At 74.8% G+C, this 114265-nt stretch carries 108 protein-coding genes (2 of these 108 running past the window's edge); 42 read left to right on the forward strand and 66 right to left on the reverse strand.

What is annotated here, in order from left to right; all coding sequences use genetic code 11:
- Both HLA93_RS08945 and HLA93_RS08950 read right to left on the reverse strand, forming a co-directional pair.
- A protein-coding gene (locus HLA93_RS08945) for a UPF0182 family membrane protein (RefSeq protein WP_246626278.1) crosses the window boundary here: on the reverse strand, positions 1-846 show its beginning. 2151 nt of this gene lie to the left of the window's left edge; the window shows 846 of its 2997 coding nt (coding positions 1-846); its start codon is at positions 844-846; the stop codon falls past the left edge of the window.
- A gap of 198 nt (positions 847-1044) precedes the next feature.
- Positions 1045-2067, reverse strand: a complete 1023-nt coding sequence (locus HLA93_RS08950; RefSeq protein ID WP_222194039.1) for a YlbL family protein — start codon at positions 2065-2067, stop codon at positions 1045-1047.
- A gap of 194 nt (positions 2068-2261) precedes the next feature.
- Here HLA93_RS08950 and HLA93_RS08955 point away from each other — a divergent pair, with 194 nt between their 5' ends.
- Positions 2262-3719, forward strand: coding sequence for a zinc-dependent metalloprotease (locus HLA93_RS08955; protein WP_222194040.1), 1458 nt, complete (start codon positions 2262-2264; stop codon positions 3717-3719).
- A 118-nt stretch (positions 3720-3837) separates the two neighbouring features.
- Here HLA93_RS08955 and HLA93_RS08960 read toward each other — a convergent pair whose 3' ends face one another.
- Positions 3838-4458: a M48 metallopeptidase family protein gene (locus HLA93_RS08960; RefSeq protein WP_308128024.1), complete on the reverse strand. Its 621-nt coding sequence runs from the start codon at positions 4456-4458 to the stop codon at positions 3838-3840.
- 346 nt (positions 4459-4804) lie between these two features.
- Here HLA93_RS08960 and HLA93_RS08965 point away from each other — a divergent pair, with 346 nt between their 5' ends.
- Together HLA93_RS08965 and HLA93_RS08970 are read left to right on the forward strand one after the other, a co-directional pair.
- Positions 4805-5890, forward strand: coding sequence for a ThiF family adenylyltransferase (locus tag HLA93_RS08965; protein WP_222194041.1), 1086 nt, complete (start codon positions 4805-4807; stop codon positions 5888-5890).
- A gap of 67 nt (positions 5891-5957) precedes the next feature.
- Positions 5958-7280: an ABC1 kinase family protein gene (locus HLA93_RS08970; RefSeq protein ID WP_222194042.1), complete on the forward strand. Its 1323-nt coding sequence runs from the start codon at positions 5958-5960 to the stop codon at positions 7278-7280.
- 198 nt (positions 7281-7478) lie between these two features.
- Here the strand turns inward: HLA93_RS08970 and HLA93_RS08975 are convergent, their stop codons facing one another.
- The 4 genes from HLA93_RS08975 to HLA93_RS08990 all read right to left on the reverse strand — a co-directional run bounded on the left by HLA93_RS08975 (position 7479) and on the right by HLA93_RS08990 (position 10884).
- Positions 7479-7643 carry a hypothetical protein gene (locus HLA93_RS08975; RefSeq protein WP_222194043.1) on the reverse strand — a complete coding sequence of 55 codons (165 nt, stop codon included), beginning with the start codon at positions 7641-7643 and terminating at the stop codon, positions 7479-7481.
- Between the two features lie 112 nt (positions 7644-7755).
- The gene (locus tag HLA93_RS08980; protein ID WP_439957970.1) at positions 7756-8091 is read right to left on the reverse strand and encodes a WhiB family transcriptional regulator; all 336 of its coding nucleotides are present in this window, start codon (positions 8089-8091) and stop codon (positions 7756-7758) included.
- Positions 8092-8247: 156 nt separating this feature from the next.
- Positions 8248-8592: a hypothetical protein gene (locus tag HLA93_RS08985; protein WP_222194044.1), complete on the reverse strand. Its 345-nt coding sequence runs from the start codon at positions 8590-8592 to the stop codon at positions 8248-8250.
- 255 nt (positions 8593-8847) lie between these two features.
- The gene (locus HLA93_RS08990) at positions 8848-10884 is read right to left on the reverse strand and encodes an ATP-dependent DNA helicase UvrD2 (protein WP_308128025.1); all 2037 of its coding nucleotides are present in this window, start codon (positions 10882-10884) and stop codon (positions 8848-8850) included.
- Positions 10885-11025: 141 nt separating this feature from the next.
- Between HLA93_RS08990 and HLA93_RS08995 the strand changes: the two genes are divergently transcribed.
- From HLA93_RS08995 to HLA93_RS09005, 3 genes are all read left to right on the forward strand, one after another.
- A complete protein-coding gene (locus tag HLA93_RS08995; protein WP_222194045.1) occupies positions 11026-11289 on the forward strand; it encodes a mycoredoxin in 264 nt (87 codons plus the stop codon).
- A 95-nt stretch (positions 11290-11384) separates the two neighbouring features.
- Complete coding sequence (locus HLA93_RS09000) at positions 11385-12077, forward strand: ANTAR domain-containing protein (protein ID WP_222194046.1); 693 nt, start codon at positions 11385-11387, stop codon at positions 12075-12077.
- 95 nt (positions 12078-12172) lie between these two features.
- Entirely contained in the window at positions 12173-12742 is a 570-nt protein-coding gene (locus tag HLA93_RS09005; protein ID WP_308128026.1) for a uridine kinase, read from the forward strand.
- Between the two features lie 7 nt (positions 12743-12749).
- Here the strand turns inward: HLA93_RS09005 and nudC are convergent, their stop codons facing one another.
- Genes nudC through HLA93_RS09020 form a run of 3 tightly spaced genes read right to left on the reverse strand, consistent with a single transcriptional unit; the run spans position 12750 to position 16389 of the window.
- On the reverse strand, positions 12750-13715 hold the full coding sequence (gene nudC / locus HLA93_RS09010; protein ID WP_222194047.1) for an NAD(+) diphosphatase: 966 nt from the start codon (positions 13713-13715) through the stop codon (positions 12750-12752).
- Positions 13712-15082: a M16 family metallopeptidase gene (locus HLA93_RS09015; RefSeq protein WP_222194048.1), complete on the reverse strand. Its 1371-nt coding sequence runs from the start codon at positions 15080-15082 to the stop codon at positions 13712-13714. The genes nudC and HLA93_RS09015 overlap by 4 nt, the downstream gene beginning before the upstream one ends.
- On the reverse strand, positions 15079-16389 hold the full coding sequence (locus HLA93_RS09020) for a M16 family metallopeptidase (protein WP_222194049.1): 1311 nt from the start codon (positions 16387-16389) through the stop codon (positions 15079-15081). The genes HLA93_RS09015 and HLA93_RS09020 overlap by 4 nt, the downstream gene beginning before the upstream one ends.
- Before the next feature lie 135 nt (positions 16390-16524).
- Between HLA93_RS09020 and HLA93_RS09025 the strand changes: the two genes are divergently transcribed.
- Entirely contained in the window at positions 16525-16737 is a 213-nt protein-coding gene (locus tag HLA93_RS09025; protein WP_222194050.1) for a hypothetical protein, read from the forward strand.
- Between the two features lie 21 nt (positions 16738-16758).
- Here the strand turns inward: HLA93_RS09025 and HLA93_RS09030 are convergent, their stop codons facing one another.
- Complete coding sequence (locus HLA93_RS09030; protein WP_246626147.1) at positions 16759-17682, reverse strand: DUF2510 domain-containing protein; 924 nt, start codon at positions 17680-17682, stop codon at positions 16759-16761.
- A gap of 19 nt (positions 17683-17701) precedes the next feature.
- Positions 17702-19123, reverse strand: a complete 1422-nt coding sequence (locus tag HLA93_RS09035) for a M20/M25/M40 family metallo-hydrolase (RefSeq protein ID WP_222194051.1) — start codon at positions 19121-19123, stop codon at positions 17702-17704.
- A gap of 61 nt (positions 19124-19184) precedes the next feature.
- On the opposite strand from HLA93_RS09035, the gene HLA93_RS09040 reads away from it, so the two are divergent.
- Positions 19185-20066 (forward strand): alpha/beta fold hydrolase, encoded by an 882-nt coding sequence (locus HLA93_RS09040; RefSeq protein ID WP_222194052.1) that lies wholly within the window; start codon positions 19185-19187, stop codon positions 20064-20066.
- A gap of 203 nt (positions 20067-20269) precedes the next feature.
- Here HLA93_RS09040 and HLA93_RS09045 read toward each other — a convergent pair whose 3' ends face one another.
- The 10 genes from HLA93_RS09045 to HLA93_RS09090 form a co-directional block, all read right to left on the reverse strand.
- Positions 20270-23614 (reverse strand): ATP-dependent helicase, encoded by a 3345-nt coding sequence (locus HLA93_RS09045; RefSeq protein WP_222194053.1) that lies wholly within the window; start codon positions 23612-23614, stop codon positions 20270-20272.
- Complete coding sequence (locus HLA93_RS09050; protein WP_222194054.1) at positions 23611-26844, reverse strand: ATP-dependent helicase; 3234 nt, start codon at positions 26842-26844, stop codon at positions 23611-23613. Before HLA93_RS09050 ends, HLA93_RS09045 begins: the two co-directional genes overlap by 4 nt.
- Positions 26845-26895: 51 nt before the next feature.
- Positions 26896-27204 (reverse strand): MGMT family protein, encoded by a 309-nt coding sequence (locus HLA93_RS09055; protein ID WP_222194055.1) that lies wholly within the window; start codon positions 27202-27204, stop codon positions 26896-26898.
- A 23-nt stretch (positions 27205-27227) separates the two neighbouring features.
- Positions 27228-28259, reverse strand: a complete 1032-nt coding sequence (locus HLA93_RS09060; RefSeq protein WP_222194056.1) for a hypothetical protein — start codon at positions 28257-28259, stop codon at positions 27228-27230.
- Positions 28260-28355: 96 nt separating this feature from the next.
- Complete coding sequence (locus tag HLA93_RS09065; protein WP_222194057.1) at positions 28356-28943, reverse strand: TIGR03086 family metal-binding protein; 588 nt, start codon at positions 28941-28943, stop codon at positions 28356-28358.
- A 71-nt stretch (positions 28944-29014) separates the two neighbouring features.
- A complete protein-coding gene (moeZ, locus tag HLA93_RS09070; protein ID WP_222194058.1) occupies positions 29015-30175 on the reverse strand; it encodes an adenylyltransferase/sulfurtransferase MoeZ in 1161 nt (386 codons plus the stop codon).
- Positions 30176-30284: 109 nt separating this feature from the next.
- The gene (locus HLA93_RS09075) at positions 30285-31868 is read right to left on the reverse strand and encodes a hypothetical protein (protein WP_222194059.1); all 1584 of its coding nucleotides are present in this window, start codon (positions 31866-31868) and stop codon (positions 30285-30287) included.
- Positions 31869-31879: 11 nt separating this feature from the next.
- Positions 31880-32806, reverse strand: a complete 927-nt coding sequence (locus HLA93_RS09080) for an ABC transporter ATP-binding protein (protein WP_222194060.1) — start codon at positions 32804-32806, stop codon at positions 31880-31882.
- 136 nt (positions 32807-32942) lie between these two features.
- Positions 32943-33914, reverse strand: coding sequence for a DUF3152 domain-containing protein (locus tag HLA93_RS09085; protein ID WP_222194061.1), 972 nt, complete (start codon positions 33912-33914; stop codon positions 32943-32945).
- Positions 33915-33976: 62 nt separating this feature from the next.
- A complete protein-coding gene (locus HLA93_RS09090) occupies positions 33977-35017 on the reverse strand; it encodes an alpha/beta fold hydrolase (protein ID WP_222194062.1) in 1041 nt (346 codons plus the stop codon).
- A 90-nt stretch (positions 35018-35107) separates the two neighbouring features.
- Here HLA93_RS09090 and HLA93_RS09095 point away from each other — a divergent pair, with 90 nt between their 5' ends.
- Both HLA93_RS09095 and HLA93_RS09100 read left to right on the forward strand, forming a co-directional pair.
- Positions 35108-35758, forward strand: a complete 651-nt coding sequence (locus HLA93_RS09095) for a TetR/AcrR family transcriptional regulator (protein ID WP_222194063.1) — start codon at positions 35108-35110, stop codon at positions 35756-35758.
- A gap of 116 nt (positions 35759-35874) precedes the next feature.
- On the forward strand, positions 35875-36105 hold the full coding sequence (locus HLA93_RS09100; protein ID WP_222194064.1) for a DUF3107 domain-containing protein: 231 nt from the start codon (positions 35875-35877) through the stop codon (positions 36103-36105).
- An 81-nt stretch (positions 36106-36186) separates the two neighbouring features.
- On the opposite strand, the gene HLA93_RS09105 is transcribed toward HLA93_RS09100, so the two are convergent.
- Positions 36187-36885, reverse strand: coding sequence for a ferritin-like fold-containing protein (locus HLA93_RS09105; protein ID WP_222194065.1), 699 nt, complete (start codon positions 36883-36885; stop codon positions 36187-36189).
- A gap of 116 nt (positions 36886-37001) precedes the next feature.
- Here HLA93_RS09105 and HLA93_RS09110 point away from each other — a divergent pair, with 116 nt between their 5' ends.
- From HLA93_RS09110 to HLA93_RS09125, 4 genes are all read left to right on the forward strand, one after another.
- Entirely contained in the window at positions 37002-38963 is a 1962-nt protein-coding gene (locus tag HLA93_RS09110) for a DEAD/DEAH box helicase (protein ID WP_246626148.1), read from the forward strand.
- 107 nt (positions 38964-39070) lie between these two features.
- Entirely contained in the window at positions 39071-40174 is a 1104-nt protein-coding gene (locus HLA93_RS09115; RefSeq protein ID WP_308128027.1) for an outer membrane protein assembly factor BamB family protein, read from the forward strand.
- Between the two features lie 81 nt (positions 40175-40255).
- Positions 40256-41191, forward strand: a complete 936-nt coding sequence (locus HLA93_RS09120; protein ID WP_222194067.1) for an alpha/beta fold hydrolase — start codon at positions 40256-40258, stop codon at positions 41189-41191.
- The gene (locus tag HLA93_RS09125) at positions 41188-42060 is read left to right on the forward strand and encodes an oxygenase MpaB family protein (RefSeq protein ID WP_222194068.1); all 873 of its coding nucleotides are present in this window, start codon (positions 41188-41190) and stop codon (positions 42058-42060) included. The genes HLA93_RS09120 and HLA93_RS09125 overlap by 4 nt, the downstream gene beginning before the upstream one ends.
- A 27-nt stretch (positions 42061-42087) precedes the next feature.
- Here HLA93_RS09125 and HLA93_RS09130 read toward each other — a convergent pair whose 3' ends face one another.
- Together HLA93_RS09130 and HLA93_RS09135 are read right to left on the reverse strand one after the other, a co-directional pair.
- A complete protein-coding gene (locus tag HLA93_RS09130; protein ID WP_222194069.1) occupies positions 42088-42492 on the reverse strand; it encodes a hypothetical protein in 405 nt (134 codons plus the stop codon).
- Between the two features lie 18 nt (positions 42493-42510).
- On the reverse strand, positions 42511-43404 hold the full coding sequence (locus HLA93_RS09135) for a LysR family transcriptional regulator ArgP (RefSeq protein WP_308128028.1): 894 nt from the start codon (positions 43402-43404) through the stop codon (positions 42511-42513).
- A 63-nt stretch (positions 43405-43467) separates the two neighbouring features.
- Between HLA93_RS09135 and HLA93_RS09140 the strand changes: the two genes are divergently transcribed.
- Positions 43468-44094 (forward strand): LysE/ArgO family amino acid transporter, encoded by a 627-nt coding sequence (locus tag HLA93_RS09140; RefSeq protein WP_222194070.1) that lies wholly within the window; start codon positions 43468-43470, stop codon positions 44092-44094.
- 39 nt (positions 44095-44133) lie between these two features.
- Positions 44134-44271 carry a hypothetical protein gene (locus HLA93_RS09145; protein WP_222194071.1) on the forward strand — a complete coding sequence of 46 codons (138 nt, stop codon included), beginning with the start codon at positions 44134-44136 and terminating at the stop codon, positions 44269-44271.
- Between the two features lies 1 nt (position 44272).
- On the opposite strand, the gene HLA93_RS09150 is transcribed toward HLA93_RS09145, so the two are convergent.
- The 5 genes from HLA93_RS09150 to HLA93_RS09170 all read right to left on the reverse strand — a co-directional run bounded on the left by HLA93_RS09150 (position 44273) and on the right by HLA93_RS09170 (position 47729).
- On the reverse strand, positions 44273-45130 hold the full coding sequence (locus tag HLA93_RS09150; protein ID WP_308128029.1) for a RecB family exonuclease: 858 nt from the start codon (positions 45128-45130) through the stop codon (positions 44273-44275).
- Positions 45131-45181: 51 nt separating this feature from the next.
- Complete coding sequence (locus HLA93_RS09155) at positions 45182-46039, reverse strand: PHP domain-containing protein (protein WP_222194072.1); 858 nt, start codon at positions 46037-46039, stop codon at positions 45182-45184.
- A 56-nt stretch (positions 46040-46095) separates the two neighbouring features.
- Positions 46096-46767, reverse strand: a complete 672-nt coding sequence (locus tag HLA93_RS09160; protein WP_222194073.1) for a PH domain-containing protein — start codon at positions 46765-46767, stop codon at positions 46096-46098.
- Positions 46768-46775: 8 nt separating this feature from the next.
- Positions 46776-47009 (reverse strand): hypothetical protein, encoded by a 234-nt coding sequence (locus tag HLA93_RS09165; RefSeq protein WP_222194341.1) that lies wholly within the window; start codon positions 47007-47009, stop codon positions 46776-46778.
- Positions 47010-47105: 96 nt separating this feature from the next.
- The gene (locus HLA93_RS09170) at positions 47106-47729 is read right to left on the reverse strand and encodes a DUF6758 family protein (protein WP_222194074.1); all 624 of its coding nucleotides are present in this window, start codon (positions 47727-47729) and stop codon (positions 47106-47108) included.
- 106 nt (positions 47730-47835) lie between these two features.
- Here HLA93_RS09170 and HLA93_RS09175 point away from each other — a divergent pair, with 106 nt between their 5' ends.
- The gene (locus tag HLA93_RS09175; RefSeq protein ID WP_222194075.1) at positions 47836-48249 is read left to right on the forward strand and encodes an NUDIX domain-containing protein; all 414 of its coding nucleotides are present in this window, start codon (positions 47836-47838) and stop codon (positions 48247-48249) included.
- Positions 48250-48261: 12 nt separating this feature from the next.
- On the opposite strand, the gene HLA93_RS09180 is transcribed toward HLA93_RS09175, so the two are convergent.
- Positions 48262-48768 carry a MaoC family dehydratase gene (locus HLA93_RS09180; protein ID WP_222194076.1) on the reverse strand — a complete coding sequence of 169 codons (507 nt, stop codon included), beginning with the start codon at positions 48766-48768 and terminating at the stop codon, positions 48262-48264.
- Positions 48769-48910: 142 nt separating this feature from the next.
- On the opposite strand from HLA93_RS09180, the gene HLA93_RS09185 reads away from it, so the two are divergent.
- Both HLA93_RS09185 and HLA93_RS09190 read left to right on the forward strand, forming a co-directional pair.
- The gene (locus tag HLA93_RS09185; protein ID WP_308128030.1) at positions 48911-49399 is read left to right on the forward strand and encodes a hypothetical protein; all 489 of its coding nucleotides are present in this window, start codon (positions 48911-48913) and stop codon (positions 49397-49399) included.
- Entirely contained in the window at positions 49396-50325 is a 930-nt protein-coding gene (locus HLA93_RS09190) for an MFS transporter permease (protein ID WP_222194078.1), read from the forward strand. The genes HLA93_RS09185 and HLA93_RS09190 overlap by 4 nt, the downstream gene beginning before the upstream one ends.
- Before the next feature lie 25 nt (positions 50326-50350).
- Here HLA93_RS09190 and HLA93_RS09195 read toward each other — a convergent pair whose 3' ends face one another.
- Entirely contained in the window at positions 50351-50644 is a 294-nt protein-coding gene (locus HLA93_RS09195) for a WXG100 family type VII secretion target (RefSeq protein ID WP_222194079.1), read from the reverse strand.
- A gap of 153 nt (positions 50645-50797) precedes the next feature.
- On the opposite strand from HLA93_RS09195, the gene HLA93_RS09200 reads away from it, so the two are divergent.
- Positions 50798-55012, forward strand: coding sequence for an FtsK/SpoIIIE domain-containing protein (locus HLA93_RS09200; RefSeq protein WP_222194080.1), 4215 nt, complete (start codon positions 50798-50800; stop codon positions 55010-55012).
- A gap of 9 nt (positions 55013-55021) precedes the next feature.
- Here HLA93_RS09200 and HLA93_RS09205 read toward each other — a convergent pair whose 3' ends face one another.
- The 4 genes from HLA93_RS09205 to HLA93_RS09220 all read right to left on the reverse strand — a co-directional run bounded on the left by HLA93_RS09205 (position 55022) and on the right by HLA93_RS09220 (position 59099).
- Positions 55022-55522: a DUF6912 family protein gene (locus HLA93_RS09205; protein WP_222194081.1), complete on the reverse strand. Its 501-nt coding sequence runs from the start codon at positions 55520-55522 to the stop codon at positions 55022-55024.
- Positions 55523-55594: 72 nt separating this feature from the next.
- Positions 55595-56986 (reverse strand): WS/DGAT/MGAT family O-acyltransferase, encoded by a 1392-nt coding sequence (locus HLA93_RS09210; protein ID WP_222194082.1) that lies wholly within the window; start codon positions 56984-56986, stop codon positions 55595-55597.
- Between the two features lie 83 nt (positions 56987-57069).
- Positions 57070-58350 carry an AAA family ATPase gene (locus HLA93_RS09215; protein ID WP_222194083.1) on the reverse strand — a complete coding sequence of 427 codons (1281 nt, stop codon included), beginning with the start codon at positions 58348-58350 and terminating at the stop codon, positions 57070-57072.
- Entirely contained in the window at positions 58350-59099 is a 750-nt protein-coding gene (locus tag HLA93_RS09220) for an SAF domain-containing protein (RefSeq protein ID WP_222194084.1), read from the reverse strand. The genes HLA93_RS09215 and HLA93_RS09220 overlap by 1 nt, the downstream gene beginning before the upstream one ends.
- Before the next feature lie 204 nt (positions 59100-59303).
- Here HLA93_RS09220 and HLA93_RS09225 point away from each other — a divergent pair, with 204 nt between their 5' ends.
- Positions 59304-59549: a helix-turn-helix domain-containing protein gene (locus HLA93_RS09225; RefSeq protein WP_222194085.1), complete on the forward strand. Its 246-nt coding sequence runs from the start codon at positions 59304-59306 to the stop codon at positions 59547-59549.
- Positions 59550-59601: 52 nt separating this feature from the next.
- Here the strand turns inward: HLA93_RS09225 and HLA93_RS09230 are convergent, their stop codons facing one another.
- Positions 59602-60168, reverse strand: a complete 567-nt coding sequence (locus HLA93_RS09230; protein WP_222194086.1) for a hypothetical protein — start codon at positions 60166-60168, stop codon at positions 59602-59604.
- Between the two features lie 97 nt (positions 60169-60265).
- Here HLA93_RS09230 and HLA93_RS09235 point away from each other — a divergent pair, with 97 nt between their 5' ends.
- Positions 60266-60985, forward strand: coding sequence for a LysM peptidoglycan-binding domain-containing protein (locus tag HLA93_RS09235; protein ID WP_439957976.1), 720 nt, complete (start codon positions 60266-60268; stop codon positions 60983-60985).
- 82 nt (positions 60986-61067) lie between these two features.
- Positions 61068-61640, forward strand: coding sequence for an Rv3235 family protein (locus HLA93_RS09240; protein ID WP_222194088.1), 573 nt, complete (start codon positions 61068-61070; stop codon positions 61638-61640).
- Positions 61641-61762: 122 nt separating this feature from the next.
- Here HLA93_RS09240 and secA read toward each other — a convergent pair whose 3' ends face one another.
- The gene (gene secA / locus HLA93_RS09245; RefSeq protein WP_222194089.1) at positions 61763-64846 is read right to left on the reverse strand and encodes a preprotein translocase subunit SecA; all 3084 of its coding nucleotides are present in this window, start codon (positions 64844-64846) and stop codon (positions 61763-61765) included.
- Positions 64847-64935: 89 nt separating this feature from the next.
- Here secA and HLA93_RS09250 point away from each other — a divergent pair, with 89 nt between their 5' ends.
- Positions 64936-65373: a TIGR03618 family F420-dependent PPOX class oxidoreductase gene (locus HLA93_RS09250; RefSeq protein ID WP_308128031.1), complete on the forward strand. Its 438-nt coding sequence runs from the start codon at positions 64936-64938 to the stop codon at positions 65371-65373.
- Positions 65370-65933, forward strand: a complete 564-nt coding sequence (locus HLA93_RS09255) for a GNAT family N-acetyltransferase (protein ID WP_222194090.1) — start codon at positions 65370-65372, stop codon at positions 65931-65933. Before HLA93_RS09250 ends, HLA93_RS09255 begins: the two co-directional genes overlap by 4 nt.
- Before the next feature lie 58 nt (positions 65934-65991).
- Here HLA93_RS09255 and hpf read toward each other — a convergent pair whose 3' ends face one another.
- The 11 genes from hpf to HLA93_RS22010 all read right to left on the reverse strand — a co-directional run bounded on the left by hpf (position 65992) and on the right by HLA93_RS22010 (position 78448).
- The gene (hpf, locus tag HLA93_RS09260) at positions 65992-66744 is read right to left on the reverse strand and encodes a ribosome hibernation-promoting factor, HPF/YfiA family (RefSeq protein WP_222194091.1); all 753 of its coding nucleotides are present in this window, start codon (positions 66742-66744) and stop codon (positions 65992-65994) included.
- A gap of 95 nt (positions 66745-66839) precedes the next feature.
- The gene (locus HLA93_RS09265) at positions 66840-67742 is read right to left on the reverse strand and encodes a ComF family protein (protein ID WP_222194092.1); all 903 of its coding nucleotides are present in this window, start codon (positions 67740-67742) and stop codon (positions 66840-66842) included.
- Positions 67743-67851: 109 nt separating this feature from the next.
- Positions 67852-69570, reverse strand: a complete 1719-nt coding sequence (locus HLA93_RS09270) for an LpqB family beta-propeller domain-containing protein (RefSeq protein ID WP_222194093.1) — start codon at positions 69568-69570, stop codon at positions 67852-67854.
- Positions 69567-71297 (reverse strand): MtrAB system histidine kinase MtrB, encoded by a 1731-nt coding sequence (gene mtrB, locus HLA93_RS09275; protein ID WP_222194094.1) that lies wholly within the window; start codon positions 71295-71297, stop codon positions 69567-69569. The genes HLA93_RS09270 and mtrB overlap by 4 nt, the downstream gene beginning before the upstream one ends.
- Positions 71298-71355: 58 nt before the next feature.
- Positions 71356-72063, reverse strand: a complete 708-nt coding sequence (gene mtrA, locus HLA93_RS09280) for an MtrAB system response regulator MtrA (protein ID WP_222194095.1) — start codon at positions 72061-72063, stop codon at positions 71356-71358.
- A gap of 183 nt (positions 72064-72246) precedes the next feature.
- On the reverse strand, positions 72247-73731 hold the full coding sequence (ahcY, locus tag HLA93_RS09285; protein WP_222194096.1) for an adenosylhomocysteinase: 1485 nt from the start codon (positions 73729-73731) through the stop codon (positions 72247-72249).
- 238 nt (positions 73732-73969) lie between these two features.
- A complete protein-coding gene (gene manA / locus HLA93_RS09290; protein WP_222194097.1) occupies positions 73970-75145 on the reverse strand; it encodes a mannose-6-phosphate isomerase, class I in 1176 nt (391 codons plus the stop codon).
- A 134-nt stretch (positions 75146-75279) separates the two neighbouring features.
- A complete protein-coding gene (locus HLA93_RS09295; RefSeq protein ID WP_222194098.1) occupies positions 75280-76422 on the reverse strand; it encodes an SIS domain-containing protein in 1143 nt (380 codons plus the stop codon).
- Complete coding sequence (locus HLA93_RS09300; protein WP_222194099.1) at positions 76419-76628, reverse strand: Trm112 family protein; 210 nt, start codon at positions 76626-76628, stop codon at positions 76419-76421. The genes HLA93_RS09295 and HLA93_RS09300 overlap by 4 nt, the downstream gene beginning before the upstream one ends.
- Positions 76625-78004 (reverse strand): phosphomannomutase/phosphoglucomutase, encoded by a 1380-nt coding sequence (locus HLA93_RS09305; protein ID WP_222194100.1) that lies wholly within the window; start codon positions 78002-78004, stop codon positions 76625-76627. The genes HLA93_RS09300 and HLA93_RS09305 overlap by 4 nt, the downstream gene beginning before the upstream one ends.
- Before the next feature lie 93 nt (positions 78005-78097).
- Entirely contained in the window at positions 78098-78448 is a 351-nt protein-coding gene (locus HLA93_RS22010) for a DUF3499 domain-containing protein (protein WP_299952255.1), read from the reverse strand.
- Between the two features lie 141 nt (positions 78449-78589).
- On the opposite strand from HLA93_RS22010, the gene HLA93_RS09315 reads away from it, so the two are divergent.
- Positions 78590-79048 carry a metallopeptidase family protein gene (locus HLA93_RS09315; RefSeq protein ID WP_222194102.1) on the forward strand — a complete coding sequence of 153 codons (459 nt, stop codon included), beginning with the start codon at positions 78590-78592 and terminating at the stop codon, positions 79046-79048.
- A 25-nt stretch (positions 79049-79073) separates the two neighbouring features.
- Positions 79074-80678 (forward strand): hypothetical protein, encoded by a 1605-nt coding sequence (locus HLA93_RS09320; protein ID WP_222194103.1) that lies wholly within the window; start codon positions 79074-79076, stop codon positions 80676-80678.
- Here HLA93_RS09320 and HLA93_RS09325 read toward each other — a convergent pair.
- Together HLA93_RS09325 and HLA93_RS09330 are read right to left on the reverse strand one after the other, a co-directional pair.
- Positions 80653-81531, reverse strand: coding sequence for a hypothetical protein (locus HLA93_RS09325; RefSeq protein WP_222194104.1), 879 nt, complete (start codon positions 81529-81531; stop codon positions 80653-80655). The two genes, HLA93_RS09320 and HLA93_RS09325, sit on opposite strands and share 26 nt — an antisense overlap.
- 166 nt (positions 81532-81697) lie before the next feature.
- The gene (locus tag HLA93_RS09330; RefSeq protein ID WP_222194317.1) at positions 81698-81961 is read right to left on the reverse strand and encodes a WhiB family transcriptional regulator; all 264 of its coding nucleotides are present in this window, start codon (positions 81959-81961) and stop codon (positions 81698-81700) included.
- A 384-nt stretch (positions 81962-82345) separates the two neighbouring features.
- On the opposite strand from HLA93_RS09330, the gene cofD reads away from it, so the two are divergent.
- Genes cofD through HLA93_RS09345 form a run of 3 tightly spaced genes read left to right on the forward strand, consistent with a single transcriptional unit; the run spans position 82346 to position 85017 of the window.
- Entirely contained in the window at positions 82346-83302 is a 957-nt protein-coding gene (cofD, locus tag HLA93_RS09335) for a 2-phospho-L-lactate transferase (protein ID WP_222194105.1), read from the forward strand.
- Positions 83299-84366: a coenzyme F420-0:L-glutamate ligase gene (locus tag HLA93_RS09340; RefSeq protein ID WP_222194106.1), complete on the forward strand. Its 1068-nt coding sequence runs from the start codon at positions 83299-83301 to the stop codon at positions 84364-84366. The genes cofD and HLA93_RS09340 overlap by 4 nt, the downstream gene beginning before the upstream one ends.
- Positions 84367-84414: 48 nt before the next feature.
- Positions 84415-85017, forward strand: coding sequence for a dTDP-4-dehydrorhamnose 3,5-epimerase family protein (locus HLA93_RS09345; RefSeq protein WP_222194107.1), 603 nt, complete (start codon positions 84415-84417; stop codon positions 85015-85017).
- A 39-nt stretch (positions 85018-85056) separates the two neighbouring features.
- On the opposite strand, the gene rfbD is transcribed toward HLA93_RS09345, so the two are convergent.
- Positions 85057-85950, reverse strand: a complete 894-nt coding sequence (gene rfbD, locus HLA93_RS09350) for a dTDP-4-dehydrorhamnose reductase (RefSeq protein WP_308128032.1) — start codon at positions 85948-85950, stop codon at positions 85057-85059.
- Positions 85947-86942: a dTDP-glucose 4,6-dehydratase gene (rfbB, locus tag HLA93_RS09355; protein WP_222194109.1), complete on the reverse strand. Its 996-nt coding sequence runs from the start codon at positions 86940-86942 to the stop codon at positions 85947-85949. Before rfbB ends, rfbD begins: the two co-directional genes overlap by 4 nt.
- A 113-nt stretch (positions 86943-87055) precedes the next feature.
- Here rfbB and rfbA point away from each other — a divergent pair, with 113 nt between their 5' ends.
- Positions 87056-87919, forward strand: coding sequence for a glucose-1-phosphate thymidylyltransferase RfbA (rfbA, locus tag HLA93_RS09360; protein WP_222194110.1), 864 nt, complete (start codon positions 87056-87058; stop codon positions 87917-87919).
- A 6-nt stretch (positions 87920-87925) separates the two neighbouring features.
- Here the strand turns inward: rfbA and HLA93_RS09365 are convergent, their stop codons facing one another.
- From HLA93_RS09365 to HLA93_RS22015, 8 genes are all read right to left on the reverse strand, one after another.
- A complete protein-coding gene (locus HLA93_RS09365) occupies positions 87926-88861 on the reverse strand; it encodes a DNA-3-methyladenine glycosylase family protein (protein WP_308128033.1) in 936 nt (311 codons plus the stop codon).
- A 23-nt stretch (positions 88862-88884) separates the two neighbouring features.
- Positions 88885-89655, reverse strand: coding sequence for an SDR family NAD(P)-dependent oxidoreductase (locus HLA93_RS09370; RefSeq protein WP_222194111.1), 771 nt, complete (start codon positions 89653-89655; stop codon positions 88885-88887).
- A gap of 85 nt (positions 89656-89740) precedes the next feature.
- Positions 89741-90121, reverse strand: coding sequence for a DUF2304 domain-containing protein (locus tag HLA93_RS09375; protein ID WP_308128034.1), 381 nt, complete (start codon positions 90119-90121; stop codon positions 89741-89743).
- Positions 90118-90873 (reverse strand): glycosyltransferase family 2 protein, encoded by a 756-nt coding sequence (locus HLA93_RS09380; RefSeq protein WP_222194113.1) that lies wholly within the window; start codon positions 90871-90873, stop codon positions 90118-90120. Before HLA93_RS09380 ends, HLA93_RS09375 begins: the two co-directional genes overlap by 4 nt.
- 84 nt (positions 90874-90957) lie before the next feature.
- Positions 90958-92061, reverse strand: coding sequence for a mannose-1-phosphate guanylyltransferase (locus HLA93_RS09385; RefSeq protein ID WP_222194114.1), 1104 nt, complete (start codon positions 92059-92061; stop codon positions 90958-90960).
- Entirely contained in the window at positions 92058-92996 is a 939-nt protein-coding gene (locus tag HLA93_RS09390; RefSeq protein WP_222194115.1) for a glycosyltransferase family 2 protein, read from the reverse strand. The genes HLA93_RS09385 and HLA93_RS09390 overlap by 4 nt, the downstream gene beginning before the upstream one ends.
- Before the next feature lie 43 nt (positions 92997-93039).
- Positions 93040-94194: a glycosyltransferase family 4 protein gene (locus tag HLA93_RS09395; protein ID WP_308128035.1), complete on the reverse strand. Its 1155-nt coding sequence runs from the start codon at positions 94192-94194 to the stop codon at positions 93040-93042.
- Positions 94195-94268: 74 nt separating this feature from the next.
- Entirely contained in the window at positions 94269-95369 is a 1101-nt protein-coding gene (locus HLA93_RS22015; protein WP_222194116.1) for a glycosyltransferase family 4 protein, read from the reverse strand.
- Positions 95370-95443: 74 nt separating this feature from the next.
- Here HLA93_RS22015 and HLA93_RS09405 point away from each other — a divergent pair, with 74 nt between their 5' ends.
- Complete coding sequence (locus HLA93_RS09405; protein ID WP_222194117.1) at positions 95444-96517, forward strand: glycosyltransferase family 4 protein; 1074 nt, start codon at positions 95444-95446, stop codon at positions 96515-96517.
- 61 nt (positions 96518-96578) lie between these two features.
- Here the strand turns inward: HLA93_RS09405 and HLA93_RS09410 are convergent, their stop codons facing one another.
- A complete protein-coding gene (locus HLA93_RS09410) occupies positions 96579-97763 on the reverse strand; it encodes a class I SAM-dependent methyltransferase (RefSeq protein ID WP_222194118.1) in 1185 nt (394 codons plus the stop codon).
- Between the two features lie 204 nt (positions 97764-97967).
- On the opposite strand from HLA93_RS09410, the gene HLA93_RS09415 reads away from it, so the two are divergent.
- The 5 genes from HLA93_RS09415 (at position 97968) to HLA93_RS09435 (ending at position 103861) form a co-directional block, all read left to right on the forward strand.
- A complete protein-coding gene (locus HLA93_RS09415; protein ID WP_222194119.1) occupies positions 97968-98918 on the forward strand; it encodes an ABC transporter permease in 951 nt (316 codons plus the stop codon).
- Between the two features lie 3 nt (positions 98919-98921).
- Positions 98922-100115 carry an ABC transporter ATP-binding protein gene (locus HLA93_RS09420; RefSeq protein ID WP_222194120.1) on the forward strand — a complete coding sequence of 398 codons (1194 nt, stop codon included), beginning with the start codon at positions 98922-98924 and terminating at the stop codon, positions 100113-100115.
- Positions 100112-101380, forward strand: coding sequence for a glycosyltransferase family 4 protein (locus HLA93_RS09425; RefSeq protein WP_222194121.1), 1269 nt, complete (start codon positions 100112-100114; stop codon positions 101378-101380). The genes HLA93_RS09420 and HLA93_RS09425 overlap by 4 nt, the downstream gene beginning before the upstream one ends.
- On the forward strand, positions 101380-102828 hold the full coding sequence (locus HLA93_RS09430) for a glycosyltransferase family 4 protein (protein ID WP_222194122.1): 1449 nt from the start codon (positions 101380-101382) through the stop codon (positions 102826-102828). Before HLA93_RS09425 ends, HLA93_RS09430 begins: the two co-directional genes overlap by 1 nt.
- 322 nt (positions 102829-103150) lie before the next feature.
- Positions 103151-103861 carry an SGNH/GDSL hydrolase family protein gene (locus tag HLA93_RS09435; protein WP_222194123.1) on the forward strand — a complete coding sequence of 237 codons (711 nt, stop codon included), beginning with the start codon at positions 103151-103153 and terminating at the stop codon, positions 103859-103861.
- 224 nt (positions 103862-104085) lie between these two features.
- Here the strand turns inward: HLA93_RS09435 and HLA93_RS09440 are convergent, their stop codons facing one another.
- Positions 104086-106944: an N-acetylmuramoyl-L-alanine amidase gene (locus HLA93_RS09440; protein WP_222194124.1), complete on the reverse strand. Its 2859-nt coding sequence runs from the start codon at positions 106942-106944 to the stop codon at positions 104086-104088.
- 555 nt (positions 106945-107499) lie between these two features.
- Between HLA93_RS09440 and HLA93_RS09445 the strand changes: the two genes are divergently transcribed.
- From HLA93_RS09445 to HLA93_RS09465, 5 genes are read left to right on the forward strand one after another with little or no spacing between them, the layout of a single operon-like run.
- A complete protein-coding gene (locus tag HLA93_RS09445; protein WP_308128036.1) occupies positions 107500-108813 on the forward strand; it encodes an LCP family protein in 1314 nt (437 codons plus the stop codon).
- Positions 108813-109604 carry a TIGR03089 family protein gene (locus HLA93_RS09450; protein ID WP_222194126.1) on the forward strand — a complete coding sequence of 264 codons (792 nt, stop codon included), beginning with the start codon at positions 108813-108815 and terminating at the stop codon, positions 109602-109604. Before HLA93_RS09445 ends, HLA93_RS09450 begins: the two co-directional genes overlap by 1 nt.
- A gap of 40 nt (positions 109605-109644) precedes the next feature.
- Positions 109645-110442, forward strand: a complete 798-nt coding sequence (locus tag HLA93_RS09455; protein WP_222194127.1) for a CoA transferase subunit A — start codon at positions 109645-109647, stop codon at positions 110440-110442.
- Position 110443: 1 nt separating this feature from the next.
- The gene (locus HLA93_RS09460; protein ID WP_222194128.1) at positions 110444-111112 is read left to right on the forward strand and encodes a CoA transferase subunit B; all 669 of its coding nucleotides are present in this window, start codon (positions 110444-110446) and stop codon (positions 111110-111112) included.
- Entirely contained in the window at positions 111109-111930 is an 822-nt protein-coding gene (locus tag HLA93_RS09465; protein WP_222194129.1) for a DUF1028 domain-containing protein, read from the forward strand. The genes HLA93_RS09460 and HLA93_RS09465 overlap by 4 nt, the downstream gene beginning before the upstream one ends.
- A gap of 12 nt (positions 111931-111942) precedes the next feature.
- Here the strand turns inward: HLA93_RS09465 and HLA93_RS09470 are convergent, their stop codons facing one another.
- The 3 genes from HLA93_RS09470 to HLA93_RS09480 form a co-directional block, all read right to left on the reverse strand.
- Positions 111943-113097, reverse strand: a complete 1155-nt coding sequence (locus tag HLA93_RS09470; RefSeq protein WP_222194130.1) for an acyl-CoA dehydrogenase family protein — start codon at positions 113095-113097, stop codon at positions 111943-111945.
- A 64-nt stretch (positions 113098-113161) separates the two neighbouring features.
- On the reverse strand, positions 113162-113662 hold the full coding sequence (purE, locus tag HLA93_RS09475; protein WP_439957971.1) for a 5-(carboxyamino)imidazole ribonucleotide mutase: 501 nt from the start codon (positions 113660-113662) through the stop codon (positions 113162-113164).
- A gap of 27 nt (positions 113663-113689) precedes the next feature.
- Positions 113690-114265, reverse strand: partial view of a 5-(carboxyamino)imidazole ribonucleotide synthase gene (locus tag HLA93_RS09480; protein WP_222194131.1) — the final stretch only. 633 nt of this gene lie beyond the right edge of the window; the window shows 576 of its 1209 coding nt (coding positions 634-1209); its start codon lies off the right edge, out of view; its stop codon occupies positions 113690-113692.

Here is a 114265-nt window from a genome sequence, read left to right on the forward strand (position 1 = left end):
CAGCAGGGTGTTGCGCACCAGGATGTTGGCGAAGAACGCGATGGCGCAGATGGCCGCCACGACCACCAGGATGTTCTTGGCCGGCAGCAGGGCGTTGACGTCGGTGTAGGAGGCACCGGTGAAGACGTCACCGCGGTCGGAGTAGACGAGGGCGTACCGGTCCAGCCAGTAGGCGATCGCCTTGAGCCCGACGAACAGGCCGAGCAGCACCGACAGCTGCACCCGGGCCGCCCCGGTCAGCTTCTGCCCCGGGGTCTGCAGCCGCAGCCCGCCGAAGACGTAGTGCGTGAGCACCGACCCGATCAGGGCCAGCAGCACGATGGCGAAGCCGAAGCCCAGCGCCAGCCGGTAGAAGGGGTAGTCGAAGACGAAGAACGAGATGTCCAGCCCGAACTGCGGGTCGGTCTGCCCGAAGTCGGTCGAGTTGCGGAACTCCAGCCAGGTCTGCCAGCTGCCCTGGGCGGTGAAGCCGGCGAACAGGCCCAGCACCACGCCGATCGCGGTGAGCACCAGCTTGCGGCGGGGCTCCACCGACTGGCGGTAGCGCTCCAGGTTCTGCTGCTCCAGCGACATCGGCCGGAACGCCGGGCGGAAGCGGTAGGCCAGGTACACCGCGAGGGCGACCAGACCGCCCATGGCCAGCGCGGCCACCGCGAACAGCAGCGCGCGGGTCTGTATCTCGGTCCAGAAGACCTCGGTGAAGCCGGTCTCGTCGAACCAGAGGTAGTCGACGTAGACGTTGGTCAGTGTGCCGATGACGGTGAAGAGCACCAGCATGACGGCGACGATGCCGATGACCAGCTTCGCGCGCCGGGACAACGTCGGCACCGGCACGGGGGGCCGCATGGCCACGGTCGGTCTCCTGTCTTCTTGCGACTTCGAGGGGGCGCGGGCGCCTGGGCCCGGCCGGGGAACACGATCTCAGCAGCCCGGGTACCGCCGGCGGCGGGAGGCGGGAACTGGGGTCCGATCCTCCAACTGTTGTCGGCCGCGACGGGTTCCCAGCGCGGTCACGAGCAGGTCACGGACGGCGGACGGCCCCGGTCAGCACAGCTCCGGGGTCCGGCCGGCACGGAGGTCGGCCAGCGCCTCGAGCGCGTCGTCCAGCGTGGCCACCTCGGCCAGCGGCAGCCCCGGCTGGGCGTTGGCCACCGCCTCGGCGCAGTTGTCGGCCGGGACGAGGAACAGCTCGGCACCGATCTCCCGGGCCGAGACGAGCTTGAGCGGGATGCCGCCGATGGGGCCGACGGCGCCCGCACCGTCGATCGTGCCGGTGCCGGCGACGACCGCACCCGCGGTCAGGTCGGTGTCCCCGACCATGTCGATGACGCCCAGGGCGAGCATCAGCCCGGCCGAGGGCCCACCGACGTCGTCCACCTCGATGTCGACGTCGAAGGGCGCGTACGGCGTCTCCAGGATCAGGACGCCCAGGGCCGAGCCGTCGCCCTCGGCGGCGGCGGCCGTCGTGACGGTGGCGACGCCGGGCTCGCCCGCCCGGGTGTAGCCCACCTCGACGGTGGAGCCGGGCGGGATCCCGGCGAGCACCGCCGCCAGCGCCGCCTGATCCGGTGTCGGGGTGCCGTCCACCGACTCCAGCGCGTCGCCGGCCTGCAGCTGCCCCTCGGCGGCCGACTCCTCCGCCAGGTCCTGGACGACGACCTTCTCGGGGTAGCCCAGCTCCGCGAACGCCGCGCCCCGCGCCGCCTGCTCGGAGGTCAGGAACGCCTGCCGGTTCGCCGCCTGCGTCTCCTCGACCGACCGGTCGGAGGGGTAGACCTGCTCGCGCGGGACGACGGTGACCTCGCTGTCGAACCAGCCCTGGACGGCGCCGACGAGGGTGAGCCGACCCTGCGGGATGCCGACGGTGGTCAGGTTGAGGTTGCCGGAGGTCTCGTTGGGCTCCCGGCCGGAGACCGTGATGATCGGCGTGCCGTCGATGTCACCCAGGGTGTTGTAGGTGGGACCGGGCACCTGCGCCACGTAGGGCACCGGGAGCAGGGCACCCAGTACGCCGAAGACCAGCAGCAGCACCGTCCCGGCGCCCAGGACGGTGGTCCGACGGTTCACGTTCCCTCCTCGGTGGCGGCGGGCCCCCTCGGCCGTCGGCCCGCGGCCGCGGCGGGTGCACCCGTCGAACGGCGAGAGTAGGTGACCGGGGCCGACGGCCGGTCGCGGTCGCGTTCGCCCTGGGCAGAGCCGCGGTGCCCGAACGGGCCGGTCGGCGGGCGGTCGACCCGGTCCCTCGCGTCTACGGTGGACCCATGAGCGATCTCCCCTTCGGCTTCGGCGTCCCCGACCGCGACCCGGAGCGCCGCGGCGAGTCCGACGGCCAGGGCGGCAGCGGCGCGGGCGGCACCGGTCCGGGCAGCACCGGACCGGGCGGCGCTGACCCGTTCGGCCTCGGCGCCCTGTTCGGTGCCGTCGGTGGTCCCGGTGGCGCCGGTGGCGACCCGTCGGACCTGCTGGGCAAGATGCCGCTGTTCGCCGAGCTGCAGAAGCTGATGAACTGGTCCGGCGGCCCGGTCAACTGGGACCTCGCCCGCCAGGGCGCGATCAGTGCCCTGGCCCCGGGACACCAGCCGACCTCGGCCGGTGAGCAGGCCGCCGCCGCCGAGGCGCTGCGGCTGGCGGACCTCTGGCTCGACCAGGTGACCGAGCTGCCGTCGGGCATCGACCGCGGCCTGGCCTGGTCACGGGTGGAGTGGGTGGAGCAGACCCTGCCGGCGTGGGCCGCCCTGATCGACCCGCTCGCCGAGCGGGTCGTCGCGGCGATGACCGGCGCGCTGCCCGCCGAGGCAGCCGCCATCGCCGGCCCGCTGGCCGGGATCATGGGCCAGATGGGCGGGGTCATGTTCGGCGCCCAGGTAGGCCAGGCGCTGGCCCGGCTCGCCGACGAGGTCGCCACCAGCACCGACGTCGGCCTCCCGCTGGGCCCCAAGGGCGCCGGCGTGCTGGTGCCGCAGAACGTCGCCGCCTTCGGCGAGGGCCTGGACCGCCCCGAGGACGAGGTCCGGCTGTTCCTGGCGCTGCGCGAGGCCGCCCACCAGCGCCTGTTCGCGCACGTGCCGTGGCTGCGCCAGCAGCTCACCGACGCCGTCCACGCCTACGCCCGGGGCATCCACGTCGACCGCGAGGCGATCGAGCGCGGCCTGCAGGACGCGATGAGCGGCATGGAGGGCGGCATCGACCCGAGCGACCCGGAGAGCATCCAGCGACTGCTGGGCAGCGGGGTGCTGGAGCCCGAGGAGACCCCCGAGCAGCAGATGGCGCTGCGCCGGCTGGAGACCATGCTGGCCCTGGTCGAAGGCTGGGTCGACAGCATCGTGGCGGCCGCCGCGGCCGAGCGGCTGCCCGGCCACTCGGCGCTGGCCGAGACGATGCGCCGGCGGCGGGCGTCCGGCGGCCCGGCCGAGCAGACCTTCGCCACGCTGGTGGGGCTGCAGCTGCGCCCGCGCCGGCTGCGTGACGCCAGCACGGTATGGGGCGCGATGACCCAGCAGCACGGCACCACCGAGCGCGATCGGCTCTGGTCGCACCCGGACCTGCTGCCCACCTCCGACGACCTGGACGAGCCGATGGACTTCGTCGCCCGGCAGGGGGCGGCCGACCCGTTCGCCGAGCTCACCGACGGGCTGGACGCCCCGTCGGAGGAGACGTCGTCGGAGCCGGGCGAGGGGTCGGCGGACGACGAGGACGGCGGGACCGCCCCCCGCGCCTGACCCCCGCAGCGGTCATCCCCCGCCTGGAGGCTCGCCCTGAGCCGGGCGACGTGCTGGATCGGCCCCGCTGCAGGGTCCCGCCGCGAGCTCGCGAGTGGTGGGGCAGCGGGGTCCTTCCTCAGTCGACGGCGCCGGGCTCCAGCTCGGCGTCGTCCGGCCGGTCGCCCGTGGAGCCGAACTCGAACCCCTCGAGGAAGCCCAGGGCGCGCTCGGCCCGCGGGTAGGCGTGCACGAGGGCCCAGAAGCGCGCGTCGTGACTGGCCTCGAGCAGGTGGGCCAGTTCGTGCACCAGCACGTAGTCGACGACGAACTCGGGCATGCCGCGGAGCCGGCTGGACAACCGGATGGACCGGTCGGCAGGGGTGCAGGAACCCCACCGGCGGTGCTGGTTGTCCACCCAGCGCACGCTGGCCGGCACGGCCCGGCCGCCCAGGTGGGCGACGGAGAGCTCGTGCGCCCGGGCCATCAGGTCGTCGTCGGAGCCGAGGTTGCGCCGACGGCGCTCCTCCCGGGTCTGCAGCTTGGCGACCATCTGGTCGACCCAGCGCCGCTCCTCGTCCGGGCTGAACGCCGCCGGGATCAGCACGATGGTGCGGCCGTTCTCCCGGTAGGCCGTGACCGTCCGGCGGCGGCGGGCGCTGCGGCGGACCTCCACCTCCGGGGTGGGGCGGGGAGCCGTCCGCGCGGCGGGGACGGCCGTCGACGCAGCCGGCTGGCGGCGGTCAGGTCGCTGGTGCACGTGCGCACGGTAACCGGCCGCGGCACCGCCGCCCAGCGAGAGGACACCCGGTCGTGGCAGGTGCACACGGAGGGTGGACAGCGCCCTGGGCGGTGTCCCCCGAACGGTGGACCGGGTCGCCCTCTCCACAGGGCCGACGCGCGCGTCGGTGCAGGTGGGCGGCTGGTCGACGACCCGGTGCAGACCGCCGTCACCAGCCCGTCCCCCGGCCGTGCACAGCGACACCCCGAGCGGTCCCCACGTGCTCCACAGGGCCGTCCACAGGCTGTGGGCGTCCGGAGCCGCGTGCCCGGGCGCCTGTGGACGACGCGCCCGGTGGGCCGGCCGCGCTGGCACGCTCCCAACGGTGACCGAGAGCCTCCACCCGCTGTTGCCCGCCGCCACCCCGGTGCTGCGGCTGGACGACGACCTGCTGCAGGTCGGTGGCGTGGACGGCCGGGCGGGGCTGCGGGTGCAGCCGGCCGGCGCCGACGTCGCCGCGCTGATCCGCCGGCTGGACGGGCAACGCCCCGAGCGTGCGGTCCGGGCCGGGGCGGTCGCCGACGGGGTGCCCGCGGCGGTGGTCGACGACCTGCTCGCCGGACTGCGGAGCGCCGGGCTGGTGCACGACCTCGCCGCCGCCGACCTGCTGGCCGCCGACCCGGGGCCGGCGGCCAGGGCGCGGGCGGCGGTGGAGCTGCCGGCCGCCGTCCCGGCCCCCGGCACCGGTGGCCGGTGGCGGGCGCGACGGCAGAGCGCGGTCGTCGTCGAGGGCGCCACCCGGGTGGGCACACCGCTGGCGGCCGTACTGGCGGCCAGCGGGGTCGGCCGGGTGCACGTCCGGGACCGCGGCCCGACCCGGGCCGGCGACGCGGTGGTCGGGGGCGCCGCCGCCGGCGACGAGGGCCGCCCCCGGGCCCTGGCCGCCGCCGACGCCGTTCGCCGGGCGAGCCCGCTGACCGACCTGCGCCCGCTCGCTCCGGAGGCGGCCGTCGACCTGGTGGTGCTGTGCCGGCCCTGGGCGGCCGCCGACCCGCTGACCGCGGCGCTGCACCGGGCCGGGACGCCGCACCTGGTGGCGACGGTGCGCGGGGAGACCGGGATCGTCGGTCCGCTGGTGGTGCCCGGAGCTGCGGGCGGTTGCCTGCGCTGCGCAGAGGCCTGGCGGCGGGACGACGACCCCGCCTGGCCCCGGCTCGCGGCTCAGCTCGCCGCGGCCGACGCGGCGCCCACCGGCTCCACCCTCACCGCGTTGTTCACCGCGCTCACCGCCGCGGTGCAGGTGCTCGCCCACCTGGACGGCGACGACGACCCGGTGACCGTGGGCGGTGCCCTCGAAATGCGGCCCCCGGAGTTCCTCCCCCGGCTCCGCCGCTGGCCGGCGCACCCGGACTGCGCCTGCGGAGCCGCCCGGCGGTCGACCCCCGGCCCCGGCCCCGACGCCGACCGGTGACCGCCCGAGCCGGGGCTCGATGAGCTCGTCCGGGGCGGCCGGGGCCCGCAGAGGGGACAATGGGGTGGTGAGTGACACCGGGCGGGACATCCCACGGGGGGCGGTGTCCCGAACGGCCCGGCTGGCCGCCCTGCCGTTGGGCGCCGCGGGGCGGGCCACCCTCGGCATCGGCAAGCGGCTGTCCGGCCGGCCGGCCGAGGAGGTCGACGCCGAGCTCCAGCAGCGCACCGCGGAGCAGCTGTTCGCCGTCCTCGGGCAGCTCAAGGGCGGGGCGATGAAGCTCGGCCAGCAGCTGTCCATCTTCGAGGCCGCCGTGCCCGAGGAGGTCGCCGGCCCGTACCGCGAGGCGCTGGTCAAGCTGCAGGAGGCCGCGCCACCGATGCCGGTGCGCACCGTGCACGCGGTGCTCGCCCAGCAGCTGGGCGGCAGGTGGCGGGAGCGGTTCCGGGAGTTCGACGACACGCCCGCCGCGGCGGCCAGCATCGGCCAGGTGCACCGGGCGACCTGGCGGGACGGCCGGGACGTCGCGGTCAAGATCCAGTACCCGGGTGCCGGCACGGCGCTGATGGCCGACCTCAACCAGCTCGCCCGGTTCGCTCGGCTGTTCGCGGTGCTCTTCCCGGGCATGGAGGTCAAGCCGCTGATCGCCGAGCTCAAGGCCCGGGCGGAGGAGGAGCTGGACTACGGGCTGGAGGCCGACGCCCAGCGGGGCTTCGCGGCCGCCTACGCCGACGACGACCAGATCGTCGTCCCGCGCGTGGTCGCCAGCGCGCCCAAGGTCATCGTCTCGGAGTGGCTGGAGGGCACGCCGCTGTCGAAGGTCATCGCCTCGGGCACCCGGGAGCAGCGGGACCGGGCCGGGCTGCTGATGGCGGTGCTGCACTTCTCCGGCCCCCAGCGCGCCGGGCTGTTGCACGCCGACCCGCACCCGGGCAACTTCCGGCTGCTGCCGGACGGCCGGCTGGGTGTCATCGACTTCGGCGCGACGGCCCGGCTGCCCGACGGGCTCCCGGAGCCGATCGGCCGGCTGGTGAACTGGGCGCTGGACGGCCGGGCCGAGGACGTGCTCACCGACCTGCGCGCCGAGGGCTTCGTCCGCCGGTCGGTCGAGGTGGACGCCCGGGCGGTGCTGGACTTCCTGCTGCCGTTCCTCGCCCCGGTGGCCGCGCCCTCGTTCCGGTTCACCCGCGCTTGGATGCAGGAACAGGCGAACCGGCTCGGCGACCCGCGCAGCGAGGCCAGCCAGCTGGGCCGGCAGCTCAACCTGCCGCCGTCCTACCTGCTGATCCACCGGGTGACCATCGGGTCGATCGGCGTGCTCTGCCAGCTCGACGCCGAGGCGCCCTATCGAGGCGTCTGCGAGGAGTGGCTCCCCGGCTTCGCGGGGTGACCTGCGCTCCTGCCGGCGGTCAGCCGACGCCGGACCGTGGGCTCGGCGACGACCGCTATGCCGTGGACCCCGCGGCGGCCGACCGACGAGGGGGCAGCTGCTCCGCTCCGGCCGGAGCGCCGGTGGCGCCACGGCCGGAGCGGAGCGCGGCTGACGCCGCAGGGTGTCGCTGTCTCGTGCAGCCTGCTCACCGCACCCTCACCAGACGGCGGAGCTGGCGCGGGCGGCCCGCTGCGACGCCCGCTCGGCCCGGCGGGCCCAGCGCCGGGCGCTGATCAGCCGCCGGGCGCGGGCGGCCGCGTCGGCCTCCGCCATCCGTCGGGACATGTGGGCGTGGGCCAGGTCCTGGTCCAACAGGTTCATCTCGGTTCCTCCGGGGTCAGCGGCACCGCAGGGCGGTGCCGACTGGTGGTGCATCGGGTGGTGGGGCGTCCGGCGTGGGGACGCCGGACGCCGGTCCTGCGGGTGGGAGACCTCATGCCGCGGCCTCGGTCCGGACCTTCGGCGGCCGCCCCCGGGGGCGCTTGCGGGCGATCACGACGCCACGGTCGAAGATCTCCCCGCCCCAGACGCCCCAGGGCTCGCCCCGGTCCAGCGCCCCGGCCAGGCAGGCCGACCGGACCGGGCACTGGGCGCAGTGCGCCTTGGCCTGCTCGAGCTGGGCCGGGCTCTCGGCGAACCACAGGTCCGGGTCCTGGACCCGGCAGGGCAGGGCCCGCCGGACGACTGCCTGCGCCGCCTGCTGGTGGGACACGTGCGTGCGGTCGAGCCCGGCGCGACGGGACGTCGCGGGGTCGATCGTGGTCTGCACGGTCGCTCCTCCTCTTCCTTCGTCTCTTCGACCGGTCGACGGGGGCCCGCCGACCGGGTGGTCGGGGTGGGTCCGCAGAGTCAGGCCGGAAAAGACTGAGGCCGCGGTTCCCGGTGTCCGGGTTCCGCGGCCTCGAGGAGGACCAGCTGAGCTGTGCTAGCTCAGTGGGTCTTCCGGGGGCAGGTCACCCGGGGTGCTGCTGGTGTGCCGAGCAGGGACGCCGGCGAAGGCGCCCGTCAGGGCGGTGGTCTGGTCGGACGGCTGGGCATCGGTGCCGATGGGCGCACCGGTGGTGAGGGAGCCGGTCGTGCCGGCGGCGGCGATCAGGCCGCGCAGACGGGCGGTGGCGTCGGACCCGGCGTTGGACAGACCGGTGCCGTTCCACGGAGCGGCGTACGGCGCCATCAGGGCGACCCGGTCGGCCGGGACGGAGCAGCGCAGGCCGACGGCCGGCGAGGTCACGGTGCTCACGCCGGCGACGGTCATGTCGGTGCTGTTCACGGGGCCCCTCCTTCCGGGGTCGGAGCCCGGCCTGCCGGCCGGTCTCCCTGCGAGTGCTGCTCGGGACGTGCGGTGCTGCGGTCGTGCGGTGCTGCTGACGTGCGGTGTTGCTCGACGTGCTGACCGCTCACGGTCAGTACTGCGTCCTGGGTCACGCCCAGGCGGTGATGCGAAGGCTAGGGGGTGCGCCGGAGGGGGGTCAAACGAATTACCGGAGTTTCCTGAGAAAGTGTGTCCGCGCTGGTCGAGGGCCTGTCAGCCCTCGACGGTGGCGATGACCTCGGCTCCGTACAGCTCGAGCTTGCGGGCCCCCACCCCGGGCAGCCCCGACAGCTCACGCACCGTCGTGGGTCGCGCCTCGGCGATCGACTGGAGGACCGCATCGGTGAAGACGACGTAGGCCGGCACCGACGCCGCCTGCGCGGTGGCACTGCGCCAGGCACGCAGCCGCTCGAAGAGCTCCCCCGCCTCCCCCTCCAGGACGACCTTCGGACGCTGGGCCGGGCGCCGGGGAGCGGCCGCGGCGTCCGGAGCGAGACCGTCGAGGAACCGGCTGCGCGGCCGGGAGCGCCGTCCGCCGGGGTTGCGGGCCAACGACCAGGACAGGGTCAGCTGCTCACGGGCTCGGGTGACCGCCACGTAGAGCAGCCGGCGCTCCTCCTCGACCGCCTCCGGTCGGGACTGCGACTGGGCGATCGGCACCACGCCGTCGACCAGGCCGACGACGAACACGGCATCCCACTCCAGGCCCTTGGCCGCGTGCATGGAGGCCAGGGTCACGCCCTGCACGGTCGGGGCGTGCTGGGCGCTGGCCCGCTCGGCCAGGTGCGAGACGAAGCCCGCCAGGTCCAGGGTGGGCTCCTCGGCGACCAGGTCGACGGCGAGGTCGACCAGCGCCGCCAGGGACTGCCAGCGGTCGCGGGCCGCCCCGCCGGGCGGCGGCCGGTGCTCGACCCAGCCGGTCGAGGCGAGCACGTCCCGGACGGCGGGCACCAGCGCACCCGGGTCGTTGCCACCGGCGGCCGCGCCCCGCAGCAGCAGCACCGCCTCGCGCACCTCGGGGCGCTCGAAGAACCGCTCCCCGCCCTTGAGGACGTAGGGGACCCCGACGTCGGCCAGCGCCGACTCGTAGACCTGGGACTGGGCGTTGATCCGGAACAGCACGGCGATCTCGCTGGCCGGCAGGCCACCGTCGATCAGCTCGCGGCAGGCGCGGGCCACCGCCGCCGCCTCCGCCGGCTCGTCGGGGTGCTCCACGAACCGGGGTGCCGGCCCCTCGGCCCGCTGACCGAGCAGCCGCAGCCCCGGCAGGCCCTTGCGCGGCGGGGCCTGACCGATCAGCTTGTTCGCCAGGCCGACCACCTGCGGGGTGGACCGGTAGTCGCGCTCGAGCTTGACGACCTCCGCGTCGCCATACCGGTCGGCGAAGCCCAGCAGGTACTCCGGGTCGGCGCCGGTGAAGGAGTAGATGGTCTGGTTGGGGTCGCCGACCACGCAGACCTCGGCGCGACCGCCGAGCCAGGCGTCGAGCAGCCGCTGCTGCAGCGGGTTGACGTCCTGGTACTCGTCGACCACGAAGTGCCGGTACTGGGCGCGCACCTCGCGGGCGACGTCCGGGTGCTCCTCGATGGCGTAGGCGGTGACCAGCAGCAGGTCCTCGAAGTCCAGCGCACCGTCGCGGGACTTGGCCTCCTCGTAGCTGCGGTAGACCGCCGCGACCGCAGCGGCGTCGAAGGGCAGGTCCCGGCCGGCCGCGGCGGCACGGGCCGGGTAGTCCTCCGGGGTGGCCAGCGTGGTCTTCGCCCACTCGATCTCGCTGGCCAGGTCACGCAGGCTGGTGCGGTCGGTGGTCAGCCGGTTGCGGGTCGCCGCACCGGCCACGACCCGCAGCTTGTTCTCGATCAGCTCGGGCATCGGTCCGCCCAGCACCCGCGGGGCGAAGTAGCGCAGCTGCCGCATCGCCGCGGCGTGGAAGGTGCGGGCCTGCACCCCGCCCACCCCCAGCGCCGAGAGCCGGCCGCGCAGCTCTCCCGCCGCCCGTGCGGTGAACGTCACCGCGAGCACCTGCTCGGGCACGTACTCACCCACGAGCACGCCGTAGGCGATCCGGTGGGTGATGGTGCGGGTCTTGCCGGTGCCGGCACCGGCGAGGATGCAGACCGGCCCGCGCACCGCCTCGGCGGCGGCCCGCTGCTGCTCGTCCAGGCCGGCGAGCACCGCCTCCGCCCCCGCCGTCCCCCCGGCCACCTGCCCGTCGACCGCTGACCCCTCCACGACCCGCGACGTCCCCACGTCGAGGAGTGTCCCAGCCCGCGCCGACAGGACGGGGAAGGATCCCCACAGGCACGGCGTTGGCCCCTCGGCAGGCTCCGGACGACGGGTCGCCCCTCCCCGGGTGGCCCATCCGGGGACGCACGAGAGAGGATCCACCCGATGAGCGCTCCAGCACCCGCAGTGACGATGTACACCACCAACTGGTGCGGCTACTGCAACCGGCTCAAGAAGCTGATGCAGCGTGACGGCATCGACTACGCCGAGGTCAACATCGAGGTCGAGGAGGGCGCTGCCGAGGTGGTCATGCAGGCCAACGGCGGCAACCGCACGGTGCCCACGCTCGTCTTCGCCGACGGAAGCGCGCTCACCAACCCGAGCATCGACCAGGTGAAGGCCCAGCTCGCGCAGCTCCCGGGCGCGTGATCCCGGGTCCGCGGCCCCCGGCGGGCGGTACCTGCCCACCGGGCGGCTGCGGCGACCCTCCCGGTGACCCCTCACCGGCCTCCAGGGAGGGTGCGATGGACCCCGTCGACGACGAGCCCTGCACGACCGCCCGGCCGGTCGCCGTCCAGCTGCCCACCGGTGTGCTGCGCAGCCCCTCCGGCGACACCGCGGTGGTGGTCGTGCGCACGGCGGGCGGGTGGACGGTGCTGACCGCCGGCCCGGAGGACGCCGCCACCGCAGGGCGCTGCCCCGAGGGGAGCGCCCTGCCCCTCGTCGAGGCGATGTCGCTGGCCGACCTCGTGGCCGGTGAGCTGGGGGCCACGCCCGAGCCGGACCGCCAGGCCCGCCGGGCGGCCCGCAACGGCTCCACCGCCGCTGCCGACGAACCGGCACCGGACCCACGGGACGCCGAGTTGACGGCGCTGCGCCGCACCGTGGCCCAGCTGGAGCACGCGCTGGCCGCCCGGGTGTCCATCGAGCGCGCCATCGGGGTGCTCGCCGAGCGGCACGGCAGCACACCACGTGAGGCGTTCGAGGAGCTGCGCGGCCAGGCAAGGTCCCAGGGACGCCCGGCCGCCGACCTGGCCGCCGAGGTGCTCGACGGCCTGCGCGGGCGCGCGGCCGTGCCGGGCCAGCGCACGACACCGGCCACGGCCGACGCCCCGGCGTCCGGGCACCGCGCCACCGGCCAGCTCGGTGCCCGCCGGGTGCAGCGCGCGCCGCGGCACCCCGCCGGCGAGGACACCGCACCCGAGGTGCACAGCTGACCTCCCCGCTCCCGCTCTCCCCCGCCGCCCTCGCCGACCGGCTGGCCGAGCTGATCGCCGCCGTCCCGGCCGAGGTCGGCGCCGCCGCGCTCCGCGTGGCCGTGGACGGCCCGGAGCTGCCCGGTGCACCGGGGGCGACCGGGCCGCTGGCCGTGACGCAGGCGCTGGCCGAGCGGCTGCCCGCGCTGAGCCGCCCGGCGGTCGTCGTACCGGCGGAGGGGTTCTACCGCCCGGCGTCGCTGCGCCTGGAGCACGGACGCACCGACCCCGACGCCCGCTACAGCGACTGGCTGGACGCCGGCGCACTGGCCCGCGAGGTGCTCGACCGCTGCGGCCCCCGCGGTACGGGTGAGTACCTGCCGGCGCTGTGGGACCTCGAACGGGACCGCGCCGCCCGCCTGCCGCCCCGCCCCGCCCCGGCCGGCGGGGTGCTGCTGGTGCCCGGCTCGCTGCTGCAGGGACTGGGCCTGGCCTTCGACGTCGTCGTCCACCTGCGGGTCAGCCCGGCGGCCCGCCGCCGCCGGGCACCCGCGGACCGGGCGTGGGAGCTGCCCGCCTTCGACCGCTACGACGACGAGGTGGACCCGGCCACCCTGGCCGACGCCGTGGTGCTCGCCGACCACGCCGACCGCCCCGCGCTCGTCCTGCAGGGCCGCTGGGCCTGAGGGCTCGTCAGGAGAACTCGCCGGCCACCCAGCGGTCGATGATGTGCCGGGCGATGGAGACCGTCGGCGGCAGCGCCTGCGGCCCGGTGCCCGAGCGCAGCTCGTCCCGGGTGAACCAGCGGGCCTCCTCGATCTCGTCGTGGTCGATCCGCAGCTCCTCGCCCGTGGCGCGGGCGACGAAGCCGAGCATCAGCGACTGCGGGAACGGCCACGGCTGGCTGGAGACGTACCGGACGTCGGTCACCGCGAGGCCGACCTCCTCGGCCACCTCACGGGCCACCGCCGCCTCCGCTGACTCCCCCGGTTCGACGAAGCCGGCCAGGATGGAGAACCGGCCCGCCGGCCACACCGCCTGCCGGCCCAGCACGCAGCGGTCGCCGCCGTCGTGCACGAGCATGATCACCGCCGGGTCGGTGCGCGGGAAGACCTCCCGGCCGCTCTCCGGGTCGTGCTGCACCCAGCCGGCGCGCGCCATCGTGGTGGCTGCGCCGGTGATCGGGGAGAACCGGTTCCGCTCGTGCCACTCGATGATGCCGACCGCCTGCACCAGCAGCCCGGCGTCCAGGTCGCCGAGGTCGGCGCCCAGCTCGCGCAGGCCGGCCCAGGTGTCGACCGGGCGGCCGCCGACGGTCAGCGTCCGCGGGGCGCGCAGGGCGGCGTAGGGCACGCCGTCGGCCTCGCCGAGGTAGATGCCGCCGTCGGGGAAGGACGGCCGCTCGTCGTACTGCAGCTGCGGCCCGTCGGGCCCCTCGTGCACCGGCACCGAGCGCCGCTCGTCGACCAGCAGCACCCGCACCGGCCGGCCCTGCGCGGGGTCGGGCAACGAGCGGGCCAGGTGCCCGCGGTCGTGCGCGGTGCGCGAGAGCAGCGGGACGTCGGTGACGACGCCGGCCGTCCGGTCCTCGGGCCAGTCGCCCCGCGCCGGCGGCGGTGGGTCGTCGGCCGGGCTGCTGCCGCCGGGCGGGACGGTCACGCCTGCTCGGCGGCGGGTGCGGTGACCTCGACCGGCCCGAGCACCCGGAGCTGGTCGGCGACCTCCTCGGCGTCACCGACGACGACCGCGGTCAGCCCGGCGGGAGCCAGCCAGCGGCGGGCGGCCTCGGTCACCTCGGCGACGGGCACGGTGGCCAGGGCGCGCTGGTGCTCGGCGAGCCACTCCGCACCGAGCCCGGCGCCGAACAGCGCCGAGAGCGTGCTGGCCAGGCCGGCGTGCGTCGACGTCCCGAGGGCCATGGTGCCCAGCAGGTACCGCCGGGCCGAGTCGAGCTCGGCCTCGGTCACCGGGGTGAGCGCCATCCGGCCGAGCTCGTACACCGTCTCCAGCAGCGCCGGCCCGGTGACGCCGGTGGCGACGTCGGCCTCGACGGTGAAGGAGGACCCGGCCATCAGGTGCTCGACCGAGCTGCGCGGGCTGTAGGTGTACCCGCGGCGCTCGCGGATGTTCTCCACCAGGCGGGAGGAGAAGTAGCCGCCGAAGACCATGCTGGCCAGCCGGACGGCGGGCAGCTGCGGGTCGGTGCGCCCGGGAGCCGGGCCGCCGAGCCGGACGTTGGACTGCACCGCACCGGACCGGTGCACCAGCTCCAGCGGGCCGGGGACCAGGGTCGGCACGGGCGCGGCGCTGACGGCCTTGCCCTCGGCCACCCAGCCGGCCAGCGCGGTGCCGACCGCGTCGGTCGCGGCGACCGGGTCGACGTCGCCGACCAGCACCAGGGTGCTGCCGGCCGGCAGCACCCGGTCGCGGTGCAGCTTGCGCAGGGCGGCGGGCGTGACCGCCGCGACCAGCTCGGCCGCGGGGAGCTGCTGGGCGTAGGGGTGCGCGCCGTAGCGGCGGGCGGCCAGTGCCGACCGGGCGATGACGCCGGGCTGCGACCGGGCGATGCCGATCCGCTCGACCACCCGCGACCGCTCGGCGTCCACCGGCCCGGCCGGGTAGGTCGCCGCGGTGAGCAGCTCGGCCACGAGGTCGAGCACGGGGCGGAGGCCGCCGGGCAGCAGCGTGGTGGACAGCAGCATCCGGTCGGCGTCGGCGGAGACCGACAGCTCGCCACCGTGGGTCTGCAGCAGCTGTGCGATCTCCAGCTGGTCGCGCCCGGCGGTGCCGAGCAGCAGCCCGCCGGTCAGCACGCTGGTGCGGGCGGCGTGCACGGCGGCCTGCCGCGGCGCGGACGCGGCGAAGGGCACCCGCAGCCGCAGCTCCACCAGCGGCACCCCGGGGCGGGGCACGACCACCAGCTGCAGCCCGTTGGGCATCGTCGTCCGGTGCACCTCGGGGACGGGCGTCGGCCGGGGCTCGCCCAGCGGCGGGACCAGGGAGAGGTCGAGCACGGGGGCACTCATCGGGCAGCTCCGGTCGCACGCAGTTCGAGGATGGCGGCGGTGTCCGGCGAGAGCCCGCGGGCCGCCGTCTGCACCTGCTCGGGGGTGACCGCGGCCAGCCGGGCGGCGAGCTCGCCGGCCAGCTCGGCCCGGCCGTGGATCAGCTCGGCGGAGGCGAAGCCCAGGGTGCGGCCCAGCACGGAGTCGGCCTGCTGGAGCAGCTGCGCCTCGGTGCGCGCGGTGACCCGGGCCAGCTCGTCGGCGGGGACGCCGTCGGTGGCGACCTTGTCGACCTCCTCGTGCACCGCGGCCAGCACCCGGTCGACCGGCACGTCGGCCGGGTGGTGCACCTGGCTGACCAGCAGTGTGGCGTCCCGGACGTCGAACGGGTCGCCGAACAGGCCGAGGTAGCTGCTCTGCGCCACCGCCAGCCGGTCGGTGTGCAGCAGCCGCCGCTCCAGGCGGGAGGCGTCGCCCTCGCTGAGCAGCTCGGCCAGGAGCACCGTGCCCAGGTAGGTGTCCAGGTCACCGACCGGGTCGGGCACCCGCCAGCCGATCGCGACCGCGGGGGCCGGGGCGAGCCGGTCCTCGACCACGCCGCGGCGCACCGTGGTGGGCGAGGGTTCACCGACGGCGGGTGCGGGCGGGGCCGGGCGGGCCGGCACCTGGTCGAACCAGCGCCGCACCAGCGCCTCGGTCTCGGCGACGTCCAGGTCACCGCCGATGCACAGCACGGCGTTGGCCGGGGCGTAGTACCGGGAGAAGAAGTCGGTGGCGTCCTCGACGGTGGAGGACTCCAGGTCGACGAAGGAGCCGTAGCCGTCGTGGGTGTTGGCGAAGCTCTCGAAGGCGATCGGCGGGAGCTGCAGCCACGGGAACGCGCCGTAGGGGCGGTTCAGCACGTTGACCCGGATCTCCTCCTTCACCACGTCGATCTGGTTGCGGAGGTTCTCCTCGGTGATCGCCGGCGCCGCCATCCGGTCGGCCTCGAGGAAGATCGCGCGCTCCAGCGCCTCGGCGGGCAGCGCCTGGAAGTAGTTCGTGTAGTCCTGGTGGGTCGACCCGTTGAAGGTGCCGCCGGCGGCCTGCACGAGGCGGGCGTGCTCCATCTTCGGGACGTTCGCCGACCCCTGGAACATCATGTGCTCGAAGAGGTGCGCGAAGCCGGTGCGGCCCGGCGGTTCGGAACGCATGCCGACGTCGTAGAAGACGCTGACGGCGACGACGGGGACACTCCGGTCGGGCGCCAGGACCACGCGCAACCCGTTGTCGAGCGTGAACCGCTCCACCGGGTGCCGCAGGACCAGGTCACCCTGAGCTGCTGTCACGCGAACGACCCTAACCGCGCCGCACGACACGCCGTCGGGGGGACGGTCCGCCCCACCCCGACCGGGTGGGGCGACGAACGCTCCCACCCGGAGCCCGGGTTGCCCGGCTGTCGCCCGCCTGCCAGGTTCATGATCATGATCTCGCCACCGGACGATCACCGCGCCCGCTCCGCCTTCGTGCGGACCTACGGCTACATCTGCGTCGTCGGAGCTGTCATCGGGGTGGCCGCGACGGCGTGGGCGCTGACGTGGGACCCGGGCACGGCGGTGGTCTTCGCCGTCCTCACCGTGTTGCTGTTGCCCGCGTACCTGCTCGTCCGCCGTCGCGCCGGGAGCCGGAGTCGCTGATGCACCCGCCGGCCGTGCGCCTCACAACACGTCGACGTCGGCCAGCACGCGGTCGATGACGCCGTACAGCTCTGCGTGGGTGTTCGGGATCGACAGGTACAGCAGCGCCGGGTTCGGCTTGCCGACGTCGATCAGCAGCAGGGCGGCCCGTTCCCCGGTGGCGTCGTAGCCCGCGGCGTCCCAGGTGAGGTCGAACTCCAGCACCCATGCCTCGGCCCCGTCGACGGTCAGCGCCTCGTCGCGGCGCACGGTGCGTTCGTTGGGCTGCGGGTAGTACAGCTGCCGGACCGAGTCGGCCACCGCCTGCGTCGTCCCCTCGAGCGTGCCGGTGCCTCCGCCCCAGCCGTAGGCCTCGACCAGTGGCCCGGAGGTGCACTGCGCGATGAAGACGTCGACGGCGCCCGGCAGGTCCTCCTGGGTGACGAAGTACTGCCCGGCGGTCTCCTCGGTCTCCAGCTGGACGCCGCGGTCCCACTCGTACCAGCCGTCGCCGAGGAACGGGTAGGAGATGCCGGCCGCCTCGTCGATGATCCGCACGGTGCCGGGCGGGAACGTGCTGCGCGGCTGTCCGGGGGTCGCGATGGGCGGGTCGTCGTCCTCCGCCGCGGTCGGCGTCGGGTCGTTCCCGCCGGCCAGCACTGCGATCAGGGCGAGGACCGCGACGACGGCGAGGGCACCCAGCCCGAGCAGCAGGCCGGTCCGCCGGCGAGGTCGCTGCGGATCCGGGTCTCCCCAGGCGTCCCAGGCCGTCGACGTCCGCGGGGTGGGGGACGGCTCGAAGGCGCGGCCGACCGAGACCCCCGGCCCGGCGGGGGTGGTGACGTCGGACCAGACCTGCCCGTTCCACCAGCGGACCAGGCCCGGCGCGCCGTCCGGGTCGGGGTACCAGCCGGGAGCCGGCATGGCGTGCTGCTCCCCGGGAGCACCCCAGCCCGGTCCGCTCATCTCGTCCCCCCGGGCCGGCTCAGCCGGCGGTGCGGCGCACGGCGGCCAGCTCGCGCCACAGGTGCGCGGTGGCCTCGGCGCCCCGGTAGAGCATCGGCAGCAGCACCCGCTCGTTCGGGGAGTGGATGCGGTCGGTGGGCAGGCCGGCGCCGAGGAAGACCAGCGGGGCACCGAGCTGCTCGGCGAGGTCGGCCTCGGGTCCGCTGCCGCCCTCCTTCATGAACAGCACCTGGTCGGCCTGGCTGTCCCAGGCCTGCGCGATGGCGGTGAGCAGGGCGTCCATGTACGGAGAGTCCAGGTCGCTGGCGCAGGGGGCGACGCCGCCGGCGGGCACGTGCACGTCGGCCTCGATGCCCGCGGGCAGGTTCGCCTCGACCCAGGCCTGCACCATCGGGCCGATCTCCTCCGGCCGCTGGTCGGCGACCAGCCGGAAGGTGATCTTGGCGTGCGCCTCGGCCGGGATGATCGTCTTGTGGCCGGGGCCGGAGTAGCCGCCCCACATGCCGTTGACCTCGGCGGTCGGCCGGGCGCCGATCCGCTCCTGGGTGGAGAAGCCCGCCTCGCCGGCGGTGGTGCGGGACGCGGCCGGGCCGGCCAGCCACGCGGCCTCGTCGAACGGGACGCGGCCCATCAGGTCGCGCTCGCGGTCGGACAGCGGGCGGACGGCGTCGTAGAAGCCCGGCAGGGTGACCTTGCCGTCGGCGTCGTGCAGGGACGCGACCAGCTCGGCGAGGGCGTGCAGCGGGTTGGGGACGGCGCCGCCGAAGGAGCCGGAGTGCAGGTCGACCTCCGGGCCGCGCAGGGTGATCTCGGCGTCGGCGAGGCCGCGCATGCTCGTCACCGCGCTGGGCAGGTCGGGGGCCGCCATGCCGGTGTCGCTGACCACGACGACGTCGCAGTCGAGCCGGTCGCGGTGCTGGCGCAACAGCTCGGCGAAGTACGGGGAACCGGACTCCTCCTCGCCCTCGATGACCATCTTGACCGTGACGGCGGGGGTGTCCCGGCCGGTGGCGGCCAGGTGGGCGCGCATGCCGAGCAGGTGGAAGGCGACGTTGCCCTTGTCGTCGATGGCGCCGCGGGCGTGCAGCTCGGGGCCGTCGGGGGTCTCGACGCGGGTGGGCTCGAACGGCGGGTGCTGCCACAGCTCCAGCGGGTCGACCGGCTGGACGTCGTGGTGGCCGTAGACCAGCGCGACCGGCGCAGCCTCGTCGGCCGAGGGCCACTCGGCGAAGACGGCCGGCGCACCCTCGGTCTCCCAGATCTCCACGGTCGGGAAGCCGGTGCGGCGCAGCGCCTCGGCCAGCCACTCGGCACTGGCCCGGACGTCGGCGGCGTGCGCCGGGTCGGCGGAGATCGACGGGATGCGCAACCAGGCGTCCAGGTCGGCGTGCAGGTCGTCGAGGTGGGCGGTGACGAAGTCGCGTTCGGCGGAGCTGCTCACGGGCCGAACGGTAACGCGCGCTGCTGGGCGGGCCCGGTGGGGCGCGGGCTAGGTTGCCTGCATGGCTGTGGGGATGCTGCAGGTGGACGTCGGCGACCTGACCTTCGACGTCCGGACCGACGGACCCGAGGACGGCCCGCCGGTGCTGCTGCTGCACGGCTTCCCGGAGACGTCGCTGAGCTGGTCGGCGGTGACCCCCCTGCTGGCCGGCGCCGGGCTGCGCACCTACGCCCCCGACCAGCTGGGCTACTCCCCCGGTGCCCGGCCCGGCGAGGTGGACGCCTACGCACTGACCAACCTCGTGCAGGTGACCGCGGACCTGATGACGGCGTTGGACGTGCCGGTCGCCGACGTCGTCGGGCACGACTGGGGCGCCAACGTGGCGTGGGGCCTGGCCGCCTGGCACCCCGACCGGGTGCGCACGCTGACCGCCGTGTCGGTGCCGCACCCGACCGCCTATGCGCTGGCCTTCCGCGCCGACCCGGAACAGAAGGAGCGTTCGGCGTACATCAAGCTCTTCCGGCAGGCCGGCAAGGCCGAGGACGTGCTGCTGGCCGACGACGCCCGGCGGCTGCGGCGGCTGCTCGACGCCCCCGGGGTGCCAGCCGAGGCCGTCGACGGCTACGTGCGGCAGCTGTCCGCGCCGGGCGCGCTGACCGCGGCGCTGAACTGGTACCGGGCGATGGACTCCTCGACCCGGGTGGACCCGGTGGAGGTGCCGACGACCTACGTGTGGAGCGACGGCGACGTGGCGGTGGGACGGACCGCCGCCGAGGCGTGCGCGGACCAGGTGACCGGCGACTACCGCTTCGTCGAGCTGGCCGGGATCACCCACTGGGTGCCGGAGCAGGCACCCGAGCAGGTGGCCCGGGCGGTGCTCGACCGGGTCGCCCGCGGCCCGGAGCTGCACCCCCGCGCCGGCGTCCACGCCCCGCCCAGCTGAGCCCCGCCTCTGGTCGCGAGATCTGCGATCTCGTGGCTCTCAGCGCCCGACCACCACGAGAACGCAGAACTGGGCACCGGACGTGGCGGCCCCGACGACCGGCCACCGCCGGTCGGCGGGGCCGCCTCCACGACCTCAGCGGGCCGAGGGCTGCGATCTCGTGGCCAGCACCGCCACGGTGACGACGAGACCGCAGATGTCGGTCACGCGCCGGTGACGAGGGTGAGGAGGCCGGCCTCGTCGAGGAGGTCGACCGGGCGCAGGGTGACGCCGGCGGCGACGTGGTGGAAGCCGGCGCTGACCCGCTCCACCGGGACGCCGGTCAGGCGGGACCAGCCCAGCCGGTAGGCGGCCAGCTGCACCCCGGCGGCGGCCAGCTCGGCCGCGCCCGGCACCGGGCCGGTCTTCCAGTCGATGACCTCGTACCCGCCGTCGGGGGTGGCGTAGACCGCGTCGATCCGGCCGCGCAGGGTCAGCGGGCCCAGCGGCGTCTCGAACGGCGCCTCCACGTCGACCGGCTGGCGGTCGGCCCACTCGCTGCCCAGGAACGCCGTCTGCAGCGCGGTGAGCGCCTCGTCGGGTGCGGCCGCGGCGTCCCCGCTGCCGGGCAGCTCGTCCAGGTCGATCAGCCGGGAGACGCCGAACCGCTCCTCCAGCCAGGCGTGGAACGCGGTGCCCCGCCGGGCCAGCGGAGCCGGCGCGGCGGGCATGGGACGGCGCAGCCGGCGGGCCAGCTCGCCGGGGTCGCGGCGCAACGCGACCAGCGCGGACACCGACAGGTGCGCGGGCAGCGGCACGTCGACGGTGCCGCGGGAGTGCTCGGCCCGCTCCCGGAGCAGCAGGTCGGCGTCTCGCAGCCAGTCGGCGACCAGCGGGTCGTCGGTGGCGTTCAGCGCCTCGGCGGTCAGCGGGTGCGGCCGGCTGGCGGCGACCAGCTCGGCGGCGGCGGTCAGCGCGCGCCGGCGACCGGAGGACAGCGGGTCGGTCGGCCAGACGCCGACCGGCCACTCCGCCAGGGCCGGGTTCTCCGCGTCGTCGGCGGGTGGCTCGGCCCAGGCGTCGACCACCCCGGCGCCGTCCTCGCAGGCCTGCTTGACGGCGAGCAGCAGGGACGACGGCCCGCAGACGGTCTTGCCGTCACGCCACCAGCTGCCCGAGCAGAGCAGCAGGTGCTTGGCCCGGGTCACCGCGACGTAGCCGAGCCGGATCTCCTCGGCCAGGCCGAAGTCCTTCCACTCGGCGACGTAGTCCTCCAGCGCGTCCCGGACCGCGGCCTGGTCGCCGGAGCCGGGCACCGGCAGGTGCAGCCGGGGCAGCTCGGCGCGGTCGGTGGTGCGCAGGTCGACCGGCACCGCCCCCGGGTCGCGGATCCAGGAGTCGGAGGCGTCGCCCTTGGCCGGGAACTGGCCGACGGTCATCCCCGGCACCGCGACGACGTCCCACTCCAGGCCCTTGGCCGAGTGCCCGGTGAGCAGCTGCACCGCCTCCGGGTTGACCGCCACCTCGCCCGGCTCCAGCCCACGTTCGCGCACCTCGGCGTCGGCCAGGTAGCCGAGGAAGGCCGGCAGCGAGGGCAGCTCGGCCAGCTCGCTGAACTGGGCGGCGACCTCGTGCAGCGCGTCCAGGTGGGTGCGGGCCCCACCGGGGGTGACGTCGGGGTGGCTGGCCAGCTCGGTCTCCAGGCCCAGGCTGCGCACCACCTCGTCGACCAGGTCCGGCAGCGACTCCCCGAGCCGGGTGCGCAGGGCGGCCAGCTCGCGGCCCAGCCGACGCAGCCGCTGGTGTCCCTCGGCCGAGTAGGCCTCCGGTCGGCCGAGGTCGTCGAGGGCCTCGATGATGCTGCCGCGCTCCCGCGGCGGAGTGGGCGCCGCGGGCGCTCCGGGCTCGGGCGGGGTGGCGTCCTCGACCGGCGCGGGGGCGGAGCGTTCGCGGACCAGCGCCCGGGACCGGGCTTCGAGGGCGGCCAGGTCGCGAGGGCCGATGCGCCAGCGGGCGCCGGTGAGCAGCCGGCCGAGTGCGTCCCCGGCGGTCGGGTCGACCAGCACCCGCAGGGTGGCGACCACGTCGGACACCTCGGGCACGTCGAGCAGGCCGCCGAGGCCCACGACCTCCACCGGGAGCCCGCGGGCGCGCAGCGCGGCGGCGATGCCGGGCAGCTGGGCGCGCCGACGGGCGAGGACGGCGATCGTGGGGCGCTTCGCCGGCGCGCCGGGTGCGGCGTCCTCGCTGCCCTTCCAGCACCGCTCCAGCCGGTCGGCGAGGGCCTCGGTCTCCTCGGCGACGGTGTCGTACAGGCCGACGTGCACCGCGCCGGGCCCGGCGACCGGTGCGGGCTGCAGGTCCGGCAGCGGCTGCTCGGGCTCGGGCAGCGCCGCGGCGACCGCGTTGGCGACGGCCAGCACCGCCCGGTCGTTGCGCCAGCTGGTCGACAGGGTCAGCCGCTCCGCGGGACGGTCCGGCGTGCCGGGGAAGGTGCGGGCGAAGCGCTCGATGGTGCCGGCGGAGGCACCGCGCCAGCCGTAGATCGACTGCCGCGGGTCGCCGACGGCGAGCACCGGGTGCCCGCCCGGCCCGCCGAAGAGCGCCTCCAGCATCCGGAGCTGGCCGACGCTGGTGTCCTGGTACTCGTCGAGCAGGACGACCCGCCAGCGGGCCCGCTCCCGCCGGCCGACCTCGGCGGAGGTGACCGCCACCCGGGCCGCGTAGGCGACCTGGTCGGCGTAGTCGATGGCACCGGCCGCGCGCTTGCGGGCCTCGAACGCCTCGACCATCGGCAGCAGCGCGACCCGGGCCCGCTGGCGCGCCAGGACCTTGAGGACCTCGGCGTAGGGGCCCTTCTTCCGGCCCGCGTCGGGGTATCCCGTCAGCTGGGCCTCGAAGCGGGCCGTCCAGGCGCGCAGCGCCGCCGGGGTGACGTCGTGCTCACCGAGCTCGGCGGCCAGCTGGAGCACGTCCTCGGTGGTGGTGACCAGGCCGAGCGCGACGTCGCTCATGTCGCCGGTGTGCCCGGCGACGGCGGTGGCCGCCTGCCCCCAGCACATCGCCGGCCCGAGCACCCCGGAACCGGGCTCCACGCCGATCCGCAGTCCGTGCTCGGCGACGATGCCGGCCGCGTAGCCGTGGTAGGTCGCCACCGTCGGCGCGGCGACCGCGAGCCGCTCGCGCAGCGCCGGGTCGGTGTCGGGGTGCTCGGCCAGCGCACCCAGGCGCAGCCGCACCCGGGCGTTGAGCTCGCTGGCGGCCTTGCGGGTGAAGGTCAGCCCCAGTACCGCCTCCGGAGCGACCAGCTGGTTGGCCACCAGCCAGGCGACCCGCGCCGCCATCGTCTCCGTCTTCCCCGACCCGGCACCGGCGACGACGACCAGCGGCCGGTCGACCGGCGCGGACACCACCCCGGCCTGCTCCGGCGACGGGGCGTAGGTCAGCCCGCAGCGGGCGGCGACCTCGGCCGGGGTGAGCAGCCGCGGCGGCTCGGGCGCCACGACCGGCACCATGCCGGGCAGGTCGAAGCTCAACTGGCCGTCGGAGGCCGTCGTCCGCGGCGTCATCGGGTGACCTGCCGGCCGGATTCCTGCATCGGGCAGCTGCGCCGGAAGGCGCACCGCTCGCAGTCTGTGTCGGTGCGCGCGGTGAACGACGCTCCGCCCATGCCCTCCCCCACCTCGGCGATCAGCTCGCCGGCCCAGCTCTCCCGCGGGTCGACGTCGGCCGGCAGCGGTGACTGCACGTGTTCCTTGGCGGCCTTCTGCGCGCCGCCGACCTGCAGCAGCGCCGCCCCGCCGGTGGTCGTGCCGTGGTCGGCGAACGCGCCCTCGGTGACCGCGAGCTGGTAGGCGGCGAGCTGGCCGTGCTCCTCCACCGCCCGGGGTGCGGTCTTGCCGGTCTTGAGGTCGACGACGACCAGCCGGCCCTCGCCGTCGCGCTCCAGCCGGTCGACCTGGCCGCGCAGCCGGGCGCGGCCGACGGTGACGTCGAAGTCCTCCTCCGCGGCGACCAGCTCCCGGTCGGCCCGGGCGTGCCAGGCGAGGAACTTGGTCAGCATCTCCTGGGCTCGGTCCCGCTGCCGCTGGTCGAACCAGCCCGGCCCCAGGTCGAGCCCGTCGAGCTCGGCGTCCAGGACGGCGGAGGCGTCGGCGGGCGGCAGCCCCTCGGCGACCTGCTGGGCGACGTCGTGCACCGCCGAGCCGACCGTGCGGGTGGCCTCGGGAGCCGCCTCCGCCCCGACCGCGCCCAGCACCCAGCGCAGCGGGCACCGTTGGAAGGTGTCGATCGCCGAGGGACGCACCGGCACGACGTCGTCCGGGTCGACCAGCGGCGCGTCGTCGGACAGCGGGGCGAGCCCCCACCACCCCGCCGGGTCGGCGCCGGGCACCCGCTCCTCGGCCAGCCGGCGCAGCACCGCGGCCGCGCTGGACCGCCGGGCCGGTGGCGTCTGCGGGTCGGTGAGGTGGCGGCGCAGCTCGGCGACGAGCGCCGGCAGGGTGAGCTGCCGGGGCAGCGGGGTGTGCGGCCGGACACCGTCGCCGTCGGCCGGCGGCGCGGCGACCAGGTCGAGGAAGCGCGAGGCGGTGGCCCCGGCGTCCCCGCCGTCCAGCGCGCCGTCGACGGCGGTGACCAGCAGTCGGCTGCGGGCCCGGGTGCAGGCCACGTAGAACAGCCGCCGCTCCTCGGCCAGCGCGTGGGTGCGCCGGTCCAGCGTCGCCGGGTCGGTGCCGCCGGCGGCGTCGACGAGGTCCTCGGCGCCCAGCAGGCTGGCCCGGCTGCGCAGGTCGGGCCACACCCCCTCCTGCACGCCGGCGACGCAGACCAGGTCCCACTCCAGGCCCTTGCTGGCGTGGGCGGTCAGCAGCCGCACCGTCTCGCCCACCTGGGCGCGGGCCGCGCCGCTGTCGCCGGGCAGCTGCTGTGCGCCCAGGTGCTGCACGAAGGCCGCGACACCGGCGTGCGGCAGCCGGTCCACGAAGCCGGCGGCGGCGTCGAACAGCGAGACGACGGCGTCCAGGTCACGGTCGGCGACCGCGCCGGTCGGGCCTCCGGCCGCGCTGGCCCTGGCCCACCGGTTCGCCAGGCCGCTGGCCTGCCACATCGCCCACAGCACGTCCTCCGCGGTGCCGTCGGTGGCCAGCGCCAGCCGGCCGGCGGCCAGCACCGCGGACACCCGCAGGGCCGGGCGGGCGACGTGCTCGGGCACCGCGTCCAGCAGCGTGCGGTCGGCGAGCAGCGTGGCCAGCGGGGCGCCCCGCACCGCGGCGTCCTCGCCGCGCTCGGCCATCGCCCGCCGGGCCGCCCGCCGCAGCCGACGCAGGTCGAGCACGGTGGCGTTGCCCAGCGGGGAGGCGAGCAGCGCCTCGGCGCCTGCCTCGTCGAGGCCGGCCTCTCCTGCACCACCGTCGCCGGCGGGGGTGCCGGTGGCCGGCGGCAGCAGGGCGGTGAGAGCGGCCAGCAGCGGCTGGACCGCCGGTTGGCCGGCCAGCGCGACGTCGTCGGCGGAGACCGCGACGGGCACCCCGGCCTGGGTGAGCGCCCGGCGCACCGGGCCGAGACCGGACGCCGCCGACCGGACGACGACGGCCATCTGCGACCACGGGACGCCGTCGAGCAGGTGCGCCCGGCGCATCGTGTCGGCGAGGAAGGCCGCCTCCACCGCCGGGGAGTCGAAGACGTGCACCTCCGCCGAGCCCGGGTCGATGCCCTCACCGGGCACGAGACGGCGGTGCTCCCACGGCCCTGGCAGCCCCTCGGCGACCCGGCGGCTGACGGTGAGCAGCTCCGCCCCCGAGCGCCGGCACACGCCGAGGGAGAGGCGGGGCGCCGAGCGGCCGTCGCGCTGCCGGAAGCGGGTGGGGAAGTCGATGATCCCGCGGGGCTCGGCGCCCCGGAAGGCGTAGATGGCCTGGTCGGGGTCACCGACCGCGACCAGGTTGCCGCCGCCCCCGGCCAGCAGCTCGACCAGCTCGACCTGCGCCGGGTCGGTGTCCTGGTACTCGTCGACGAACAGCCAGCCGGCCCGCTCCCGCTCGGTGCGCAGCAGTTCTGCGTCGTCCCGGAGCTCGTCGATCGCGGTGCGCACCAGCTCGGCGGGGTCGTAGCCGGAGGCCCCGCCGCGGGCGATCGTCTGGAACCAGGAGACGTCCTGGTACTGCCGCAGGAAGTCCGCCGCGGCCTCCCAGTGCGGCAGGCCGCGCTCCTTGCCCCAGGCGGCCAGCCGGCGGCTGTCGATCCCCCGTTCGGTGGCGCGCAGCAGCAGGTCGCGCAGCTCGCCGCGGAAGCCCTCGGTGCCCAGCGCGGCGGCGAGGTCGGCCGGCCAGCGAACGGCGCCCTCCTCGTCGGCGTCACCGCGCAGCAGCTCGGCGACCACGGCGTCCTGCTCGGCGGAGGTGAGCAGTCGTGGCGCCGGCTCACCGCGCAGCACCGCCGCCCGGCGCAGCACACCGAAGGCGTAGGAGTGGAAGGTGCGGGCGACCGGCTCGCGGATGGTGCGGCCGACCCGCGCGGTGATCCGGGTGCGCAGCTCGGCGGCCGCCTTGCGGCTGAAGGTGAGCACCAGCAGCCGTTCGGGGTCGGCGCCGGCGTCGATCCGGGCGGCGACCGCCTCGACGATCGTGGTGGTCTTGCCGGTGCCCGGGCCGGCCAGCACCAGCAGCGGCCCGCCACGGTGGTCGACCACCGCCTGCTGGGTCGGGTCCAGCCGGGGCCGGACGACCGGCACCGCCTCCGGCTGGACCAGCCGGTAGACCGGTGCCGTCTCGACCGCTGCGCTCCCCGTCTCCCCCCGCACCCCTCGATGAGACCACGGGGGGACGACAGTCCCCGTCGCCCCGCCGGGCCCTCAGTGGTCTGCGTCGGGCCAGCCGACCGCCGCGAGGTCCACCCGGGGACCACGCAGCGGCACGCCCTCGGCGGCCAGCAGCTCCAGCTGCCGGACCCGCACCGGCTCGGCGGCCGTGCCGTCGGCCCGCACCACGCGGTGCCACGGCACGGCCGCGCCGCCGCCGGACAGGGCACGCGCGACCCGCCGGGGCCCCACCCCGACCAGTCGCCCGATGGCCCCGTACGTGCTCACCCGCCCCGGCGGGATCGCCTCGACCACGTCGTAGACGGCCTCGTCGACGTCCGCCGGGTCGGGTGGACCGGTCATCCTGCGCTCCTGCTCGACGACGCTCAGCCCTGGAAGAAGCTGTTCTCGGTCCACCACGCGTAGAGGGCGCTGACGTCCTCCTGGGTCGTGCCGGGTGCGCTGACCAGGCCCTCGGTCAGGTACTCGTCGTCGGTCCAGGCGATCTGCACGGTCCCGTCACCGACGATCGTGCAGGCCACCAGCCCACCGGTCACACCGTCGATCGTCCACTCGCCGTAGCCGACGGTCGTGGAGCAGTCGTCCTCACCGGTGAGCGCGGTCAGCCCCGCGCCGCCGGTGTCGGCCTCGAACACCGCGTCCAGCGTCGCGACGTCCGGGTAGCGGTGGAAGACCGCCTCCGCCGCACCCGGCTGGGTCTGCGACGCCCCGCACGCGGCGGCGGCCACGTCGCCGTCACCGGCCAGCGGCTGCTCGACGCAGTCGACGAAGTCGCTGGGCAGCTGCGCCAGGAGGTCCTCCGCCGCGGGATCGACCGGGGCCGGCGAGGACGACGGTGCCGGTGCGCTGGACGAGGGACGGGACTGCGCGGAGTCCGTCGCGCCGGCCGCGGTCTCCTCGTCGTCGCCGCCGAGGGTGATCACCAGGGCGATCGCGACCAGCAGCACCAGGGCGAGCGCGGCGACCGTGGTGATGACGCTGGTCCGCTTCCGGCCGCCGTCGGGGCCACCCGGCCCACCCCAGCCAGGGCCCCCGGGACCGCCCGGGTGCGGCGGCTGGGCCGGCACCCCGAAGCCACCGACCAGGGTCGGGGGACCCGCCTGTGCCGGTGGCCCGCCCCAGCCCGCGGGCTGGCCGGGCTGCGGCGCCCACCCGCCGGGCGCCGGCGGCTGACCCGGCTGCTGCCCCCAGCCGCCCGCGCCGGCCGGCGGCTGTCCCCAGCCACCCGGACCGGCCGGCTGACCCGCCGGTGGCGTCCAGCCGCCCGGTCCGCCGGGCTGCCCCCAGACGCCACCGGGCTGCGGCGGCGGGACCTGCCCCCAGCGCCCCGGGTCGGGCTGCTCACCGGGCCGCCCGTCCGGCCCGTGCGGCGGGTTCCCCTGCGGGGGCTGGCTCATCGTGCGACCTCCGACTCGACTGTCCGGGGACGGAGCCTAGGGGCCGCCGGCCGACGGCGGCTGCGTCCGTCGGTGTCGAGTGGGTGCACGGCGGGTTCAGCCGCGGCGACCGAACCGGGCCAGCAGCCGGGTCTGCAGGTCGGCGCCGGGCGGCACGTCCAGCGGCGCGGCGAACAGCCCCGGGACGCCGTCCTCGCTGAGGTGGGACTCGGCGTAGCGGAAGGCGGCGGCGACCAGGTCCGGGTCCAGGTGGGTGTCGCCGTGCACGGCCCGGGCGAGGTCCCAGGCGTGCACGGTCAGGTCCGCGGTCATCTCGGTCAGGTACTCCGCGGCGCTCGCCGGGCCGGAGGAGAGCTGCACCGTGCGGTCGGGCGAGGAGAGCCCCGCCCAGGCGGTGAGCGCCTCGTCGGCCGCGGTCTCCCAGGCCAGCAGCGGGTCACCGCCCAGCAGCTCGTCCGGGTCGGTGGGGATTCGCGCGGCGACGTCGTCCACCGGCTCGCCGGCCAGCAGCGGCGCGACCCACCGCTGCTCACCGGTCAGGTGCGCGACGAGGTCGGCGACGCTCCAGTCGGGCAGCGCGGGGGCGTCCCACTCCCCCGGCTCGACGGCGTCGACCCGGTCGGTGAACTGTGCCTGCGCCCGCTGGAACAGCAGCAGCAGGTCGGCGTGGCTGGGCTGAGGCATGCCATGAGTAGAACGCAGCAGGGGCCCGGGACGCCGATCGGCGTCCCGGGCCCCTGTTGCTGCGTCCTGCCTCAGTAGGTCGGCAGTGCCTTGTCGATGCGGGTCGCCCACGCGGTGACGCCGCCCTGCACGTGCACGGCGTCCTTGAAGCCGGCGTTCTTCACCGCGGCCAGCGCCTCGGCGGAACGCACGCCGGTCTTGCAGTGCAGCACGATCGGCTTGTCGTTCGGCAGCTGCGCCAGCGCCCGGCCGGAGAGGATCTCGTCCTTGGGGATCAGCGTGGCGCCCGGGATCGACACGATCTCGTACTCGTTGGGCTCCCGGACGTCGATCAGGGCAAAGTCCTTGCCGGCGTCCATCATGTCCTTGAGCTCGTCGACGGTGATCGTCGAGCCGGCGGCGGCCTCCTGGGCCTCCTCGGAGACAACACCGCAGAAGGCCTCGTAGTCGATGAGGCCGGTGATCGGCTCGCCCTCCGGGTCCTTGCGGACCTTGATCTCGCGGAAGGTCATCTCCAGGGCGTCGTAGACCATCAGCCGGCCCAGCAGCGTCTCGCCGATGCCGGTGATGAGCTTGACCGCCTCGGTGGCCTGGATGGCGCCGACGGTCGCGCACAGCACGCCCAGGACACCGCCCTCGGCGCAGGAGGGGACCATCCCGGGCGGCGGCGGCACCGGGTACAGGTCGCGGTAGTTGGGCCCGTGCTCGTTCCAGAAGACCGAGACCTGGCCGTCGAACCGGTAGATCGACCCCCAGACGTACGGCTTGTCCAGCAGCACGCAGGCGTCGTTCACCAGGTAGCGGGTGGCGAAGTTGTCCGTGCCGTCGACGATCAGGTCGTACTCGCGGAAGATGTCGAGGACGTTGTCGCTGTCCAGCCGCGTCTCGTGCAGCCGGACGTCGACGTAGGGGTTGATCTCCTTGATCGAGTCCCGGGCGCTCTCGGCCTTGGACCGGCCCACGTCGGACTGACCGTGGATGATCTGGCGCTGCAGGTTCGACTCGTCGACGGTGTCGAACTCGACGATGCCGAGCGTGCCGACACCGGCCGCGGCCAGGTACATCAGCACCGGGGAGCCGAGCCCACCGGCGCCGACGGCGAGGACCTTGGCGTTCTTCAGGCGCTTCTGCCCGTCCATCCCGACGTCGGGGATGATCAGGTGGCGGCTGTAGCGGCGGACCTCGTCGATCGACAGGTCGGCGGCGGGCTCCACCAGGGGTGGCAACTGCACGGAGCGCTCCTCACACGGCTGTGGTGACAGGGCTGACCGGCTCCAGAGGCCGGGGTCCTGGACTGCCCAACAGCGTGGCACGTGCGCCTGTTCCCCCGCCGTGGCCGGGTCAGCCGCGCAGGTCCCGCCTGGCGTACCCGACCGCGCCGGCCGCGGTCAGCACCGCAGCCAGGACGAGCATGCCGACCAGGCCCGGCACGTCCGGCGGTACCGCCGGGACGCCGGCCAGGTGGGCGAACGGCGAGATGCCCCGCACCCACCCCGGCCAGCCCAGGGTGTCGGCCAGCACCAGCAGGAGGTAGCCGCCGACCGCCGGCAGCGAGCCCAGGGGCAGGACGGCTCCCGGCGCCCACGCCAGCGCCACGACGGCCGCACCCAGGCAGAGGGCCACCACCGGGAGCACGTTGAGCGCCCCGGCCAGGGCCTCGCCGGACGTCAGCCCGGCCCCGACCGTGGCGGCACCGACCCAGGTCGCCGCGCCGGCCAGGACGACGAGCAGCACGGCACCCGCAGCGACGGCCGAGAGGTCGGTGGCCAGCCAGCGGACCCGGGACACGGGCAGCCCATGGACCAGCGCGAGCCGGCCGGCCACCTCGTCCGCCGCGGTGTCGGCCACCCGCCCGGCCACGAAGGCACCCACCGGGAGGGCCAGCAGGGCCAACAGTGCCGACACGTAGCCGGAGACCGTCTCCAGCCCGGCGAAACCCGCCTGTGCGGCCAGGTCGGCGAAGTCTGCGTTCTCGGCCAGGAACTCGGTCATCGTCGTGGCGAGCACCCCGATCAGCAGGAAGTACGCCGCGAGGCCGGCGCCCCAGGCCAGCACCGGACGGCGGACCCGACGCACGGCCAGGGCCGCCAGCGACCGCAGGGACCGGGCCCGCACCGCGCCCGTGCGCCGCAGCGGGGCACCGCCGACGTCGCGCCGTCCGGCCACCCACCAGGCCGCTGCCGCCAGCCCCACGTCTGCCGCGGCCAGGAGGAGCACCGGGACCACCGCGTCGTCGGCGTACGGCGCGCTCCGGGACAGCAACCCGAACGGACCGAGCCAGTGCAGCCAGGCCAGGGCCGGCACCCCGTCGGCGACCATCCGCAGCAGCAGCCCGGTCAGCAGCACCCCCACCGCCGCGCCGGCGGCCGCGCGGCGCTCGGCCAGCAGCTGACCGGCGAGCGCACCCAGTGCGGCACCGCACGCCCCGGTCCCGGCGACGAGCGCGCCGAACAGCACGGCGCCGCTGACCGCGGTGCCGGCGAGCAGCAGCCCGGCGGTGACCGCGACCCCGGCGAGCGCGGCGGCGCCGGCGGTCACCGCCAGGTGCCGCAGCACCACCTCGGGCAGGCGCGTGCGACCACCGAGCAACAGGTCCCAGCGGCCGGCCTCCTCCTCACCCCGGGTCACCCGGGACGCGGTGAGCGCCGCCCAGGTGCCGACCAGCACCAGCACCGGCGTCCCGGTGCGCCACACGGTGAAACCGCCCACGTCGTCCAGGGCGACCGGGGGGCCGAACAGCGTGCGGATCGCCGGGTTCTCGGCGAGCGCGGCGAGGGACGGGCCGGCCAGCGCCTGGTCCAGCCGGCGGAACTGCACCGCCACCAGGGCCGGCAGCGCGGCCGCGAGCACCGTCACCACCGCCGTCCCGCGCCGCACCGACCGGACGGCGAGCCCGGTGACCACCGGGCCCGCGGCCGCCGGCACGCTCGCCGCGGTCACACCGACGCGCCGGGACGAGGGCTGACCGTGTCGCCGTAGAAGTCGAGGAAGAGCTCTTCCAGCGACGGCTCGCGCACCACCAGCGAGACGACCTCGAGCCGGGCCAGCGCGCGCAGCACCGGCCCGGGCGGGCCGGACAGGGTCATCGTCAGCTCGACCGGCGAGCGCCAGCGCAGGTCCTCGACGCCCTCCACGTCGGCGAGGGCTGCGCCGGCCGGCTCGGCCAGGGTGACGTCGAGCTCGGAACGGCGCAGCCGGCGCAGGTCGGGCAGGCCGGCGACCTCCACCAGCCGCCCACCGCGCAGGATGCCCACCCGGGAGCAGACGGCCTCGACCTCGCCCAGCTGGTGCGAGCTCAGGAACACCGCCTGTCCGCGCCCGGCGGCCTCGGCCACGCACCGGCGGAACTCCCGCTCCATCAGCGGGTCCAGGCCACTGGTCGGCTCGTCGAGCACCAACAGCGGCGCGCGGGTGGCGAAGGCGGCGACCAGCGCGACCTTCTGCCGGTTGCCGGTGGAGTACGCGCGGGCCCGCCGGTCGGGGTCCAGCGCGAACCGCTCGACCAGCTCGGCGCGGTAGTCCAGATCCGTGCCGGGACCGACCCCGGCGAGCAGGTCGAGGCACTCGCGCCCGGTCAGCCACGGCCAGAGCGCGACGTCGGCGGGCACGTACGCCAGGTGGCGGTGCGCGCGACCGACGTCGTCCGCCGGGACGCCGAAGACCGCCACGGAGCCGCCCGTCGGCCGGAGCAGCCCCAGCACCATCCGGATGGTCGTGGACTTGCCGGCGCCGTTGGGACCGAGGAAGCCGAACACCTCGCCGGGGGGCACCGACAGCGAGACGTCGTCGACGGCGACGGCGCGGCCGAACCGCTTGCTCAGGTGCTCGACGCGCAGCGCGGGCACGGCAGTGGGAGAGGACATCGGAACCGTCCGATCGCAGTCGGGGACACGACTGCCGACCAGGCTTCCCGGCGCTCCGGTCCGGACCCTAGACCCACCCGGTCACCGGCGGGAGCCCTCCGGCGACGCGGCCTCAGCACGGGAGGGACCGGCGAGGTCAGGAGGGGAACGGCCAGGCGTTCTTCGCGCAGCCCTGCAGGCCCAGGGTCTGCTGCTGCATGACCGGGGCCAGCTGCCCCGGCCCGGGGCACTGCTCGTGGCCGTTGCCGAGGGCGTGGCCCACCTCGTGGTTGACCACGTACTGCCGGTAGGTGGCGACGTCCCCGCCGTAGTCGGGGACGGCGGTCTCCCAGCGCGCGAGGTTGATCACGGCGCGCTCGCCGTACCGGCAGGAGGTGTAGCCGCCGGTGCCCACGCCCGGGCAGTACGTCTCCATGCTGCCGGGACTGACCAAGCTGACCCGGAACTCGTAGTCGCCGCCGGCCGCCTCGGCTGCCCCGACCCGCTGGAAGGAGCGCTGCCCGCCGGCGCCCCAGGACCGCGGGTCGCCCAGGGTCGCCTCGACGGCGGCCGCGAACTGCGCCCCGTCGACGCCGATGCCGTCCTCCACCTCGACCACGAACCGTTGCAGCGGGCCGGTGCCGTACACCCCGGACGCCCCGTCGACGACGGAGACCGTCCCGGCGCCCTGCTCGACGTAGGTGGCCGCAGCCGGCGGGGCGGGCGCCTCGGTGGGCGTTCCCTCACCCTCTGCCGCGGGCGTCGTCTCGGGGGCACTGGTCGAGGGGGCGGGCTCGGCGGGCGGGCTGACCGCGGAGGCCGCCGCGGTCTCGGTCGCCCGGCCCCCGGTCACCACGCCGGTCACGGCATCCAGCAGGGCGATGACGGTGGCCACCGTGAGCAGCGGGATGGCGTAGGCACGCCAGCCGTACCGCTGGACGAACCGGCCGAAGCGGCTGCCGGCGGGAGCCGGCCCACGGCGGCGCCGGGGGGCGGGGTCGCGCCGCGCGACGAGTGGACCGGCGGGGCGCTGGGCGCGCGGGTCGGCCGGCCGTTGCCGGGGTCGCGCGCCCGCGGGCTGTCCGCGCCGGCCCGCCTCCCGGTCGGCGCGCGGGCCGGAGCTCGTCACGGACGCCAGGTTCTCACGATCGCCGCTCCCGGTGGCAGACCTCGGCCGGGGCGGCGGGGGCGTCACACCCGCTGGGCCGGACCGGTGGCGCTGCCGGCCGTCGCGGAGGCAGCGTCCTCGGCGAGCGCGAGGACCGCGCGGGCGGTCGGCTCCGGCGCCTCCAGCATCGCCAGGTGCCCGATGCCCGCCTGCACCTGCAGCCGGGCGTCGGGCAGCACCTCGGCCAGCCTCGGCGCCAGCTTCGGGTCGACCAGCTTGTCCCGGTCGCCCCACACGACCAGGGACGGCGCCTGCACCGAGCGGGCCATCCGCCAGGCGTTGGCCCGGCCGACGCGGAAGTAGGAGGTCATCAGGCCGCGCAGGCTGCGGGTGAGCGCCTGCCCGGCCCATGGCTGCTCGTCCCGCCGGCGCATCTCCTCGACGGCCTCCTCGACCCGCTCCCGTGGCACCCGGGTCGGGTCGCCGAAGCACATCTGCAGCAGCCCGCGGACCCGCTGCTCCGGACTGACCCCGGCCATCCGGCGTTCGGCCAGTGACGGGACGCCGGGGAGCAGCACGAGGGTGATGGCCCGATCGAAGGCCGCGGGCACCCGGTAGACCGGCATGGCCGCCGAGATCAGCGTCAGGGTCGCCACCAGGTCGGGGCGGCGGGCGGCGACCCAGACGCTGACCAGGCCACCGAGGGAGTTGCCGACCAGGTGCACCGGGGCGCCCTGCCCCGGGCCGGGCCGGGCGACGACCCACTCGAGCACGTCGACGACGGCCTGCACGTGCCGGTGGATCGAGTAGCGGGGCGGCGGGGCGGACTCCCCGAAGCCGGGCAGGTCCAGCGCGTAGCCGTCGAAGCGGACGGCGAGCAGCGCGGCGAGGTCGGTCCAGTTGGTCGAGGCGCCACCCAGGCCGTGCACGTACAGCGCCCGCTCGTGCGGGGCGTCGGGCGGCAGGTCGGCGGCCGGCTGCCCGTCGTCGTCCACCGGCCCGGTCCACGGGGTGTGCCGGACGAGCACCTCACCACCGGTCACCGGGACCATGGCCCCGGGCCAGGGCGGGAGGAGCACACCGGGCCGGGGCAGCGGGGTCTCGGACAGCCGGGCGTCGCTCACCCGCCCGACGGTAGGCCACCCGCGCGGCGCCGACCGCCCACCGTTGCGGACGCCACCGTCCGGCAACGGCGTCGGTAAGCTCGCCCCGCCATGCAGCCCAGCCGACCCGTACCCGTCCCGCCTGCCGCCCGCCGCACCTCCCGCCTGCCGCGCAGTGCTCGCCGGCTGCAGCTGCTGCGGGCCGCCCAGGACGTGTTCGTGGCGCAGGGGTTCCACGCCGCCGCGATGGACGACATCGCCGACCGCGCCGGGGTCAGCAAGCCGGTGCTCTACCAGCACTTCCCGGGCAAGCGGGAGCTCTACCTGGCGCTCCTGGAGCAGCAGGTCGACGAGCTGAGCGACCGGGTCAGCCAGGCGATGGCCGGCACGGAGGACAACCGGGCCCGGGTCGACGGCGCGGTGGGCGCCTACTTCGACTTCGTCGACGCCGAGGGCGAGGCGTTCCGGCTGGTCTTCGAGTCCGACCTGCGCAACGACCCCGACGTCCGCCGGCTGGCCGACCGCGGCGCGCTGGCGTGCATCGAGGCGATCGCCGAGGTGATCGCGGTGGACACCGGCGCCGACCCGGAGCGGGCGCTGCTGCTGTCGGCGGGGCTGACCGGGCTGGCCGAGAACAGCGCCCGCTGGTGGCTGGCCCGCAAGGGCACGCTGTCCCGCGACGAGGCGGTCTCGCTGATGTCGGCGCTGGCCTGGCGGGGCATCTCCGGCTTCCCCCGCCGGGACGACGCCGACGACGCCTGAGCCCGGCTCCCGGCGACCGGGGGTTTCGCTGACGGCGCACCCGCCGGACCGGCTGCCTCCACCGGCCCTGGACTAGCGTGGGGAGCCAGCAGCCAGACCTGAGGAGGCATCTCCACGTGGAAGTCAAGATCGGTGTCCAACACTCCCCCCGCGAGCTGGTCATCGACAGCCCCAAGACCCCCGACGAGATCGCGGCTGAGGTGTCCAAGGCCATGAGCGCGTCCAAGGACGGCCTGCTGACGCTGGTGGACGAGCGCGGTCGCCGTGTCGTCGTCCCGGTCGACCGGATCGCCTACGTCGAGATCGCCGAGGCCGACCAGCGCCGGGTGGGCTTCATCGCCGGCTGAAGGAGCACTCCCGGGCCCTGCCCGGCTCGTCGACAGGGCGTCGCCGCACCGCGGCGGCGCCCTGTCGTCGTGTCAGCCGTGTCAGCCGTTGAGGCCGAGGGCCTGCATCCGGGCGGAGTGCGCGGTGGTGAGCCGCTGCAGCAGCTGGGCCACCCCGGCCAGGTCGCCGGTGCCGCCGATGATCAGGTCGGCCAGCTCGTCGTGCTCGGCGATGACCGCCTGCGACTGGGTCAGCGCCTCCCCGACCAGCCGGCGGGCCCACAGCGCCAGCCGCCCGGCCAGCGTCGGGTCGGCGACGATCGCTGCCCGCACCTCGCGGAGGGCGAAGTCGGCGTGCCCGGTGTCGGCGAGCACCTCCTCGACCAGGGCCCGGTCCGGCTGCGGCAGGAAGGCGGCGACCTCGCGGTAGAAGTCCGTGGCCAGCCCGTCGCCGACGTAGGCCTTGACCAGGCCCTCCAGCCAGGTGCTCGCCCGGGTGCCGTCGTGGAAGGCGTCCAGCGCGGCCACGTAGGGGCCCATCGCCTCGGCCACGTCCACCCCCAGCTCCCGCAGCCGCGCGGTGAGCCGTTCGTGGTGCCCGATCTCGGCCGCGGCCATCCGCGCCAGGGCCGCCCGGCCGTCCAGCGTCGGGGCCAGCCGGGCGTCCTCGGCGAGCCGGTCGAAGGCGGTCAGCTCGGCGTAGGAGAGCACCCCGAGCAGGGCGACGACCGCCTGCCGGCCGGGGCCCTCGCCGGCCTGGGCTGTGGGCCCGCCCTCGGCCCTGTCCTCGGCGCTGGCCACGGGTCCTCCCTCGTCGTGCGGTCGTCGCCGCCGGGCGGGCGTGACCACCCGGACGGGTGGTCGCACGGCCGTGTCGCACGGCGGCAGGGGGAGGCTAACGGGCTGGTCAGGCTAGGATGGAATCGACGGGCCCTGGGGCTCGTTCCCCGAAGAGCAATTCCCTGTGCGCTGATGACCGCTGGATCTCCTCCTCGAGACCGGCCCTCCGAGGGCCGTCTCCCGGGCAGTCTGCACCGGACGCCCGGTCTGCTGGCCGCGTCGGCGCGTGGATCGAACATCCCGGAACCGACCCCGGGACCGGCGAGCGCCGCCGGGCAACGCCTGCTGCCAGGCACCGCCGAGCGCTCCTGGTCCCCCACCAGACCGAGGCGAGAGAACTGACCTCCACCGAGAACACCCCCGCAGAGAACACCCTTGCCGCTCCGGAGCTGGAGCACGCCGAGACCGGCGCCCCGGCTCCCGAGGAGCTCGAGCAGCAGGTCGAGGAGCTGGGCGGCGCTCCCGTCGCCAGCGACAGCCCGCTGTTCAGCGACTTCGACGTGCACCCCGACATCGTGGCCGCGCTGGCCGAGGTGGGGATCACCCGCACCTTCGCCATCCAGGAGCTGACCCTGCCGCTGGCCCTGGCCGGCAACGACCTGATCGGGCAGGCCCGCACCGGCACCGGCAAGACGCTTGGCTTCGGCGTCCCGCTGCTGCAGCGGGTCACCCCGCCGGCCGAGGGCGGGGACGGCGTCCCGCAGGCGCTGGTCGTCGTCCCCACCCGCGAGCTGTGCGTGCAGGTCTCCCGCGACCTCGCCGCCGCCGGCGCCAAGCGCGGCATCCGGGTGCAGGCCATCTACGGCGGCCGGGCCTTCGAGCCGCAGGTCGCCGCGCTGCAGGCCGGCGTCGAGGTCGTCGTCGGCACCCCCGGCCGGCTGCTGGACCTCGCGCAGCAGGGGCACCTGATCCTGGGCAAGGTGCGCGGCCTGGTGCTGGACGAGGCCGACGAGATGCTCGACCTGGGCTTCCTGCCCGACATCGAGCGGATCCTGGCGATGGTCCCGGACAAGCGGCAGACGATGCTGTTCTCCGCGACCATGCCCGGCCCGATCGTCACCCTGTCGCGGTCGTTCATGACCCAGCCCACGCACATCCGGGCGCACGGCAACGACGAGGGCTCGACGGTCCCGCAGACCACGCAGTTCATCTACCGGGCACACAACCTGGACAAGCCCGAGCTGCTGTCCCGGGTGCTGCAGGCCCGCGACCGCGGTCTGGTGATGGTCTTCTGCCGCACCAAGCGCACCGCGCAGAAGGTCGCCGACGAGCTGGTCGACCGCGGGTTCGCCGCGGCCGCCGTGCACGGTGACCTCGGCCAGGGCGCCCGCGAGCAGGCGCTGCGCGCCTTCCGCGCCGGCAAGGTCGACGTGCTGGTCGCCACCGACGTCGCCGCCCGTGGCATCGACGTCACCGGGGTCAGCCACGTCGTGAACTACCAGTGCCCCGAGGACGAGAAGACCTACGTGCACCGGATCGGCCGCACCGGCCGCGCCGGCAGCACCGGCGTCGCCGTCACCCTGGTCGACTGGGACGACATCCCGCGCTGGCAGCTGATCAACAAGGCGCTGGACCTGCCCTACGCCGACCCGCCGGAGACCTACTCCACCTCGCCGTGGGTCTACACCGACCTCGACGTGCCGACCACGGCCACCGGCCGGCTGCCCCGCTCGCAGCGGACGCGCGAGGGCCTGGGCGCGGAGACGCTGGAGGACCTCGGCGAGACCGGCAAGCGCCAGAAGACCGGCGGCCGTTCCGGAGGCGCCCACTCCGGTCCGGGCCGGGACGCCGCCCGCACCGACGACGACCAGCCCGCGGCCGGCCCGCGCAAGACCCGCTCGCGCCAGCGCACCCGGGGCAGCGGCGCCGCCGCGGCGGGTGCCGCCGCAGCGCTGGGCACCGACTCCCCCGCCGCCGACGGCGCGGCCCCGGTGGACGCCGGTGCGGCCGACGACGGCGCAGGCAGCCGGCCGCGGCGTCGTCGTCGCCGGGGTGGCCGTGGCGGCGGCAACGGCGGCGGCAGCGAGTCCGTCGCCTGATGGCAGGCCCCCTCCCCACCCCTCGCACGCTCGGGGCGGGTCCCGGGAGGGGGCCGGCCAGGCGTCCGCCACGGCGGGTCTGGATCTGGACGGCGGTCACCCTCGTGGTGGCCGCCGTCGCCGTGTCGCTGTGGCGGACCTCCGACGTCGTCGCCACCTCCCGCACGACGGCGCCGCCGGCGACCGTGCCGGACGAGGCGCCGGCCGCCGAGCTCACCCAGGTGTGGTCCGTCGCGACCAGCGAGGGACCCCGCCGGGCCGTCGAGGGTGGCCGGGTGCTGGTGACCGACGAGCACGGGGTCGCCATGCTGGACGCCGTCACCGGCGAGGAGGCCTGGCACTACCGCCGGGACAACGCGACGCTGTGCGACGCGACCGCGATCGGCGGGAACGTCATCACGGCCTTCCGCACCACCGGGCGCTGCAACGAGCTGACCGCCCTGTCGGCGTCCACCGGCGAGCGGGACTGGTACCGCAACGTGCGCTTCCGCACCGACGTCGACCTGGCCAGCACCGACCAGATCCTGCTGGCCAGCAGCCCGACCGGCGTCGTCACCATCGACCCGGCCGGCAACAACACCCGCTGGCGGTACGCGCCACCGACCGACTGCCGGCTGGTCGGCTCCGACGTCGGCAGCTCCGGGGTGGTCGTGCTGCAGCGGTGCCCGGACACCGGCGTCCTGCAGGTCAGGCTGCTCGACGGCTTCGGCGGCACCGAGATCTGGACCCGAGACGTGGCCACCGGCACCAGCACCGCCAGGCTGGCCGGGGTCGACCGGCTCGTCACCGTGGTCGTCGACGACCGGGTGCTGGTGTTCTCACCGGTCGACGGCACGCCGCTGCCCGACCTCCCCCTGCCCGCGCTCCCCGCCGGAGCCGCCCCGCAGACCGAGCCGCTCCAACAGGCCGGGGTCGAGGACGTCGCCCTGCTCTGGGCCCGCGGCACCGCCTACGCCCTCGACCAGGGGACCGGGCTCCCGCAGTGGCAGGTGCCCGCCCGCGGCCTGCCCTCGGCCGGCACGACCGACGAGGCCGGGGTGAGCACCGTGACCGTGCCGGAGGACGGCGCGTTCGTGCAGCGCACGCTGGACGACGGCACCGAGGTCGCCCGGTCCACCACCGGGGACGACGTCCCGCCCGGGGGCCGCACCGCCCTGCTGGGCCCGGTCGTCGTCTACGGCACCGCGGACGAGGTGCTCGGCCACCGCTGAGCGGGGACCCCGGGTGAGGCTCGGGTGAGCCCCGGGCGTGGGTCGGCGGCGCGTGACCGGGCTGCGGGGCACACTCAGGGCATGGTCCTGCCTGGTGGCTCCGAACACACCGCCCCCCACGACCTCCGCCAGCTGGCCGCCCACGAGGCCGTCCCGGTCACCTTCCGCGGTGGCAGCGGGCCGCTGGCCGCGCTGGACACCGGCCCGGCCGACGGCAGCACGGCCCTGCTGGTCGCCGGGTTCACCGGCAGCAAGGAGGACTTCGCGCCGCTGCTGTCCCCGCTCGCCGACGCCGGGGTACGGGTGGTCGCCCTCGACCAGCGCGGCCAGTTCGAGTCCCCGGGCCCCGACGACCCGGCGCGCTACTCCGTGGCCGAGCTCGCCGCCGACGTGGTCGCGGTGAGCCGGCAGCTGCGCGAGCAGTCCTCCGGCCCGCTGCACCTGCTCGGGCACAGCTTCGGTGGCCTGGTCGCCCGCGCCGCGGTGCTCGCCGAGCCCACCCTGTTCGACTCCCTCGCCCTGCTGGGCAGTGGCCCGGGGGCGCTGACCGGTCCGCGCGCCGAGCTGCTGGACCACCTGTCCCCGCTGCTGGACGCCGGTGGGGTGCAGCTGGTCAACGACACCCTGGAGCAGCTGGCGATGACCGACCCGCGGGCGCAGGCGGTGCCGGCCCCGACGGCCGAGTTCCTCCGCCGGCGGTTCCTGGCCAACAGCGCCGCCGGGCTCCGCGGGATGGCCGACGCCATGCTCGCCGAGCCCGACCGGGTCGCCGAGCTCGCCGCCACCGGCGTGCCGGTGCTGGTCGCCCACGGCATCGCCGACGACGCCTGGAGCCCCACCGTGCAGGCCGAGATGGCCCGCCGGCTGGGCGCCCGGCACGAGGTGGTCCCGCAGGCGGTGCACTCCCCCGCCATCGAGAACCCGGGTCGCACCCTGCAGGCCCTGCTGTCCTTCTGGGCCGATCCTGCTGCTTCGGTCTCCGCGGCGGCCGACGAGCAGAACGAGGCCGTGCGGTGATCCCGACGCCGTCGGTCAAGGACTTCACGCCCGAGGAGGACCTGCTCGGCTTCTTCGGCCCGGACAGCGTCAGCTGGCGGATCCACAGCGACCCGGCCTTCTCCGTGGGCGGCATCCGCGCACTGCTGCTGCAGGCGCTGCACCCGGTCGCGATGGACGGCGTGCACCGGTTCTCCACCGCCTTCGCCACCGACCCGTGGGCCCGGCTCACCCGCACCGCGGAGTACGTGGCCACGCTGACCTTCGGCACCCGCCGCGACGCGCTGCGCCAGGTGCGCCGGGTACGTGGGCTGCACCGCGACAAGTCCGCGGTCGAGGAGACCACCGGCCGCCACTACCGCGTCGACGACGCCGACCTGCTGCTGTGGGTGCACAACTGCGAGGTCGAGTCGCTGCTGTCCACCGCCCGTCGGGCCGGCGTGCCGCTCACCGACGCCGAGGCCGACCGGTACGTCGAGGAGCAGGTGGTGGCCGCCGTCCTGGTGGGCTGCGAGGAGACCGACGTGCCCCGCACCGTGGCCGAGCTCGACGCGTACTTCGCCGGCGTCCGGGCCCGGCTGGCGGTGACCCCGGCGGCCCGCAGCGCCTCGCGGTTCGTGCTGCTGCCGCCGATGCCCGGCTGGGTGCAGCTGCTCACCCCGGCGCGGCCGGCGTGGAGCACGCTGGCCTCCCTCGGTGCGGCGACGCTGCCGGGCTGGGCCCGCCGGCTCTACGGCCTGCCCGGGTTCGCGGTGACCGACGCCGCGGCGACCGCCGGGCTGCGGGCCTTCCGGCAGACGGCGCTGGCCGTGCCGGCCCGGGTGCGCGAGTCACCGATCGTGCGGGCCGCCCGCGAGCGGGTGGCCGGCGCCGAACCGCTCACCGCCTGAGGGAGCCGCGCCGCCGGGACCCGCCCCTCAGCTGCCGGTGAGAGCCCGGTGGCGGGGGGTCAGGGCGGCGGCCACGAACTCCGCGACCACCGCCGGGAGCAGCACCAGCCCGCCGCCCAGGCCCCAGACGAGCGCCCAGGCCAGCACGACGGTGGCCGCGGCCGTCGAGGCGAGGCCCGCCCAGCGCGACCGGGCGAGGAGCACCGGCACCAAGAGCACCACCACCGGGAGGCCGAGCGCCGCGACCACGAACGTCCCGGCGTCCGCCCAGACGTCCCGGGCCAGCAGGGCTGCCCCCAGCACCGCGAGGGCCAGCGCCACCCAGCGCAGCACGTCCGCCGTCGGACCCTCGGACCTGCGCGCGGCCGGCACCAGCGCCAGGCAGACGGCGATCAGCACCGCCACGACCACCACCGCGATCAGCGCGTCCATCGCCCGAGTCTGCCGCAGTCAGGGCGGCGCGGACTGGTCCAGCGCGCGGCGAGCCGCGCCCAGCACCGCGCCGGCGACCAGGTCCAGGGACGGCGAGCGCAGCTTCCACTGCTGCCAGTGCAGGACGACGTCGACCGCGCCGGCGTCGTCCAGGGCCACCAGCTCCCCCGGCGGCTCCTGCTGCCGGGGCACCATGCCCCAGCCCAGGCCCAGCCGGACGGCAGCGACGTAGTCGGCCGAGGCGGGGACGTAGTGCACCGGCAGGGTGGCCGGGTCGACGCCGCGGGCGCGCAGGTGGCGGTGCTGCAGGTCGTCCTTGCGGTCGAAGACGACGACCGGCGCCCGTCCCCACGCGCCGGCGCCGCTGCCCTCGGGGAACCAGCGGGCGGCGAACGCAGCGGTGGCCATCGGCCGGTAGCGCATCGCCCCCAGCCGGGTCACCGTGCAGCCCGGCACCGGCTCGGCGTCTGCGGTGATCGCCGCCATGACCGTCCCGTCGCGGAGCAGGGCACTGGTGTGCTCCTGGTCCTCCCGGTGCAGGTCGAAGGCGATCTCGGCGGCCAGCGGCGCCAGCGCCGGCAGCACCCAGGTGGCCAGCGAGTCGGCGTTGACCGCGATCGGCAGCCCGACGGGTCCGGCGGCGCCGTCGAGCTCCCGGACCGCGTCGGCGGTCAGCAGACGCACCTGCCGGGCCAGCCGCAGCACCGCCGCGCCCGAGTCGGTCACCTGCACCGGCTTGCTGCGCACCAGCAGCACCCGGCCGGTCGCCGTCTCCAGGGCCTTGAGCCGCTGGCTGATCGCCGATGGCGTCACGTGCAGGGCACGGGCGGCGGCGTCGAGGGTGCCGCCGGTGACGGTCGCCTCCAGGGCACGGAGCTGCGCCAGGTCGAGGTCCACCCGACCATCAGACACGCTTCAGGTGCATCAGGAAAGTGAGCTGGTCTTCAGCTGGTAGGCGGACCTAGCGTCCTCCTCGTGTCCTCCAGCCTGCTCGCCGCCGCCGCCGGACTCGGCCTCGGCCTGTCGCTGATCGTCGCCATCGGGGCGCAGAACGCCTTCGTGCTGCGGCAGGGGCTGCGCGCCGAGCACGTCGCCGCGGTCGTCGCGGTGTGCCTGCTCTCCGACGTCGCGCTGATCACCGCCGGCGTCGGCGGCGCCGGTGCACTGGTCGCCCGGGCACCCGGGGTGGTGACCGTCGTCTGCTTCGCCGGAGCGGCGTTCCTGCTGGTCTACGGCCTACTGGCCGCGCGCCGGGTGCTGCGGCCGGCCGCCCTGCTGCCCGACGCCGGCGGTGCCCGCGCCGGGCTGGCGGTCACCGTGTCCACCGCCCTGGCACTGACCTGGCTCAACCCGCACGTCTACCTGGACACCGTCGTGCTGCTCGGCTCGCTGGCCAGCACCTACGAGGAGCGGCGCTGGTGGTTCGGCGCCGGCGCGGTGCTGGGCAGCGCGATCTGGTTCGTCGGCCTCGGGTACGGCGCCCGGCTGCTGCGGCCGGTGTTCGCCCGGCCGAGCGCCTGGCGGGTGCTGGACGGGGTGATCGCGGTGGTCATGCTGGCGCTCGCGGCCTCGCTCGCCGTCCGGGGCGCGACCGGCGGCTGAGCGTTGTGCGCCGACGTGCTCGGGCGCTACGGCCCCGCCATGACTGCCGGGTCGGTCGGCGAGGTCAACCCCGACGGCAGCGGACGGCGGCTGTACTTCCGTGGCCCGGACGGGCACCTGCTGGAGGTGCTGACCGCCCGCTACACCGACGTCCCGGCCGGCTCTGCCGCGAGCTGACTCACTCGGGCGGCGCCGCCGCCGGCTCGATGGGCAGGGAGCTCCACGTCTCCCGGGCCGGGGCGGCCGCCTGGCCGGTGGGGCAGCTGGACCGGAAGTCGCACCAGCTGCACTGCCGGCCCGGCACCGGCGGGAAGGCCTCGTCGACGTCGGCTCCGGCGGCCAGCGCCTCGGTGGCGGTGCCGATGTCGGCGGCGATGTCCTCGGCCCGGCGGACGTGGTTGGCCAGCGACCGGTCGGTGTGCTCGAACGCGGCCACGGTGCCGCTGGGCAGGTGGTGCAGCTCGACCCGGGTGCACGGACGGCGCAGCGTCCGGCGCACGCCGAGCACGTACAGCGCCAGCGCCGGTGAGCCGCGGGCCTCGTCCTCGGTGCTGGGCACGCGGCCGGTCTTGTAGTCGACCACCACCAGCTCGTCGCCGCGGCGGTCGATCCGGTCGACCCGGCCGGACAACGCCAGCGCCTCGGTGGTGGCGCCCACGGTGCGCTCGGTGCCGACGGGCTCGTCGGTGGGGTCGAGCCCGGCCACGTAGTCGGTGATCCAGCCGGCCGCCGTCGCACGCCACTGCGCGGCCTGCTCATCGTCCCGGAAGCCGGCCCGGGACCAGCCGCTGTAGAGCAGCTGGCGGGCCGCCGCCGGCGTGCGCCTCTCCACCGGCAGCTCCCACCACGACCGCAGCGCCGCGTGCACCGCCGAGCCGATCGTGTTGTGCGCCCACGGAGGGCCCTTGGGCGGGGTGGGCCGGGTGAGGTAGGCGAACCGGTAGCGGCGCGGGCAGTCGGCGAACGTGGCCAGCTTGCTGGGCGTGCAGGAGAACAGCCGCTTGGGCATGCCGGGCATCTCCAGCTGGTCGCTCACCGCTCCCCCTCCGTCGCCACCCGGCCACGGTAGCCGGGGGCGCCGACACGCTCAGTCGGTGAGAACCGCGCTGCCGGTGCCGGCGGCCAGCAGCGCCTCGTACTGGTCCGGGTCGGTGGTGCAGGCCGCGATCGGGGTGCGCTTGTTGGTGCCGTGGTAGTCGCTGGACCCGGTCTGCAGCAGCCCCAGGCCCGTCGCCAGCGCGCGCAGGTACGCCCGCTGGTCGGGGGTGTGGTCGGGGTGGTCGACCTCCAGCCCGAGCAGCCCGGCGTCGGTCATCGCGGCGATCGCGTCGTCCCCGACGACCCGTCCCCGGGAGGTGGCCCGGCCGTGCGCGAACACCGGCACCCCGCCGGCGGCACGCACCAGCCGGATGCCGTCCAGCACGTCGGTGTCGGCCTTGGACACGTGGTACGGGCTGCGGTGGTGCAGCAGGGTGGCGAAGGCATGGTCGACCGAGTCGACGACGCCGGCCTCCACCAGCGCCCGGGCCACGTGCGGGCGCCCGACCACACCACCCTCGCTGCGGGCGACGACGTCGTCCCAGGCCACCGGGTAGCCGTCGGCGGCGAGCGCGGTGACGATCCGCTCACCCCGGCTGAGCCGCTCCTCCCGCAGGCGCACCCGCTCGGCGGCGAACGCCGGGTGCAGCGGGTCGAACAGGTAGGCCAGCAGGTGCACGCTCACCGGTGGCTCGTCGGCCGGGAACCACCGGCAGGACAGCTCCATGCCCGGGACGATCGTCAGCCCGGCCGGTCGCGCGGCCGCCGCGGCCGCCCAGCCGGCGGTGGTGTCGTGGTCGGTCAGCGCGACGACGTCGAGACCGGCCGCGGCCGCGGTGGCGACCAGGCCGGCCGGGGTGTCGGTGCCGTCGGAGACGGAGGTGTGGGTGTGCAGGTCGATGCGCACGCCCCCAGCCTGCCGCACCGGGGTGGGCAGCCGGCGCGCGCGGTGACCCGGGCCGGTCAGGACGGCGGGCGGGTGCGCGGGATCGGTGCCGTGTCGTGCCGCCGGCCCGACGTCAGCGGCGGCGGCATGTGCTGCTCGGGCGCGTCGCCGTCCCCGCGGTCGTCGGCGTGCATCGACCCCTCGGCGTCCTCGTCGGAGCTGACCGGGTTGGTGGAGAAGTCGGTGCCGAACATCAGCTCCGACAGCCGCTTGTACAGCGCCTTGGCGTGTGGCAGGAAGGTGATCTCGTCGAGCCCCTGCGCCTGCCCGGCGGACTCGAACCGGAACGTGCCGTAGCCGAGCACCTGCCCCCAGAAGGTCTCCTTCCAGGTGAGGTCGGTGATCCGGCGCAACGGCATGACCGCGACCGTCCGGATGATCACCCCGGACGTCATGAGCACCCGACGCCGGGTGATCAGGAAGTGCCGGACCCACCACTCCCCGACGTGCAGGCCGAGGTAGACCAGCGCGCCGAGCACGACGAGCAGGCCCACGACGGCCCCCACTCGGTTCTCCGGGTCCAGCTGCAGCACCCAGATCCCGACCACCAGGGCCGGGACGCCACGGATCAGCGGGCGCGCCAGCACCGCCGGGTGACGGCGCGTGGCGATGACCGGCGGCTCGTCGGGGAGCAGGTACTTCTCGGCGTCCTTCCCCCAGCGAGGGCGACGTTCGCGCGGGCCGGACACGGCCGGGCTCAGATCAGGGATTCCACGAACGAGGACAGCGAGCCGGCCGCGTCACTGAGGGCACCCCCGGCGCTGCGCACGATGCCGGCTGCGTCCTCGGGCCGCTGGATGACGTAGAAGACCACGAAGGCGATGGCCAGCCAGGTGAGCACCTTCTTCAGCACGGTCGCACCGTTCCTCCCATCGGGCAGCCAGGCGGTCGACGTCGTCCGGGGTGCCCGGACGACGGCATGACGCACCACGGCCAGCTGGACCGCGCCCCATGGGTAACAGCTGCCCCACGCGCAGCACCAGCCGCCACGCCGACGGTCGGCGGATCGATCGTGATCCCGAGCGGGTCAGCGGCCGGGCAGCAGGCGCTCGGTGGTCGGGCCCAGCGGCAGGTCCGGGTAGACCCGCTCACGCAGGTCCAGCAGGGCCAGGTCCTCGGCGAGCAGCCATGCCGCCGACGCCGGCCAGGTGACCAGCCACAGCCACACGCCGTGCGCCTCGCCCACGTAGGCCGCACGGTCGTCGCCGGTGGGCACCAGCCACAGCGGCGCCCGCTGCCCGGCCGCCTCGACGGCGACGGTGGAGGGCCCGCCGACGAGCTCGCCGGGGTCGACGCCGGGCAGGCCGGCGTACCCGCAGCCGAGCCCGGTGCCGGGCTCCTCGGCGACGAGCACCAGCTCCGCCGACCCGCCGAGCGGCGCCGGGCCGGCGCAGGCGACGACGATCGCCCGGGCGCCGGGCTCACCACCCCAGGCCAGGCCGGTGACCGCCCAGCCGCGCGGCATCGGGTCGGGCACCCAGGCGGGCACCCGGGCGTCGGCGCAGACGGCGCTGATCGCGTCGTGCGCCACGACCGCGGTGTGGTGGAGCGGGGTGACCGCTGCGTGCACGTGGCACCAGCCCTCGGCGGTGCTGCCGGGCCGGACCGTCAGCGCCTCGCCGCAGCGCGGGCACACCGGGGAGACGCTCATCGCCGCTCACCGTCCTGTTCTGCGAGGTGTTCGTCAAGAGTTGATCAGCAGCCCGGCCCGCGCGACCCCGGGTGGTGCGGTGGGCCGCCGTCGTAGCCTCGCCCACGTGGTCCAGCCGCTGCCGGAGGTGCCGTGTGTCGGTGCCGTGGTGCACGACGGGCACGGTCGGCTGCTGCTGGTCCGCCGGGGCCACGCGCCGAGCGCCGGGCTGTGGTCGGTGCCCGGCGGCCGGGTGGAGCCCGGCGAGTCCGAGGTCGAGGCCGTGGTGCGGGAGCTGGCCGAGGAGACCGGGCTGGCGGTGCGCCCGGTCCGCCCGCTGGGGACGGTCCGGATCGAGGGGGACGGCGTCGTCTTCACCGTCACCGACTGGTGGTGCACGCTCGCCGAGCCGCACCGGGCGCCGGTCGCCGGCGACGACGCGGCCGATGCGGCGTTCGTGGACGCAGCCGGACTCGGCGCGCTCGACCTCGCCCCCGGCGTGCTGGCCGCGCTGACCGGCTGGGGCGTGCTCCCCCGCTGACCCGGCCCGCGGCTACCCCCGCACCGGCTCGGGCCGGCCGGGCTGCTCACCACCGCGGGCCTGGCCGTGGGAGCGCTTGGGCACCATCACCTTGCGCCGGAAGACGCAGACCACGGTGCCGTCCTGCTTGTAGCCGATGGTCTCCACGTGCACGACGCCGCGGTCGTCCTTGGACCGGGACTCGGTCTTGTCCAGCACGGTGGTCTCGCCGTAGACCGTGTCGCCGTGGAAGGTGGGCGCGACGTGCCTGAGCGACTCCACCTCGAGGTTGGCGATCGCCTTGCCGGAGACGTCGGGGACGCTCATGCCCAGCAGCAGCGAGTAGACGTAGTTGCCGACGACGACGTTCTTCCCGAACTCGGTGGTCTCGGCGGCGTAGTGGGCGTCCAGGTGCAGCGGGTGGTGGTTCATGGTCAGCAGGCAGAACAGGTGGTCGTCGTACTCGGTGACGGTCTTGCCGGGCCAGTGCTTGTAGGTGGCCCCGACCTCGAACTCCTCGTAGTACCGGCCGAACTGCATCTGGCTGCTCCCGCGGGTCGACATCGGCGACGGACGACGCGGGTGGGGCTGCCGGGACGCCTGGTCCGCGTGGCGGGACGGAGGCGACCGCGACGGAGCATCGATGACCCGTCTGGACGGGCGCCGATCCTACGATGGGCCGGTGCACCTGCAGTCCGCCCCTGACCTGCCGGCCGAGGCCGAGGTCGAGCGCCTGAGCCCAGGCGGCCGGCGCGCCCGGCTGGCCTCGGCCGTGGTGGTGCTCGCCCTGCTGCTGGCCGGCACGGTGTGGGGGGACGACGACGCCTTCCCCTTCGGTCCGTTCCGGATGTACTCCACCCGCGCGAACCCCGACACCCCGGTCGTCTCGACCCGGGTGGTCGGGCTGACCGCGGCGGGTGAGGAGGTCCGGCTCTCCGGCGGGGAGGTGGGGCTGCGCCGGGCGGAGTTCGAGGGCCAGCTCCCCCGCATCTTCCGGGACCCCTCGATGCTCGGGCTCCTCGCCGACTCCTACGCCGAGCGCAACCCCGACGCCGACGAGCTGGTGGAGGTCCAGGTCGTGCAGCGCCGCTTCGCCCTCGAGGACGGCCAGCGGACCGGTGAGGTCAGCGACCAGGTGCTGATCGAGCACCAGCTGGAGGACGGCGAATGAGCACTGCGGCCACCACCCCACGCACCGCCGCGCCGGTGCGCCCGGAGGAGGCGCCGGCTGTCCCCCTCACCCCGCGCTGGTGGTCCCGGCCGGTGCCACTGGCCCGGATCGCGGTCTTCCGGGCCATCGCCTACCTGTTCATTCCGGTCGACGTCTTCCTCACCACCGCGTGGGTGCGCGCTCACGCCGACGTGCCCACCGACTGGTACGCACCGCTGCTGATCGGCCGGCTGCTGCACCTGCCCACCCCAACGCACACCCTCGTGCTGGTCGTTCAGTGGGCGCTGGTGATCGCCGCGGTCGTCGCCGCCACCGGCCGGGCGCCGCGGCTGCTCGGCATCGCCGTCTTCCTCCTCTACTCGGAGTGGATGGTCATCGCGATGAGCTACGGGAAGGTCGACCACGACCGGATCGCCTTCCTGGTCGCCCTGGCGGTGCTGCCGACGATCGGGCGGGCACGGCTGCGCGACCGGCGCTCCTCGGAAGCGGCGGGGTTCGCGATGGCGGCCGTGCTGGTCACGGTCATGCTCACCTACTTCCTCGCCGCCTGGGCCAAGATCCGGTTCGGCGGCTGGGACTGGGCGACCGGCGCCACGCTCACCCGGGCGGTGGTCCGCCGGGGCACCGAGCTGTCCATGTGGACCCTCGACGTCGCCTGGCTGCTGCCGGCCGCCCAGTGGGTGATGATCGTGGCCGAGCTGGCCGCGCCACTCATCCTGCTGGTGCGCACCCACCGGGCCCGGATCGGCCTGGTGCTGTTCCTGCTCGGCTTCCACGTCATGGTCTACGCCGGCGTGGGGATCATCTTCCTGCCGCACTGCGTCGCGATCCTGTCGATCCTGCCGTGGGAACGCCTGTCGGTGCTCCAGCGGCGGAGCAGCGGGGCCGGGCTCCCGGCCGTGCCCGGGAGCCCCGTCCCCGGCTGAGTCTCCCGGCCGGGTCACTCGGCCCTCAGAGCAGCGCACCGATCCGGGCGGCCATCTCCGCCTCGTGCTGCTGGTAGGCCGAGGCGACGGTGGTGAGCAGCTGCCCCATGCCGGTGAGCGCCTCGCTCACCCCCTGGCTCGACAGCCGCCACTTCTCGTAGAGCTCGCTGAACTGGACGGCTGCCTGGCTGTCGGTCCAGCCCTCGAGCACCGAGCTGTTGATGCTCGCCGAGAGCGTCGTGTGCCGGGCACTGGTGTCCGCCGCCTCTCCCTGGCACCGGCCCGCCATGGCGTTGAGCGTTGCGATGTCGACCTTCATGACCCCTCCTCGTCCTCCCGGGCACCTCCCGGTGGGGCAGGACGGTAGGGCGGTCTGCCCGTCGTCCGCCCCGGCCGTCCACAGGCCCGGGGGTCTTCCACAGATGTCGCGACGGCCGCCCACGGAGGTGCCTGCCGGGACAGCATCGGGCCCGTGCCCCCCTCCCCTCTCGTGCCCGCGGCACCCTTCGACGCCGTGCCCGCGGGAACTCGCGACGCTGCGCTCCCGGCGCCCCGTGGCGCCGACCGGACGTGGACCCTGGTGTCGCACGACGGCCCGGTCGACGTGGTGGTGCACGCCCGGGACGACGCGGTGCTGGGCGACGTGCTCCCCGGCCTGGGCAGCACGCTGGGCCACCCCGCGCCGCAGCTCTGGGCCGGCTCGACCGCCCTGACCGCCGGGACGCCGCTGTCGTCGAGCGCGTTGTGCCACGGCGCGTTGCTCGGGCTCGGCCGCCCGGGGCCGCGGTCGGCGCTGGACCGGGCGTCGGGTGCGCTCGAGGTCCAGGTGACCGGCGGCCCCGACGCCGGCCGCGGCCTCGCGCTCGGGCAGGGCTCGCTGGTGGTGGGGCGGGCGAGCGGCTGCGGCCTGGTGCTCACCGACCCGGACGTGTCGCGGCGGCACGCGGTCGTCGCCGTCGCCGAGGGGCGGGTCACCGTCGCCGACCTGGGCTCGGTCAACGGCAGCTCGATCACCGGCCTCACCGGCCCGGCCCAGGCGCTGGGCACCGAGGGCCGGGAGTGGCCGGTCGGGGCCACGGTGCACCTAGGCTCGACGAGCCTGCGGCTGACCGGCCCGTGGGGCACCGTGCTCGACTCCGCACCCGCCGACGGTGGGCGGGTCGGCATCCGGCCGCTGCCCCTGCCCGCCGTCGCTCCGGAGGGCGTATCCGTGCGCTGGCCGGCCGCACCGCCGGAGCCCACGCGCCGGCGCCTGGGCTGGATCGCCGTGGCGCTGCCCGCCGTCGGCGGCCTGCTGATGGCCTGGCTGCTCGCCACACCGCACTTCCTCTTCTTCGCGCTGCTCAGCCCGGTGGTCGCGGTGGGCACGTGGTGCTCGGACCGGTTCTCCGGCCGCCGGACCCACCGCGCTGCCCTGGCCGACCACGCGGCGGCGCTCGCCCGCGCCGCGGCCGAGCTCGACGCCGCGGTCGCCGCCGACCTGGCCGCACGGGAGGAGCGGCACCCCGACCCGGCGCGACTGGCCGTGGCCGCCCGCCGCCGGGCCAGCCCGCTCTGGTCGCGGAGCGGCGAGCCCGCGCGCTCGGTGCCGGTCCGGCTCGGGACCGGGGACGGGCCGTCGTCGGTGACCCGGGTCGAGCCGGACGGCAGCCGGGTCCCCGTCGCCGCCCGACACGCCCCGGTCACGGTGCCGCTGGGCGGCGTCGGGGCACTGGGGGTCGTCGGGCCGCGCGAGCCGGCGCTGGGCCTCGCCCGGTCACTGGTCTGCCAGCTGGCCACCCTGCACCCACCGACCGACCTGCGGTTGGTCCTGGTCTGCGGAGCCCGGGAGCTCACCGACTGGCGATGGGCCCGGTGGCTGCCGCACCTGTCCTCGGTCGTCACCCCCGGCGCACCGCTGCCCAGCTCGCTCCGGCCGCCGTCCCGTACCGCCGAGGGCGCCTCACGAACCGGGCCGCGGACCCTGGTGGTGGTCGACGGCACACCGGACCCCGCCGTGGTCGCCGCCCTCGGGCAGGCCCCCGAGCAGGTCATCCGGCTGGACGTCGCCGGAGCCGAGGCAGCCCTCGCCCTGCCCGCCCCCGCCAGGCTGCAGGTGTGCGGGGAGACCGGCACCAGCGGGCGGCTGCGCGCCCCCGGGCTGGAGCAGGAGCGGGTGCTGGCGCTGGACGCCGTCGGGGAGCCCGTCGCCGCCCGTATCGCCCGCGACCTCGCCGTCCTGGCCGTCCCGTCGTCGGCCGGGGAGCTGCCCTCCTCGGCGCGACTGCTCGAACTGCCGGGCTCGGGCGCGGCGATCGACCCCGCCACGGGTGCACCGAGCGGCTCCTGGGACCGCGGGCGCGGGCGACTGACCGCCGTCCTGGGGCTCACCGGGGACGGCCCCCTGGAGCTCGACCTGGTGCGCGACGGGCCGCACGCCCTGGTCGCCGGCACCACCGGGTCGGGCAAGTCGGAGCTGCTGCAGACCCTGGTGGCCGGTCTGGCCCTGCGCCACCCACCGGACCGCTGCAGCTTCCTGCTCGTCGACTACAAGGGGGGCGCGGCCTTCGGGGCGGCCGCAGCGCTGCCGCACACGGTAGGGCTGCTCACCGACCTGGACAGCCACTCCACGGCCCGGGCGCTGCACTCGCTCGCCGCGGAGCTCACCCGCCGCGAGCGCCTGCTCGCCGAGCACGGGGTGCGCGACCTGGTCGACCTGCCGGCGACGGTGGACGCGGGCCGGCTGGTCATCGTGGTCGACGAGTTCGCCACCCTGGCCGAGGAGCTGCCCGGCTTCGTCCCCGGGCTGGTGGGCATCGCCCAGCGCGGCCGCTCCCTCGGCGTCCACCTGGTCCTCGCCACCCAGCGTCCCGCCGGGGTGGTCAGCCCCGAGATCCGGGCGAACTGCTCGCTGCGGATCTGTCTGCGCACCACCGACGAGGGCGATGCCCGGGACGTGCTCGGCAGCACGCTGCCGGCGCAGCTGCCCCCCGGCCAGCCGGGGCGGGCCTACCTGCGGAGCGGGAGCAGCGCGCCGGTGCTGCTGCAGGTCGCCCGCGTCACCGGCGGCAGCCGGCCCACCGACGCAGCCCCCACCGTGACCCGCTCGACCTGGCCGACGCCCCCGGAAGGGCCGGCCCCCCGGGTCACGCCGACCGGCGAGCCCGACCTGCAGCGGGTGGTCGCGGCCCTCGGCGCGCAGGCCCGCGCCGAGCGGACCACCCCACCGCACCGGCCCTGGCTGCCGCCCCTGCCCGACCAGCTGCCGGCAGACGCGCTCGACCGGTGGCGCACGGCCGGCGCCGGCTCCGTCCTGCGGATCGGCCTGTGCGACGTCCCCGACCACCAGCGGCAGACACCGCTGGAGCTCGACCTCGCGGTCGGCGGCGGCTGGGCCTTCGTCGGCGGGCCGCGCAGTGGCCGCACGACCGCGCTGCGGACCGTGCTGGCCGAGGCGGTCGCGCAGCTGCCACCCGGTGCACTCCACGTGCACGTGCTCGACCACGGCGGTGGCGCCCTCGCCGCGGACGCCGCTCCGGGACCGCACACCGGCACGACGATCGGCCGGGACGACCCCCACCGCACGCTGCGGCTGGTGACCCGGCTCCTGGAAGAGGTCGACCGACGCCGGGCCGAGGGGTGCGCCGGCGCCCCGGCCCTGCTCGTGCTGGTGGACGGCTGGGAGAGCCTCGCCGCCCAGCTGGAGGAAGCCGAGCCGGCCACCGGGGCCAGCGGGCTGCTCCGCCTGGTCCGGGACGGTGCCGCGGCACGGCTGACGGTCGCGCTGACCACCGACCGGGCCGTCCCGGGCAGCCGGGTGGCGGGCGCGCTGCACACCCGGGTCGTGCTCCCCCTGCCCGATCGCGCCGACTACGCCGTCGCGGGCATCGCCGCCCGCGCGGTCCCCGGCCACCGGCCGCCCGGCCGGGCTCTCGTCGGAGAGGACGCCGTCGAGTGCCAGCTGGCCCTGCCCCGGCCGGCCGGCCGCACCTCGACCCGTTCCGCGGTCGCCGCTGACGGCACCGGTCCGCTGCGGGTGACCGAGCTGCCCGCCGATCCTCGGCTCGACCTGCCCGGCCTCGCCCAGCTCGGGCCCGGCGACCCGCTCGCGCTGCCGCTCGGCCCCGGCGGCGACGACGGCGCCCCGGTCGGCGTGGACGTCCAGCGCAGCAACGGCCTGCTCCTCGTCGGTGCGCCCGGCAGCGGGCGCAGCTCGGCGCTGCGCGCCCTGGGCCGGCACGCCCACGCGCTCGGCGCCGCGGTGGTCGAGCTGGTGGCCGCCCCGGGGACCGGCGCAGCGCGCTCGCACCCGGACCGGCTGGACCGCACCGACGCGGCGGCGCTCCGGGACTGGGCGTCGCGACAGGACGGCCGCCCGATGCTCGTACTGGTGGACGAGCTGACCGGGCTCCCGGACCCCGTCGCCGACGAGCTCAGCGCGCTGAGCCGGCCCAGTGGCCCGGTGCTGGTGCTCGGCACCGGGACGGCCGCCGAGCTGGCGGGCTCCTTCCGGGGACCGGCCGCCGCCCTCCGGCGCGCCCGGACGGCGCTCGTCCTGCGCCCCGGACCCGGTGACGGCGAGCTGCTGGGGCTCCGGCTCCCCCGCACTCCGTTGCCCGCACGCCCGGGCTCCGGCTGGCTGGTCACCCCCGCCGGCGTCACCCGGGTGCAGGTCGCCCGGCACCGCGGGCCCACCGACGGCGGGTGAGCCGGTGGCTCAGAGCAGCTCGAGTGCGGGGCCGATCTCCTGGTTGGCGTACCAGGCCAGCTCGTGGCCCTCGGCCTGGTCGACGACGAACTGGGCGTCGGCGCTGCCGAGGTCGGCCTCCAGCACCACGTTGACGGCCTTGCGCACGTCCTCCTCGGCCTCGGCCCCGTCGATGTGCGCGCTCGCGACGTCCCTGAGGGCCACCGTCGCCGTGGTGCGTGCGGCGCCGGCGTCGGCCCCGTCGGCGACGATCGGGGTCACCGACGCATCGGGCACGTCCGCCGCCAGCACCACCCGTCGGCGGGCGGCGGCCGGGTCGACGTCCATCAGCCGCAGGCTGGCCCGGGCCGCGGCGATCAGCGCCGCGTACTCCAGCTCCTCGTCGTCGCTCAGCTCGTAGAAGTCGCGCAGCTGGGGGGTGACCGTGAAGACCGTGAGCGGTCCCTCGAGTCGGCCCTCATCGAGCAACCGCTGCAGCACGGTCGTCGTGGCCGGCAGGTACACGCGCACCCGGTTCGCCTCCTGAAGTCGTCGGACAGCGACCGTAACGTCGCCGGACCGGAGATCTTCCCGGCCGGTCGGTCAGCCGGCCGACTCGACCAGGTAGGCGACCTCCTGCTCGATCAGGTCGGCCAGGGCGTCGACGTCGCTGACGCTGTCCCGGTCGGCGTTGAGCCCGAAGTAGACGGTGCCGTCGTAGCTGGTCAGGCCGATGGACAGGCCCTGGCCACGGACCAGCGGGACCACCGGGAACACCTCCACCATCCGGGCGCCGCCGGCGTAGAGCGGGACCTGCGGCCCGGGGACGTTGGTGACCACGAGGTTGAACAGCCGCCGGGACAGTCCGCTCGCCGCCCGCGCCCCCAGGGCGTGCAGCGTGGGCGGGGCGAACCCCGACAGCGCGCTGAGCGTGTCCGCGCCCACCGACTGCCCGCTCGGTGCCAGCCCGCGCATCGCGAAGCTGACCCGGGCCAGCCGCACGCGGGGGTTCGGCTCCCCCACCGGGAGGTCCACCAGGAAGGAGCGGACCTCCCCGGGTGCGGCGTCGTCCTCCCCACGCACCGACACCGGGACCAGCGCGCGCACCGACGTGCTGCCGACCACCGGCTCCCCGCGGGACAGCAGCCACTCCCGCAGCGCCCCGGTCACCGAGGTGAGCAGCACGTCGTTGACCGTGCCGCCGTGCGCCCTGCGCACCACCCGCAGGTCCTCGAGCGCCACGCGGGCCACCGCGACCCGCCGCTGCCGGCCGATCGGCGCGTTCAACGGGCTGACCGGCGCCGGTGACACGGCGGTGCGCGCCAGCGCCGCCACCACGCCCCCGGCCACCCCGGCCCAGCGCGCCGCCGTCGCGCGCACGTCGCCGACCGCGGTGCGGGCGGTGTCCAGCACCGCCGAGGGGCGCTGCAGGTAGTCCTCCACCGCCTCCCAGACCAGGGCCACCTGGCCCGGCGGGCGCCGGGGCAGCCAGTGGTCCGGCACGGGAGCCGGGGCGGCGTCCGGGTCGGGGTCCAGGATCACCTGGCCGATGTCGATGGCGCCCAGCCCGTCGACCAGCGCCGGGTGGGTCTTGGTCACCACCGCCGTCCGGTCGCCGGCCAGCCCCTCGACCAGGTACATCTCCCACAGCGGGCGGCTGCGGTCCAGCGGCCGTGCGGTCAGCCTGGCCACGAGGTCGAGCAGCTGCTCCTGGGTGCCCGGGCGGGGCAGCGCCGAGCGCCGGACGTGGTAGCTGACGTCGAAGTCCGGGTCGTCGACCCAGGCCGGGTTCGCCAGGTGCCCCGGCACCTCGACGACCTTCTGCCGGTACCGCGGCACCAGCGGGAGCCGGGCACGCACGAGCTCGATGAGCGCCTCGTGGTCCAGCCCGCCGGAGGGGCACTCGAGCACGAGGACGGCGCCGACGTGCATCGGCGTGCCGGGCTCCTCCAGGTACAGGAAGGACGCATCCAGCGCGGTGAGCCGTTCGACCACAGCGTGACCCTCCTCACTGACGGCTGGTCCACGCTACGTCCCGGCGTCCTCGCCCCGGGACACCCCCCTCCGGCGGCGCCCGGTCACCGGGCGCGGCGGCCCCGCCGGCCGGGGGTCGCCGGCACGCCTGCCAGCTCCGCGGCCAGCGTGCGCAGACCGGCCCGCAACGGGGACCCCGCAGCCACCTCCGCCAGCGTCCGACCACCCGCCAGGGCCGCATCGGTGGCCCTCCGGTCGGCCGGCAGGAACGCCCGGACCTCCTGGCCGGCGAACCGGCGCAGCGCCGAGGCGATCTCCTGGCGCGCGTCCCCCGGCACCGGCCCGCGGCGCAGCTGGTTCACCACCACCTGCGGCGCGACGTCGGGCAGCACCTCGCGGAGCTCGGCCAGCGCCCGGACGGTGCGCTGCAGGGAGACCGGGTCCGCGCCGCTGACGCAGAGCACCTCGTCCGCGGCGGCCAGGACGGTGAGGGTGGCCCCGTTCCGTCGCGGCGCGGCGGTGTCGAAGGCCAGCTCCTCGTCCTCCTCCAGCGAGAACCCGCAGTCGACGACGGTCAGGGCGGACAGCCGGCGGGCCTCCTCCAGCACCACGCCGATGCCCTGCGGCCGGAGCTCGGGCCACCGGTCAGCGCGGGTCAGCCCGGTGAGGACCCGCAGCTGCGGGGTCACCGCCCAGGCCAGCCGGGCCAGCGCGGCGACGTCCAGCGTGCCGGCGGAAGCCTGCCGGGCCGCCGCCACGATGCCCGGCGACTCGTCCAGCAGCCCGAGCACCTGGGCGACCACCCCGCCGTAGACGTCCCCGTCGACCAGCAGCGTCGGCACGTCGAGCCGGGCGGCCTCGTCGGCGAGCCCGACGGCCACCGTCGTCCGGCCGGGGGCGCCGGTCGGCCCCCAGACGGCGACCACCCGGCCCCGGCCGCCCGGCCGGGTGGGGGGCTCGGGCGGGAGGCCGAGCACCGGCAGCGCAGCGCGGGGGTCGCCCACGTCGTGCCCGGGCAGCGGGGCACCCGCGACCGCCGCGCGCAGCGCCGCGGCGATCTCCTCCGGCGGGGCGTCGGCCGGGAGCACCCGGGCCACGCCGAGCTGGCGGAGGCGGTCGGCGGCCCCGCTGTCGCCCGGCTCGACCAGCCCGACAACCGCGATCCCGGCCGCCGACAGCCGGGCGACCGCGGTGCCGTCGAGCCGGCGGAACTCCGCCGACAGCAGGGCGGCCTGCCCGGTGCCGGTGGTCGCGGCGGCCAAGAGGTCGGCGACGTCGACGCACCGGCGGACCACGGTGACGCCGTGGTCCTGCCGGTCCAGGGCACCGACCAGCTCGGACTCCCATGCCGCGCCGGTGACCGCGGTGAAGACCTGCAGCGCCATCAGCCGGTGGGCCCCGCCGGGCCGGTGCCGGCGGGCGCCGCGTCCGTGCCCGTGTCCGTGTCCGTGTCCACCGAGGTGCGCTGCACGACGACCAGGCCCCGGCCGCCGATGGCCGCCAGCACGTCCGCGGCACCGTCGGCCGGGACCGCGACGACGACCTGGACCGTGGTGCCCGAGGTCGAGAGGACGCCGTCGCCGCGGCCGGTGACCGCCTGGACCGGGGCACCCGAGAGCACCACGTCGACGTCCCCGCCGGTCGCGGTGTCCGCGCCGACGACCGGGTCGGCGACGGCGTAGACGTCGATCAGCTGGCCGCGGGCCAGTTGCGGTGGCACGTAGCCGGCCTGGACCGGCAGGGCCAGCTGCACCAGGTCGGCGGGCTCCTCCAGCGCCGAGCGGGGCAGCAGCTCCCCGTCCCGGACGGCGCGGGCGAGCACCCGGCCCGCCGGGCGGGTGCTGGTGGCCAGGTAGGCCGCGGCGACGTCGTCCAGCCGGACGTCCACGGCGACCAGGTCGTCCGCATCGAGCACCGTGCCGGCCGCCAGGTCACCGGCGGCCGACCAGACCGGGACCGTCGCGTCGGCCGCCGTCACCACCCGGGCACCCAGCAGGACCGATCCCAGCACCAGCAGCACGCCGAGCACCAGGCGCAGGTCCAGCCAGCGGGGCGGCCGCACCCGGCGCGGCGCCGAGCTGCCCGGCGCTGCCTCGACCGGGGGTGCCGCGGGCGCCGCTGTGGACGTGCTCATCGGTCGGTCATCCCTCGCTCCGTCTGCCGTGCCGCGGTGTGCGGCAACCCGCCCGACCTCGTGGTCCTCGGTCGCGGAGGGAGATCATGACCGAGGAACCGGGCGGCGCGCAGGCGTCGTCCACACCTTCGGGTGGACGACGCACCTCGATGTCACCCGGCTGCCACACTGGCGGGCACCTTCGACGGGAGAACACGGACCCTCATGGCCACCCAGCGCTTCCACACCCTCGACGACGTCGCGGAGATCCTCAACGTCTCCTGGTCGCAGGCCTACGCGCTGGTGCGTCGCAAGGAGCTCATCGCCATCCAGATCGGCGGCCGCGGGCAGTGGCGGGTCGAGAAGGACGAGCTGGAGCGCTTCATCCAGCAGAAGTACGCCGAGGCGCGGGCCACCGCCGTCGCCGAGGAGCCGGCCGGCGAGGACGCCGAGGTCGACTCCCCCCGCTGAGAGACCGGGGCCGCCTACACGCCGGCCGCCGCGACGGCGTCCCCCGGCCGGCTCAGCCGCCGGTCAGCGCGGTCCGGACGGCGACCACCGCCGGCAGGGGCAGCGTCCGCACACCGGTGACCGCCCCGCGCCGCCGCGGCTGGTCCAGCGGGTGCTCGGCCAGCTCGACGAAGTCGGCACCCACCCGGTCGATGGTGCCGGTCAGCGCCGTGCCGTCGGTGAGCAGCACCTGCACGCCGGCCCGGTCGCGCGCCAGCCCGCGCAGCGCGCGCCGTAGGTCCAGTGCCCGCGCCACCGCGCCGTCCTCGGCAGCCGGCGCGGTCAGGGCAGCCAGTCCGCTGACCGAGCAGACCGCGTGCACCGCCACCAGCAGCTCACGGTCCTGCGCATCGGTCAGCAGCAACCAGTCGACACCGACGTCGCTGAGCCGTCCGCTGAGCCGGCCGGCTCCGGTGCAGCCGAGAGCGAGCTCCTGCCCCCGCGCCCCACCGAGCCGGTCGGCGAGCCGCACGCGCCCGTACTCGGCCCGGGCGCGCGAACCGTCCTCGGCCCGTTCGGCGACCGCCTCCTGCTCGGCCAGCTGGGCCTCGAGGTCGGCGAAGAGCTGCTCCCAGCGCATGGCCGACAGCGTAGCTCGTCCACAGATTCACGCATTTGGTTGCGTTTGCTTGCGTTCGTGGTGTTTGGTCACTTCGACGAGAGGAGGCGCCGTGCCGATGCCGCGGTGGATGGGGACGGTGGCCGCGATGTGCGGCGCCGGCTGGCTGCTGGCCGTCCTCGGTGCCGCTCCGGCCGAGGTCCGAGCGGCCGCGCAGGCGCCGCAACAGCTGGTCGACACGGCGGGCCCGGACGCCCTGGTGGTCGCCGTCGTCACCGCACTGGCCTGGCTGTGCTGGTCGTGGGGCGCGCTCGGGCTCCTGCTCACCGCGGCCACCGCCGTGCCCGGCTGGGCCGGCCGACTGGCCGGCGTCCTGCTGTCCGGGGTGCTGCCGGCCGGCGCCCGGCGGGCCGCCGCACTGGCGATCGGGGTCGGGCTCAGCGCCACCGCCCCGTTGGCCGCACCGGGCGGGTCAGCCACCGTCGCGGTGACCACGGCGGCGGCCGAGCGACCGGCCGGGGACGCCCCGGGACTCCTCGACTGGCCGGCGCAGTCCGCCGGACTGGACTGGCCGGCAGCACCCGACCGGCCCACCGCACCCTCCCCCGGGCCGCCGGTGCCGGACTGGCCGTCCGCTCCACCCGACGGCCACGTCGTCCTGCGCGGCGACTGCCTCTGGGACATCGCCCGGGACCACCTGACCGGGACCGGCGGTCCGGCCACGGACGCCGCCGTCGCGGCGGCCGTGCAGGCCTGGTGGCACACCAACGCCGCCGTCATCGGCCCGGACCCCGACCTGCTGCTGCCCGGCCAGGTGCTGCAGCCACCACCACCGTGAGCCCCGACCGCGCTGGACGGCGCCCCACCCCGCCGCCCGACCGCAGGCCCCACCGCCCATCCCGCACGCCCAGGAGACCCGCATGACCGCTCACCTGTCCTCCACGCCGCAGGCGCCGGTCGACCCCGCGCGCAGCGCACCGGTCCGTCGGGTCCACCTGACCGTGGTCCGCACGCCGGGTCCACCCCTGGCCGACGAGCGAGGGCCGGTGCGGCTGCTCGTCCCCGGGCGACGCACCCCCCGGCCGGTGCCACCGCCGGGTCCCCGGCCGCGGCTGGACGCACCGCCTCCCGGCGCGACCGACGACTTCGGGCCGTCCTGGTCCCGCCGGGCCGATCTGCCCGATCCGCAGGCGGTGGGCCGTCAGGTGGTGACCTCGGCCCTGGAGGCCTTCGCCGGACGGCGGCCGATCGGTCAGCTCCAGGCGCTGGTCAGCCCGCCGTTGTTCACCGCGCTCACCCAGCGGCGCCGGCCGCGCTGGTGCAGCGAGGGGACGGCGCCCCTGGTGATCAGCTCGGTGCGGGTGTGCGAGCCGGTGGACGGGGTGGCCGAGGTCAGCGCGGTGGCCCGCCGAGGCGGCCGGGCGCACGCCGTGGCCGCCCGGCTGGAGGGACTCGACGGTCGCTGGCGCTGCACCGCGCTGCAGATCGGCTGAGAGAGGACCCCGTCCACCTCACCCCTCGCGAGCTCGCGAGCGCGCCTCAGGACGGGGCCACAGCAGGACGCCCCGCTGACCTGGTGGTCGGCGGGGCGTCCTGCTGTGGCGTCCTGGGCTGGTCAGCTGTTGCCGGCAGCGCCGTGGCACTGCTTGAACTTCTTGCCCGACCCGCACGGGCAGGGGGCGTTGCGCGGGGTCTCCTTGGTGCCGGTGACCGTCGCCGTCTTCGCAGCCTTGGCCCGGCCGCCGTCCTTGGTCGAGGCGTCCAGGCTCGGCGCGCTGTAGCTGAGCTGCTCCTGCTTCGGCGCCTCCAGCCCCTTGACCTGCAGCTCCGGCCCGGTGCCGGACGACGCGGGCTCGGCCACCGGCTCGGCCGTCGTGGTGGCGGCGGCCGCGGGTGCCGGCTTGGGGGTCCGCCGGGCCGCGCCCGCCGTCGTCCCAGCACCATTCGTCCCAGCACCGTTCGTCCCAGCACCGTTCGTGCCGCCGCCGTTCGCCCCGACCGTGGGAGCGGCACCGTCGGCCTGCGCCGCCGGAGCGGCGCCGTTCCCGTTGGACGCCGGCTCGGCGACCGGAGCGACCGGCGCTGCCGCGGCAGCGGCCGCAGCCTGGCGGGCGAGCACCCGCTCGGTGCCGGCCTGGGCCTTGGCCAGCGCGTCGGCCTCGGCAGCGGCCTGCTTCTGGGCCGCCTCCGCCGCCTGCTGCTCCTTGGTCTTGACCTCGAGGTTGAACAGGAAGCCGACGGACTCCTCCTTGATCCCGTCGAGCATCGCGTTGAACATGTCGTAGCCCTCGCGCTGGTACTCCACGACCGGGTCGCGGTTGGCCATCGCGCGCAGGTGGATCCCGGCCCGCAGGTAGTCCATCTCGTACAGGTGCTCACGCCACTTGCGGTCCAGCACGGACAGCAGCACGCGCCGCTCCAGCTCCCGCATGACGTCCGAGCCCAGCGTCTGCTCGCGGGTCTCGTACGCCGCGTGCACGTCGGCCAGCAGCTCGTCCTGCAGCACGTCGGCGGTCAGCGCCGCCTGGTCGCCGTCGGCCACCCGGTCCAGCAGCTCCTGGCGGTCCAGGCCCACCGGGTAGAGCGCCTTGAGCCCGGTCCACAGCTTCTCGAGGTCCCAGTCCTCGGCGTAGCCGGCCTCGGTGGCGCCCTTGACGTAGGCGGTGACCACGTCGTCGACCATGGCCTGCACCTGCTCGTGCAGGTCCTCGCCGTCGAGCACCTTGCGGCGCTCGTCGTAGATGACCGTGCGCTGCCGGTTGAGCACCTCGTCGTACTTCAGGACGTCCTTGCGGACCTCGAAGTTCTGCTGCTCCACCTGGGTCTGCGCCGAGCGGATCGCCCGGCTGACCATCTTCGACTCGATCGGCTGGTCGTCGGGGACGCGCAGCGTCGTCATCATGTTCTCGAGCATCGGCCCGTTGAACCGGCGCATCAGGTCATCGCCCAGCGACAGGTAGAACCGGGACTCGCCCGGGTCGCCCTGACGCCCGGCACGGCCACGCAGCTGGTTGTCGATCCGCCGGCTCTCGTGCCGCTCGGTGCCCAGCACGTACAGCCCGCCGGCCTCGGCGACCTGGTCGTGCTCGGCCTTCACCTGCGCCGTGGCCGCGGCCAGCGCGTCGTCCCAGGCGGCCTCGTACTCCTCCGGCGTCTCCGCCGGGGACAGGCCCTTGGCCCGGAGCTGCTCGTCGGCGATGAACTCGGCGTTGCCGCCGAGCTGGATGTCGGTGCCGCGACCGGCCATGTTGGTGGCGACGGTGACCGCGCCCAGCCGGCCGGCCATCGCGATGATCGAGGCCTCACGGGCGTGGTTCTTGGCGTTCAGCACCTCGTGCGGGATGCCCCGCTTGAGCAGGTACTTGGCCAGCACCTCGGACTTCTCCACGCTCGCGGTACCGGCCAGCACCGGCTGGCCCGCCTCGTGCCGCTCGGCGATGTCGTCGACGACGGCGTCGAACTTGGCCTTCTCCGTCTTGTAGATGACGTCGGCGCGGTCCTCGCGGATCATCGGCCGGTTCGTGGGGATCGGCACGACGCCCAGGGAGTAGGTCTGGGAGAGCTCGGCGGCCTCGGTCTGGGCCGTGCCGGTCATCCCGGAGAGCTTCTCGTAGAGCCGGAAGTAGTTCTGCAGCGTGATCGTGGCGAGGGTCTGGTTCTCGTCCTTGATCTGCACCCGCTCCTTGGCCTCGATGGCCTGGTGCATGCCCTCGTTGTAGCGCCGCCCGGCCAGCACGCGGCCGGTGTGCTCGTCGACGATGAGGACCTCGCCGTTGGTGACGATGTACTGCTGGTCCTTCTTGAACAGCTCCTTGGCCTTGAGGGCGTTGTTCAGGTAGCTGATCAGCGGGGTGTTGGCCGCCTCGTAGAGGTTGTCGATGCCGAGCTGGTCCTCGACGAACTCCACGCCCTCCTCGGTGATGGCGACCGTCCGCTTGGCCTCCTCGACCTCGTAGTGCCGGTCGCGCTTCATCAGCGGGGCGATGCGGGCGAACTCGCCGTACCACTTGGCGCTGGTCTCGGCCGGGCCGCTGATGATCAGCGGGGTGCGGGCCTCGTCGATGAGGATCGAGTCGACCTCGTCGACGATGGCGAAGGCGTGCCCGCGCTGCACGAGGTCGGCCTTGCTCCAGGCCATGTTGTCGCGCAGGTAGTCGAAGCCGAACTCGTTGTTCGTCCCGTGGGTGATGTCCGCGGCGTACTGCTGGCGGCGGGTCGCCGGCGGCTGGCCGGAGACGATCGTGCCGACGGTCAGGCCGAGGAAGCGCTGCACCCGGCCCATCCACTCCGCGTCGCGCTGGGCCAGGTAGTCGTTGGTGGTGATCACGTGCACGCCGTCACCGCTCAGCGCGTTGAGGTAGGCCGGCAGCACACCGGTGAGGGTCTTGCCCTCACCGGTCTTCATCTCGGCGATGTTGCCCAGGTGCAGCGCGGCGCCACCCATGAGCTGTACCCGGTAGTGCCGCTGGCCCAGCGTGCGGGTCGAGGCCTCACGCACCACGGCGAACGCCTCCGGGAGCAGCTGGTCGAGGGTCTCCCCGTCGGCGTACCGCTGCTTGAACTCGTCGGTCTTCGCGCGCAGCTCGGCGTCGGTCAGATCGGTGACGTCGGGCTCGAGAGCCTCGACCGCATCGGCGATCTTCGACAGCCGTCGGACGATCTTGCCCTCACCGGCACGCAGGATCCTGTTGAACACCACGCCCCCAGCGTAGGCGGCCGGGCCGGGAAGCGGTCCCGGCGCGGCCGGTGCCCCTACCCGGACCGACCGGTTCCGTACCCTCCGCGGGCGTGTCCCCCGACCCCGCGTCCGCCCCGCCCACCTTCGGCCCGGGGCTGGTGGCCTTCTTCACCGAGCGCCACCTGGCCACGGTCACCACGCTGCGCGCCGACGGCAGCCCGCACGTCGTCCCGGTCGGCGCCACCTTCGACGCCGCCACCGGGACGGCGCGCATCATCACCTCCGGCACGTCGGCCAAGGCCCGGCACGTGCGCGCCGGGCAGTCCCGGGTCGCGGTCTGCCAGGTGGACGGCCGGTGCTGGGCAACCCTCGAGGGGACGGCGGTGGTGCGGGACGACGCCGCCGCGGTCGCCGACGCCGAGGCGCGGTACGCCGCCCGCTACCAGCAGCCGCGGGTCAACCCGGCCCGCGTGGTGCTGGAGATCTCCGTGGACCGGGTGCTGGGCAACGCGGAACGCTGGCGGGGACCCCAGGAGGAGCGCGCATGACCGGGATCGACCTCAGCGGCATCGACCTCACCACCGAGACGATCCGGACCGAGCGACTGGTGCTGCGGCCCTTCACCGAGAACGACGTCCCCGCGGTGCTCGCCGCCTGCCAGGACCCGGGCATCCAGCGGTGGATCACCGCACTCCCGGTGCCCTATACCGAGGACGACGCCCGGTTCTTCATCCACGAGGTGGCGATCGGTGGGCGGGCGGCCGGACGGGATCTGACCGTGGCCATCGAGGCCGACGGCCGGCTCGTCGGCTCGAGCGGCGTGCACGCCCTGCAGATCCACCCGCTCGGCCCGGAGATCGGCTACTGGCTCGTCCCGGACGCCCGGGGACGCGGCTACGCGGCCGAGACGGCGCACGCGCTCGCCGAGTGGGCGCTGAACCTGGGCGCACGGCGGGTGCACCTGGTCGCCGACGTGGCCAACGCAGCCTCCCAGTCGGTCGCCCGGAGGGCCGGCTTCAGCCAGGAGGGCGTCCTGCGGTCCTACCTGCAGTACCGGGACGGCAGCCGCGGCGACGCGGCACTGTTCTCCCGGCTGCCCGGCGACTGACGCGGACGAGCCGCCCCCCGCGGCTGCGGAGGGCGGCTCGCCGGTGTGCGGTCGCGGCTCAGGCGGGCGTGAGGTCCCCGGCCGCCGCGGACGAGGCGACCGCCGAGGCGGCGGCACCACCGCCCTCGGGGCCGGCCGGGGTGCCCAACCGGATGAGGCCGTAGTCGAAGGCGTGCCGGCGGTAGACGACCGAGGGCACACCGGTGTCGGCACACAGGAACAGGAAGAAGTCGTGGCCGACGAGTTCCATCTCGTAGAGGGCCTGGTCGACGTGCATCGGGGTGGCCCGGTGCACCTTCTCCCGCACGATCTGGCCGGGCAGGTGCTCGTCCAGGTCGGTGACCAGCGGGCCGTCGGCGAGCGCGGCCTCGATGTCGGCGGACGACCGCCCGTCGGCGGTCGTCTCGGGGGCGCTGCTGCCCCCGGCAGAGGTGCTCAGGGTGGGCACCGCGTCCTCGACGGCGGCGACGCCCTCGATCCGCACGCTGGGCGGCGTGCGACGGCCGTGGTGCACCCGGCGGCGGTCGTTGGCACGCCGCATGTGGTTCTCGAGCTTGCCGGCAGCGAGCTCCAGGGCGGCGTAGAAGTCGGGGGCGCACGCCTCGGCGCGGGCCACCGGGCCCTTGCCCCGCAGGGTGATCTCCACCCGTTGACAGTTCGCCGCCTGGCGGGGGTTCTTCTCGTGCAGCAACTCGACGTCGATGCGGATGACCTTGCCGTCGAAACGTTCGAGCTGGCCGACCTTGTCCTCCACCTTCTGGCGGAAGTGCTCGGGCACCTCGACGTTGCGACCTCGGACCACGATCTCCATGAGACCTCCCGGTTGAGCGCGGGCTGTGATCGAACCGACGCTAGCCGCGTTTGCCCGGTACCGACACCGGAAGCCGGCCGGCTCCCAGCAGGTGCTCAGCAACGCACGGTGAACGCCCCAGGTGGCGGCTGGACCGCGGGCCGGCCGGACCGCCGCGGAGTCGCCGCGACCACCGCGGCCAGCACCGGCGTGTCCTCCCCGTTCACCGGACCGGCCCGCTGGCGGGCGGCCAGGGCACGGGCGGCCTCGGTCAGGGTGGCGCCGCTGCTCACCACGTCGTCGACCAGCACCAGCCGGCTGCCCGGCGGCAACGCGACCGGCCGTGCGCGGAACCGGCCGGCCAGGTTCGCCCGCCGCTGCACGGCGTCCAGCCCGGCGGAGTCCCGGGTGCGCCCGGCCCGGCCCAGCACCGGCAGCGTCACCGCCGGCACCCCGGCCCGCAGCAGCTCACCGACCGCGGACCGGGCCAGCTCCCGCACGTGGTCCCGGCCTCGGCTGCGCACCGCCGCCGCGGAGCTCGGCACCGGCACCAGCAGGACCGGCGCCCCAGCGCTGCCCGGCGGATCCGCGGGAGCCGACGGCAGGCCGGCCAGGACGGCGACCACCGCCAGCGCGAGCGCGGTGCCCAGCGGACCGGCCAGCTCCGCCCGGCCGTGCTCCTTGAACGCCAGCACCGCCGGCCGGACCGGCCCCGCGTACGCCCCCGCCGCCACGGTGGGCGGGAAGCCCGGCGGGTGGCGACGGGGCTCGGCGAGCCGGGGGCGAGCCAGTCTCGCCCGGCAGGCCGCGCAGAGCAGCGCGCCGGGGACGGCACACCCGGCGCAGTCCTGCGGCAGCACCAGGTCGGCCAGCACCCGCGCACCGAGCGTGAGCAGCGCCCCCGGCACCCCGGCCCGGTCGACCGCCGTCGGTGCCCGGCCCCGCGCGCCGTCAGCCACCCGGACGGGCGTCCCGACCTGGTCGCGCCGTCCGAGCCGATCGCCGTGGTGTGCCCGCATGCCCCGACCGTGCCGGTCCGGCGGTCCCCCTGGCGCCCCCCGGCCCGACCTGGGGACGGGTGACCCGGCTGGGGACGGCGACGCCCCTCACCGGCCGCGCCGGGTCGGCTCAGGTCGGGTAGAAGGGCGCGCCGCCCCGCAGCGGCGGGGCACCGCGCACGAGGGTGACCCAGTAGCCGCCGGCGAACTGCCACATCGTGTCGTCGGCGCTGACCAGCGGCTGGCGGCCGGGTGCGGCGGCCAGCGCGGTCGGCTGGCCGGGCAGCCCGCTGTCGGTCACCTCGCTCAGCAGCCAGCCGTCCACGCCGACCGTGTACGGCACGGTGCGCCCGGTGCTCGGGTCACCGGCCAGCAGCATCAGCAAGCCGGCGTTGCGCCAGGCGACGTCCACGATCTGGTGGACCGACGGCGCGACCGACCGCAGGTCCCGCACGCTGACCGCGTCCTCGTCCCGCACGACGGTGCCGACGTAGAGCTGCCCGCCCTGCGTCCCCTCGATCACCACCGCGGCCCGCACGCCGTCCGGGGAGAGCTGGAACTCCGTCGTCCGGCCGAGGCCGGAGAGGGTGGTGGCGCTGACGGTCTGCGGGGCACCGCCGGAGGGGACCCGGACGACCTCGGTGCCGTTGCGCACGGTCCACACCTCGGCCCGGGGAGCGGCCGTCGTCGGGTCGGTGAAGCTCGCGCCGGTGAGCCCCGGCGCCAGCTCCCCGCCGTAGGGGCCGGCGAACAGGGTGGTCAGCCCGCCGGAGCCGGCGGCGGACACCCCGACGGTCCAGTCCAGCGCACCGTTGCGGGTGTCCACCGAGATCCCGGCCGCGGTGAGGCCGTAGGCCCCCTGCCCGGCCGGCCCTGGCGCGGGGCTGCCGTCGGCCGCCCGGTACAGGGCCCCGTCGACCAGGTAGTGCCCGACCGCGTCGGCCGGGGCGGCGTCGGGGTCCAGGCCGGCCCAGTCGCCGACCCCCTGCTCGGTCGGGACGTCGGGCAGGCCGAGCTCCTGGCCGTCGCGCAGCACCACGACCGACTGGAAGCCCAGCTGCTCCAGCGACCACACCAGCTGGCCGGATGCCCCGACCAGCGCGGCGTCGGTGACGTCCGGCGGGAAGGTCAGGTCCACCGTGGCGGTCTGCCCGGAGGTGCTCACCGTGCTGCGGAGCACCGCCCCGGCCAGCGGGTTCACCACGCCCGCGGCGATCGCCGGCGAGGGACCGGCGATCAGCCGTTCCACCAGGACGTTCGGCTGGGCCTCGCCGTCGATCAGGTACCGGGGGTCGGGCACGACCCGGCTGCCGGTCGGGTCGAGGAAGTAGGCGTCGACCGGCTCGTAGGTGCGGGCGAAGTCCGGCTCGAGCAGCAGCAGTCCGTCCGGCGGATCGGTGATCCGCCACTCCCCCGACTCGTCGCTGAGGGTGAAGCTGCGGACGAACACCTCGCCGCCGCTGACGGTGAACGAACCCCGCTCGTCGACGGTGCCCACCTGGTTCGCGGTCACCTCCACGATGCCCGGCTGGGTCTGCACCCGGGCGTAGTCACCGCTGAGCACGGTCACCCCGTCGCTGTCGCGCCAGGACTCGGCGGCCTCCTCGGAGAGGTACTGGCGGGCGACCGGGTGGTTGCGGACCGAGCTGGCGCTGGCGTCGATGAAGCCGCGCACGACCTCCTCGGGGGTCGCGCCGGCCTCGGGGGACAGCGGCTCGATACCGACGGCGCCGTCGGTAGGCCCGGCGACCTGGGTGATCGGCACGGTCGGCGAACTGCTGGGCACCGTGCTGCACCCGCTCACCAGCACGGTCAGCACGGCCAGCGCGCCCAGACGGCGGGGGCTCACGACGGCGACTCGATCCGGCGCAGCAGCGACGGGCGCAGCGGCAACGGCGAGCTGGTCAGCTCGGTGCCGGCCACCAGCGGCACCGTCAGCCGGAACTGCGCGCCCTGCCCCGGCTGGCCCCACACCTGCAGCCAGCCACCGTGCAGCCGGGCGTCCTCCAGGCTGATCGAGAGCCCGAGCCCACTGCCCCCGACGGTGCGCACCCGCGAGGGGTCGGCCCGCCAGAAGCGGTCGAACACGTGCTCGGCGTCGGCCGACGTCAGGCCGACGCCGTGGTCGCGGACGGTCATCGCAGCTGCCGTCGTGGAGGCGGCCAGGGTGACCTCGACCGGCTCGCCCCTGCCGTGCTCGATGGCGTTGCCGACCAGGTTGCGCAGCACCCGCTCCACCCGGCGCCCGTCCACCTCGGCGATCACCGGCACCGGCGGCAGGCTCACCCGCAGCTCGCAGCCGTGCCGTTCGGCCAGCGCGGTCATGCCCGCGACGACCCGCTCCACCAGCGGCCCCAGGTCCTGGGCCTCGGCCTCGAGCACCGCGGCACCGGCGTCGTACCGGCTGATCTCCAGCAGGTCCGACAGCAGCCCCTCGAACCGGTCGAGCTCGACCCGCAGCAGCTCCGCCGAGCGGGCCACCGCCGGGTCGAAGTCGCCGCGGGCCTCGTGCAGCACCGCGGCGGCCATCTGCACCGTCGTCAGCGGGGTGCGCAGCTCGTGCGAGACGTCGGAGGTGAACCGCTGCTGCAGGTGGGACAGGCCCTCCAGCTGGGTGATCTGCCGCTGCAGGCTGTCGGCCATCACGTTGAAGCTGGTCGCCAGCCGGGCCAGGTCGTCGGCTCCGCGCACCACCAGCCGCTCCTCCAGGTGCCCCTCGGCGAGCCGCTGCGCACTGCCGGCGACCCGGCGCACCGGGTCGACCACGAGCCGGGTCACCAGCACGCCGATGCCGACCACGAACAGCACCAGCGCGACCCCGCTGATCACCACCGTGCTGCGGATCAGCGACAGGCTCTCCTGCTCCTGGTCCAGGGGGAAGACGAAGTAGACCTCCACCCGGTCACCGCTGCGGCCGTCGGTCTGCACCGGCGCGCCCACGAGCAGGCTGGACATCGTCCGCCCCGCCGCGTCGGGCACCTGGGCGTAGCGGTAGGCCTGCGACCCCCGGGCGACCTCGCTGCGCAGGTCGGTGGGCATGTCGCGGTAGCTCAGCGAGGTGCGGGTGGACGCCGGTCGGACCTGGTCACCGGACCGGTAGACCATCACGACGTCGAAGTCACCGGCCGCGCCGCCGCGGGAGCGCAGCCCCTGGACGGTGCGGGACAGCGTCGTCCGGATGCTCGCCGAGTCACCGGTGGCGATGCCGCTCACCTCGGACTGGGCGTACTGGACGCCGGACAGCGACTGGTCGACCGCGGCCTGCCGCTTCACCCCGAGCAGCTGGTCGCTGATCTGGCTGAACAGCACCATGCTGACGATGACCACGACGACGCCGGCGACCAGCATGGTGATCGCGCCGACCCGCAACTGCAGCGACGAGCGCCACGCCCGCGCCGCCCGGCGCGCGGCGCGTCCGCCGGTCACCAGCGCACGGCGGCGGGTCCGGCGCACCCGGCGGCGGACCCCGGTGACCAGGTCCCCGGTCGCCGGGCGTGGCGGTCGCCCCCCGCCGTCCGGGGCGGTGGCGGGCGGCCCGGCCTGGCCGACCGGGGACGGGCCGGTCGTCGTGCTCACCGGCGGGTGGGAGCCCAGCCGGCCGGGCCGGGACGGGCGGCGGACGTCGAGCCGCAGATCACGGCGGCCCGGCCTTGTACCCGACGCCGCGGACGGTGAGGACCACCTCGGGCTTCTCCGGGTCGCGCTCGACCTTGGCCCGCAGCCGCTGCACGTGCACGTTGACCAGCCGGGTGTCGGCGGCGTGCCGGTAGCCCCACACCTGCTCCAGCAGCAGCTCCCGGGTGAAGACCTGGCGCGGCTTGCGGGCCAGGGCCACCAGGAGGTCGAACTCGAGCGGGGTGAGCGCGATCGGCACGCCGTCGCGGGTCACCTGGTGGGCCGGGACGTCGATCTGCACGTCGCCGATCGAGAGGCTCTCCGCCTGCCCGGTCTCGCCGCGCCGCAGCTGGGCCCGGACCCGCGCGACCAGCTCCACCGGCTTGAACGGCTTGGTGACGTAGTCGTCGGCGCCGGCCTCGAGCCCCTGGACGACGTCGATCGTGTCGCCCTTGGCGGTCAGCATGATCACCGGGACGGCCGACTGGGTGCGGATGTCGGCGCAGATCTGCAGGCCGTTCCGCCCGGGCAGCATCAGGTCCAGCAGCACCAGGTCGGGGCGGACCTGCTGGAAGGTGGCGACCGCCCGCGCACCGTCGGAGACGAACGCCGGTTCGTAGCCCTCCCGCCGGAGCACGATGCCCAGCATCTCGGCGAGGGCGGCGTCGTCGTCGACGACGAGGACACGGCCGCGGCTGGCCCCGGAGGTGGGTGCGGAAGGTGGCACGGCGCCATTGTGCGTGACGCGCGCCAGGAAGCGGTCCGCCCCGCCCGGGAACTTCCCCCGGGCGGGGCGGAACGCGCAGCTCAACCGCCGGCCGGCCGCTCAGCGCGCCCAGCCGTCGGCCCCCTTGCAGGGTCCCACCGCGAGCTTGCTCGTGGTGGGGGGCAAGGGGGCCCTTCGACTTCGTCAGTAGCGGTAGTGCTCCGACTTGTAGGGGCCCTCGACCGGGACGCCGAGGTAGTCGGCCTGCACCTTGGTCAGCGTCGTGAGCTTCACGCCGAGGGCGTCCAGGTGGAGGCGGGCGACGTGCTCGTCGAGCTTCTTCGGCAGCACGGTGACGCCGGGGGTCTTGCCCTCGTACGCGGCCTGGTTGGCCCACAGCTCGATCTGCGCCAGCGTCTGGTTGGAGAACGACGCGCTCATCACGAAGCTGGGGTGCCCGGTGGCGTTGCCCAGGTTCAGCAGCCGGCCCTCGGAGAGCACGATGATCGTGTGGCCGTCGGCGAACCGCCACTCGTCGACCTGCGGCTTGATGTTCGTCTTGACGACGCCGGGGGTGCGGGCCAGGCCGGCCATGTCGATCTCGTTGTCGAAGTGGCCGATGTTGCCGATGATCGCCTGGTGCTTGGTCGAGGCCAGCTGCTCGGCGGAGATGATGTCCTTGTTGCCGGTGGTGGTGATGACGATGTCGGCCTTGCCGATCACCTCGTCCAGCGTGGTCACCTCGTAGCCGTGCATCGCCGCCTGCAGCGCGTTGATCGGGTCGATCTCGGTGACGATCACCCGGGCGCCCTGGCCGCGCAGCGACTCCGCGCAGCCCTTGCCGACGTCGCCGTAGCCGCAGACGACGGCGACCTTGCCGCCGATCATCACGTCGGTGGCGCGGTTGAGACCGTCGATCAGGGAGTGCCGGCAGCCGTAGAGGTTGTCGAACTTGCTCTTGGTGACCGAGTCGTTGACGTTGATCGCCGGGAAGAGCAGCCGGCCCTCGCGGGCGAGCTCGTACAGGCGCAGGACGCCGGTGGTGGTCTCCTCGGTGACGCCCTTGATGCCCTGGCCGATCCGGGTCCAGCGCTGGGCGTCCTCGGTCAGGCTGCTGCGCAGCACGTCAAGGATGACGCCGTACTCCTCGGAGTCGGCGTCGGTGGTGTCCGGGACGACGCCGTCGGCCTCGAAGCGGGTGCCCAGGTGGACCAGCAGGGTGGCGTCACCACCGTCGTCCAGGAGCATGTTCGGGCCGATCACCGTGCCGTCGGCGTCGGTGAACTCGAACAGCCGCTGGGTGCACCACCAGTACTCCGGCAGCGTCTCGCCCTTCCAGGCGAAGACCGGGACGCCGGTGGGCTGCTCGGGGGTGCCGTCGCCGACGACGATCGCCGCCGCGGCGTGGTCCTGGGTGGAGAAGATGTTGCAGCTGACCCAGCGCACGTCGGCGCCCAGCGCGACCAGGGTCTCGATCAGGACCGCGGTCTGGATGGTCATGTGCAGCGAGCCGGCGATGCGGGCGCCGGCCAGCGGCTGCGCGTCGCCGTACTCCTCGCGCAGCGCCATCAGGCCGGGCATCTCGTGCTCGGCGAGGCTGATCTCCTTGCGCCCGAACGTGTGCAGGGAGAGGTCGGCGACCTTGAAGTCGCCGTCGGTCAGTACGCGGGTGCCAGTGCTGGCGGTCATGTCGCTCCAGTGTCCGGCCCTGCCCCGGGTGGGCGGGCGCTGTCGGTCGCTGTGTCCCCGGCGGTGCGCGGGGCGAGCGAGCATGCCGAGGCTTCGGCGGGGCTCGTGCCGCGTCCAGGGTAACGCTGCAGGGTCGCGGACGACGTCACTGGCGAGGGCGACCGCGCCGCCGCGGCGCGTCAGCCGGCCCGGGCCCGCGGCCGCGTTCCTCGCCGGCCCGAGCTCTCGGGCAACCGCGTCAGCGCAGGGAGGTGGTGGCGCGGTAGAGGACGGCCGGCCCACGCGCGGTGACCGGCTGCCCCGCCGGGACGAACGCCGACTCCCCCTGCCGCAGTGTCACGTCGCCGTCGTCGCCGGAGAGCACCGCGGGGCCCTCGGTGCACAGGACCACCTGCGGACCGGAGGTGGTCAGGACCCCGGGCTCCACGTCGACCTGCACCCGGGTGAGGTCGAAGTCGTCCACCGGCGTCGGGTAGCGGAGCCCACCCGGGCCGAGCACCGGGTGGATGACCGGCACCTTCCCGTCGGTGAAGTCGAGCACCTCGACAAGCGCGGCCAGGTCAACGTGCTTGGAGGTCAGCCCGCCCCGCAGCACGTTGTCCGAGCTGGCCATGACCTCCACACCGGCACCGCTGAGGTAGGCGTGCAGGTTCCCGGCCGGCAGGAACACCGCCTCACCCGGGGCCAACGTCAGGTGGTTGCACATCAGCGAGATGACCACGCCCGGGTCGCCGGGGTAGGTCTCGGCCAGACTCGCCGCCCACCGGTACGTGTTGATGAACTCCGGGTCGTGCGCGGCGACGAAGCTGGCCGCCTTCTCCGCCACCGCGGTGACGAGCGACTCCCGGCGACGGGGCGACAGCGCGAGCAGCTGCGGGATCGCGGTCCGCAGGCCGCCGTGGGCGAGTGCGGCGATCGTCGGCAGCAGCTCGGTCAACTGGAGCTTGGCCAGGCAGTGCAGCGACTCGACCAGCGGCCGGAACCCGCACAGGGCCTCGACCGGGGTGATCGCCAGCAGGATCTCCGGCTTGTGGAACGGGTCCTTGAAGGTGCGCGTCGGGTCGTCGAGGGGCACACCCGCTGCCTCCTCGGCCGCGAAGCCCACCTCTGCCTGTGCGGTGGTCGGGTGCGCCTGCAGGGACAGTGGCTTGTCCGCGGCCAGCACCTTCATCAGGAACGGCAGCCGGTCACCGAACCGGTGCCGGGCCGCGGCCCCCAGCATCACGTCGGGTTCGGCGGCGATCGCCTCGTCCAGCGGGCGGCCGTCGGACAGCACGCTCGGCTGACCCGGGTGGGCCCCCATCCACAGTTCCGCGTGCGGCTGGTCGGCCGGCGAGGGCTGTCCCAGCAGCTCGGGGATGACCGTGTGGGATCCCCAGGGGTAATGGCGCACGGCGTTCGTCATCTGCCACATCGGGCGGGACGATACCTCCGGGCCCCGCCCGGTCACCCACGGAACTCGCCGACGACGTCCCCTAGCGGCGATGAGAGTCGTCACCTGAGGACCGCCGGGACACGCCGTCTGCTCATCCGGACGCGGCCGGGAGGTCAGGAGGGCAGCGCGCGCTCGTGGTCCAGGGCCAGCGCCAGGTAGACCGCACTGAAGTCGGCCACGGCGAGCTGGCGGGCCAGCCGCGCCAGCCGCGGAGAGCGCTCGCCAGGCCCCTGCTCGGCGAGCGCGCTGACCGGCACGTTGTGGTCGGCGGCGACCCGCAGCACCTCCTGCATCGCGTCACCCGCCGAGCGGGCCTCCCGCTCACCCCCGTCGTGCCCGGCCGCGTCGGCGTCCCGGATGGTGATCAGTCGCAGCCGTCGGCCGGCGTCGTCCAGCCGGTCCCGGAAGAAGTCGTCCGCCCCCTCCTCCGGGGCCAGCGGACCACCCAGGACGGTACGGGCGGCGACCCGCTGGTCCGGCAGCCGGTAGCTGCTGACCGGGAGCCCGGCGAGCGTGGCGAGCTGGTCGGCGACCCGCCCGGCGGCAGCTCCGGCGAGCGGGCCCTCGGCGACGATCACCGGCAGGGCGTCCAGCAGCTCGAGGGCGAGGGTCTTCGCCGGGTTGACGAAGGACTCCCGCGCCGGGCCACACTCTGCCGCCGCCTCGTCCAGCGAGGCGGCGACCAGCTCGGTGTCGGCGGCGTCGGCCGGCAGCAGCCCGAGGTCGGCGGCGAGCAGCAGCATGGGGGTGAGCAGCGACCAGAGGGTGGTGTGCCGCACCCGGGTCGCCGGCAGCGCGACGTAGGGCGCCCGGGCGTTGGCGCAGGCTGCGTGCAGCGGTGAGTCCTCGGCGCCGACGCCGACCAGCGCGACCCCGCGGCGGGCCGCCTCGTAGGCCGGGGTGACGGCGTAGCGCCCGGCCCCCGTGCGGGTGGCCACCACGGCGACGTCGGACGGACCCATCCAGACCGGCAGCTCCGGGCCGGGGACCACGTCGACGGTCACCGGGCTGGCCGGTCCGAGCAGGGCGCGCAGCACAGCGGCGGCGACGGCGCCCTCGCGACGGGCGATGACCACGATGCCGCGGGGGCGGCCGCCGGCGGTCACCCGGTCCAGGCCGGTCTCCCGGGTCAGCCGGGTGGTCTCCCGCACCTGTGCGCCCGCGCCGGCGACGGCCGGCAGCAGCCCCCGGGGGTCCCGGGCACGCAGCAGGTCGAGGTCGGCGAGCACCTCCTCCGCGAGCTCCGGGGAGGTCATGCCGGGCGCTGCCGGGCCTCGTCCAGCAGCAGCACCGGGATCCCGTCGCGGACCGGGAAGGCCCGGTGGCAGGTCGGGCAGAACAGCTCGTCGGCCTCGACGTCCACGGTCAACGCCGTGTGGTGGGTGTCCGGGCAGGCCAGGATCGCCAACAGCGCCGGGTCGATGCCGAGCGTCGCCGAGTTCACCTCGCCGCCCGCGGTCATGCCCGCACCACGGCCAGGACGTCGTCCCGGACCTGCGCCATCCGGGTGGCGTCGGGCGCCTCGACGTTCAGTCGCAGCAGGGGCTCGGTGTTGCTGGCCCGCAGGTTGAACCAGGCACCGTCCGGCAGCTCGACGGTCAGACCGTCGAGCTCGTCGACGGTGACGCCGTCGCCGGTCCCGAACGTCTCCCGTACCGCGGCGACCCGGCCGGCCTGGTCGACGACCGTGGAGTTGATCTCACCGGAGGCGACATAGCGCTCGTAGGACTCGGTCAGCTCGGAGAGCGGCTTGCCCTGCTCACCGAGCGCGGCCAGCACGTGCATCGCGGCGAGCATCCCGGTGTCGGCCCGCCAGAAGTCCCGGAAGTAGTAGTGCGCCGAGTGCTCGCCGCCGAAGATCGCGTCGGTGCGGGCCATCTCGGCCTTGATGAACGAGTGGCCCACCCGGGTGCGGACCGGCTCACCACCGTGTTCCCGGACGATCTCGGGGACCGCGTGTGAGGTGATCAGGTTGTGGATGATCGTGGTCCCGGCGCCCTTGGCGAGCTCCCGGACGGCGACCAACCCGGTGATGGCCGAGGGGCTGACCGGCTCGCCCCGCTCGTCGATGATGAAGCAGCGGTCGGCGTCGCCGTCGAAGGCCAGCCCGATGTCGGCGCCGTGCTCCCGCACGCCGGCCTGCAGGTCGACCAGGTTCGCCGGGTCGAGGGGGTTGGCCTCGTGGTTGGGGAAGGAGCCGTCGAGCTCGAAGTACATCGGCACGATGTCCAGCGGCAGCCCGGAGAGGACCACCGGGACGGTGTAGCCGCCCATGCCGTTGCCGGCGTCCACGACGACCTTCAGGGGGCGGATGCCGGACAGGTCGACCAGCTGCCGGAGGTAGGCGGCGTACTCGGCCACCAGGTCACGGCCACTGACCGTGCCGAGCCGCTCGGGCTCGCGGGCGAAGACCGCCTGGCCGTCGAGCAGCTCCTCGGCCCACTCGCGGATCTGCACCAGCCCGGAGTCCTGGCCGATCGGGGCGGCACCGGCCCGGCACAGCTTGATCCCGTTGTACTGCGCCGGGTTGTGGCTGGCGGTGAACATCGCCCCGGGGAGCCCCAGCGAACCGGCGGCGAAGTACAGCATGTCGGTCGAGCCCAACCCGGCCTCGACCACGTCGACGCCGCGGGAGAGGACGCCCTCCGCGAAGGCCCGGGAGAGGGGCACGGACGAGTCACGCATGTCGTGCGCGGTGACGACCGCCGTGGCGCCGGTCTCGGCGTGGGCGAACTCGGCGAACGCGGCCCCGATCGCCCGGGCCACCTCCTCGTCCCACTGGTTCGGGACGACCCCACGCACGTCGTAGGCCTTGATGATCGATGTCAGGTCCGGCAACGCAGCTCATCCTCGCAGTCAGGGACCGCGGCCCGGGCGGCCTGCGGCGAGTCGACCCTAACGGCGCCGGGCGCGCTCAGCGCGCAGGACGGGTCAGCTGAGGTCGGGCAGGACCCGCAGGTGGCCCCGGCGGGTGCCACTGCCGTCGTCGGCCGGGTCGCGCGGGGGCTCGGGCCGAGCCGCCTCGCGGACGGCGTCGGCCAGCGCCAGCAGGTCGTCCCCGGTCGGCCCGGCGTCGTCGACGTCGATCTCGTGCCGGACGACCTCCCAGCCACGCGGCACGGTCAACCGCCCCGCGTGGAACTCGCACAGGTCGTAGCTGTGCGGCTCGGAGTACGTCGCCAACGGACCGACGACGGCCGTGGACTCCGCGTAGACGTAGGTCAGGGTCGCCGCCGCCGGCTGGGCACATCCGCTGCGCGAACAGCGTCGCGACTGCCTCACCACCGGTTCCTCACGATGGGCACAGTAACTCCGAAGCCGGCGTCTGTGGAGCGGGCACGCCGGTGACGCACGGTCGGAGCCGGCCGCCGACGCCGCCGGCGAGGCACCCGGCTCCTCCTCAGGCCGTAGGCTCCAGCCGCGATGGACCGCCTCCCCACCCGAGCCCGCCGCGACCGACACGGCCGCGGACTGCGTGGCCGCCTCGTCCCACCGACCGTGCCGCTGTCCCGCAGCCGCGCGGAGCAGTTCGACGACCTGGTGCTCGACGCCGTCGAGGACCTGGAGCGTCGCTGGGAGCGCGAGCTGGCCGGGGTCGAGTTCGCGGTCGAGGACGTGCCGTGGGTCGACCACACCAGCCCGGACGAGGTCGTCCTGGACGCTGACGTGCTGGAGGACGGCAGCGTGCCGCTGGCCCGGGTGCTGCCCGCGCACCGGGACGGCGGCCAGGAGCACCCGGCCCGGATCGTGGTCTACCGCCGGCCGCTGGAGATCCGCGCCGCCGACCGCGACGACCTCGCCGACCTGGTCCGGGACGTCGTCGTCGACCAGGTGGCCGTGCTGCTGGGCCGCGACCCGGAGGAGATCGACCCGACCTCGTGACGGGCCGGGCCGACGAGGACCACCCGTGCGGGCCCTTGCCATGCTGGGCGCCGAGATGAGCGAACCCGACGAGAAGCCGTCCGCCACCCGCGCCCTGGTCGCCGGGGCCGTCGTCCTACTGGTCGCGCTCGGGCTGGGCCTCGCCGCCCTGGCCTTGCAACCTCGCACCACCACGGCCGCGGCGAGCCTGACGGTCACCCCGCGCACCGATGCCGGCGCGGATGCCGCCGTCCTGCTGGCCGACCGCTACGCGACGCTGGCGGACTCCGCGACCACGCTGCGGACCGCGTGGGAGAGCACCCCGCAGCTGTCCGACGTCGCCCTGGAGGAGGTGCAGGAGGGCACCACGGTCGACCGGGCCGACCGGACCGCGGCGATCACCGTGCGGGTGACCCTGGACGACCGGGACGCCGCCGTCGCGGCGGCCAACGCCGTCGTCGACACCCTCGTCGAGCAGGGCGCGGACGAGGACCTGGTGGACGTCGACCGGGGGGCCGAGGCGACCCCGGCACGGGTGTCGACCTCTCCCGACACGACCCGCTGGGTGCTGGTGACCGCGCTGCTGGCCCTCGCCGCCGGGCTCGCGACCGCCGCCCTCGCCACCGGCACGGGACGGCGGCGACACGTGCCCGGCGCGGCCGCCGGCCTGCCGCCGGCATCGGCCGGAACCGGTGTCGACCACCCGGCGGAGGTGGTGGACGACCTCCCCGGGTTCCTGGAGAACCCGCCTGGGTCGGTGCCGGCACTGCCCGCCGCGGCACCGGCCCCCTCGTCGGTCACCTCACCGGCAGAGCCCCCCACCCGGACCGGGTCGACGAGGTCCGGGGCACACCGCGAGGCGGGGACCCCGGTCCCGCGACGGACCCGCGGCGCGGCGCTCGGCGCGGCCCTCCTGCTGGTGCTCGCCGCGGTCGCGGTCGCCGCGACCGGGGACCGCCCGAACGGTGCCCCCGGGCCGGCGCTGAGCAGTCAGCGGACGCTCGGCCCGGACGGCGTGGTCGGGCCGACCGGACCGGCCGAGGGAGCAGCCGCCACGCTGAGCGCCCCCACGGACCCCGCTGTGCCGGGGCTGGACGCCACCGAGCCCACCACCACGGTCCCGGCCGGGGCGAGCGAGACCAGGGCGGCCGCGCTCGCGCTGGCCTCGGTCCCGCTCGGTGAGGACGGCGTCGCGGCGAGCATCTCCGCCCAGGGGCTGGTGCTCGAGCAGCGCGCGGTCGGGCTCACCGTGACCTACCCGAGCCTCAGCGTCTCCACGGACGGCCGCCGGTCACTCGCCCACGTCCGGCTGCCGACCTTCAACTGCCTCACCGCCGAGCCACCGGCCGATCCGGTCGCCGCCGGCTGCGTCCGCTCGCTGACCGAGTACGCGGACCTGGCGAGCCCGCAGCTGCAGCTCACCCGGGACGGCGACCGGATCGAGCTGGTCGGCCTCTTCCCCACGTACACCCGACCGAACGGCAGCGCACCGGTCTACACCGGCCGGGCGTACCAGCTGGCCGCGACGGTCACCCCCGCCGGCCCCCGGCGGGACGGCAGCACGCCGGCGGCCGGCGTCGTCCGGATCGGCCTGGACAGCGCACCGACCACGAGCGACGCCGGGGTCAACCGGCTGCAGCACCCCGGCTGAGACCGCGCGCTCCACCCGACCGGCCGAGCCGGCTCAGCCCGGCGGCAGCGGTCAGCGAGACCGAGGGCGAGCCGAGCTCGCGTCGGAGCCCGCCCACGTCGCTGACGCCCCACCAGGGCCAGCGTTGCTCGCCCGCCGGACCGCGGTCCAGCAGGGTGAGCAGCACCGCGACCGGGCGGCCCTCACCGGGCACGATGGCCAGCTCGACCTCGTCGATGGCGGCGTGCAGCCGGACGGCCGCCCGGACCGCCGCGCGCCGGCCGGCGGGGACGCGGGCCAGGAGGTCGGGCAGCCGGCGCTCCACCTCCGCCGGGTCGCGGGTGCGGTGCACCGGGCCGACGGCGTCGAGCTCGTCGACCAGCAGGCGGCTGCGCGAGGTGGCCAGCGAGGAGTCGGGCATCAGCGCGGCGAGGTGCCGCACGGTCGGGTCGCCCAGTGGCAGGCCGGCCAGTCGCAGGGTCCACGGCGAGCGCAGCCGGTCGAGCAGGTCGGCCACCCCCTCGGCGAGCCGCCGGGCGACGTCGTCGTCCCGGGCGTACAGCCGGGCCGCGGGCCGCCCGTCCGGCAGCGGCGCGGCCTCGGGCTCCGCGCCCAGCAGGGTGACCGCGGTCGCCGCGCCCCGACGGCGGGACGACAGCAGGGCCAGCCCGGCGGGGCGGCCCAGCGGGTCGTGCTGGACCACCACGGCGCGCGGTCGGAGGCGACGCAGCGGGCCGGTGGACTGGGCGTTCAGCGCCGCGGTCAGCCACGGCCCCCGCGCGGGGGCGGGGGCGGCCAGGTCGGCCATCAGCGGCGCGGCTGCACGGACTTCCCGGACCACCCGGGCTCGACCGTCGACGACGCGGGTCTGCACGGAAGCCAGTCGACCACATCGGCGCCCGGGGTCGGCGGCCGGACCCAGCGAGGGGGGTGGGGTCCGGCCCGCCGACGTCGGATCAGCGGGTCAGCGGCGGTGCTGCGCCGTCAGAACAGTGGCGCCGGGTCCCGCCGCGAGCGTGCGATCGGTGCGGGGCCGTCGTTCAGCCGGCGCGGCGGCGCAGCCGGCGGCGCTCACGCTCGGACAGGCCGCCCCAGATGCCGAAGCGCTCGTCGTTGCCCAGCGCGTACTCCAGGCACTCGGCGCGGACCTCGCAGCCGGTGCAGATCTTCTTGGCCTCGCGGGTCGAGCCGCCCTTCTCCGGGAAGAACGCCTCCGGGTCGGTCTCGGCGCACAGCGCGCGCTCCTGCCAGCCCTGGTCCTCGCCGTCCAGGCCGGGGAGACCGGCGTCGAAGACCCCGGCCATGCCCAGCACGTCCGACCCGGAGGAGGCCGTCCCGGCTCCTGCTGCTGCGCTCTTGTACTCGCTCAACCACGACACCTCGGCCATCACGTTGCGTCCCCTCGCTCCGTCACGGCGCGTGCCCTCCGGGCGGTTCCCGGGTCGTCAGCGCCTGATGACAACGTCGGAATTACACGCGTGTCGTTGAGTCGAGGTCAAGTCGAGCTCGTGTATCGCGGAGTCACAGGGGTCACACCAGTCACAAGTTGTGCTGAAGTGGTCACGGGACCCCTCGACACGCCGCGCCCGTCCACAGGAACTGCCATCGGGACGAAGGTGTTTCGTGTAGATCGGAAGCGGCTGTACCGGGTGCCCGGTGCACATCTGACGACGTGCACGATGGTCGGCGTGCACATCGTCGTACTCGCCGGAGGCGTCGGCGGCGCCCGCTTCCTGACCGGCGTGCTCGCCGCGGCCCCCGGCGCCGAGGTCACCGCGGTGGTCAACACCGGCGACGACGTGACGATGCACGGCCTCCGGATCTGCCCCGACCTGGACACAGTGATGTACACGCTCGGTGACGGGATCGACGAGGAGCGCGGCTGGGGCCGCCGCGGCGAGAGCTGGGTCGTAAAGGACGAGCTCGCCGCCTACGGAGCTGAGCCCACCTGGTTCGGTCTGGGCGACCGCGACCTGGCCACGCACCTGGTGCGCACCCGGATGCTGGACGCGGGTTATCCGCTGTCCGACGTCACCGCGGCGCTGGCGCAGCGGTGGCAGCCCGGCGTGCGGCTGCTGCCGATGAGCGACCAGCGGGTGGAGACCCACGTCGTGGTCGACGACCCGGAGACCGGGCGTCCGCAGGCCCTGCACTTCCAGGAGTGGTGGGTGCGGCACCGGGCCGCCCTCGACGCCCGCAGCTTCGTCCAGGTCGGGGTGGACGAAGCCCGTCCCGCCCCCGGGGTCGTCGAGTCGCTCCGCAGCGCTGACGCGGTGCTGTTCGCCCCGTCCAACCCGGTGGTCTCGATCGGCACCGTGCTCGGGGTGCCGGGGATCCGGGACGCCGTCCAGGCGGCCGCCGGGCGGGTGGTCGGGGTGTCCCCCATCGTCGACGGCGCCGCGTTGCGCGGCATGGCCGACCGCTGCCTGCCGGTCGTCGGCGTCGAGGTCAGCGCGCAGGGCGTCGGCCGGCACTACGGCGCCCGCACCGACGGCGGCCTGCTTGACGCCTGGCTGGTGCACACCGGGGACGCGGCCACCGTGCCCCGCGTCGACGTCCGGGCCGTCCCGCTCCTGATGAGCTCACCCGCGGCGACCCGGGACCTGGCCCGCGCAGCGCTGGACGCCGCCGGCATCGCTCCGTGACCGACGTCGGCCCCCCGCCGGGGATCTCGGTGCACCCGGTGCCCGGGCTGCCGGAGTTCGCACCGGGCGACGACCTGGCCGCCGCGATCGCCGCGGGCGCACCGTGGCTGGCCGACGGCGACGTCGTGGTCGTCACCTCCAAGGCCGTCTCCAAGGTGGAGGGCAACCTGGTCCGGGTCGAGGCCGGCACCGACCGGGAGGCGGCGCGGCAGCGGGCCATCGACGCCGAGACGGTCCGGGTGGTCGCCCGCCGCGGCCCGCTCAAGATCGTGGAGACCCGGCACGGCTGGGTGGTCGCCGCCGCCGGCATCGACGCCTCGAACGTCGCGGTCGATGCCCTGGTGCTGCTGCCGGCCGACGCGGACGAGTCCGCACGGCGGCTCCGCGACCGGCTGCGGGAGCTGCTCGGAGCGGACGTCACCGTCGTGGTGAGCGACACCTTCGGGCGCCCCTGGCGGGACGGCGTCACCGACGTGGCCATCGGCTCGGCGGGCCTGCCGGCGCTGGTCGACCACCGGGGTGCCGTCGACCCGCACGGCAACCGGCTGGAGACCACCCAGGTGGCGGTGGTCGACGAGCTCGCCGCCGCCGGCGACCTGGTGAAGGGCAAGCTGGCCGGCGTCCCCGTGGCCGTCGTCCGCGGACTACGGTTCGCGGTGCCGGAGCCCGACGCCGGAACCCGCCCGCTGGTGCGGCTCGGCGCCGGCGACCTGTTCGCCACCGGCACCCGCGACCTGGTCGCCAGCCGGCACCCCGCGGCCACGCTCACCCAACGGGACGGCGCCCTGGCCGCGGTCACCGAGGCGTTCCGCACCGCGGTGGCCGCCCTGCCCGAGTTCCCGGTCGTCTTCCGCTACGGCAGCGACGGGGACGGCGGGGACGTCGTCGACGTCCACCTGGCCGACCCGATCACGCCGGTCACCTCCCTGGCTCTCGGCGCGGTCGTCGGCGCGGCGCTGGTGCAGCTGCAGGCCGAGGGCTGGGCGACCCGGTGGGAGCCTGCTGCGACGTTCGGTGGGGCCTCACTGGCCGGACGCCTCCACCTGGGCGACACCCCCAACTGAGGGGGATCCCGGCTGGCGGAGCGCCTGCGGGTCGATAGCGTCGGGGGGGTGCAGATCCGCGAGCTCGCCGTCCCCGACAGCTACGTGCTGGACCTCGTCCCGCACGGGGACAGCCGAGGCCGGTTCACCGAGTGGTACCGCGCCGACGTCCTCGCCGAGGCCACCGGGTTCGCACTCACGCTCGCCCAGGCCAACCACAGCGTCTCGGCCCGCGGCGCACTGCGCGGCGTCCACTTCGCCCTGGTGCCGCCCGGCCAGGCCAAGTACGTCTACTGCCCGGCGGGGCGGGTGCTCGACGTCGTCGTCGACGTCCGGCTCGACTCCCCTACCTTCGGTGTGCACGACACCGTCCTGCTGGACAGCGAGCAGCCGCGCGCCGTCTACCTCGCCGAGGGGCTGGGGCACGCGTTCGTGTCACTGGCCGACCACAGCTCGGTGACGTACCTGGTCTCCACGGGCTACTCCCCGGGGCGCGAGTTCGGCGTCCACCCGATGGACCCGGACCTCGGCCTGCCCTGGCCGGCCGACGTCGACTTCGAGCTGTCCGCCAAGGACACCGCGGCGCCCACTCTGGCCCAGGCCCGCGACAAAGGCCTGCTGCCCACCATGGCGGAGTGCGCCGCCCGTTACGCCGAGCTCCGTGGCGCCTGACCTCATCGGACGTGTCGGCCGACACGGCCGCCGATGAGGTCAGGCGCGCAGGGCGCCGAGCTCCCGCAGGCAGTTCCGCAACGCGTCGGGCCAGGCCGGGAGCGGCGTGAGGCCCACGGCGCGCCAGCGGGTCGGGTCCAGCACGCTGAACGCCGGCCGGGGCGCCGGGCGGGGAAACGCCTCGGTGGTGGTCGGGAGCACCCGGTCCGGGTCGGCACCGGCGAGCTCGAAGACCGCACGGGCCAGGCCGAACCAGGTCGTCGTGCCGCTGTTGGTGGCGTGCAGGACGCCCCCGACCGGCGCGAGCGCCGCGTCGACCAGCCCCCGGGCCAGGTCGGTGGACCAGGTGGGGCTCCCCATCTGGTCGTCGACGACGGAGACGGTCGGCCGCTCCGCCTCCAGCCGCAGCATCGTGCGCACGAAGTTCCTGCCGTGCGCGGCGTACACCCAGGCGGTGCGCACGATGGCGCTGTCACCGCCCGCCGCCTGGACCGCCCGCTCCCCGGCCAGCTTGGTCCGCCCGTAGGCGCTGCGCGGGGCGGGCTCGTCGTCGACCCGGTACGGCTCGGTCGCGGCCCCGTCGAAGACGTAGTCGGTGGAGACGTGCACCAGGCGACCGCGACCGGCCAGCTCCTCGGCCAGCCAGCCCGGCGCCTGCCCGTTCACCTTCAGGGCGGTCGCCTCGTCCTCCTCGGCGGCGTCCACGGCGGTGTACGCGGCCGCGTTGACCACCACAGCGCGTCGTCCGCCCGCGTCGTCCAGCCACGTCCGCACCGCCGCGCGGACCCCCTGCTCGTCGGTGAGGTCCACCCGGTCGCGGCCCCACGCGGTCACGGTGTCCCCGGCTCGGTGGGCGAGCACCGCCTGCAGGTCGGTGCCCAACTGCCCCCGAGCGCCGGTGACGAGCCATTGCGTGTTCTCCGTCGCGCTCACGAGCGGGCCGTGGCCGCGGTGGCCTTCAGCGGCTCCCACCATGCGCGGTTGTCCCGGTACCACTGGACGGTCAGCGCGAGCCCGTCCTCGAAGGACATCCGGGGGGCGTAGCCGAGCGCACTCGTCTTCGAGTAGTCGACCGAGTAGCGCAGGTCGTGCCCGCCGCCCCGGGGGTCGACGATGTGGTCGACGTAGCTCCAGTCGCGGCCGGTGGCCTCCAGCAGCTTCTCGGTCAGCTCCTTGTTCGACAGCTCGCGGCCGCCGCCGATGTTGTAGAACTCGCCCGGCTCGCCCTTCTCCAGCACCAGCTGGATGCCGCGGCAGTGGTCGTCGACGAACAGCCAGTCGCGCACGTTCGCGCCCTCGCCGTACAGCGGCACCTTGTGCCCGTCGAGCAGGTTGGTGACGAACAGCGGGATGACCTTCTCCGGGAAGTGGTACGGCCCGTAGTTGTTGCTGCACCGGGTGACCGAGATGTCCATCCCGTAGGTCTTCGCGTAGGCCCGCGCGATCAGATCGCTGCCCGCCTTGGACGCCGAGTACGGCGAGTTCGGCTCGAGGAGGTGGTCCTCGGTCCACGAGCCCTCGTCGATCGAGCCGTAGACCTCGTCGGTGGAGACGTGCACGACCCGCCCGACCCCGGCCCGCAGGGCGGACTCGAAGAGCTGCTGGGAACCCAGCACGTTGGTCAGCACGAAGCCCGCCGCGCCGGTGATCGACCGATCGACGTGCGACTCGGCGGCGAAGTGGACCACCGCGTCGTGCCCGGGGAGAACGGCGTCCAGGTCCTCGGCCGAGCAGATGTCGCCCTGGACGAACCGGTACCGCGGGCTGTCGGCCACCGGCGCGAGGTTGGCGAGGTTGCCGGCGTAGGTCAGCTTGTCGAAGACGGTGACCTCGGCGTCCTCGAATCCGGGGTAGCCACGGGTGAGCATCGTCCGTACGTAGTGGGAGCCGATGAAACCGGCACCGCCGGTGACCAGGACGCGCATGGCCGGAACGGTAGTCAACCAACTGCTCCGCCGGACCCCCGAACGGCGCGAACGGCATCCCGCCGAGTGGGCGATCCTCCCCTGCCGACGCCGCCCACCTCTAGGGTCGCCTGGTGCGCGGGATCATCCTGGCCGGTGGGACCGGCAGTCGTCTGTGGCCGATCACCCTGGGCGTGAGCAAGCAGCTCATGCCGGTCTACGACAAGCCGATGATCTACTACCCGCTGTCCACCCTGATGATGGCCGGGATCCGCGAGGTCCTGGTCATCACCACCCCCGAGGACCGCGACTCGTTCGCCCGGCTGCTGGGGGACGGTGGCCGGCTGGGCATGCGGATCGACTACGCGGTCCAGCCCCGGCCCGAGGGCCTGGCGCAGGCCTTCCTCATCGGTGCAGACTTCCTCGACGGGCAGGCCGCCGCGCTGGTGCTCGGCGACAACATCTTCTACGGGGCGGGGCTGGGCACCGCCCTGTCCCGGCTGCCCGGGCCCGACGGCGGGCACGTCTTCGCTTACCACGTCGCCAACCCGCAGGCGTACGGCGTCGTCGAGTTCGACGACGCAGGCCGCGTGCTGTCCATCGAGGAGAAGCCGGTCACCCCGAAGAGCTCCTACGCCGTGCCCGGGCTGTACTTCTTCGGTCCCGACGTGGTCGACGTGGCCCGCGGGATCACGCCCAGCGCGCGCGGCGAGCTGGAGATCACCGCGGTCAACGAGCACTACCTGCGCCAGGATCGGCTCACCGTCACGGTGCTGGACCGGGGCACCGCCTGGCTGGACACCGGCACCTTCGCCTCGCTGCGGCAGGCCACCGAGTTCGTCTCGGTCGTGGAGGAACGCCAGGGCCTCAAGATCGGCTGCATCGAGGAGGTGGCATGGCGCAACGGTTGGCTGGACGACGACGGTCTGCGCGCCGCCGCCGAGCCGCTGGCCAAGAGCGGCTACGGCAACTACCTGCTGGGCCTGCTCGGCAGCTGAGCCGGCTCAGATCGAACGGTAGTGGGTTGGGGCCATGCGGGGGCCCCGCTTGGGCGGCATGCTGCCGCCGACCTCGAGCAGCCGGACGACGCGCTGCCGGTGCCCCCGCCAGGGTTCCAGCAGCTCGAGCATCCCGGCGTCGTCCGTCTTGCGGCCGGCCAGCGACCAGCCGACCAGGTTCTTCAGGTGGTAGTCGCCCACGCTCACCGAGTCCGGGCATCCGACGGCGCGCTGGGCCACCTCGGCGGCCGTCCACACGCCGATGCCGGGCACCGACTGGAGCCGGCGGCGAAGGTCGTCGCAGTCGTCGTGGACGGTGGCCTCCAGCCGGGAGGCGACCGAGGCGACCGCGCGCAGCGCCCGGCGGCGGGCGCCGTCGAGGCCACACCCGTGCCACTGCCAGTCGGTCACTGCCAGCACCCGTTCGGCCGACGGCACGACCCACATCCCGGACGGCGCCGGCCCGGGGGCCGGCTCCCCAGCCAGCCGCAGCAGCTCGCGGAACGTGCGGTGCGCCTCGAGCCCGGTGACCTTCTGCTCCAGGACGGCGGGCAGGAGGGCGTCCCACACCCGGCCGGTGCTGCCCAGCCGCAGCCAGGGCGCCCCACGGTGCAGCCGGGCGACGAGCGGGTGCGGGCTGGGGTCGAAGTCGTCGGCCTGGTCGCCTGCTCCGAGCCAGCGCGGCGCGGCCTCCCCCGCCCACTCCGCGCCCGGACCCCACGCCTGCACCCGGATGGCCGCGGCCCCACCGGTCAGCCGCACGGTGGCCGGGCCGTCGGGCGTCGTCGTCGTCCGCCAGACGCCGTCCTCGGCGTAACGCAGCGTCGGGTCGCCGGTCCCGCGGCGGTCCCGGGACAGCGTGCGGCGCACGTCCAGCGGCCAGTCCGGCGACCAGACCTGGTCGTACACCGGCGCGTCGACCGCCAGCACCTGCTCCCCCACCGTCGTCTCCCCCGGGCCGGTCGTCAGCGCGGCGCCATCCGCAGGGCGCCGTCCATCCGGATGACCTCGCCGTTCAGGTAGCCGTGCCGGACGACGTCCAGGGCCAGCTCGGCGAAGTCCTCCGGGCGGCCCAGCCGCTTCGGGAACGGGATGCCGGCGGCCAGCGCGGTGCGCGCCTCCTCCGGGAGGGACGCCAGCAGCGGCGTGTCGACCAGCCCCGGCGCGATGGTGCACACCCGGACCCCGACCGAGGCCAGGTCCCGGGCGGCCGGCAGGGTGAGGCCCACGATCCCGCCCTTGGATGCGGCGTATGCGATCTGCCCGATCTGGCCGTCGTAGGCGGCGATCGAGGCGGTGTTCACGATGACGCCGCGCTCGCCCTCGTCGTCGGGCTCGGTACGGGCCATCGCCGCGGCCGCCAGTCTCAGCACGTTGAAGGTGCCCACCAGGTTCACCATCACGGTGCGGGTGAAGGCCGGCAGCTCGTGCGCCGAGCCGTCCCGGGCGAGCACCCGCTGGGCCCAGCCGATGCCCGCACAGTTGACGGCGATCCGCAGCGGCCGGTCCTTGCCGGTGGCGTCCTCGATCGCCCCCTGCACCGACGACTCGTCGGTGACGTCGGTGCGGACGAACGTCGTGTGCCCACCCAGCTCGGTGGCCAGCGCGGCGCCGCGCTCCTCCTGCAGGTCGAGGACCGTGACCGCGACCCCCACCGCGGTCAGCGCGCGGGTGGTGGCCTCTCCGAGGCCGGAGGCCCCTCCGGTGACGACAGCGGCGACGTCGAGGTTCTTCATGCACCCGAGGTTAGCCAGCACCGTCGGCTCAGCACTGCGCGAGTCACGAGCCGGCGCGGTCCCGAGCCCTGCACGGTGCACGAGGTCAGGGGAACGTGCCCTGGGTCCGTGGTCCCGACTGCGCTCGCTGCTCGGCGAGCCGTGCTTCCGCCTCGGTCAGAGCGACCGCACGGGCCAGCATGACGATCCGCGACTCCTGTTCGCGGAACCGGACGCTGGTGCTGCCGACCAGGTAGATGAAGGCCAGCGCCAGTCCGTAGAGCATCAGGTCCGTTCCCCGGGTGACCCCCACGACGTCGGCCGCCGCCTGGAGGAGGTCGGGGAAGAGCACCGCGATCGCCCCGGCGACGACGGTCAACCCGGCGAAGATCTTGCGTCGGGCCTGGCCGCGCAGCGACGACCTGGCCCTCAACGACAGGACGACGGCCGCCACCAGCGCCGGCACGAGAAGCCACTTGATGATCACTTGCGCCGCCCGTGGCTGACCCGGTGGGAGAGCGTGTCGACCAAGATGTTGACGCTGTTGAGCAAGGGCTGGCCCTTCGAGCGCGAGTAGTCCGTGTAGAGGATGTGCACCGGATACTCGATGATCTTGTTCTGCGGGCGGGTCAGGAAGTACTCCAGCTCCGAGGCGTAGGCCATGCCCGCGTGGGAGAGCTTGATCTGCGACGCGATGTCGCGTGTGACGATGCGCAGGCCGTTGTGGGCGTCCGTCAGCCGCGTGCCGGCGCCACGGTTGAGCAGCTTCGTCGCAGTCCGCAGCATCAGACTGCGCAGCCAGCTCATCTCCGTCTTCCCGTCCAGGAACCGCGAGCCGATGACCACGTCGTGCCCCTGGCGGATCAGCCGGATCATGCCCAGCAGGTCGTCGATCTGGTGCTGACCGTCGGCATCGAAGCACGCCACGTAGCGGGCGTCGGTGAAACGCAACGCTGCCTCGTACCCGGTCTGCAGGGCTCCACCGGCGCCCAGGTTGACCGGGTGCGTCACGCGCAGCGCTCCGGTCTTGTCGATCTCGTCTGCGGACGCGTCCGTGGACGCGTCGTCAACGGCGATGACGGTGAGGCCGGCGGTGATCAGCTCGGCGATCACTCCCCCGACGACCGGTGCCTCGTTGAAGACACGGACGACGACCACCGTGTCCGCCCACTCGGCGGACGTGCCGTGCGGGGTCGCAAGCTCCGCGACGGCCTCGGGACGCGCTTGGCTGGGCTTCATCGCATTCGAATGTAGTACCGGGACGCCACCGATCCGCGGCGCTGGCGCAGACCCGCCAGCCGCACCGCCCCGTGCATCACACCGTCAACTGAAGTCCCGGCCGCACCGCTCCTCCACCGTGGCGAGCAACTGCTTGACCCGTTCGGCGTCCTCCACCGGGCACAGCATGGTGACGTCGGCGGTGTGCACGACCACGCTGTCCCGAACGCCGACCAGTGCGACGAGGTGGTCGGGGTCGTCGCTGAGCACCACGTTGCCCGAGGAGTCCAGCAACACGGTCAGCCCGCGGGTCGCGTTGCCCGCGCCGTCGGTGCTGAGCGTGTGCGCCAGGGCCGGCCACGAGCCGACGTCCAGCCAATCGACGTCCAGGTCGACCACGGCGACCCGGCCCGGCTCGACCGCCGCTGGCTCCAGCACCGCATAGTCGACGCTGATCTTCGGCAGCGTCGGGAAGACCTCGGCGAGCACTGCGTCCCGCTCCGGGCCCGGCGGCGCGGCGACGATGCGCCGCAGGCCGGCGGCCGACTCCGGCAGGTGGTCGGCGAGCGCGTCCAGGACGGTCTGCGCCCGCCAGACGAACATCCCCGAGTTCCAGACGTAGTCACCACTGGCGAGGTACTGCTCGGCGGTGGCGAGGTCCGGCTTCTCCCGGAAGGAGGCGGCCTCGCTCGCGCCGGCCACCTCGGTCGGCGCCCCCTTCTGCACGTAGCCGAACCCAGTGGCCGGCGACGTAGGGGTGACCCCCAGCGTCACCAGCGCCCGCGGCCGGACGGCGAGCAGGTCGTAGGCAGTGCGCAGGGCGTCGGCGAACCGCTCGACCGGCCGGATCACGTGATCGGCGCTCACCACGGCGAGCTCGGCGTCTGCGTCGACGTCCGCCACGAGCGCGGCGGCCAGCCCGACTGCGTTGGCGGTGTCGCGGGCAACCGGCTCGAGCACCAGCCTGTCGGCCCGCAGCTCGGGCAGCGCGGCCTGTACGTCGTCGCCGTACCGGGCCGCCGTACAGACCCAGATCTGCTCTGTGGGCAGCACGGTCTGCAGCCGGGCGAACGCCTCCGCGAGCAGACTGTGCGCCCCTGCACCATCGGGATCGGCGACGACGTCGAGCAACTGCTTGGGCCGCTGCGCCCGCGACAGCGGCCAGAGCCGAGTGCCCGAACCGCCCGCCATGATCACCGCGTGTCTCATGTCCGCCTTCCGAGGTCCTCCGGGCCGGGGAGCCCGACGTCCTTCGCCCGCCGCTGGAATCGCGCGCCGGCCGCCAACCTCCCGCTGACGTACGAGACCACCATGCGGGCACCGAGCCCGGCACGCAGGGCCAGTCGCAGGGGTGAGCGTGCGCGCCCCGGATGGTCACCGGAGAGGTAGCGCAGCGCACTGGTGTGATGGACCCGCTGCATGCGGTGCGGCTCACGGCGGGTCGCGTGCCCACCCTCGTGGACGATGACCGCAGCGGGCACGTAGACGTGCAACCAGCCACGCTGCCCGAGCCGGCGGGCGAGGTCGACGTCCTCGAAGTACATGAAGTAGCCCGGGTCGAAGCCCCCGACGGCGTGGAAGGCCGCGACGTCGACCAGCAGACACGAGCCCGACAGCCAGCCGGCCGTGCGCTCGCGCGGCGCCTCGTCCTCCCGGCGATAGCGCATGGTCCACGGGTTTCCTGGCCAGACCCAACCGAGCAGCGCGTGCCCGACGCCGGTCGACAGCCGCGGCAGGTCGCGAGCCGAGGGGTAGAGGTCACCGTCGGGCGTCATGATCGCCGGCCCCAAGGTGGCGGCCCGGGGCCAGCGGCGGGCCGCGGCGAGCAGCTCGTCGATCGAGCCGGGTGCAAACCGGACGTCGGGGTTGGCGATCAGCGCGTATCCCGACTCCAGCCCCGCCAGCCCGGCGTTCGCCGCCGCTCCGTAGCCGACGTTCCCGCCGGTGCGGAGCAGCCGGACGTCGGCGTGGGCGGCCGCGGCCCGCTCCGGCACACCGTCGGTGGACCCGTTGTCGCAGAGCACCACCTCGACCGGGAGCGAGGTGGCCTCCCGCAGCGACTCGAGGAAGCCGTCGAGAGCCCGGCCCGGGGAGTAGGTGACGGCCAGCACGCGCAGCGCAGCCCCGCCCGTTCCCTGACTCACGCCGCAACCCTACGGGCCGGGCCGGGAGCGGCAGGTCGGCGGTTCACCGGCGGGGCTGCGGCCGGCCGGCGACACAGCGGTAGGTCTCGGCGTGGACCCGCGCACACTCGGACCAGGTGAAGGTGGCCGCCCGCGCGACAGCCGCCGCGGCCAGCTCCGCGCGGCGAGGCGCGTCGGCCAGCAGCGCACCCAGCGCGACAGCCAGCGCGCCGGCGTCCGACGCGGCATAGGCCACCGCGTCGCCGCCCACCTCGGGTAGGGCCAGCACCGGGGTGGTGAGGACGGCGGCCCCCGAGGCCATGGCCTCCAGGACAGGCAGGCCGAAGCCCTCCCCGAGGCTCGGGTAGGCGACCACCTCAGCACCGCCCAGGAACCCGGCGAGCAGGTCGAGCGGGAGGTAGCCGGGCAGCAGCACCTCCAGGTGCGGGGGCACCGCGGCGAGTGCGGCGTCCAGGTCCGTGTCCCAGCCACGCCCCCCGGCCACGACCAGGGCGGGCGGGTCGGTGAGCTCCGCGCAGGCCGCCACCCAGGCCGCGATCAGCGTCGGGACGTTCTTGCGCGGCTCGATGGTGCCGAGGAAGGCGACGTACCGCCGTGCCCGGAGCCCGAGGTGGGCGCGTGCGGCCGCCCTCTCGGCGTCGGTCGGGACGTGGAAGGACACCGGATCGACTCCGTGGTGGGCGACGTCGACCCGTCCGTCGACGGCACCGGTGGCACGGGCCAGCTCGTCGGCCGTGGCCTGCGACGGCACCACGCAACGGCGCGCTCGGCGCAGCGACACGCGGGTCCAGGCACGGAAGAAGACCCGCTTGCTGCGCAGGTGCACCTCCGGCTGGGTGAAGAAGGTGGCGTCGTGCAGTGTGGTGACGACCGGGACGCTGGCCACCAGCGGCATCGTGTAGTGCGGACTGTGCAGCACTTGGACGCCCGCACGGGCCGCCAGCACGGGCAGCCCGACCTGCTCCCAGAGCAGACGGACCGGACGACGGGCGACGGCGGCCGGGGCGGGCAGCACGAGCGCCCCGGGCACGAGGGACCGGTAGTGCTCGACGTCGCGGCGCTGGCTGGCGACGACGACGTCGACGTCCTGGTCCCGGAGCGCGGGGAGCAACTGGTCGACGTACCGGCCGACCCCGCCCCGGTCCGCCGGGACAGCGGTCGCGTCGACGAGCACGCGCACGGCGGAGCTGCCCGTCACCCGCACCCCCTGACTCACCCGACCAGAACGCCCCTCACCCTACGGACGACCCAGGCAAGACCCCGAGGCAGCGGTCACAACGAGCCGTACAGCTCCCACGTCCGGCGCGCTGCGCCCGCCCAGCTGAAGCTGGCGGCCCGGGTCCGGCCGGCCGCAGACAGCTCCGCCCGCAGGCCCGCGTCCTCGACCACCCGGGCCAGCGCCTCGGCCAGTGCGGCAGCGTCGCCCACCGGTGTGGTCACCGTGGCACCGCCGCCGACCTCGACCAACGCGGCGGCCGCTGAGCTCACCACAGGCACCCCGGCGGCCATCGCCTCCAGCACCGGCAGGCCGAAGCCCTCGGCGCGGCTGGGCGCCACCAGCGCGGTGCTGCGGTCGAGCACGGTCGCCAGGTCAGCGTCGGACAACCGGCCCAGCACCCGCACCCGCCCTGCGGGCAGCCCCAGTCGCTCAGCGGTCCGCTCGGGGTCGATCCCACCCCAGCCGGGCTGACCGACCAGCAGCAGCGGCACCTCCGGCGCGCCGGCCGTGGCGAGCGCCGCCAGCAGGACGTCGAGCCCCTTGCGCGGTTCCAGGGTCGCCAGGCTCAGCAGGAACCGGCCGTCCTCGGGCAAGCCGAGTGCCCTGGCCCGTCGGGCGGCGTCCACCGGCACCGCCAGCCGATCGGTGACGCCCTCTCCGATCACCGTCACGCGACCGTCGACCGGGAGGTACCGCACGATCTCCTCGGCCACCGCCTGCGTGGGCACCACGATCGCGGCCGCCCGGGCTGCCGCGTGTCCTGCCATGTCGCGGTGCCAGGCCACGCCCCGGGGCGTCATGGTCTCCGGGTGGGTCCAGGGGACCGCGTCGTGCACCGTCACCACCAGAGGCGCCCTGGTCGCCGGCGGCACCTGGAGCGTCGGCGCGTGGACGACGTCGGCGCCTCGCGGGCGCGGTCCGATCCCGCGACGCCACGCCTCAGCGAGGGCGCGCCGAGGCAACGGGAGGCGGCGCGGCCCGGCAACCCCGGGCACCTGCGCCGGGCCCACGTCCCGGTACCAGCCGGTCCACCCGGTGACCTGCGCCCCCTCGGGTGCGGTGGCCGCCAGCGCCGCCACCAGCTCCCTGGTGTAGCGGCCCGTCCCCCCGGGGACGGGTGCGAGGATCTGTTCTTGCACCACGGCCACGCGCACAACCGACGACCTTAGGGCCCTGGTCCCGGCGGGAGGAGCACGTCATCCGGATCACCCTGGACGCGACACCGCTGGTGGGCCGGCGCACGGGCGTCGGCCGGTACGTCGACGGCCTGACCCGGGCCCTCTCCCCGATCGCCACCACCGCCGGAGACCGCCTGGCGCTCACCGCCTTCACCCTGCGCGGCGGGGGCGCCCTCCCCGCGCTGACCCCGCCCGGCGTGGCCGTCCACAGCCGCCCGGTCCCCGCGCGGCTGCTGCGCGGACTCTGGTCCCGGGCAGAGTGGCCCCCGGTGGGGCTGCTCTCCGGGGCCACCGACGTCTTCCACGCCACCAACTTCGTGTTGCCCCCCACCGGCCGAGCCCGCGGCGTGCTGACCGTCCACGACCTGACGTACCTGCACCACCGGGACGCCGTGGACCCCACCTCCGCCGCCTACCGGGAACTCGTGCCCCGCAGCCTGCGCCGGGTCGCCCAGGTGGTCGTGCCCAGCGCAGCAGTGGCCGCGGAACTACAGGAGGCTTACCAGCTGCCAGCGGACCGGGTCACGGTCACGCCGCTGGGCGTGGGTGCGTCGTGGTCCACGGCTGCTCCACCCGACGCGGCCCTGCGCACCCGCCTCGGGATCCCTCCCCACTACCTGCTGGCGGTGGGCACCATCGAACCGCGCAAGGGCCTCCCCCGGCTGCTGACCGCCTACCGGGCCGTGCGCGCCGAACGATCGGACGTGCCGCCGCTGCTGCTGGTCGGGCCCGCCGGGTGGGGCGCGCAGCTGGACCTGACCGGTCTACCCGAGGGCGCCGTCGTCTTCACCGGCTACTTGGACGACGGCGCACTCCAGCGGACGGTCGCCGGCGCCCGGGCGCTCGTGTTCCCGAGCCGCTATGAGGGGTTCGGGCTACCGCCGCTCGAGGCGCTCGCCTGCGGCGTGCCCGTGGTCGCCACCGACCTCCCCGTCACCCGCGAGGTGCTCGCTGACCAGGCCCGGTTCGTGGCCACGGACGAGGAACTGGCGGCCGCGCTGGGCGAGGCGACCGACGGGACCCTGCCAGGTGACCAACGGTCCCGCCAAGCCCGGGCCCAGGTGTTCACCTGGGCCCGGTGCGCAGCCCTCACCCGAGAGGTGTACGCACGCGCGATCAGCTGACCGTCGTTCATGAGTTCGCCTGGGCCAGCTGCGGCCGGTAGCCCCCCGTCCGCCGGAGGGGTCACTCGCCGTCCTCGGCTAGTGACCCTCCCCCGACCGTCGCGAACACCGCATAGTCCTGCGGTCCGAACAGCACCTGGTTCAGTCGGGAGAACCCCTCGTCCACCCGGCGGGCAAGGTCGCTGTCGGCGGTCCCGTCGCTGAGCGGCAGGTGCATCGTGTCGGCCGGGGAGTAGAACTCCGCCCGGGCCTGGCGGAAGCCCGCGGACTCGCACAGGAACGACAGCAAGTCCGGGTGCAGCGGCCAGACGTGCGTCGGGTCCATGATGAAGTGCGAACCCAGAACGATCAGGGTCGCCGGGTTCGGCGTCTCGGCGATGAACACCCCACCTGGCCGGAGCTTTTGGGCGCTCTTCTCCAAGAAGTCCACCAGGGCATCGAGGGGCAGGTGCTCCACCACGTGGGTGCTGATGATCGCACCGAGACTGCCGTCGGGCACTGTCTCCAGGTAGTCGCTCGCCAGCTGCTCGTGCACCGTGACACCCCGAGCCCGTGCCTCGGCCGCCATGCCCGGGTCCGGCTCGACGCCGATGACCTCGATGCCGTCGCGGGCCAGCAGCTCCAACAGCTCCCCCCGTCCGCAGCCGACGTCCACAACCGGCTGGTGGACGCGCAGCACCTCGGCGTACCGGTCGTGCAGCACGCGGTTGATGACCTCCGGGTCCCCCCGGAAGCGCCGCTCGAAGCCGACGTAGTCGAACAGCGCCGAGCTGATGTCCTCGAGGCCCCCTCGTCCGTCCGACGGGGAGGCATCGTCCGCCTGCACGACGGCCGACCTCCCCGCGGACACGCCGGCTGGGCGGTCCAACTTCCGCATCCGCCGTTCCACCGCCCCGACGGCATCCTTGAGGTCGGCGATACGGGCTCCGGCGGTCACCAGCCTCGCGTCCGCGGCGAGCTGCCGACTGAAGTCGGTGATCTGCACTCGGAGGTCCCACAACTCGCCCTTGAGGAGCTCGTGGTTGTTCCGCTGCTCCTCCAGGAGGTGCGCGAGCTCCGCCAGGCGTTCTGTGGTCCCCTCGGCGTCGCGCCGGACCCCCGCCAACTCATCTCGCAGCTCCCGCTGCCCCTCTTCCAGCGGACCCAGCCGGCTCATCGCCAGCCGTTGCAGGAGGGGTACGCGGACGCCCAGCCGCCGTAGCAGACCGGCGGTTGCCGGACTTCTCTCGTCAGACCGTTCGTACATCTCTCTGGACACCCCTCGTCACACAGGTCCCGCCGCCCACGGAAGCGGTCAGGCGCTCATCTTGCCCCGAGCTACTCTCGGTGGCCGACGGACACAGCCACAAGGGCAGCCCGGGCGAGTCCGCTGACCGCCCCCACCCGTCAGAACAGGAAGCGCATGCCTCCCATCACCACGACCGAGTCGGCCTCCGGGCGGACCACCCCCGTGAACGGCACCCAGGAGACGACGTCCGCTGCCCTGGAACTGCACGGCCACGGTGACGTCGACGTCGACCAGCTCCCCATGACCGTCGTCCATGCGCGGCGGTCCTTCGTGCGGGGGTTCGGCGAGGACGTCCGGGACATCTGGTCCTTCCGCGGGCTGCTCGTGCAGTTGGTCCGCAAGGAGCTCAAGGTCAAGTACAAGGACTCGGTCCTCGGCTTCTTCTGGACCCTCGTCCGCCCGATGATCCAGCTGGTCATCTACTACGTCGCCTTCACCATCTTCCTCGGCAACAGCCAGCCCGCGTACGCGATCTTCATCTTCTCGGGCCTGGTCATCTGGGGCCTGTTCACCGACATCCTCGGTGGCTGCACAGGCAGCATCGTGGGCAACGGTGGGCTGCTCAAGAAGACCTACTTCCCGCGTGAAATCTTCCCCTTGTCGGTGGTCGGCGCGGCGATCGTCAACTTCCTCTTCCAGATGATCGTGCTACTGGCCGCCCTTGCGCTCAGCGCGGCCATCGGGCAACGCGTCGTCCCGACCTGGGACCTCGCACTCGTGCCGTTGGCGCTCGTCGTGTGCGTCGTGTGGGGCACGGCCCTAGGCCTCTTCCTGGCTGCAGCCACGGTCTACCTGCGGGACCTGCAGCACCTCATCGAGGTGATCATCCTCGCGCTGTTCTGGATGGTCCCGATCGTCTACTCGGTCACCCTGCCGCTGAACAGCTTCGCCGCCAACGGCCACCAGACGCTGCTCACTCTGTATCTGGCCAACCCCATGCTCAACGTCATTGCGGCCTTCCAGCGGGCGTTCTACACGATGGGCCCCGAGTACACCCTGCAGGCCAATCTCTGGCCACGCCTCGCCTTCTTCCTGGTCGTGGGACTGGGCCTGCTGTGGCTCGCCCAGCGCTACTTCTCCCGCGTCCAGGGCAACTTCGCCCAGGAGCTGTGATCCATGGCCGCCAACGTCATCACCGTCGACCGGGTCAGCAAGCAGTTCAAGATCAACAGCAACAAGTCGCTCAAGGAGATGGTCGTCAACCGGGGGCAGACCAAGGCCCACGCCACCGAGTTCTGGGCGCTGCGCGACGTCAGTTTCGAGGTCCAGGCCGGTACGACCCTGGGCCTCATCGGCCACAACGGCTCGGGTAAGTCCACGCTGCTCAAGCTGATCGGCGGGATCCTCACCCCGACGTCGGGGACGATCCGACGTCGGGGCCGGCTGGCTGCGCTGCTCGAGCTCGGCGCCGGGTTCCACGGCGACCTCACCGGCCGTGAGAACGTGTACCTGAACGCGGCCATCCTGGGCCTGACCCGCCAGCAGACCGACCGCTACTTCGACGACATCGTCGCCTTCTCCGGCATCGAGAAGTTCATCGACACCCAGGTGAAGTTCTACTCGTCGGGCATGTACGTCCGACTGGCGTTCTCCGTGGCGATCCACGTGGACCCGGAGATCCTGCTCATCGACGAGGTCCTCGCCGTCGGCGACGAGGCCTTCCAGCGCAAGTGCCTCGACAAGATCAAGACCTTCCAGCGCGAGGGCCGGACGATCGTCTTCGTCACCCACGGCCTGGACCAGGTCCGCGAGCTGTGCGACCGTGTCATCCTCCTCGACCACGGGGACGTCGTCATCGACGGTGACCCGATCGCCGCCGTCCGCACCATCCGAGACACCTGGCAGGACGAGGCCGTCACGGAAGCGGCAGCGCGCGACATCCCCGCGGCCGAGCTCGGCAACGGGGAGATGTCCATCGGGGCGGTCCGCACGCTGGACGCCTCGGGTGCGGAGACGAGCAGGCTGTCGCCCAACGAGCCCTGCACCTTCGAGTTCGAGGTCTCCTCGACCGGGCGCACCACCGACTGGGTGAGCGGCATCGCCATCGAGAACCACCTCGACCAGCTCTGCTACGGGGTCAACAGCGGCCTGATGGGCCGACAGCTGGAGCCCATCCAGGGCGACCGCACGGTGCGCTTCCACGTGCCGGCCCTGGCCCTGGGCGAAGGGCACTACCACCTCACGGTGGCGGTCCACAGCCTCGAGGGCATCGAGTACGCGCGGAAGAACCGCGTCGCCAACTTCAAGGTCTACTCCGACCGGGAGCAGGTCGGCCCGGTGTTCCTCGAGCCCACTCTGGAGATCCGATGAGCGGCATCACTCCCGACCAGCGGACCGGCCGCCTCGGCATCGTCCCGGCCCGGTTCGGCCCGAAGATCGTCGGTGGCGCTGAGATCGTCCTGCGACACATCGCCGAGGGGCTGCAAGGGCGCGGATGGGACGTCGAGATCCTCACGACCGCGGCCACCGACTACTTCGCCTGGGAGAACGACCAGCCGGTCGGCACCGCGCTGGAGGACGGGCTGACCGTCCGGCGCTTCGAGGCGGTGAAGTCCACCCCCGGCACCGAGCGTTCCGTGCTCGGTCACCGGATGCTCGCCGGCGACCGGCTCTCCCTCGCCGAACAGGAGAGGTGGATGAACGACGACGTCCGGGTGCCGGACCTCTACCACCACCTGCTGCTGCACGCCAACGAGTACCGCGCACTGGTCTTCGGGCCGTACCTGTTCTGGCCCTCTTACGCCTGCTCGCAGGTGGCCCCGGACAAGTCACTCTTGTGGACCTGCCTGCACGACGAGGCCGCGGCGTACCAGGACATCTACAAGCCGCTGCTCTCCGGCGTCGCCGGGCTGTTCCTGCAGACCGAGCCCGAGCACGAACTGGCGCACGCGATCCACCCGCAGTTGGCCCCGCACGCCGTGGTGGGCTGCGGGGTCGAGGTGCCCGAGTCCTACGACCCCGACCACTTCCGCCAGCAGTACGGGGTCACCGGTCCCTACGTGTTGTACGCCGGTCGGCGCGAGGGCGCGAAGGGCTGGGACGAGCTGCTCACCCACTTCGGCCACGCCGTCCTGCAGCGGGGGTTGGACCTCCGCCTGGTCACCATGGGAGCTGGCGAGGTGCGCCCGCCGGCCGGACTCGAGGACCGGGTCATCGACGTGGGCTTCCTGCCCGACGCGGATCGCAACGACGCCTACGCCGGTGCGCTGGCCTACGTGCAGCCCTCCCGCTACGAGGCCTTCTCTCGCACCATCATGGAGTCCTGGCTGGCGGGGAGGCCCGTCGTGGGCATCGCCGAAGGCGGTGTCGTCCGACACCACGTACAGACCAGCCAGGGCGGTCTCGTGTACGACGACGCCGAAGAGTTCGCCGAGGCGCTGGCCGTGCTGGTGAACCACCCGCACCTGGCCGAGCAGATGGGCTCTCGCGGCCGCGAGTACGTGATGGCCCGCTACCAGTGGGACATCGTCCTGGACGGCATCGAGGAGAACATCATCGAGTGGACACCGGCACCGACCGGCGCCCTGGCGGCTCCTGGGCGGACCACCGGCCGCGTGACGGGGGTCGACTCCTGATGCGCATCCTCATGGTCAGCCCCTACCCGCCGCAGCGGGACGGGATCGCCAACTACACCGCCCAGTCGGTGGCCGCGCTGATGCGCGAGGGTCACGAGGTCGTGGTGCTCTCACCACAGCCCTCTGCCGCCCACCAGCACCTGGACTTCATGGCCGGCCCGCGTTCCTGGGCGGCGATGAGCCGACGGGTGCGCGGTTTCGACAAGCTCGTCATCCAGTGGCACCCGGCGTTCTTCTACCGGAACAGCTCGATCAGCGACCGCTCGGCCATCGACCTGGCGATGGCCGGCGTGTTCAAGCTGGTGCCCCAGGTCGAGATCTGGGTGCACGAGTACGAGTACGCCGAGGTGGAGGCGTCGGCGATCCGACGCCGCGCCGCCACACTCGCATTCTCCCAGGTCGACCGGATCGTCTTCCACTCCGAGTCCGAGCGGGACATGTTCCTGGAGGCCGTCCCGGTGGACCGCTCCCGGACGGCCCTCTCCCAGCACGGACACGCCTTCCTGCCCCGGACGTCGATGACCCGGGAGCAGGCGCGCGAGTCCCTGGGGATCACCCCGGAGGCGTTCACGTTCCTCTGCATCGGCTTCATCCAGCGACACAAGGGCTTCGACCGGGCTGTGCGCGCCTTCGCCCGGCTCGGTGACTCGCCGCAGGCCCGACTGGACGTCGTCGGCTCGACCCGGCTGGAGGAGCCGGAGTTCCTGGCCTACCTCAACGAACTCGAGTGGTTGACCGGCGGCGACCCCCGGACGACGTTGCACGCCGGCTACGTCTCCGATGAGCTCTTCGACCGCTGGATCCTCGCCTCCGACGTCGTGGTCCTGCCGTACCGGGAGATTTGGTCCTCCGGGGTGCTCGAGCGGGCCGCGCTGTTCGACCGACCGGTGATCGCCACCCGGGTCGGCGGGCTGGAGGAACAGGCTGCCCACCGACGTGTGACCTTCGTGGACGACGACCTCGCCCTCGCCCAGGCCATGGCCGACGCCGCCGGCCTCCTGCTCGACCCGGAGGACGTCGGGACCCTCGGCGGCGAACTGGATGAGCTGCCGTGGGCAGAGCTTCAGCAAGCAGTGGTTCGCCGGGCCGCGGCCCTACGTGGGGGTGAGCTGCGTTCGCGGACCTCCCCGGCTGCGTCGACCCCTGCCCGCAGGGACGACGACCTGGACCGCGCATCGCTGCTCGTCCGTCGGGTCCCCCCGTACGTCACCCCTGCGCCGACGTCCACCCGGCCAGGCGTACCGGCAGCCAAGCGCCTCATCCAGCGTCTCACCGCCTGGCAGGTCAGCCCACTGGTCAGCCGGGTCGACCACCTGCAGGCGGCCACCGCGAACAGCCTCGCCCTGCTCGCCGAGCAGATCCGTGACCTCCGGGCGTCCAGCGACGCCGACCGGACGTCCGGGGCTGAGCGGGCGAACGACCAGCCGGTGGACGAGGCGCAGGACTGACCTGGCCTCCCACCCGCGCCACTCCGGTCGGCGCGGGTGGGTCCCGGGCGTCCGCCCAGGGGCTTGCCCCAGTCCGGACTCCGGCGTGGACGTCACGCGTGTCGGTGGCCCGGGCCACCGACAGGCCCGGGGCCCGGTCAGCCGGGTAGGGCGTGGCCGGTAGCGGGATGGGCAGCACGCGCCCCACGGCACCTGCCACCAGAAGAAGGGCACAGCAGTGGGCATCAGCGCTCAGCACGCCGCGAGGCGACTTGTCGCCGGCTCCGCAGCAGCGGTCCTGCTGCTCTCGGCCGCCGCATGCACCGGTTCCCCAGCTGGCTCCGTGGTGGAGGACTCCTCGAGCGCCGACCGCTCGTCGGTGGGCCCTGCTGGCTCGTCCGTCACGAGCCCGGCGGACGGGCAGGTCAGTCCGGCTGCTCCGGGTGCCCTCGCCACCTCGGGACCGCGACTGCTCGTCTTCGGGGACTCGGTGGCGGCCGGGGCCGGGAGCCCCACCCCACCGTCAAGCTCGTTCGCCTACGACCTCGGCGAGCAGCTGGGGTGGGGGACCGCCGTCAACGCGGTGAGCGGGACCGGGTACGTCAACAAGGGCAGCGCCCCCGGGCTGGACCTCTCGTACGGCGCGCGCCTGGAGGCGCTGCCGGACAGCGGACTGGCAGCCGACGTCGTGGTCGTCGAGGGTGGGCTCAACGACCGCGGGGTGCCGGCCGACCAGCTGGCTGCGGCAGCGACGAGGTTCCTCCAGTCGCTGCGAGCGCGTGCCCCGATGGCACAGCTCGTCGTGGTCGGGGCGATCGCGCCTGACCCGGGAGACCCGACGTCGACTGCGGAGTTCACCGAGGTCAACGCGGCGCTGTCGACGGTCGCGGCCCAGCAGAACGTCACCTTCATCGACCCGGTCGCCGAGCAGTGGTTCACCCCGCAGAACTCCGCGGCCTACATCGCGCCCGATCGACTCCACCCGACGCAGGCGGGGCACGCCTACATCGCGACCCTGCTGTCGGACCACCTGCGAGGGCTCACCCGAGGGTGAGCCGGCGCGCCGCCGCAGACACCGTGGAGTCGCGCCGGTGCGGATGCGGCCCGGCCCGAACCGGCGGCGAGGAGTCACCCTCCAACCGTCACGGCCAGGAGGGTCTCCGGTTCGTGGGGTGGCCGCCTCAAGCAGCCACCCCACGGACCCGAGGCCCTCCTGGCCGACCCCCCTGTCTCAGACCTACCGGCGTACGCCCTCGCACACCCTCCGGATCAGCACGGTCATCGCGGCACCCGTGTGACCGAGTTGGACCCCGGCATCCAGACCAGGGCCCCGCCGAGGAAGTCCTGCCGGAGCGTCCCGTCCACCACGTACTCGTCGGTGACCGGGAGACCGAGCGTCGACGACGGCCCACCGAGCCGCGCGTAGGTCTCACCGATGCCCCCGACCACCGCGTGCGCACCGCTCGCCGGACCCCAGTAGACGGTGCCTCCCTGGAACACGGTCATCCGACCTCCCCCGGCCGCGGGCAGTTCGTCGCTCGTCGGCATCCCCAGACGGCCCCACTCGGCACCGAGGGCGAACCAGTGGTCGCGGATGCCCCCGAGGACCACGTGCGCTCCGGTGGCTGACGAGGCGTACATCGACGCGACACCGGTGAACTGCACGTAGACACCGTCGGCCGGACCGGCCGGCATCGGCTGGTGCAGCGGGTAGCCGACGCCACGCACGCCCCCCAGGGCACGCACACGCGTGGCGATGTCACCCCAGACCGGCTGTGCACCGGTCGCCGGTGACCAGTAGACGTCGCCGGACTGGAAGCGCACACGACGCCCACCGTCCACACCGGTGTCCTCCTCGTCCGCGACCGGGAAGCCGAGCGGCCCGGCAGCGGCCCCCGACCGCGTCCAGGCGTCCGCGATCCCCGGGTACACCAGCCAGGCGTCGGTCGTGGGGCCCCACACGAGCACGCCGCCGCTGCTGAAGTCGGCCCGGACGCCGCCGCCTGCCAGGTACAGCTCGTCGGTCACCGGCACACCGAGGGTGGCAACGCCACCGCGGGCCTCCCATGAGGCCCTGATGCCGCCACGCACCATGTGCGCCCCCGTGGCCGCAGTCCAGTAGACGTCGGCCGTGCTGAAGCGCTGGCGGACGACGCCGGGGCTGACCCCGGCCTCCGCTCCTGTCGGGTACCCGAGCGTCCAGTCCCCGCCCAGGGACAGCCAGTGCTGGCGGATGCCACCCCGGATGGGGTGAGCACCGGTCGCCGCCGTCCAGTAGATGGACACGTCGTTGGCGAAGTGGTTGTACGCACCCCCCTGTGCGGCGACGCCCTCGTCCGTGGTGGGTGCGCCGAGCACAGCAGGCCCGCCTGCCTCCAGGTACGCCGCGAGGATGTCACCTCGCAGCAGGTGGACACCGGTGGACGGCGACCAGTACAGCCGACCGTTCTCGTACTTCTGGTAGGCGAACCCGTCGCCGTACTGCTCGACACCCACCTCTGCGCCCAAGCTGGCCCGGACGGCTGCGTCGGTGGCGTAACGACGCTCGATCGCACTGGTGTTCGCGTCCACGAGGGCAGCGACCCGGTTGCGGATCTCCCCGAGACGGGCGTATCCGTACCGACCCGGACACGCCGTGGAACCCACGTCCCGATGACCGAAGACCGTCGGCAGGGTCACCCGCGTGCCCGCGGCGTACTTGGACGTGCTGCCCCCGGACGTGAGCACTGTGGTGCCCCGCGGGTCGACACCGTAGAGCCCGAACTTCCAGGCGATGACGTCGCCGACGGCGTCGACGGCGGCCTGCGGTACCGCCTCGACGTCGTAGTTGCCGAGCATCGAGACGCCGAAGGTGTAGCTGTTGAAGCCCCCCGCATGAGCGCCCACCACCGTGGAGGTGAGGCCGCCGTAGCGACCCTCGAAGAGCCGGCCCCACTTGTCGACGATCACGTTGTACCCGATGTCGCCCCAGCCCCGTGTCTGCGCGTGGTAGGCGTACATCGAGCGCATGATCGCCGGCACCTGGTCCGCCGAGTAGTTGTTGCTGTCCGCGGTGTGGTGCACGGTGGCGGCCTTGATCGTGGAGACGTACTCGGGTTGCCAGGTGCGGATGCGCTCGTCGGCCCCCCACTCCGCCCGCGTGTAGATCCGCGGCATCGCCTGGGCGGCATGCGCCGTCCCGGCCGGGTCGGCACCCTCGGCGAGGGCATCGGCCTCGCTGGTGCCCGGGTCGATCAGCGCAATGCGCACGTCCTCGGGCACCGTTCCCCCGGCACCCTGCACGACCGCCTCGACGCCCTGCGCAGGCCCGGTCCAGTACGGGGCGGTGCCCCCGCGGACATCATGGTCCTCGGTTGCCCGGCTCTCGGTCTGCTCCACGTCGTCGGGCGCCAGCGACGTCCACTGCCCCCACGTGCCGTCGAGGGCGAGGACCCGCAGCTGGACGACTACGTCGGTGACCGAGGGGTCGTCGCGCCAGGTCACCCCGACGCTGGAGAAACGATCCGTGTCCTCCTGGGACACCGTGAGGGCGGGGACGCCGGGGAGTTCCGCACCTGAGGCGACGACCGACTCGTCGTCCGGGGCAGCCGAGGACCCGGCGGCAGGCGCGGGGGCCTCGGACGCGGGCGCGGTCGGCGCGGACGACTTCGGCGCGGACGGCTCCGGCACCGACCCCTCCGACCCGGACGGGGCTGCCGCGGAGGACTCCGACGCGGCCCCATCCGACGTGGACGGGGCTGGCGCGGAGGACTCCGACGCGGCCCCCTCCGACGTGGACGGGGCCGCCGCGGAGGACTCCGGCCCGGCCGACTCCGAGGCCGACGACTCCGGCGCGGACGCGGCCGGTGTCGTCGTGGCCGGCGCGGACGTCGCTGGCGCAGACGAGGGAGGGGTGGTGATGGGCACGGTCGACGGGGCGGTCGTCGCGACCTCGGCGTCGACCCCGTCAGGCTGCACCTCGCCGTCGCTCAGCACGACAGCGTCCCCACGGGGGTCGACGACCGAGCCGAGTCGGACCTCTTCGATGGAGGCGGCCACGGGGTGGGCGTCGATCCCAGGCGACGCGTAGACGGGCATAGTCAGCAGGGTCGCTGTGAGGGCGAGGAAGGCGAGGAAGCCCGCAGTCAAGCGGCGCACGTTGGTCCTCCGATGAGCGGTGGGCGGCGGTCCGGCACGGGCGCGGACTGGTTCCGTCTCATCTCTTCGGCACGCGGACGGGTGAGTTCAAGGCGGGACGCCGGACGATCTCGGGCCGAGCTGGTCACCGCGCGCCGCTCAGGTGTCGGGAGGACCACCACGAGCGGGGCGACGGAGCCCTGATGTGACGGATGGGGACCGAGGGCGTGCGAGAGACGGTTCACCGGGCGTGTGCTGGACCGACGTCACCACGTCTCGCACGTATCGTCGGATCGACTACGCCGCGGGGCCCGAGGCTCCCGAGCACTGAGCCGAGCCGGCCGGCCCGACGTGAGGACCTCGATGAGCGACACCCAGCACCCCAGGGGCGCTTCCCGCCCACTGCCGCCCCGGCTCGACCCCCGGGCCGGCCGCGCGCCGCGGCACGGCGCTGGCTCGGCCGACCGGCACCCCGCATCCGGCCGCGGACGCCTGACCCTCGCAGCGAGGGTCCTGGCTGGGTTGCTGTCCTTGGCGCTCCTGGGGACGAGCGGCTGGGGATGGCACCTCGGCCGGGTGGCCGACGCCAGCGTCAACCGCACCGACGCCATCCCGACCTCGGGCAACGACCAGCTGGTCGAGACCGGGGAGGCGATGAACCTGCTGCTGGTCGGCAACGACAGCCGGGCCAGCGCCAGCGAGGAGGAGCTCGCCCAGCTCAACACCGAGGCCAACGCCGGCACCAACACCGACACGATGATCCTGGTGCACGTGCCCGCCGACGGGTCCGCGGCGTCCTTCGTGTCCTTCCCCCGCGACTCCTACGTGGAGATCCCCGGCTACGGCTGGGACAAGCTCAACGCCGCTTACGCCTATGGCAGCCAGGAAGCACCCGAGGGCGCCTCCGACGCAGCGGTCCAGTCGGCCGGCGCACAGCTGCTGATCAAGACGCTCAGCTCGCTGACCGGGCTGCGGATCGACCACTACGCCGAGGTCGACCTGCTCGGCTTCTTCAAGCTCTCCGAGGTCGTCGGCGGCGTGGAGGTCAACCTCTGCGAGGCGGCGAAGGACAGCTTCTCCGGAGTCGACCTGCCGGCTGGGGTGCAGACGATCAGCGGTGAGCAGGCCCTCGCGTTCGTGCGCCAGCGTCACGGCCTGCTCCGGGGCGACTTCGACCGGATCGTCCGCCAGCAGACCTTCATCGCCGGGATGATCCGGAAGATGCTCTCCGACAACGTGCTGCTGGACCTGGGCAAACAGCGTGAGCTCGTCCAGGCCGCGGCCGAGGCGCTGACCGTCGACCAGTCCCTCGACCTGTTCAGCCTCGCCTCGCAGATGCAGTCGGTCACGCCGAGCAGCATCGAGTTCCAGACGGTCCCCTACATCGGGACCGACCGCGACGACCAGGACCGCTCGATCATCCGCCTGGAGGACGAGGCAACCCTGCACGCCTTCTTCGCCGAGCTGAACGCCGAGCCCGAGGCCCCGGCCGAGGAGACGACGCCCGAGGCGCCGGCCACCGTGGCTCCCGCCGACGTGTCGGTGGAGGTCTACAACGGCTCGGGCACCTCCGGCCTGGCCGGCAGCGCCGGGACGGCGCTGACCGGCGCGGGCTTCGACGTCACCCTCACCGCCAACGCCGACTCGGCGGACTACACGGTCACCGAGATCCGGTACGCCGCCGGGGACGAAACCCTGGCCAACACCCTGCTCACCCAGGTCCCGGGTGCCGTCCTCAAGTCCGTCGACGACGCGACCAGCGGCACGGTCCAGCTCGTCCTGGGCGCGGACTTCAACGGCGTCGGCCAGGCCCTGACGGTCCAGCCGGCCGCACCGACCACCGAGGGTGCGGACCAGCGCACGGCCGCCGACACCGGGTGCATCAACTGATGCCCCCCACGCCTGCCGACCTGCTCACCGCGGCACTGCGCCGGGACGCCGCCGCACCGCTGGTCACCTTCTACGACGACGTCTCCGGCGAGCGCACCGAGCTCTCGGCCACGACGCTGGCCAACTGGGTGGCCAAGACGGCGAACCTGCTGCAGGAGGAGTTCGACGTCGGCCCCGGCAGCACGGTCGGCGTCGCCCTGCCCGTGCACTGGCAGACCGCAGCGGTGCTGCTCGGGGTGTGGAGCTGCGGGGCCACGGTCTGGGAGACGGCGGCCGAGGACGACGACCGGCTCACCGAGGCCGACGTCGTGCTGGCCGACGCCGACCGGCTGCCCGTGCTGGAGGAGCTGGGGCTGGACGAGCTGCTGGGCCTGTCCCTGCACCCGCTGGGCATGGGCATGACCGGGTACACCGGTCCGGCCCGTGACTACGCGCTGGAGGTCCGCGCGCACGGCGACGTCTTCGCTCCCTGGCAGCCGGTCGACCCGGTCGGGCCCGGGCTGCGGGCCGGCGCACTGGAGCTCAACCTCGCCGGCCTGGTCGCCGCCGCGTCGGAGCTGGCCGACCGGCTGGGCATCGTCCCCGGCGACCGGGTGCTGGTCGACGAGCGGACCGCGGTCGAAGCCGGACCGGTCGCCTGGCTGCTGGCCCCGCTGTCGGCCGGCGCCTCGCTGGTGCTCTGCCGGGCTGCGGCTTCCGCCCAGTTGCAGCGACGGGCGGAGACCGAGCGGGTCACCGCTACGCTCGGCGCGAAGCTCGACGGGATCCGCGAGCTGGGCCGCCCCGCCTGACGCACCGCCCGCCCAGCCCTCGATGGACGGTGGCAGCTGCATGGACAAGGTCGTCTCCAGCCCCCAGGAAGCCGTGGCCGACGTGCCCGACGGCGCGACGCTCGCAGTGGGGGGCTTCGGCCTCTGCGGCGTCCCGGTCGCCCTGATCGACGCCCTGCTCGCCCAGGGCGCGCGCGACCTGGTCACCATCTCGAACAACTGCGGGGTCGACGACCAGGCGCTGGGCGTGCTGCTGTACGCCGGGCGCATCCGGAAGACCATCAGCTCGTTCGTCGGGGGCAACAAGGAGCTGGCCCGGCTGTACCTCTCCGGTGAGCTGGAGGTGGAGCTGACCCCGCAGGGTTCGCTGGCCGAGCGGCTGCGGGCCGGCGGCACCGGCATCCCCGCCTTCTACACCCCGACGGGCGTCGGCACGATGGTCGCCGAGGGCGGCATCCCGGTGCGCTACGACGCCGAGGGAAACGTGGTGGCCACCAGCGAGCCGAAGGAGGTCCGCCGCTTCGGCGACCAGGACTTCGTGCTGGAGACCGCGCTGACCGCCGACTACGGCCTGGTCCGGGCTGCGGTCGGTGACCGGCACGGCAACCTGGTGTTCCGCGAGTCGGCCCGCAACTTCAACCCGCTGGCCGGGATGGCCGCCGAGGTCACCGTCGCCGAGGTCGAGAAGCTGGTCGAGCCCGGGCAGATCCCACCCGAGGCGGTCCACCTGCCCGGGGTGTTCGTGCAGCGGGTGGTCGTCGTCGGCCCCGAGGGCAAGCGGATCGAGAAGCGCACCACCCGCCCGCGCCGCAGCGCGGCGACCCCTTCGGCCGCCGGCACCGAGAGCACGGAGGCCTGACATGACACTGACCCGCGACCAGCTCGCCGCGCGCGTGGCCGCCGACCTCGTCGACGGCCAGTACGTCAACCTCGGGATCGGCATGCCGACCCTGGTGCCCAACCACGTCCCGGACGGGGTGCACGTGGTGCTGCAGAGCGAGAACGGCGTGCTCGGCGTCGGCCCCTACCCGTTCGAGGGGGAGGAGGACGCCGACCTGATCAACGCCGGCAAGGAGACGATCACCGTCCTGCCCGGCGCGAGCTTCTTCGACTCGTCGCTGTCCTTCGGGATGATCCGCGGCCACCACATCGACGTCGCCGTGCTGGGCGCCATGCAGGTGAACACCCGCGGCGACCTGGCCAACTGGCTGATCCCCGGCAAGATGGTCAACGGCATGGGCGGGGCGATGGACCTCGTCCACGGCGCCCGCGAGGTGATCGTGATGATGGAGCACGTCGCCCGCGACGGCTCCCCCAAGATCGTCGACGAGTGCACCCTGCCGCTCACCGGCAAGGCCTGCGTCGACCGCATCATCACCGACCTGGCCGTCATCGACGTCACCGACGCCGGCCTCGTGCTGCGTGAGGTGGCGCCCGGGGTGACCGTCGACGAGGTCCGCGCCGCTACCGGTGCCCCGCTGCAGGTCGCCGACGAGGTGCCGACGATGGCACTGCCGGCGGGCGTGTGACCTTCTCGGTCATCGCCCGCGACCCGACCACCGGCGACCTGGGCATCGCCGTCTCCTCCTGCATCCTGGCCGTCGGCCGGGCGGTCCCCACGGTCCGCCCGGGCGTCGGAGTGGTCGCGGTACAGGCGCGCAGCCGCCGGGGACTCGGGACGTCGCTGATGGCCGGGCTGACCGCGGGCAGCTCGCCGCAGGACCTGGTCCGGCACGCCTCGCACGCCGCCGAGGACGTCGACCGGCAGATCGCCGTGCTGGACGTGACCGGTCAGGTCGCCGCCGACACCGGCCGGGGCTCGCTGCCGGCGAGCGGTCACCTGCTGGGCGAGGGGTTCAGCGTGCAGGGCAACATGCTCGCCTCGCCCGACGTCCTGCCGGCCATGTCGCAGGCGTTCACCGCCACCGGTGGTGGACTGGCCGACCGACTGCTCGCCGCGCTGACCGCCGGGCAGGACGCAGGCGGTGACCTGCGCGGCCGGCAGTCCGCCGCACTGCAGGTGGTCAGCGGGAGGCCGGCCGACGAGGAGGACGACGGCGTCCGGCTGGACCTGCGGGTCGATGACTCCGGGGACCCGGTGGCCCAGCTGCGGATGCTGCGCAACCTGCAGCGGGCCTACGACGAGCGCGACTACGAGACCCTCGCCGTCTTCGCCCCCGAGGGCGCCCGCGACCTGTACGCCGCACTGGCCGCCTCGCGGCGCGGTGACCGGGTGGCGGCGCGCCAGGCGCTGGAGGCGGTGCGCACCCGTCCCGGCTGGTCGACGTGGCTGGCATCGATGGCCGGCGACGCCCGGCTCTCGGCGGTCTCCCGGTTGCTCGACTGAGCAGGCGCCCCGTCAGCGCAGCAGACTGCGGGCGATCACCAGGCGCTGCACCTGGTTGGTGCCCTCGTAGATCTGGGTGATCTTGGCGTCGCGCATCATCCGCTCGACCGGGAAGTCCTGGGTGTAGCCGGCCCCACCGAAGAGCTGGACGGCGTCGGTGGTCACCTGCATGGCGGTGTCTGAGGCGAAGGCCTTGGCGGCGGCGGAGACCCGGGTGACGTCCGGGCTCCCCTGCTCCCCCGCCGCCGCCGCGACGTAGACGAGGTGCCGGGCGGCCTGGATCTTCATGTCCATGTCGGCGAGCATGAACTGCACGCCCTGGAAGTCGGCGACGGCCGAGCCGAACTGGCGGCGGTCCTTGGTGTAGGCGACCGCGGCGTCCAGCGCGCCCTGCGCAACCCCGACCGCCTGCGCGCCGATGGTCGGCCGGGTGAAGTCGAGCGTGCGCAGCGCGGTCTTGAAGCCCGTGCCCGGCTCGCCGACGATCCGGTCGGCCGGGATGGTGCAGTCGGTGAAGTAGAGCTCGCAGGTGGGCGAGCCCTTGATGCCCATCTTCTTTTCCTTGGGCCCGACGGCGAAGCCCGGGTCGTCGCGGTGCACGACGAACGCGGAGATGCCGTTGGCGCCCTTCTCCGGGTCGGTGACGGCCATGACCGTGAACCACTCGGAGACGCTGGCGTTGGTGATCCACGCCTTGGTGCCGTTGAGAACCCACGAGTCGCCCTCGAGCCGGGCCCGGGTGCGCATGGACGCCGCGTCCGAGCCGGCCTCGCGCTCGGAGAGCCCGTAACTGATCATCGCCTCGCCGGCGGCGATCGACGGGAGCACCCGCTGCTTGAGGTCCTCGGATGCGGACAGGATGACCGGTACCGAGCCCAGCTTGTTGACCGCGGGGATCAGCGAGGCGCTGACGTCGACCCGGGCCACCTCCTCGATGACGATGCAGGTGGCGATCGCGTCGGCGCCCTCACCGCCGTACGCCTCCGGGACGTGGGTGGCGTGGAATCCCGCCGCGGTGAGCGCCTTCTGCGCCTCCACCGGGTAGCGGGAGTCGGCGTCCACCTCCGCGGCGAAGGGGGCGATCTCCCGCTCGGCGATCTCGCGGACGGCTTCCCGGATGGCCTCGTGCTCGTCGGTGAGCGCGTACAGCCCAGCGTTGTTACCCACGAGTACAGGTTAAGCCCGGGCGGTCGCTCCCTGGAAGCGACTCACCCCTGCGCGGGGTGTCCGGTCAGGGCGCGATCCGCTGCTGCAGGGCGTCGTCCCGGGCGACGACGGACGCCGCGAGGTCGGCCTGGAACCGCTCGACCTCCGCGCGCAGCCGGTCGTCGCCGGCGGCCAGGATGCGGACGGCGAGCAGCCCGGCGTTGCGCCCGCCACCGATCGACACCGTGGCCACGGGAACGCCGGCGGGCATCTGGACGATGGAGAGCAGGCTGTCCAGCCCGTCGAGCCGGTCGAGCGGGCGCGGCACGCCGATCACCGGCAGCGGCGTCGCCGCGGCGACCATCCCGGGCAGGTGCGCCGCTCCCCCGGCCCCGGCGATGACCACGCGGAGCCCGCGCCCGGCGGCGGACTCGGCGTAGTCGAGCATCCGCCGCGGCGTGCGGTGGGCGGAGACGACATGCGCCTCCCAGGGGACGTCGAACTCGGCCAACGCCTGGGCGGCGGGTTCCATCATCGGCCAGTCGGAGTCGCTGCCCATCACGATGCCGACGATCGGGTCACTCACGGTGGCGCTCCTCAGTGCTCGTCGTCGTCAGTGCTCGTCGTCGAAGGCGAAAGCGGGGTCGACGACACCGTCGGCGAGGTAGCGGGCGGCGGCGACCGCACGGGCGCGCACCTCGGCCAGGTCGTCGCCCAGTGCGGTGACGTGGCCGAGCTTGCGGCCGCGTCGCTGCCCCTTGCCGTACCAGTGCAGCTTCACGTCGGGCCAGTGCGCCATCAGGTGGTGCACCCGCTCGTCCAGCCCCGGCCCGGTCCAGTCGGCGTCCGCCGTCGCCCCGCCGAGCACGTTGGCCATCACGACCACCGGCGCGGTCATCGCGGTCGAGCCGAGCGGGTAGTCCAGGACGGCCCGCAGGTGCTGCTCGAACTGGCTGGTGCGGGCGCCCTCGATGGTCCAGTGCCCGGAGTTGTGCGGGCGCATGGCCAGCTCGTTGACCAGGACGCCCTCTGCCGTCTCGAACAGCTCCACGGCCAGCATGCCGACCACGCCGAGCCGGTCGGCGATCCGGACGGCGAGCTCCTGCGCCGCGGTGGCCTTCGCCTCGTCCAGGCCGGGGGCCGGGGCGTACACCTCGTTGCAGACGCCGTCCCGCTGGACGGTCTCCAC

This window comes from Modestobacter italicus, from assembly GCF_019799965.1.
Lineage (GTDB): Bacteria > Actinomycetota > Actinomycetes > Mycobacteriales > Geodermatophilaceae > Modestobacter > Modestobacter italicus_A.

What these genes read in the sequence shown, in the direction of transcription:
- HLA93_RS08955 (WP_222194040.1), top strand. Translation starts at nt 2,262, where the DNA reads ATGAGCGATCTCCCCTTCGGCTTCGGCGTCCCCGACCGCGACCCGGAG.
- HLA93_RS08975 (WP_222194043.1), bottom strand. Translation starts at nt 7,643, where the DNA reads ATGAACCTGTTGGACCAGGACCTGGCCCACGCCCACATGTCCCGACGG.
- HLA93_RS08995 (WP_222194045.1), top strand. Translation starts at nt 11,026, where the DNA reads ATGAGCGCTCCAGCACCCGCAGTGACGATGTACACCACCAACTGGTGC.
- HLA93_RS09000 (WP_222194046.1), top strand. Translation starts at nt 11,385, where the DNA reads ATGGACCCCGTCGACGACGAGCCCTGCACGACCGCCCGGCCGGTCGCC.
- HLA93_RS09015 (WP_222194048.1), bottom strand. Translation starts at nt 15,082, where the DNA reads ATGAGTGCCCCCGTGCTCGACCTCTCCCTGGTCCCGCCGCTGGGCGAG.
- HLA93_RS09025 (WP_222194050.1), top strand. Translation starts at nt 16,525, where the DNA reads ATGATCTCGCCACCGGACGATCACCGCGCCCGCTCCGCCTTCGTGCGG.
- HLA93_RS09030 (WP_246626147.1), bottom strand. Translation starts at nt 17,682, where the DNA reads ATGAGCGGACCGGGCTGGGGTGCTCCCGGGGAGCAGCACGCCATGCCG.
- HLA93_RS09040 (WP_222194052.1), top strand. Translation starts at nt 19,185, where the DNA reads ATGGCTGTGGGGATGCTGCAGGTGGACGTCGGCGACCTGACCTTCGAC.
- HLA93_RS09045 (WP_222194053.1), bottom strand. Translation starts at nt 23,614, where the DNA reads ATGACGCCGCGGACGACGGCCTCCGACGGCCAGTTGAGCTTCGACCTG.
- HLA93_RS09055 (WP_222194055.1), bottom strand. Translation starts at nt 27,204, where the DNA reads ATGACCGGTCCACCCGACCCGGCGGACGTCGACGAGGCCGTCTACGAC.
- HLA93_RS09060 (WP_222194056.1), bottom strand. Translation starts at nt 28,259, where the DNA reads ATGAGCCAGCCCCCGCAGGGGAACCCGCCGCACGGGCCGGACGGGCGG.
- HLA93_RS09065 (WP_222194057.1), bottom strand. Translation starts at nt 28,943, where the DNA reads ATGCCTCAGCCCAGCCACGCCGACCTGCTGCTGCTGTTCCAGCGGGCG.
- HLA93_RS09080 (WP_222194060.1), bottom strand. Translation starts at nt 32,806, where the DNA reads ATGTCCTCTCCCACTGCCGTGCCCGCGCTGCGCGTCGAGCACCTGAGC.
- HLA93_RS09095 (WP_222194063.1), top strand. Translation starts at nt 35,108, where the DNA reads ATGCAGCCCAGCCGACCCGTACCCGTCCCGCCTGCCGCCCGCCGCACC.
- HLA93_RS09110 (WP_246626148.1), top strand. Translation starts at nt 37,002, where the DNA reads ATGGAATCGACGGGCCCTGGGGCTCGTTCCCCGAAGAGCAATTCCCTG.
- HLA93_RS09120 (WP_222194067.1), top strand. Translation starts at nt 40,256, where the DNA reads ATGGTCCTGCCTGGTGGCTCCGAACACACCGCCCCCCACGACCTCCGC.
- HLA93_RS09130 (WP_222194069.1), bottom strand. Translation starts at nt 42,492, where the DNA reads ATGGACGCGCTGATCGCGGTGGTGGTCGTGGCGGTGCTGATCGCCGTC.
- HLA93_RS09145 (WP_222194071.1), top strand. Translation starts at nt 44,134, where the DNA reads ATGACTGCCGGGTCGGTCGGCGAGGTCAACCCCGACGGCAGCGGACGG.
- HLA93_RS09170 (WP_222194074.1), bottom strand. Translation starts at nt 47,729, where the DNA reads ATGAGCGTCTCCCCGGTGTGCCCGCGCTGCGGCGAGGCGCTGACGGTC.
- HLA93_RS09180 (WP_222194076.1), bottom strand. Translation starts at nt 48,768, where the DNA reads ATGCAGTTCGGCCGGTACTACGAGGAGTTCGAGGTCGGGGCCACCTAC.
- HLA93_RS09190 (WP_222194078.1), top strand. Translation starts at nt 49,396, where the DNA reads ATGAGCACTGCGGCCACCACCCCACGCACCGCCGCGCCGGTGCGCCCG.
- HLA93_RS09195 (WP_222194079.1), bottom strand. Translation starts at nt 50,644, where the DNA reads ATGAAGGTCGACATCGCAACGCTCAACGCCATGGCGGGCCGGTGCCAG.
- HLA93_RS09215 (WP_222194083.1), bottom strand. Translation starts at nt 58,350, where the DNA reads ATGGCGCTGCAGGTCTTCACCGCGGTCACCGGCGCGGCATGGGAGTCC.
- HLA93_RS09220 (WP_222194084.1), bottom strand. Translation starts at nt 59,099, where the DNA reads ATGAGCACGTCCACAGCGGCGCCCGCGGCACCCCCGGTCGAGGCAGCG.
- HLA93_RS09225 (WP_222194085.1), top strand. Translation starts at nt 59,304, where the DNA reads ATGGCCACCCAGCGCTTCCACACCCTCGACGACGTCGCGGAGATCCTC.
- HLA93_RS09230 (WP_222194086.1), bottom strand. Translation starts at nt 60,168, where the DNA reads ATGCGCTGGGAGCAGCTCTTCGCCGACCTCGAGGCCCAGCTGGCCGAG.
- HLA93_RS09235 (WP_439957976.1), top strand. Translation starts at nt 60,266, where the DNA reads ATGCCGCGGTGGATGGGGACGGTGGCCGCGATGTGCGGCGCCGGCTGG.
- HLA93_RS09240 (WP_222194088.1), top strand. Translation starts at nt 61,068, where the DNA reads ATGACCGCTCACCTGTCCTCCACGCCGCAGGCGCCGGTCGACCCCGCG.
- HLA93_RS09255 (WP_222194090.1), top strand. Translation starts at nt 65,370, where the DNA reads ATGACCGGGATCGACCTCAGCGGCATCGACCTCACCACCGAGACGATC.
- hpf (WP_222194091.1), bottom strand. Translation starts at nt 66,744, where the DNA reads ATGGAGATCGTGGTCCGAGGTCGCAACGTCGAGGTGCCCGAGCACTTC.
- HLA93_RS09265 (WP_222194092.1), bottom strand. Translation starts at nt 67,742, where the DNA reads ATGCGGGCACACCACGGCGATCGGCTCGGACGGCGCGACCAGGTCGGG.
- ahcY (WP_222194096.1), bottom strand. Translation starts at nt 73,731, where the DNA reads ATGACCGCCAGCACTGGCACCCGCGTACTGACCGACGGCGACTTCAAG.
- manA (WP_222194097.1), bottom strand. Translation starts at nt 75,145, where the DNA reads ATGTGGCAGATGACGAACGCCGTGCGCCATTACCCCTGGGGATCCCAC.
- HLA93_RS09295 (WP_222194098.1), bottom strand. Translation starts at nt 76,422, where the DNA reads ATGACCTCCCCGGAGCTCGCGGAGGAGGTGCTCGCCGACCTCGACCTG.
- HLA93_RS09300 (WP_222194099.1), bottom strand. Translation starts at nt 76,628, where the DNA reads ATGACCGCGGGCGGCGAGGTGAACTCGGCGACGCTCGGCATCGACCCG.
- HLA93_RS09315 (WP_222194102.1), top strand. Translation starts at nt 78,590, where the DNA reads ATGGACCGCCTCCCCACCCGAGCCCGCCGCGACCGACACGGCCGCGGA.
- HLA93_RS09330 (WP_222194317.1), bottom strand. Translation starts at nt 81,961, where the DNA reads ATGGCCGGGGTCTTCGACGCCGGTCTCCCCGGCCTGGACGGCGAGGAC.
- rfbB (WP_222194109.1), bottom strand. Translation starts at nt 86,942, where the DNA reads ATGCGCGTCCTGGTCACCGGCGGTGCCGGTTTCATCGGCTCCCACTAC.
- HLA93_RS09370 (WP_222194111.1), bottom strand. Translation starts at nt 89,655, where the DNA reads ATGAAGAACCTCGACGTCGCCGCTGTCGTCACCGGAGGGGCCTCCGGC.
- HLA93_RS09380 (WP_222194113.1), bottom strand. Translation starts at nt 90,873, where the DNA reads ATGAAGCCCAGCCAAGCGCGTCCCGAGGCCGTCGCGGAGCTTGCGACC.
- HLA93_RS09385 (WP_222194114.1), bottom strand. Translation starts at nt 92,061, where the DNA reads ATGAGACACGCGGTGATCATGGCGGGCGGTTCGGGCACTCGGCTCTGG.
- HLA93_RS09410 (WP_222194118.1), bottom strand. Translation starts at nt 97,763, where the DNA reads ATGTACGAACGGTCTGACGAGAGAAGTCCGGCAACCGCCGGTCTGCTA.
- HLA93_RS09420 (WP_222194120.1), top strand. Translation starts at nt 98,922, where the DNA reads ATGGCCGCCAACGTCATCACCGTCGACCGGGTCAGCAAGCAGTTCAAG.
- HLA93_RS09425 (WP_222194121.1), top strand. Translation starts at nt 100,112, where the DNA reads ATGAGCGGCATCACTCCCGACCAGCGGACCGGCCGCCTCGGCATCGTC.
- HLA93_RS09430 (WP_222194122.1), top strand. Translation starts at nt 101,380, where the DNA reads ATGCGCATCCTCATGGTCAGCCCCTACCCGCCGCAGCGGGACGGGATC.
- HLA93_RS09450 (WP_222194126.1), top strand. Translation starts at nt 108,813, where the DNA reads ATGCCCCCCACGCCTGCCGACCTGCTCACCGCGGCACTGCGCCGGGAC.
- HLA93_RS09455 (WP_222194127.1), top strand. Translation starts at nt 109,645, where the DNA reads ATGGACAAGGTCGTCTCCAGCCCCCAGGAAGCCGTGGCCGACGTGCCC.
- HLA93_RS09460 (WP_222194128.1), top strand. Translation starts at nt 110,444, where the DNA reads ATGACACTGACCCGCGACCAGCTCGCCGCGCGCGTGGCCGCCGACCTC.